General features: G+C 40.8%; 93 protein-coding genes and 2 tRNA genes (2 of these 95 cut by a window edge). 59 read left to right on the forward strand and 36 right to left on the reverse strand.

Translation table 11 applies throughout. The annotated features are described in order from the left end of the window. Positions 1-767, forward strand: the 3' portion of a protein-coding gene (locus FAX86_RS20770) for a matrixin family metalloprotease (RefSeq protein WP_144395422.1). It extends 805 nt beyond the left edge of the window; 767 of the gene's 1,572 nt are visible here — the last part of the coding sequence; its start codon lies off the left edge, out of view; its stop codon occupies positions 765-767. A gap of 84 nt (positions 768-851) precedes the next feature. On the opposite strand, the gene FAX86_RS20775 is transcribed toward FAX86_RS20770, so the two are convergent. Further along, on the reverse strand, positions 852-1,892 hold the full coding sequence (locus FAX86_RS20775; RefSeq protein ID WP_144395423.1) for a GGDEF domain-containing protein: 1,041 nt from the start codon (positions 1,890-1,892) through the stop codon (positions 852-854). Positions 1,893-2,250: 358 nt separating this feature from the next. Between FAX86_RS20775 and FAX86_RS20780 the strand changes: the two genes are divergently transcribed. The 7 genes from FAX86_RS20780 to FAX86_RS20810 all read left to right on the forward strand — a co-directional run bounded on the left by FAX86_RS20780 (position 2,251) and on the right by FAX86_RS20810 (position 15,066). Then, positions 2,251-4,080 carry a GMC oxidoreductase gene (locus tag FAX86_RS20780; protein ID WP_144395424.1) on the forward strand — a complete coding sequence of 610 codons (1,830 nt, stop codon included), beginning with the start codon at positions 2,251-2,253 and terminating at the stop codon, positions 4,078-4,080. 442 nt (positions 4,081-4,522) lie between these two features. Further along, the gene (locus tag FAX86_RS20785) at positions 4,523-6,499 is read left to right on the forward strand and encodes a GMC family oxidoreductase (RefSeq protein ID WP_246128704.1); all 1,977 of its coding nucleotides are present in this window, start codon (positions 4,523-4,525) and stop codon (positions 6,497-6,499) included. A 284-nt stretch (positions 6,500-6,783) separates the two neighbouring features. Then, positions 6,784-8,778: a GGDEF domain-containing protein gene (locus FAX86_RS20790; protein ID WP_144395425.1), complete on the forward strand. Its 1,995-nt coding sequence runs from the start codon at positions 6,784-6,786 to the stop codon at positions 8,776-8,778. An 838-nt stretch (positions 8,779-9,616) separates the two neighbouring features. Continuing rightward, entirely contained in the window at positions 9,617-11,824 is a 2,208-nt protein-coding gene (locus FAX86_RS20795; RefSeq protein ID WP_246128706.1) for a pre-peptidase C-terminal domain-containing protein, read from the forward strand. Positions 11,825-12,156: 332 nt separating this feature from the next. Then, positions 12,157-12,615, forward strand: coding sequence for a hotdog fold domain-containing protein (locus tag FAX86_RS20800; RefSeq protein WP_144395426.1), 459 nt, complete (start codon positions 12,157-12,159; stop codon positions 12,613-12,615). A gap of 458 nt (positions 12,616-13,073) precedes the next feature. Further along, complete coding sequence (locus tag FAX86_RS20805; protein ID WP_144395427.1) at positions 13,074-14,696, forward strand: S41 family peptidase; 1,623 nt, start codon at positions 13,074-13,076, stop codon at positions 14,694-14,696. Beyond that, complete coding sequence (locus FAX86_RS20810; protein ID WP_144395428.1) at positions 14,689-15,066, forward strand: hypothetical protein; 378 nt, start codon at positions 14,689-14,691, stop codon at positions 15,064-15,066. The genes FAX86_RS20805 and FAX86_RS20810 overlap by 8 nt, the downstream gene beginning before the upstream one ends. A gap of 65 nt (positions 15,067-15,131) precedes the next feature. Here the strand turns inward: FAX86_RS20810 and FAX86_RS20815 are convergent, their stop codons facing one another. The 3 genes from FAX86_RS20815 to FAX86_RS20825 form a co-directional block, all read right to left on the reverse strand. After that, a complete protein-coding gene (locus tag FAX86_RS20815; protein WP_144395429.1) occupies positions 15,132-15,638 on the reverse strand; it encodes an outer membrane beta-barrel protein in 507 nt (168 codons plus the stop codon). Positions 15,639-15,871: 233 nt separating this feature from the next. Next, entirely contained in the window at positions 15,872-16,561 is a 690-nt protein-coding gene (locus tag FAX86_RS20820; RefSeq protein ID WP_144395430.1) for a fibronectin type III domain-containing protein, read from the reverse strand. Positions 16,562-16,925: 364 nt separating this feature from the next. After that, positions 16,926-19,814, reverse strand: coding sequence for a M14 family metallopeptidase (locus tag FAX86_RS20825; protein ID WP_144395431.1), 2,889 nt, complete (start codon positions 19,812-19,814; stop codon positions 16,926-16,928). A gap of 209 nt (positions 19,815-20,023) precedes the next feature. Between FAX86_RS20825 and FAX86_RS20830 the strand changes: the two genes are divergently transcribed. Further along, positions 20,024-20,662: a TorF family putative porin gene (locus FAX86_RS20830; RefSeq protein ID WP_144395432.1), complete on the forward strand. Its 639-nt coding sequence runs from the start codon at positions 20,024-20,026 to the stop codon at positions 20,660-20,662. Positions 20,663-21,072: 410 nt separating this feature from the next. On the opposite strand, the gene FAX86_RS20835 is transcribed toward FAX86_RS20830, so the two are convergent. Further along, a tRNA-Met gene (locus FAX86_RS20835) sits at positions 21,073-21,149 on the reverse strand. An 83-nt stretch (positions 21,150-21,232) separates the two neighbouring features. Between FAX86_RS20835 and rlmKL the strand changes: the two genes are divergently transcribed. Then, a complete protein-coding gene (gene rlmKL / locus FAX86_RS20840; protein WP_144395433.1) occupies positions 21,233-23,404 on the forward strand; it encodes a bifunctional 23S rRNA (guanine(2069)-N(7))-methyltransferase RlmK/23S rRNA (guanine(2445)-N(2))-methyltransferase RlmL in 2,172 nt (723 codons plus the stop codon). Between the two features lie 73 nt (positions 23,405-23,477). Here rlmKL and FAX86_RS20845 read toward each other — a convergent pair whose 3' ends face one another. Next, complete coding sequence (locus tag FAX86_RS20845) at positions 23,478-24,197, reverse strand: hypothetical protein (protein ID WP_144395434.1); 720 nt, start codon at positions 24,195-24,197, stop codon at positions 23,478-23,480. A 177-nt stretch (positions 24,198-24,374) separates the two neighbouring features. On the opposite strand from FAX86_RS20845, the gene FAX86_RS20850 reads away from it, so the two are divergent. The 3 genes from FAX86_RS20850 to FAX86_RS20860 all read left to right on the forward strand — a co-directional run bounded on the left by FAX86_RS20850 (position 24,375) and on the right by FAX86_RS20860 (position 28,576). Then, positions 24,375-24,632, forward strand: a complete 258-nt coding sequence (locus FAX86_RS20850; protein ID WP_144395435.1) for a glutaredoxin family protein — start codon at positions 24,375-24,377, stop codon at positions 24,630-24,632. Positions 24,633-25,447: 815 nt separating this feature from the next. Further along, entirely contained in the window at positions 25,448-26,074 is a 627-nt protein-coding gene (locus tag FAX86_RS20855) for a TetR/AcrR family transcriptional regulator (RefSeq protein WP_144395436.1), read from the forward strand. 39 nt (positions 26,075-26,113) lie between these two features. Beyond that, positions 26,114-28,576, forward strand: coding sequence for an acyl-CoA dehydrogenase (locus tag FAX86_RS20860; protein WP_144395437.1), 2,463 nt, complete (start codon positions 26,114-26,116; stop codon positions 28,574-28,576). A gap of 162 nt (positions 28,577-28,738) precedes the next feature. Here the strand turns inward: FAX86_RS20860 and FAX86_RS20865 are convergent, their stop codons facing one another. Continuing rightward, the gene (locus tag FAX86_RS20865; protein ID WP_144395438.1) at positions 28,739-31,267 is read right to left on the reverse strand and encodes a GGDEF domain-containing response regulator; all 2,529 of its coding nucleotides are present in this window, start codon (positions 31,265-31,267) and stop codon (positions 28,739-28,741) included. A gap of 147 nt (positions 31,268-31,414) precedes the next feature. Here FAX86_RS20865 and FAX86_RS20870 point away from each other — a divergent pair, with 147 nt between their 5' ends. Together FAX86_RS20870 and FAX86_RS20875 are read left to right on the forward strand one after the other, a co-directional pair. Beyond that, positions 31,415-32,068, forward strand: coding sequence for a YiaD family glycine zipper/OmpA-like lipoprotein (locus FAX86_RS20870; protein ID WP_144395439.1), 654 nt, complete (start codon positions 31,415-31,417; stop codon positions 32,066-32,068). Positions 32,069-32,099: 31 nt separating this feature from the next. Then, entirely contained in the window at positions 32,100-32,954 is an 855-nt protein-coding gene (locus FAX86_RS20875; protein ID WP_144395440.1) for an ion transporter, read from the forward strand. 63 nt (positions 32,955-33,017) lie between these two features. Here FAX86_RS20875 and FAX86_RS20880 read toward each other — a convergent pair whose 3' ends face one another. Then, the gene (locus tag FAX86_RS20880) at positions 33,018-33,206 is read right to left on the reverse strand and encodes a hypothetical protein (protein ID WP_144395441.1); all 189 of its coding nucleotides are present in this window, start codon (positions 33,204-33,206) and stop codon (positions 33,018-33,020) included. Between the two features lie 300 nt (positions 33,207-33,506). Here FAX86_RS20880 and FAX86_RS20885 point away from each other — a divergent pair, with 300 nt between their 5' ends. The 7 genes from FAX86_RS20885 to FAX86_RS20915 all read left to right on the forward strand — a co-directional run bounded on the left by FAX86_RS20885 (position 33,507) and on the right by FAX86_RS20915 (position 41,044). Beyond that, positions 33,507-34,688 (forward strand): 2-isopropylmalate synthase, encoded by a 1,182-nt coding sequence (locus tag FAX86_RS20885; RefSeq protein ID WP_144395442.1) that lies wholly within the window; start codon positions 33,507-33,509, stop codon positions 34,686-34,688. A gap of 82 nt (positions 34,689-34,770) precedes the next feature. Further along, positions 34,771-35,766 carry a uracil-DNA glycosylase family protein gene (locus tag FAX86_RS20890; protein WP_144395443.1) on the forward strand — a complete coding sequence of 332 codons (996 nt, stop codon included), beginning with the start codon at positions 34,771-34,773 and terminating at the stop codon, positions 35,764-35,766. Next, complete coding sequence (gene rimI, locus FAX86_RS20895) at positions 35,756-36,244, forward strand: ribosomal protein S18-alanine N-acetyltransferase (protein ID WP_144395444.1); 489 nt, start codon at positions 35,756-35,758, stop codon at positions 36,242-36,244. Before FAX86_RS20890 ends, rimI begins: the two co-directional genes overlap by 11 nt. A gap of 51 nt (positions 36,245-36,295) precedes the next feature. Continuing rightward, positions 36,296-37,876: a peptide chain release factor 3 gene (prfC, locus tag FAX86_RS20900; RefSeq protein WP_144395445.1), complete on the forward strand. Its 1,581-nt coding sequence runs from the start codon at positions 36,296-36,298 to the stop codon at positions 37,874-37,876. Beyond that, positions 37,857-38,672, forward strand: coding sequence for a TatD family hydrolase (locus FAX86_RS20905; protein WP_144395446.1), 816 nt, complete (start codon positions 37,857-37,859; stop codon positions 38,670-38,672). Before prfC ends, FAX86_RS20905 begins: the two co-directional genes overlap by 20 nt. 77 nt (positions 38,673-38,749) lie before the next feature. Continuing rightward, positions 38,750-40,510, forward strand: a complete 1,761-nt coding sequence (gene tfpB / locus FAX86_RS20910; protein WP_144395447.1) for a type IV pilus assembly ATPase TfpB — start codon at positions 38,750-38,752, stop codon at positions 40,508-40,510. A gap of 75 nt (positions 40,511-40,585) precedes the next feature. Then, complete coding sequence (locus FAX86_RS20915) at positions 40,586-41,044, forward strand: hypothetical protein (protein ID WP_144395448.1); 459 nt, start codon at positions 40,586-40,588, stop codon at positions 41,042-41,044. On the opposite strand, the gene FAX86_RS20920 is transcribed toward FAX86_RS20915, so the two are convergent. From FAX86_RS20920 to FAX86_RS20930, 3 genes are all read right to left on the reverse strand, one after another. Beyond that, positions 41,033-41,425, reverse strand: a complete 393-nt coding sequence (locus tag FAX86_RS20920) for a VanZ family protein (protein ID WP_144395449.1) — start codon at positions 41,423-41,425, stop codon at positions 41,033-41,035. The genes FAX86_RS20915 and FAX86_RS20920 overlap by 12 nt on opposite strands. A 4-nt stretch (positions 41,426-41,429) precedes the next feature. Continuing rightward, the gene (locus FAX86_RS20925; RefSeq protein WP_144395450.1) at positions 41,430-41,801 is read right to left on the reverse strand and encodes a hypothetical protein; all 372 of its coding nucleotides are present in this window, start codon (positions 41,799-41,801) and stop codon (positions 41,430-41,432) included. A 72-nt stretch (positions 41,802-41,873) separates the two neighbouring features. Then, positions 41,874-44,708, reverse strand: coding sequence for a valine--tRNA ligase (locus FAX86_RS20930; RefSeq protein ID WP_144395451.1), 2,835 nt, complete (start codon positions 44,706-44,708; stop codon positions 41,874-41,876). Positions 44,709-44,824: 116 nt separating this feature from the next. Here FAX86_RS20930 and FAX86_RS20935 point away from each other — a divergent pair, with 116 nt between their 5' ends. Then, complete coding sequence (locus FAX86_RS20935) at positions 44,825-45,217, forward strand: STAS/SEC14 domain-containing protein (protein ID WP_144395452.1); 393 nt, start codon at positions 44,825-44,827, stop codon at positions 45,215-45,217. Positions 45,218-45,270: 53 nt separating this feature from the next. On the opposite strand, the gene FAX86_RS20940 is transcribed toward FAX86_RS20935, so the two are convergent. Further along, positions 45,271-45,702 carry a DNA polymerase III subunit chi gene (locus FAX86_RS20940; RefSeq protein ID WP_144395453.1) on the reverse strand — a complete coding sequence of 144 codons (432 nt, stop codon included), beginning with the start codon at positions 45,700-45,702 and terminating at the stop codon, positions 45,271-45,273. A gap of 1 nt (position 45,703) precedes the next feature. After that, on the reverse strand, positions 45,704-47,215 hold the full coding sequence (gene pepA, locus FAX86_RS20945; protein ID WP_144395454.1) for a leucyl aminopeptidase: 1,512 nt from the start codon (positions 47,213-47,215) through the stop codon (positions 45,704-45,706). Between the two features lie 199 nt (positions 47,216-47,414). Here pepA and lptF point away from each other — a divergent pair, with 199 nt between their 5' ends. The 3 genes from lptF (at position 47,415) to FAX86_RS20960 (ending at position 50,270) form a co-directional block, all read left to right on the forward strand. Further along, positions 47,415-48,488 (forward strand): LPS export ABC transporter permease LptF, encoded by a 1,074-nt coding sequence (gene lptF / locus FAX86_RS20950; RefSeq protein ID WP_144395455.1) that lies wholly within the window; start codon positions 47,415-47,417, stop codon positions 48,486-48,488. Positions 48,489-48,491: 3 nt separating this feature from the next. Further along, positions 48,492-49,565, forward strand: coding sequence for an LPS export ABC transporter permease LptG (lptG, locus tag FAX86_RS20955; RefSeq protein ID WP_144395456.1), 1,074 nt, complete (start codon positions 48,492-48,494; stop codon positions 49,563-49,565). A gap of 279 nt (positions 49,566-49,844) precedes the next feature. After that, positions 49,845-50,270, forward strand: coding sequence for a hypothetical protein (locus FAX86_RS20960; protein ID WP_144395457.1), 426 nt, complete (start codon positions 49,845-49,847; stop codon positions 50,268-50,270). A 240-nt stretch (positions 50,271-50,510) separates the two neighbouring features. On the opposite strand, the gene FAX86_RS20965 is transcribed toward FAX86_RS20960, so the two are convergent. Beyond that, positions 50,511-50,996, reverse strand: a complete 486-nt coding sequence (locus FAX86_RS20965) for an RDD family protein (protein WP_144395458.1) — start codon at positions 50,994-50,996, stop codon at positions 50,511-50,513. A 132-nt stretch (positions 50,997-51,128) separates the two neighbouring features. Here FAX86_RS20965 and FAX86_RS20970 point away from each other — a divergent pair, with 132 nt between their 5' ends. From FAX86_RS20970 to FAX86_RS20985, 4 genes are all read left to right on the forward strand, one after another. Then, entirely contained in the window at positions 51,129-52,415 is a 1,287-nt protein-coding gene (locus tag FAX86_RS20970; protein WP_144395459.1) for a nucleotide sugar dehydrogenase, read from the forward strand. Positions 52,416-52,439: 24 nt separating this feature from the next. Next, on the forward strand, positions 52,440-53,453 hold the full coding sequence (locus FAX86_RS20975; protein ID WP_144395460.1) for an NAD-dependent epimerase: 1,014 nt from the start codon (positions 52,440-52,442) through the stop codon (positions 53,451-53,453). A gap of 93 nt (positions 53,454-53,546) precedes the next feature. Continuing rightward, positions 53,547-53,633 (forward strand) — tRNA-Leu (locus FAX86_RS20980). 1,445 nt (positions 53,634-55,078) lie between these two features. After that, positions 55,079-55,744: a hypothetical protein gene (locus FAX86_RS20985; protein ID WP_144395461.1), complete on the forward strand. Its 666-nt coding sequence runs from the start codon at positions 55,079-55,081 to the stop codon at positions 55,742-55,744. 343 nt (positions 55,745-56,087) lie between these two features. On the opposite strand, the gene FAX86_RS22330 is transcribed toward FAX86_RS20985, so the two are convergent. Both FAX86_RS22330 and FAX86_RS20990 read right to left on the reverse strand, forming a co-directional pair. Then, positions 56,088-56,258: a hypothetical protein gene (locus FAX86_RS22330; RefSeq protein WP_164503699.1), complete on the reverse strand. Its 171-nt coding sequence runs from the start codon at positions 56,256-56,258 to the stop codon at positions 56,088-56,090. Between the two features lie 20 nt (positions 56,259-56,278). Then, a complete protein-coding gene (locus FAX86_RS20990) occupies positions 56,279-56,467 on the reverse strand; it encodes a hypothetical protein (protein ID WP_144395462.1) in 189 nt (62 codons plus the stop codon). 641 nt (positions 56,468-57,108) lie between these two features. On the opposite strand from FAX86_RS20990, the gene FAX86_RS20995 reads away from it, so the two are divergent. The 6 genes from FAX86_RS20995 (at position 57,109) to FAX86_RS21020 (ending at position 68,675) form a co-directional block, all read left to right on the forward strand. Beyond that, positions 57,109-64,353, forward strand: coding sequence for an RHS repeat-associated core domain-containing protein (locus FAX86_RS20995; RefSeq protein WP_144395463.1), 7,245 nt, complete (start codon positions 57,109-57,111; stop codon positions 64,351-64,353). Positions 64,354-64,356: 3 nt separating this feature from the next. Further along, a complete protein-coding gene (locus FAX86_RS21000) occupies positions 64,357-64,809 on the forward strand; it encodes a hypothetical protein (protein WP_144395464.1) in 453 nt (150 codons plus the stop codon). Between the two features lie 803 nt (positions 64,810-65,612). Then, on the forward strand, positions 65,613-66,095 hold the full coding sequence (locus FAX86_RS21005) for an ABZJ_00895 family protein (protein WP_144395465.1): 483 nt from the start codon (positions 65,613-65,615) through the stop codon (positions 66,093-66,095). Positions 66,096-66,232: 137 nt separating this feature from the next. Further along, the gene (locus FAX86_RS21010; RefSeq protein WP_144395466.1) at positions 66,233-67,138 is read left to right on the forward strand and encodes a fatty acid desaturase; all 906 of its coding nucleotides are present in this window, start codon (positions 66,233-66,235) and stop codon (positions 67,136-67,138) included. 116 nt (positions 67,139-67,254) lie between these two features. Next, on the forward strand, positions 67,255-67,644 hold the full coding sequence (locus FAX86_RS21015) for a hypothetical protein (protein ID WP_144395467.1): 390 nt from the start codon (positions 67,255-67,257) through the stop codon (positions 67,642-67,644). 68 nt (positions 67,645-67,712) lie between these two features. Then, the gene (locus FAX86_RS21020; RefSeq protein WP_144395468.1) at positions 67,713-68,675 is read left to right on the forward strand and encodes a ribonuclease Z; all 963 of its coding nucleotides are present in this window, start codon (positions 67,713-67,715) and stop codon (positions 68,673-68,675) included. Between the two features lie 115 nt (positions 68,676-68,790). On the opposite strand, the gene FAX86_RS21025 is transcribed toward FAX86_RS21020, so the two are convergent. After that, positions 68,791-69,096, reverse strand: coding sequence for a putative quinol monooxygenase (locus tag FAX86_RS21025; protein ID WP_246128708.1), 306 nt, complete (start codon positions 69,094-69,096; stop codon positions 68,791-68,793). Between the two features lie 124 nt (positions 69,097-69,220). Here FAX86_RS21025 and FAX86_RS21030 point away from each other — a divergent pair, with 124 nt between their 5' ends. The 4 genes from FAX86_RS21030 to FAX86_RS22825 all read left to right on the forward strand — a co-directional run bounded on the left by FAX86_RS21030 (position 69,221) and on the right by FAX86_RS22825 (position 72,207). After that, entirely contained in the window at positions 69,221-70,231 is a 1,011-nt protein-coding gene (locus FAX86_RS21030; protein WP_205859272.1) for a GlxA family transcriptional regulator, read from the forward strand. Positions 70,232-70,451: 220 nt separating this feature from the next. Continuing rightward, positions 70,452-70,637: a hypothetical protein gene (locus FAX86_RS21035; RefSeq protein ID WP_144395471.1), complete on the forward strand. Its 186-nt coding sequence runs from the start codon at positions 70,452-70,454 to the stop codon at positions 70,635-70,637. A 722-nt stretch (positions 70,638-71,359) separates the two neighbouring features. Beyond that, positions 71,360-71,794: a hypothetical protein gene (locus FAX86_RS21040; protein WP_144395472.1), complete on the forward strand. Its 435-nt coding sequence runs from the start codon at positions 71,360-71,362 to the stop codon at positions 71,792-71,794. 290 nt (positions 71,795-72,084) lie between these two features. Continuing rightward, the gene (locus tag FAX86_RS22825) at positions 72,085-72,207 is read left to right on the forward strand and encodes a hypothetical protein (RefSeq protein WP_281286454.1); all 123 of its coding nucleotides are present in this window, start codon (positions 72,085-72,087) and stop codon (positions 72,205-72,207) included. A 123-nt stretch (positions 72,208-72,330) separates the two neighbouring features. Here FAX86_RS22825 and FAX86_RS21045 read toward each other — a convergent pair whose 3' ends face one another. The 3 genes from FAX86_RS21045 to FAX86_RS21055 form a co-directional block, all read right to left on the reverse strand. Next, positions 72,331-74,526, reverse strand: coding sequence for a choice-of-anchor J domain-containing protein (locus tag FAX86_RS21045; protein WP_144395473.1), 2,196 nt, complete (start codon positions 74,524-74,526; stop codon positions 72,331-72,333). 60 nt (positions 74,527-74,586) lie between these two features. Next, positions 74,587-77,790, reverse strand: a complete 3,204-nt coding sequence (locus FAX86_RS21050; protein ID WP_205859273.1) for a TonB-dependent receptor — start codon at positions 77,788-77,790, stop codon at positions 74,587-74,589. Between the two features lie 179 nt (positions 77,791-77,969). Next, complete coding sequence (locus FAX86_RS21055) at positions 77,970-78,740, reverse strand: S1/P1 nuclease (RefSeq protein WP_144395475.1); 771 nt, start codon at positions 78,738-78,740, stop codon at positions 77,970-77,972. 297 nt (positions 78,741-79,037) lie between these two features. Here FAX86_RS21055 and FAX86_RS21060 point away from each other — a divergent pair, with 297 nt between their 5' ends. Beyond that, on the forward strand, positions 79,038-80,987 hold the full coding sequence (locus FAX86_RS21060; protein WP_144395476.1) for an alpha/beta hydrolase family protein: 1,950 nt from the start codon (positions 79,038-79,040) through the stop codon (positions 80,985-80,987). Between the two features lie 94 nt (positions 80,988-81,081). Here the strand turns inward: FAX86_RS21060 and FAX86_RS21065 are convergent, their stop codons facing one another. From FAX86_RS21065 to FAX86_RS21075, 3 genes are all read right to left on the reverse strand, one after another. Continuing rightward, entirely contained in the window at positions 81,082-81,813 is a 732-nt protein-coding gene (locus tag FAX86_RS21065) for a CARDB domain-containing protein (RefSeq protein ID WP_144395477.1), read from the reverse strand. 274 nt (positions 81,814-82,087) lie between these two features. Continuing rightward, positions 82,088-82,510 carry a DUF3617 domain-containing protein gene (locus FAX86_RS21070; RefSeq protein ID WP_144395478.1) on the reverse strand — a complete coding sequence of 141 codons (423 nt, stop codon included), beginning with the start codon at positions 82,508-82,510 and terminating at the stop codon, positions 82,088-82,090. Positions 82,511-82,775: 265 nt separating this feature from the next. Continuing rightward, on the reverse strand, positions 82,776-82,982 hold the full coding sequence (locus FAX86_RS21075) for a DUF2158 domain-containing protein (protein ID WP_144395479.1): 207 nt from the start codon (positions 82,980-82,982) through the stop codon (positions 82,776-82,778). Between the two features lie 680 nt (positions 82,983-83,662). On the opposite strand from FAX86_RS21075, the gene FAX86_RS21080 reads away from it, so the two are divergent. After that, the gene (locus FAX86_RS21080) at positions 83,663-86,098 is read left to right on the forward strand and encodes a polyprenyl synthetase family protein (RefSeq protein WP_144395480.1); all 2,436 of its coding nucleotides are present in this window, start codon (positions 83,663-83,665) and stop codon (positions 86,096-86,098) included. A gap of 45 nt (positions 86,099-86,143) precedes the next feature. On the opposite strand, the gene FAX86_RS21085 is transcribed toward FAX86_RS21080, so the two are convergent. After that, positions 86,144-87,061: a hypothetical protein gene (locus tag FAX86_RS21085; protein WP_144395481.1), complete on the reverse strand. Its 918-nt coding sequence runs from the start codon at positions 87,059-87,061 to the stop codon at positions 86,144-86,146. Between the two features lie 228 nt (positions 87,062-87,289). On the opposite strand from FAX86_RS21085, the gene FAX86_RS21090 reads away from it, so the two are divergent. Both FAX86_RS21090 and FAX86_RS21095 read left to right on the forward strand, forming a co-directional pair. Beyond that, entirely contained in the window at positions 87,290-88,321 is a 1,032-nt protein-coding gene (locus tag FAX86_RS21090) for an efflux RND transporter periplasmic adaptor subunit (protein WP_164503700.1), read from the forward strand. After that, entirely contained in the window at positions 88,318-91,407 is a 3,090-nt protein-coding gene (locus FAX86_RS21095; RefSeq protein ID WP_144395483.1) for an efflux RND transporter permease subunit, read from the forward strand. The genes FAX86_RS21090 and FAX86_RS21095 overlap by 4 nt, the downstream gene beginning before the upstream one ends. Positions 91,408-91,414: 7 nt before the next feature. Here the strand turns inward: FAX86_RS21095 and FAX86_RS21100 are convergent, their stop codons facing one another. The 3 genes from FAX86_RS21100 to FAX86_RS21110 all read right to left on the reverse strand — a co-directional run bounded on the left by FAX86_RS21100 (position 91,415) and on the right by FAX86_RS21110 (position 93,964). Beyond that, entirely contained in the window at positions 91,415-92,590 is a 1,176-nt protein-coding gene (locus FAX86_RS21100) for a hypothetical protein (RefSeq protein WP_144395484.1), read from the reverse strand. A 289-nt stretch (positions 92,591-92,879) separates the two neighbouring features. Further along, positions 92,880-93,470 (reverse strand): carboxymuconolactone decarboxylase family protein, encoded by a 591-nt coding sequence (locus tag FAX86_RS21105; RefSeq protein ID WP_144395485.1) that lies wholly within the window; start codon positions 93,468-93,470, stop codon positions 92,880-92,882. Positions 93,471-93,502: 32 nt separating this feature from the next. Further along, positions 93,503-93,964 (reverse strand): MarR family winged helix-turn-helix transcriptional regulator, encoded by a 462-nt coding sequence (locus FAX86_RS21110; protein WP_144395486.1) that lies wholly within the window; start codon positions 93,962-93,964, stop codon positions 93,503-93,505. A 252-nt stretch (positions 93,965-94,216) separates the two neighbouring features. On the opposite strand from FAX86_RS21110, the gene trhA reads away from it, so the two are divergent. Beyond that, positions 94,217-94,846 (forward strand): PAQR family membrane homeostasis protein TrhA, encoded by a 630-nt coding sequence (gene trhA / locus FAX86_RS21115; protein WP_144395487.1) that lies wholly within the window; start codon positions 94,217-94,219, stop codon positions 94,844-94,846. Between the two features lie 54 nt (positions 94,847-94,900). On the opposite strand, the gene FAX86_RS21120 is transcribed toward trhA, so the two are convergent. Both FAX86_RS21120 and FAX86_RS21125 read right to left on the reverse strand, forming a co-directional pair. After that, a complete protein-coding gene (locus tag FAX86_RS21120) occupies positions 94,901-95,254 on the reverse strand; it encodes a hypothetical protein (RefSeq protein ID WP_144395488.1) in 354 nt (117 codons plus the stop codon). A 135-nt stretch (positions 95,255-95,389) separates the two neighbouring features. After that, the gene (locus FAX86_RS21125; protein ID WP_144395489.1) at positions 95,390-95,758 is read right to left on the reverse strand and encodes a hypothetical protein; all 369 of its coding nucleotides are present in this window, start codon (positions 95,756-95,758) and stop codon (positions 95,390-95,392) included. Positions 95,759-95,927: 169 nt separating this feature from the next. Here FAX86_RS21125 and FAX86_RS21130 point away from each other — a divergent pair, with 169 nt between their 5' ends. Continuing rightward, positions 95,928-97,010, forward strand: coding sequence for a ketoacyl-ACP synthase III (locus FAX86_RS21130; protein ID WP_144395490.1), 1,083 nt, complete (start codon positions 95,928-95,930; stop codon positions 97,008-97,010). Between the two features lie 88 nt (positions 97,011-97,098). On the opposite strand, the gene slyD is transcribed toward FAX86_RS21130, so the two are convergent. Together slyD and FAX86_RS21140 are read right to left on the reverse strand one after the other, a co-directional pair. Beyond that, positions 97,099-97,581 (reverse strand): peptidylprolyl isomerase, encoded by a 483-nt coding sequence (slyD, locus tag FAX86_RS21135; RefSeq protein ID WP_144395491.1) that lies wholly within the window; start codon positions 97,579-97,581, stop codon positions 97,099-97,101. A 306-nt stretch (positions 97,582-97,887) separates the two neighbouring features. Further along, positions 97,888-100,335: a DUF748 domain-containing protein gene (locus FAX86_RS21140; RefSeq protein WP_144395492.1), complete on the reverse strand. Its 2,448-nt coding sequence runs from the start codon at positions 100,333-100,335 to the stop codon at positions 97,888-97,890. 203 nt (positions 100,336-100,538) lie between these two features. On the opposite strand from FAX86_RS21140, the gene FAX86_RS21145 reads away from it, so the two are divergent. The 4 genes from FAX86_RS21145 (at position 100,539) to FAX86_RS21160 (ending at position 102,570) form a co-directional block, all read left to right on the forward strand. Continuing rightward, the gene (locus FAX86_RS21145) at positions 100,539-101,294 is read left to right on the forward strand and encodes a type 1 glutamine amidotransferase (protein WP_164503701.1); all 756 of its coding nucleotides are present in this window, start codon (positions 100,539-100,541) and stop codon (positions 101,292-101,294) included. Between the two features lie 83 nt (positions 101,295-101,377). Further along, positions 101,378-101,728 (forward strand): PilZ domain-containing protein, encoded by a 351-nt coding sequence (locus FAX86_RS21150; RefSeq protein WP_144395494.1) that lies wholly within the window; start codon positions 101,378-101,380, stop codon positions 101,726-101,728. A 33-nt stretch (positions 101,729-101,761) separates the two neighbouring features. Beyond that, positions 101,762-102,115, forward strand: coding sequence for a PilZ domain-containing protein (locus tag FAX86_RS21155; protein WP_144395495.1), 354 nt, complete (start codon positions 101,762-101,764; stop codon positions 102,113-102,115). Between the two features lie 77 nt (positions 102,116-102,192). Further along, entirely contained in the window at positions 102,193-102,570 is a 378-nt protein-coding gene (locus tag FAX86_RS21160) for a hypothetical protein (RefSeq protein ID WP_144395496.1), read from the forward strand. Between the two features lie 22 nt (positions 102,571-102,592). Here the strand turns inward: FAX86_RS21160 and smrA are convergent, their stop codons facing one another. After that, positions 102,593-103,159, reverse strand: a complete 567-nt coding sequence (gene smrA / locus FAX86_RS21165) for a DNA endonuclease SmrA (RefSeq protein WP_144395497.1) — start codon at positions 103,157-103,159, stop codon at positions 102,593-102,595. A 131-nt stretch (positions 103,160-103,290) separates the two neighbouring features. On the opposite strand from smrA, the gene FAX86_RS21170 reads away from it, so the two are divergent. The 4 genes from FAX86_RS21170 (at position 103,291) to thiI (ending at position 106,843) form a co-directional block, all read left to right on the forward strand. After that, complete coding sequence (locus FAX86_RS21170) at positions 103,291-103,551, forward strand: PilZ domain-containing protein (protein WP_144395498.1); 261 nt, start codon at positions 103,291-103,293, stop codon at positions 103,549-103,551. Between the two features lie 96 nt (positions 103,552-103,647). Beyond that, complete coding sequence (locus FAX86_RS21175; protein WP_144395499.1) at positions 103,648-104,412, forward strand: hypothetical protein; 765 nt, start codon at positions 103,648-103,650, stop codon at positions 104,410-104,412. A gap of 144 nt (positions 104,413-104,556) precedes the next feature. Further along, positions 104,557-105,132, forward strand: a complete 576-nt coding sequence (gene lexA / locus FAX86_RS21180) for a transcriptional repressor LexA (protein ID WP_246128710.1) — start codon at positions 104,557-104,559, stop codon at positions 105,130-105,132. A gap of 256 nt (positions 105,133-105,388) precedes the next feature. Further along, on the forward strand, positions 105,389-106,843 hold the full coding sequence (thiI, locus tag FAX86_RS21185) for a tRNA uracil 4-sulfurtransferase ThiI (protein ID WP_144395501.1): 1,455 nt from the start codon (positions 105,389-105,391) through the stop codon (positions 106,841-106,843). Between the two features lie 59 nt (positions 106,844-106,902). Here the strand turns inward: thiI and FAX86_RS21190 are convergent, their stop codons facing one another. The 3 genes from FAX86_RS21190 to FAX86_RS21200 form a co-directional block, all read right to left on the reverse strand. Then, on the reverse strand, positions 106,903-107,457 hold the full coding sequence (locus FAX86_RS21190; protein WP_144395502.1) for a GspH/FimT family pseudopilin: 555 nt from the start codon (positions 107,455-107,457) through the stop codon (positions 106,903-106,905). Between the two features lie 153 nt (positions 107,458-107,610). Further along, positions 107,611-108,960, reverse strand: coding sequence for a sigma-54-dependent transcriptional regulator (locus FAX86_RS21195; RefSeq protein WP_144395503.1), 1,350 nt, complete (start codon positions 108,958-108,960; stop codon positions 107,611-107,613). Continuing rightward, on the reverse strand, positions 108,957-110,555 hold the full coding sequence (locus tag FAX86_RS21200; RefSeq protein ID WP_144395504.1) for a two-component system sensor histidine kinase NtrB: 1,599 nt from the start codon (positions 110,553-110,555) through the stop codon (positions 108,957-108,959). The genes FAX86_RS21195 and FAX86_RS21200 overlap by 4 nt, the downstream gene beginning before the upstream one ends. A 104-nt stretch (positions 110,556-110,659) precedes the next feature. On the opposite strand from FAX86_RS21200, the gene nadE reads away from it, so the two are divergent. Together nadE and FAX86_RS21210 are read left to right on the forward strand one after the other, a co-directional pair. Continuing rightward, on the forward strand, positions 110,660-111,556 hold the full coding sequence (gene nadE / locus FAX86_RS21205; protein WP_281286455.1) for an ammonia-dependent NAD(+) synthetase: 897 nt from the start codon (positions 110,660-110,662) through the stop codon (positions 111,554-111,556). Positions 111,557-111,589: 33 nt separating this feature from the next. Next, positions 111,590-111,928, forward strand: coding sequence for a P-II family nitrogen regulator (locus FAX86_RS21210; RefSeq protein ID WP_144395505.1), 339 nt, complete (start codon positions 111,590-111,592; stop codon positions 111,926-111,928). Between the two features lie 85 nt (positions 111,929-112,013). On the opposite strand, the gene FAX86_RS21215 is transcribed toward FAX86_RS21210, so the two are convergent. Then, complete coding sequence (locus tag FAX86_RS21215; protein ID WP_144395506.1) at positions 112,014-112,769, reverse strand: outer membrane protein assembly factor BamD; 756 nt, start codon at positions 112,767-112,769, stop codon at positions 112,014-112,016. A gap of 198 nt (positions 112,770-112,967) precedes the next feature. On the opposite strand from FAX86_RS21215, the gene rluD reads away from it, so the two are divergent. The 3 genes in view from rluD to FAX86_RS21230 are tightly spaced (at most 10 nt apart) and all read left to right on the forward strand, a layout consistent with a single transcriptional unit that may run on beyond the window. Beyond that, positions 112,968-113,930: a 23S rRNA pseudouridine(1911/1915/1917) synthase RluD gene (rluD, locus tag FAX86_RS21220; RefSeq protein WP_144395507.1), complete on the forward strand. Its 963-nt coding sequence runs from the start codon at positions 112,968-112,970 to the stop codon at positions 113,928-113,930. Continuing rightward, positions 113,923-114,660: a peptidoglycan editing factor PgeF gene (gene pgeF / locus FAX86_RS21225; protein WP_144395508.1), complete on the forward strand. Its 738-nt coding sequence runs from the start codon at positions 113,923-113,925 to the stop codon at positions 114,658-114,660. The genes rluD and pgeF overlap by 8 nt, the downstream gene beginning before the upstream one ends. A gap of 10 nt (positions 114,661-114,670) precedes the next feature. Next, on the forward strand, positions 114,671-115,343 hold the 5' portion of the coding sequence (locus tag FAX86_RS21230) for a lysophospholipid acyltransferase family protein (protein ID WP_246128709.1). Its footprint extends 35 nt past the window's final position; 673 of the gene's 708 nt are visible here — the first part of the coding sequence; its start codon is at positions 114,671-114,673; its stop codon lies beyond the right edge, outside the window.

Consider the following 115,343-nt stretch of genomic DNA (forward strand, 5'->3'; position numbering starts at 1 on the left):
ACGATTCGTTCGGTTCTCCAGGAACCGGAATTCCATCGACCGGTGTTCCATCATCGGATGCTTTCTTCCCTGTTTTTGATGGTTTACAAGAAGGTGACGAAGCTATTTTGCATACGATGGCTTCTGGCGCAAGCGTCGGTATTGGTCTAAGCGACAGTACAGCTCGTGATCGTTTTTTCTCTGAGCGTTCTGTTATTAAATTAGCCAGTAACCAACGCGGAAGAACATTAAGTGAAGAAACATTGCGTGGTAAGAAAGTTCAATTACGCAAAATTGTTGCTCCTAATACTCTTCTTGAAGGTTTAAATGCGGATGGAAAACTGGATATTCGCGAAGCTTCTATTGTCGGTCAAATTGAGCAGCTTAATGAAGTTGATCAATACGCATTTAGTGCAAAGGCTGGCGATGTGATCAGTGTTGAACTGAATGGATACGATGTAACCGTAGGTTCTCCGGTTATTGGAGCATTGCAATTATTCTTTGTGGGTAAAGACGGTTCAAAAACTTTAGTCGCGCAAAACTTCCAAAATTTTGAAGGTTTTGATGCATTCTTAATTGATGCGTTAATTGAGAAAAGCGGAAACTATGTACTCGAAGTGAGTGCACCTAACTTTATTAGTTTAGGTTATCAAGCGGACGGCACACCGGTTCTACTCGACTTGGAGTTCTATGGCTATGAGTCATTACGAACAGGTGACTATCGCTTAAGTATGTATGTTGTTACCGGTAAACCAGGACAAGGTGTTTCACACGTACCTGGTGCTTAATTTAGCAACATTCATTGTTTCAAAAGGGCCAATAATAATTGGCCCTTTTTTATAAGTAAAAAACATAATTTCTCTTTATGATTGTTACTCAAATATATCGATGTCACCCTCAGCTGTTTTGGGGTGTTCTACAAGCCCTTCGTTTACCAGACGGTGATAATTAATCACTTGGTTGCGACCATGCTCTTTTGCATAATAAAGCGCTTTATCGGCTTGCTCGATGATTTTCATTGGATATTCTTGATCATTTAACTCAGTGAACCCAACGCTAATGGTTATTTTTTTTACCAATGGAAAAGTATGGCGTTCAACTTGTTCTCTAAAATCATCGAATATGCGCTGTGCTTGCTCAAATTGAGTCGGAGCTAAGATGATAATAAATTCCTCACCACCGAATCGAAACAGCAAATCTTGACGACGAAATTTGCTTCGCATTATATTGGATAACGTTAACAATATTTCATCGCCGCAGACATGCCCATAGTTGTCATTGACTTTTTTGAAATGGTCGACGTCAACAATCGCTAGCCAAGCGGAATCATTATTTTGATATTTTCGCCTATTTTTTATGGACTGATCGTTGGCGGTATCTTTTGCAGCTAAGCGTTGTTCGATGAGTAGTCGAGAGAGTTTTATCTCAAACGTATTTCGATTGTAAAGATGAGTCAGTTTATCTCGCTCACTGGCATGTAGAACGGCTAAATAGTTTTGGTAAATTTCAGTAAATATTGCGATATTAGATAGATCAAGGGGATTGGAGGTCGCTTTAATTCTATGGATTTCAAATGCACCTATAATCTCCTTACCGCTTGAAATTGGTGCTATGAGACTAGTTTCCATGCACGGTTCTAGAATTGAAAAATAAAAAGGAGATTCAGCTTCGAGGATTTTATTTTTCTTTTCAATATTACGCTCAAGATCTGAGGTCAATTTTACTTGAAAATCACCACTTTCATCAGCGGCCAGTATAATTTTTTTTTCAAGCTGATTTGCAATGACTTGGTAGAGCGTTACATTTTTACAGTCGAAATATTCAAACAATGTAATCACAAGTGTCATTTCAAGGGAATCTACATCTTTCTTGTCTGTTATTTGTTTCAGTGCATTGAGTATTCGTTGAGCCATGGAGTGCCTCTTTCTATTACTCCACAAGTTTAGTCGAATGTAGCAAATATAATGAAATTTCAATTTGAAATGTTGTTAGCACGTTCAAAATACTGATATTTAGAAAAATGTCTACGCAGTAAAAGATACAATCAATTTTAATGGAAAATGACACTTGAGTTCGTTGTCTGCGATTTTTTAACAAATGATTGCGACGGAGGATCGAGTATTTGAAACATATGAAGGCCTAATTAGCAGCAATTTCAGTTAGGCTAGGTAGCCACAATAACTGTCCGTGATTCATGAGTTATTTCACATATTGAGATACCTTGGGTCTGTTGAATAAAAGTAACAATATAACAATAAGAGAGTTGGGATCATGAAAGAAAAAAAATCAATTCTTAATCGATTAAAAAAGAAAGGCGTGAAACGTCGCTCGTTTCTCGGATTTTCTTTGGGCACTTTAGGTGCATCATCGTTGCTAAAGAGCAAAAAAGCGAAAGCCGATCAACAAAATTTTTGGAATTCGGAGTCGACCGAGCGAGAAAACTACAAGACGGTCCAAATGACCGAAGAATATGAAGCAATTGTTGTTGGTTCTGGATTCGGTGGTGCTGTCTCAGCGTGTCGTTTGAGTGCTAAATGGCCGGGCAAGGTGATGGTGGTGGAGCGTGGAAAACGTTACGGTAAAGGTGATTTTGCTCGAGGATTTTCCGGATTATCAAAGTCGTTTTGGAAATTAAATGGCGATAATGTTCCCAGACTCTATCCATTATTTGGAGAATCACGTGGCGTATTTGATTTAAGAAATTACGATCGCATGGATTCCGTGGTCGCAGCTGGTTTTGGTGGAGGATCGTTGCTTTACGGTAACGCTTTGATCGAGCCGGCCAGCCCTTATTTTGATGAGAATTGGCCAGCCAATGTCAAAAAAGAGCAAATGGCAAAATATTACGGTGTTTTCAAAGAAGTTTTAAATGCTAACCAAATGCCGAGGAATGGTGAGTCTGATCGCCACTTACACCGTCATGACATTTATGAAACCATCGCGAGAGAAAGTAATCTTCCTCGCAAAGATGTTGAAATGGCAGTTTTCTTTGGAAACGATTCGCAAAATCCAACACCGATGGGTGAAACAGAAGTGAACCGTTATGGTGTCGAACAAACTTCCTGTACTTATTGCGCCGAATGTATTGTCGGATGTAATTACCATGCAAAAAATACCGTCGATTTAAATTATCTTCATGTCGCTGAACATGAGTATGGCATGCAGGTTCAAACGGAACATATGGTTGAAAAGATTGTTCCCTTAAATGCGTCAGGACTTGAAGACACCGCCGAAGATGGTAAGCACGGATATCATGTTTACTTGATCGATCTTGCTGAGAAAGTGACTCGAATAGCCAAAACAAAACGAGTTGTGCTATCAGCGGGGACATATGGTTCGACAGAAATATTGCTGAAGAATAAACATCAATACAATACGTTAAGTCAATTGAGTGAACATTTAGGAAAGAATTATTCAGGAAATGGCGACTTCTTAACGTTAGTCATCGGAACCGATTCTCCAACTGATCTCGATCGTGGGCCAACGGTTATTCAATACATTGATCATAATTTGCAAGATAATCCAGATCGAGATGGCTTCTTGGCACAAGATATGTCGGTGCCTGTAAATGTTTTCCAAGATATGGTGAACTTGTTGCAACCGAGCTATGCGGTGCGACGTCATGTCGATCAGATGCTTAAAGGGTTGAAAGAAGGCCAGCATATTTTACTGCAAGTGCATGTTGGTTTGGATAAAAGTAACGGTCAGATGTATTTACATCGGAATAACTCATTACGTTTACGATGGCCCTATTTCGATAACTATGGTCTTTACAATAATATTATTGAAGCCAGCAAAAGAGCAAAGGAGTATTTGAAAGCAAAATTATCGTTTGCTTTTCCTACCTGGATTTGGCCACTGCGTCGTAATTTAACCGTCCATCCTTTAGGTGGTTGTATTTTGGCTGAGTCAATCGATGATGGTGTCGTTAGCGCCAATAAAGGTGAATTGGGTAAAGTGTTCAATTATGAAAACTTATACGTAGCCGATGGCTCGATAATTCCCAGTTCTCTGGGAGCAAACCCTGCACTCACTATAGGTGCCTTATCCGAAATGATCTGTGAAGAGATTACGGGCAATACTCCGACTGCTAAGTTGTAATTTGAGCAAGCTCCAATAGTTTAAAAGAGTTTTAATACTGAGATATTTGATTGATTGGTATTAAAACTCTCTTGTTTGGAGCTTTTCTTTTAGTGCAATATATTATGTTCATTCACTTTGCATTAAATCGCAAATAGTTAACAAAAAATATCAGGCACTCGTTGGTTTTCGCTTACTACCACAAAGTGACTTTTAAAAAAAAAGAAATATTAGATTTACTATTTTCCGTTAATGATAATGATAAAAATAGTTTTGAGTTCAGTGAATTACGTCATGCAAAAGGTTATTAATTCTGAGTACTGGTCACATGCGTATATCTCAGAAAAATAAAAAAAAATACAGCAAAGACGTGAATTTCTTATGACAAATCGGCGTTTTTACTTGAGATTGTTGCTGTTATATTGAATTCGTTAATGATAATAAAAGAAAAATGGATAGGGCTATGAAAGATAAAAATTCTGAAATAAATCATTCCGATGATAATCCATCTCGCTTAAATAAAAATGTTACTCGTCGAGAATTTGCGAAGAAATCCGTGCAGGTTGGTGTTACGGCTGGATTGATGGCGACAGGGTTGGGCGCCAGTGCAATGCGGTCGTTTGAATTTTCTGACGAAGAATTTGAATATGTTATTGTTGGCTCCGGTGCTGGAGGTGGTCCTCTAGCAGCGAACCTTGCAAAAGCGGGCTATCGTGTATTGCTGCTTGAAGCTGGCGATGATGACCCAAGTGATGATATCTATCAAGTTCCAGCGTTTCACGCCAAGGCTTCAGAAGATCCAAAAATCAGTTGGGACTTTTTTGTAAAGCACTATTCCGATCCAGAGCGACAAAGAGCGGATTCCAAGTTTGTTCCAGGTAAAGGCATTTTATATCCACGAGCAAGTACGATTGGTGGTTGCACGACTCACCATGCGATGATCACTGTCTATCCTCATAATAATGACTTTACACGTATTGCAGAATTAACGGGTGATGATTCTTGGGACGCGTACCAAATGCGTCGTTATTTTCAGCGATTAGAACGTTGCCAATATATGCCGAGACCTTGGTTTGGAATTAATCCATCACGACATGGTTTTGATGGCTGGTTAAAAACAAATCGTCCTGATTTGCGTTTATTGTTTGAAGATAATATTGTTCGCGACATTGTTACTGCTGGATTATTTGAAGCTGGACTGGGTGATGTATTTCAAGAGGTTTTATCCGGTAACCTGTTAGATATTAATCATTGGCGAGTTGCCTTTGGTGAAGAGGGGGCTTTTATCCCGCCATTGGCGACCAATCAAGATGCGCAACGTCATGGTGTTAGAGAACTACTTTTGTCGACTCAAGCTCAATTCCCTGAGTATTTAACCATTCGAACAGGTGCTCTTGCGGAACGTGTGTTACTCGATGAAAATCGAACGGCCGTTGGTGTTGAATATTTAGAAGGTAGTCGATTGTATAAAGCGGATCCTTTGTATAATGCAACAACGACTGGAACTAAGCGAATTGTCCGGGCGACTCGAGAAGTTATATTGTCCGGTGGTGCGTTTAACAGTCCTCAATTGTTAAAGCTATCCGGTATTGGTCCTTCCGCAGAACTGCGTCAAAATAACATTGAAGTTAAAGTTGAACGTCCGGGTGTGGGTGAAAATCTGCAAGATCGTTACGAGGTGGGAATTGTCAGTGAAATGACACAAAATTTACCGCTGACTGAAGACTGTACCTTCGGTGAAGGTGATGATCCCTGTTTGAATCGTTATAAAAATAATTGGTGGAACCGCGGACCTTACTCCAGCAACGGAACCGCATTATCGCTTGTTCAACGCTCTAAACCAGAAATGGAAGATCCTGACTTGTTTATCTTTAGTGCTCCAGGTCGATTCCGTGGATATTATCCTGGTTATTCGGAAGACTTATCCAGCACCAAAGATCAATTCACTTGGTTAGTATTGAAAGGGCATACGAATAATAGTGCTGGATATGTTAAGTTAAATTCTAATGATCCACGTGACGTGCCAGATATTAACTTTAAATATTTTGATGAAGGTAATGATACATCCGGTGATGATCTTCAAGCGGTTGTTGAAGGTGTGAAAACTTGTCGAAGTATTATGGATCGTAATCCTGCGAGAAATTGGGTTAGAGAAGAAAACTCTCCAGGTCGTCACGTTGAGTCCGATGAAGAAATCGCAGATTTTGTGAAAAAGGAAGCATGGGGACACCATGCGTCTTGTTCTAATAAAATGGGTGTAGAAGGTGATCCAACCGCGGTTGTTGATAGTAACTTTAAAGTTATCGGCACCAATAACCTGCGAGTTGTGGATGCCTCGGTATTTCCTTATATTCCAGGTTTCTTCATCGTTACTTCTGTGTATATGATTAGTGAAAAAGCATCTGATGTTATTATGGCGGATGCGAGACAGCGCGCCTAATAACCGTTGTTTCGATAGCTCATTGTTGTGTTAGAAAAGTGCCCGTCTCGGGCACTTTTTCTGAGTCAAGTTTCAATATTCTATAAAGCAATACTATTTTGAAGTCTCCCACCATTCAAGAAATCAATTATCCCTCTCGTTTTTTCGATTAACTCATCTTTTTCGATTAACCCATTCGGTCGTGAAATCTCGCAATTATTAATCATTTGCTATACTGCATATTGCAGAGAATGCTAGTCCAAACTGTTTAATTGCAGACCATAATAAGTTCAAAAGGCCGACAATTGCGCTCATATCTCGATTATTTACTGATTTTTATTGTGTTCGCACTCTCGGGCAGTGCATATTCCAATGACAATTTTACTTTTGAAGAAGTGACTCAGCTTCCATCGTTAGCTGAGCAGTTAAGCCAATTAGATGATAAACAACGGCTTGAATGGTTAAACGCGCAACTTGCAAAGGAAAGCACTCCGGTCAAGAAATATCGCTTGCAGCGCTTACTCGCCTTGGAATCGTTTAATTTAGGAATGCGTAAAGAGGCGGCGGAGATCTGTGAGTCGGTCATTCCGCTAAGAGATGATTTTATTTATCGAAATTACTGTGCTGATGCAACAGCGGATGGATTCGATGAATTTAAAAGCAATATGGAAAATTTAATTTATGACACTCGGCAAGCTGGAAATAACACATTAACAGCACGTTTTCTCGGAAACTTAGCTTGGCAGCAATCACAAGAGGGTGATATTGCGGGCTCATTTGCAAGCTATGAGGCTGCATTGAGTGTCGTTCCTGAAGAGCAAGGGATGTTAATGAATAATATTATGTTTGACACGGCATCAAATTATATTGTTCACGGCGATGACGCTTATGTTCAGCGAGGTGTTGAGCTCCTCAGTAAAGTAAGGAAAAACTTGCAAGAAGAATTAAATAAAGAACTTTCTCCTGGCGTTGAAAATCAAGTTAAATTAGAAATTGCGTTGACTTATTTTAATTCGGGTATCGCGTATATGCTGCATTTATACGACTATGAAAAAGCGCTCGAGTTTTTTAATCATGTCAATTCGGTAGAAGACTCTCTGAGTGTCAATTCATTAAGTTTTTCTGCCTTAGCTGCTGCAATCTTAGGTCGATTTAACGAAGCAAAACAATATATTGAGCAAATCGATGGTAGGAAAGATCAAGACCCGGTGGTGGAGCAATATTTGAATTGTTACCGACAGCTGGCTATGCAGCATTGGAATTCGTCTCAATCTTTGACTTCGTGTTTATCCTTAGACCCTGATACGACAGTAGAAGTGAAGTTAGATTTATTTAAGCGCTTATCAACGAACCCGCGTCAAGACGTAAAAGTTTACGGTTTAGAAAAACTAAGAGAGTTATTTATAGAAGTATTAGAGCCTCAAATTAGGAGCAAAGGTTCGTCGGCGGCGTCAAATGTCGAGTTGATACGTTTGCAAAAGGAATCTGCGCTCAAATCTTTGGTTTTGGAAAAGGAGAAACAGCTTAATCAGGAGCGCAGCACGCGCTATACCATTCAGCGCAATTTATTTATTGCCATTATTGTCATTATTATTTTCTTTTTTCTTTTAGTCTATCTGCAATTAAAACAAAAAAGAAAGTTAGCAGAGCAGTATCAACAAATGAGTGTGCGAGACTCTTTAACACAGTTAGGCAACCGTCGTTTTTTAGAGCAACAAATTGAAAGAGAGCTGGCATTTGTGGCAAGAGCTGTGAGTCAAGGGAAAAAGATTGCTTTGGGTGTTTATATTTTTGATATTGACCATTTTAAAAGAATTAACGATACCTATGGTCATGCTATTGGGGACGAAGTTTTGAAGTTGTTTGGCGCTCGTGTTAAATCCATTATAAGAGAAACTGACTTGTTTGTGCGTTGGGGTGGAGAGGAGTTTGTTTATATTGCTCGATTAGACTCTAACGAGCGAATGAAGGAAATCGCAAACCGTATTTTGATGCAAATAAACAGTCAGCCTTTTACAGTTGATGATGAACAATCACTAACAGTCACTTGCACGATTGGGGCTGTGCAGTTCCCATTTTTTGACACTGGCAATATTGAAATATGGACTCGACTAATTAGTTTAGCTGATGCGGCTTTGTATTATGGAAAGGAAAATGGAAGAAACTGCTGGGTTGTGATAAAAAATGAGGGAATAGAGAGCCTTGAGCAGTTAGAGCATATTATTCATAGTCCACTTGAAGAAACTAAAGAGCAAAACCTTATTGATGTGACTACATCCTACGATGTTAAAAAAACTTAAGATAGGTTATCAGTGTTAAGTGGTACATATGTTTTGTTTTTATTGAAAAACATTTTTTGATAAAAAAATAACGTTTCATTGATCAAAGATAATCGGAATGGCATCTCTGATTATTGTCTACCTTCAAGCAATTTTATCCAGCTGAAAAGTTCAAACCATTAATGATTTAAAATCATTGAATAAAAGTTTTTTAAATAAATTACCAAGCGGTACTTACGTATTATTAATTTGCCGGTTGTTTAAGAAGTTGTCTTCAAATTTATTCTTAAAATAAAAAATCTTTCTAAGCATAAATTCACTTTTGAAAAACTAAACTTAAAAGGGTTGTTAAATTGGAAATAGTTAAAAACATAAATGGAACGAACGTTTTATATAAAGAGGCGAAGTTGGTAAAAGATTCGAGTTTCGATGACAAAGCTTTTATTTCTAAGAGGTAACTTAAATACTTGTATAGACAGACAAAATCACTTTTCTAAAATTTAAAATGGAATATTTCAAAACAAAAAAATTGGATAATTTTTAATTTCGGACGAAAAAGTCTCTCCAATGACGTTTTTATAGCACTTTCAGTCAACACTATGCGACCTTTCAACAATATAAAATTCATGTTCCTCATTACACTGAATTACGTTGAAACTTTTTGTGGCTAAATGACCGGTGTACAAAAAACTAAAAAAATAAATTTGTATGCCGGTCAGTGAAATAATCAACTTACTTAGCAAATAAGTAATTGAGATGCTCGCTTCCAGGTGGTTAACAAATGTTTTGACGTAATGGTTGGGTAGGAGGAATCCCGGAACCTTAAACAAAAACACAATAATTAAAAAAGAGGTTTCCTATGAAAATAATAAGAAACAAAGTGCTGTTAGCTTTTTCTGGCTTACTGGCATTAAACGGGGCTTATGCCAGTAAATCGGAGCCCAGTGACGCGCAACACCTGAAGCCGACTTTACATCCGCAAATGCAACAAGTGGCAAAGCCGGTCGCTTTTAATGGGTTATTAAGCAATAAACAGCAACTTTCTGCCGATGTCGTCAGTCAGTATAACGTCGTTAGTACGCATCAACTGGTGATCAAGAAACCCGGTGCGAGTTTTATTAAAGTGCATTTTAGTCACTTTAAACTCGTGCCGGGTCTTCATGTTGAGGTGAGAAGTCTCGATGGTTCAGAAGTGCATCGTTACGGATCTGAAAACTCGTCACTTCATACGCTGCGTGATGGCGATGATGGTGTTACCTCTTTTTCTGCGCTTTCTATTTTTGGTGAAGGAGCCATTGTTGAAGTTGTTGGACAAGACTTAAATAATAAAAATTATCGAGTGGAAATTGATTCAATAATGGAAGGCTTTCCTGAGTCAATGCTCGAAGAGCCAGGTTTTGGTGAAATGACTGGCAACAATGGCTTTTCAACTTGTGGTGTCAATGAGCGGCGTGATGTTCAATGTTATGCCGATTCACACCCGGTTGAGTTTGAGCGTTCTCGACCCGTTGCTCGTTTGTTAATTGCGGGATCGGGATCTTGTACAGCTTGGCGTGTTGGTCCTGATAACCGAATGTTTACCAACAATCATTGTATTTCTTCGGCCACGGGTCCTGGCCGCACCGAAGTTTGGTTTAACTATCAGCGTTCTGGATGTGGCAGCGGTTCTACTTCCGGTCGTATAAAAGTTACCGGCGATGAATTACTTTCGACGAATAGTGATCTGGATTATACGTTATTTACGCTAAAGAACTTCGATGCGGTTGAGCAATTTGGTTATTACGGATTAGATGTACGTAGCCCAATTGAACAAGAACGGATTTTTATTCCACAACATGGACGAGGGCAACCAAAGCAGTTGTCTATTGTGAGCGATCAAAACAGTGATGGGTTGTGTCGCGTTGATGTTACTTTAGCGGATGGCTCTGCGCCCAACACGGATATGGGGTACATGTGTGATACCATCGGCGGAAGTTCTGGATCGCCAGTTCTTGCTGCGAGCAGTAATAAAGCTATCGCACTTCATCACTTTGGCGGATGCCCAAATCAAGGTGTATTGATAAATTTGATTTGGCCAGAAGTGGCTGAGCACTTTGGTAACGTGATTCCAAACGGGGATAACTCAAATGATCCAAATCCGGATCCTGATCCAGACCCTGATCCACAACCGAATACACCTCCAGTCGCTAGCTTTAGTTTTGAGATAGACAATCTAACAGTGTCGTTTTCAAATAACAGTAGTGACAGTGATGGAACGATTGCTAACTATGCGTGGGACTTTGGCGATGGAAACTCGAGCACCGAAGTTAATCCAACTCACTCTTATGCGACAGGTGGAGATTTCACGGCAACTTTAACAGTAACCGATGATGATGGTGATTCTCATTCTGTATCCCAAGAGTTTTCTGTTGTTAGCGATACCGAAGGTGAGCTAGCCAATGGTATTCCAGTGTCTGATCTGGCTGAGTCTCGGGGTGAAGAACTGCACTTCTATATTGATGTGCCCGAATCGGCATTGAACTTAAGTTTTAATTTAAGTGGTGGATCTGGAGATGCCGACTTATACGTTCGATTTGGTGAAGAACCGACTCAATCAACTTATGATTGCCGACCCTACAAAAGCGGAAATTCAGAAACGTGCCAATTTGGTACGCCTGAAGCGGGCCGCTACTTTGTCATGATAAGAGCTTACAATTCATTCTCTAACGCTTCTCTTGTTGCTGACTACTTTGATTGTCCTCCGTTTCCTGCTGAGTGCCAACCACCAAGTACGTCATTTGAAGAGACAGACTTGTCGGACTCTCGAGGTGGCTGGACGCACTTTACTATTGAAGTGCCAGAAGGTGTTTCGGAATTAACCAGCGAAATGTTTGGTGGCAGTGGTGACGGTGATATGTATGTAAGATTTGGTACTCAGCCGACGACTTATGGATATGACTGCCGACCCTATAAATACGGAAATACTGAGACTTGCCGTATTAGTAATCCTAGTGCAGGAACATGGTACATAAGTATTCGAGCATACAACAATTACTCAGGTGTGACTCTTCGCGGGAATGCGGAGTAGTCACCTCTCCAATCAAGGCCATGGACGGCTTTGATACCTTGTTGGCTGATTCTACAAGTTAATTAAACAAAACAATTAATGGATGAGTGAGTAAATATTATAACTATTAATGTTTAATGTATTCTCGCTAGAAAAGTGAGACTTGTTAGAATCCTTCTAAGCTCGGTTGAAAGAACATCCGAGCTTTTTTATTGTCGTTAAAAATATCAAAAGAAATAATTGCTCTTAAAAGATGTGATATTTAGACCTGGAAATGAATTGACTATGAGCGAGCAATTTTCAGAGGTGGAAGGTATAATCTCGTCAAAACTATAAACTTATTGTTCAATAATATGAATCATACACTTTCGACTTTCCAAAAGCTTTCAAAATTCATTTGGGGTAAAAAAATATTCTCTTTCGTTGTGAGTCGTGTTGCTCCTTACTTTGGTAGCATCAAGCCACTAATCACACATTTAGAACCAAACCATTGTATTTGTTTTATTAAAAAACGTCGTGCAGTTCAAAACCATATCAAAACGGTTCATGTTATTGCGATCTGTAATGGCTTAGAGATGGCGATGGGTGTCATGGCTGAAGCTTCTGTTCCAAAGCATCTACGCTGGATCCCGAAAGGAATGACGGTGAACTATACGGCTAAGGCAAATAGTGACATTCGATGTATTGCTAAAGTTAATCCGGAAGATTGGAAGCCTGGTGATATGTTAGTGCCGGTGCAAGCGCTGGATATCAATGATACCGTTGTTGTTGAGGGACACATAAAACTGTGGATTACAGAAAAGCCTCGATAATTACTATTATCAATAACTAAAATTCAGAATACGTTTCTAGTTGTATCAAAGCTGCAGTTAATTTATGGTTAGTTCAACACCCACTTAAATTTACTCTTTCTTGGGCACTTTTAGCCTAATTGAACCAGGGCAGGGTGAGTAGCTTTTGTTGATGCATTTGAATGCAGCACGTGGTTGGAAGATTTGCTTCCCGGCTCAATTAATTTTAACCCTCCATCTTTCGAAATATCCCTTTTTTGTCGTTGTTAAAACCATTTATCGAGAATTAGCTCCTTTTTATCGTAAAAATTGCAGCGTCGGCATTTAATATGTCGTAACAATAGCATTTAAGATGAGGTATTCGCTCAAGTTTTTGAGATTTGGCCGATATAGAATGGTTGAGATAACGTATAAATAGAATGGAACGTATTAGGTTGTAATATGCTTTAGAGCATTCAGTATGTTGAAAGAGGTAGGTAATGAGCTTATTTAAGTTTTATTTTTGGAGCTCTTCTGTCGTCGCTATATTAGCACTGACGGCATGTGGTGGCGGTTCTGGTTCGGGTAATGATAACGGTGGAAATGATCCTGTATGGACTCAAGGTGTTTTTGAGGACGAAACCGAGTTTGAAAATCTATGTGAATCACCTCGTAGTGGCGCGGATCCATTTAATGCAAATAATCCATATCCTGATCAGCAAGGAACCTTGCTTGATGAAATGTTTTATTTACGTTCCTGGAATAATCGAACGTATCTTTGGTATGACGAAGTTCAAGATCAAAATCCGTCACTTTTTTCGAATCCAGTAGAGTATTTTGGTGTCTTAAAAACTAATGAGACAACAGCATCGGGTAATCCGAAAGATAAGTTTCACTTTACTTACGACACGGCAGAATACAATCAGCTCACTCAGTCGGGAACATCAGCAGGATACGGAATTGATTGGGCTATTTTACGATCATCACCGCCCCGAGAAATTGTTATAGCATTTACCGAGGCTGGTTCGCCTGCTGACAATGAAGGATTGGCTCGAGGTGCTCGAATTTTAGAAGTTGATGGTGTCGATGCAGTAAATAATAATACTCAGGCCGGCGTTGATGTATTAAATGCCGCGTTATTCCCGTCGGAAGTTGGTGTGTCGCATACGTTTACGGTCCTTGATTTAGGTTCTAATCAAGAGCGAACCGTCACTTTGACGACCGAATCGGTATCTTCTGATTCCGTTTTATTAACTCAATCGATTGATACACCAACTGGTAAGGTCGGTTATATTGTTTTTAATACATTTAACTCTATTGCCGAAGAGCAACTTGTCAATTCTTTTACTCAGCTTGCGAATGAAAGTGTTAACGACTTAGTGTTGGATCTGCGGTATAACGGTGGTGGTTTTGTTGCTATCTCTGCTCAACTGGGATACATGATCGCGGGTAGTGCGAACACTGATGGTAGAACGTTTAGCCGACCAACATTTAATGATAAATACCCCACCATCAATCCGGTGACTGGTCAAATTATTCAGCCCACACCTTTTTATTCTCAAACACTTGGGTTTTCTGTTACTCAAGGTCAGGCGCTACCAAGTTTGAATTTGGATCGCGTTTATATTTTATCGACTTCAGGCACCTGTTCTGCCAGTGAATCGCTGATTAATGGACTGCGCGGAATCGGCATCGAAGTGATACTGGTTGGCGAAACAACGTGTGGTAAACCTTATGGATTTTATCAAAACGATAATTGTGGAACGTCTTATTTTACGATTCAAATGAAAGCCGCGAATGATTTAGGGTTTGGCGATTATTCGGATGGCTTTTCGCCAAGTAATACGGTGGGTTCGGTTGGTGTCTCGGTTACTGGCTGTTCGGTCGGTGACGACTTTGATCATTTGTTAGGTGATACTAATGAAGAATTATTAAGTGCGGCTTTAAATTATCGTAGCAACGGAACCTGTCCTTCACCCTCGGGTAGAGATGTGCATTTCAAGTATGAAGATCAAGGTGGTCTATCTTTGTTTGATTCTAAAGTCTATCAAAAGCAGCAATTAATTCGAAATAATCAATTCATTCAACAACTGACCAATCCAATGGTAAAGCCGAATGAGTAACGGTAATTTTTTTATTGTTTTGTTACTTCTGGTGGGGTTGCTGGGTTGTCAAACAAATCAAGCGGGTGATTTAAAATCCGCTGTATTAATTGATAACTCAAAACAGACCAGTCAGAAAATTGGCAAGGCGGTTGTTGAACTTTTGAATGGTATGGGGATTATTTTGGCGAAAGATGCTTTTGAAAATAAGTCCTCCATAATTATTGAACAAAAAATTCCACAGACACTTGATGGTTCTATGGCTGCCGGTTCTGTGTTACCTAAGCCGACACAACTAACGTTAATGATGAACAGTGCGCAACAATGCTTTTTAGTGAATCAAAGCACACAGCGAACAGTTCGTGTTGATGTAAAGTGTAAAGTGGAGTAAGTAATTTGTTATTGGCCTAATGAGAGTTAGGCCAAATCAATTAAATCGTTTTCAAAGGACAACGATTAGAATTTGAAACCGATACCTAGAGTGATTGCATCGGAGTCTGCATAATCGGTGGATAACAACTTGGCGTACTCTAAGTTTACCAAGCCAGTACCGGCAAATGTGTACTGGACACCAACACCATAACTATAACCCTCTTCGGTAATTGATGAGCGCAGTGTTCCTGTTTGAGCCGCAAATTTCGTTCGGGTAAATCCCAACAACGTATAGGCGGTCAGCTCTGAGTCTGGGCTTGCGATATAATTGATGAATGCGCTGGATGTGTAATCGATATCGTAACGTGTCGTATCCTGTTTGTCTTCATCGAGTCCTCCACCAAATCTGACTTCCCAGGCAAAATTATCGGTGATGGGTGAACCATAACGAAAAGTAAAGGTGTCATTATCGAGATCTTTGGCGTTAAGATCGGTTCCCGTCATACCCAAGTTCATGGTTAAGTAAGACTCTGCGTATAAACAATTTGAGCCGATAAGCGCACAATAAAGTAATAAGTGTTTGATGGTCATAGGAGTCCCTGACGTCAATGCAGTTATCGCGATTATCCCAAAGAAGTTTGGATGTTCCAAGTTTCCATAAAGAATTATATCTTGATTTTATGCATTGAGATGATTTTTTAGGGATAACAAAAAAAGTTTTTTAAAACAGAGGAGAAAAGTTGATTGGTTAGTTTCTTGTTAAAGGCTGAGATTTGCCAAAAGTTTTGGCGTCCTTGCCTACGGGTTTTCTGAGCTGCTCGGTATTAGCCGTTAATGGTTTTGGTCACCACCGCCGATTGCTCACTGGCAATGCCATCACTATTAACGGCACTGACTGAAAAGTAGTAAGTTTGGTCGACGGTTAAGTTCTCGATAACCCAGCTGTTAATGCTCGTGTCATCAATTTCAATCACTTGGTCTAAGTTGTCTTCAGAGTTACCGTAATAAATTACGAAACCTGCTAAATCGGTAAGTTCCGTGCCATCTGTGTTTTCAGTTGGGGCTATCCAGCTAAGAGATGCATTTCCGAAAGTTGCTGAAACAGGAATGGAAAGTGATTGAGTGGTGGTTGCATTATCAAAGTCAGTGACTGAAGCGGTAATAACGTGTTCACCAGCACTTAACTGTGCAGTAATATTTGCGCCCTGGCCAATGACACCATCCAAGTCAGAAACCCACTCAATAGAGTCGCTTAAGTCGCCATTTTCGTTATCGTCTGCCGTTGCGCTAAAGGTAATTTGATCTTGATCGTTAAACGTCGACCCTGTTTCTGGCGAAGTAATGATAATTGAAGGATCGGTATTTGAATTCGTTGGAATGTCATTCGGATCCTCATTACCGGAGGTGTCAGAATCTGAGTCGCCACCACCGCTGCAGCCCGTTAGCAAGACAATTGAAGCAATGGCAAAGAAGGATAATAAACGACTGTAGAAACTTGTTTGTATTAAAGACATAGTTAAAACCCGTGTTAAAAGTGCAGCTTTCGATGAAGTAACTTTTGTATCGGCCTATTTAACGATTCTTGATGAGGGATTTTTTGAAATGGGATTAAACTCGCATCAGGGTTGTGACTCGTGTCTCAACGACGGCGTTTTAACTCAAAGTGAGAATTTTAAAGAGGAAAATAAGATCAAAGGGTGACTATATAAAACTAAAGTTTAATGGTTCAAAGTAATTAAAATATTGCAAAATGATATTTCTGTTTCCTCATTATGGTAATAAGTGCCAAACCATGAAGGTTTGGCACAGAGATTTACGATCAACTATTTTTTTCGATCAACTGTTTACGGTCATTGTCTTTAAGATCAGCCGTAATGGCTAAAGTATGATGCGCGTTTGTGTTCCTAAACCTGGACCATAAACGATAGCATTCAACAGGAGCCGATTGGTTGCATAAGTTGAGCCGCGAAAGTTCGGTGAAGTGGCAAATAGAATAATTTGACCTTTGCCCAGCTGTTCACGCACTGTGTGAGCTGCATTTGCCATTCGTTGTGCTGCTTCAGGCCAGATTAGCCCACTCATTCGAATTGCCAAAGTTTTATCTTTAGGTAACGTTGACCAGCCGATGGCTTTCGATGGTGCTGCGAGAGAGTCGGCCAATTTTGTCAGTATGTTGCCAGAAGCATCTTTTAACACACCGAGTCGAGTGACTGCATCGGTCGAATCATTCGACATGAGAAGAGGGTTATTTGCGAACAACAAGGGGACAGTGCTGTCGACACCAAACGTTAACCAATGTTTTTGATCGGTTCTACCGGCTGCAAAGGCACCCGATGGCATAAAACGTTTTTGCCATTTATCTCGAGTTTCCAGTTGCTCTTTATTGAGTCGCTCAACGTCATTTTGCCATGGGTAATTGAGTTCAAAATTAACGTTGTGAGCGAACACTTCCTCGACGTTAAGGTCGTCTTTGGTTGCCAGCCATTCACGTTGAAGTGATAAATCGAACTCGGCGGCATTTTCAAATGAGTTTTCGAGTAAAGTTGTCCCTGCGACTTCTTTATCAATTAAGCTTCTAACTGAGTTATCAAATGCGATCAGTGTGCCACCATTTTCGACCCAGGTTTTAATTTGCGAGTAGGTATTGTCGGATAGAGAATCGTAGTAGTGGGTTGGCATTATTAAAACGTTATAACGGCGTAAGTCTGCCCAACCGAAGGTGTTGCTGTCGAGAATAGAGTGGCGAATAGCTAGATTACGATCAATAGAAAACCAGGTTGCACCGACATCGTAAAATGAAAATCCACCACGAGCCAATGTAGCAATCTGAGGTTGAGTCAATAAACGAAAGTGTTGTCCTCCCCAGTCAGGTAAGTCACCTTCACCCATACCAGATTGAATAGGTAGTAACGTTAAGTTTAAAGTATTGGCTTCCGTTTGAGCATGCATTAACAAGGATTTTGATTTTGGATTGTCGGTTGTTGTTACAATTACGGAACCACGGACGAGAGAGTGACCACTTAACTCGGTCGCTTTATCAATGACGCGAACTTGAATACCGAGTTCCATTAAACGAGCAGCAAAAGCAACGGAATTATCATCGGCACCATTCACGGCATAAGCAATGGTTTTCGGGCTTTCTGTTAATTCGTTGGAAACAGTCGTTGCTGGCCAGTCTATTAAATTGTCGGTCAGATGTTTGTCGATGGTATAAGCTTCTAAACCAAACATCATTGTAAGATTCCAGGCGGTTGTGTCGTACATCAGTGAAGAACCATCACGCAGTGTTCTTTGTCGCTCTTCAATTAACACTTCTTTTTTAATATCAGCATCAAACTCTAACATGGTTGCCAATAGTCGCGCTTCGGCTTGTCGATTAGGAACAATCAAGGTGCCTTTAGGTAAGGAAACAGTACGATCTTTTCCGCCGTATTGATCATCCGCTGAAATATCGGTTGGTTTGTTTAATTGGTAAAACTGAATCTTCTGTAGCTGGAGCAAATCGACAAATCGATTCAGGCGACTGTGATTATCATCCGGTATTATGGCAAAGGTTCTATCCGCATAACGCCCCGAGCTGGCTATATTTTGACGTCGCTCTTTAACAAAGTCTTGGTACATCGATTGGCTGTATTTCGACAATGATTTTAAATTTGTTAAAGTACTGACTAATTGATGGTGAACGGACTCTCGATAGGTAACTACCGTACCCTCCGGGCGTTTTACACCATCTTCTGCAATGCGAGCTTGTTCATATAAAATATGAACGGCACCACGGTACTCAGCGTAGTTTGAATAACCGGGATACAAATTTTCAAACCATTCACCAGTGTAGTAAGGCCAGCCTTTGGCATCGAAAGCTTCTGCTTGATCTTGAGCAAATTTCCACCCCCATTTCTTTCTTGATTTCGGTAAGTGCGGGTTGACTGGTTCGCGTGCAGGAGCAAATAGATAAGTATCTTGAGCACCCATTTCGTGCCCGTCGATCATTAATTGTGGAAACCATTGATTGATCGTTTTAATCCGACCGCGTGACTCTGGTTGTGTCGCAAAGATAAAGTCGCGGTTGAGATCGAAGAAATAATGATTCGTTCGACCGTAAGGCCAAGATCCGGTGTGTAATAACGATTGATCATCAATATTTGGCGCGATGCCGCGGTGTTCTTGCAATTCTTTGGCAAAACGAGCGCGACCATCGGGATTCATCATGGGATCAATTAAAATAATTTGCTCATCGAGCAACTTTTTAATTTCCGCATCCTGTGCAGCGATTAAGTGATAAATGGTAGCTAATGCAGCATCAGCTCCAGAAGATTCGTTACCGTGTATGGAGTAAGACATCCAGGCAATCGCGGGTAGTTCGGTAATTAACTGATTCGCTTGCGCTTCAGAAAGAGCGGATGGGTTGGCAAGGGACTGAACATTTTTTTGAATCTGGCTTTTGTTTTTCAAATTCTCTGTAGAGGAAATGATGACGTAATACAGCGGGCGTCCTTCATGTGTTGTGGCGTATTGATAAGCCTCAAGATTAGGGGACTGTTTCTCCCAAGTTGTAATTGCATTAACAATTTGCTCGGGTGTTGCAACCCGTTGACCGACATCAAAACCCAAAAATGTCTCAGGGCGAGTGATATCGCTTTTGTAATCTCCATCAAGTAACTTGCCAGAGTAATCGAGTTGTTCATGTGTTGTCGGTTGAAGTCGTATGCCGGAGTAGGCAGTGAGATTGAACATTAGAAGGGCAGTGAGCGTCAGCAGTTTTTTCATTGTTGTACTCTTTTCGTTATTTTTTTGACACTATACAAGTGGAATGAGATGGGGACAATACGTCTAAACAAGGCGTCCGAGGGGGAGGTTAATTGACGCCGACAAAGTATTTTTGTGTATCTTGTGACCATCAGCCCCAATTTACGATTTAAGACGTTATTTAACTCCAGTATAATAATGTCGATTTTAGAATAACCACGGATAATTTCATGAAGGCCATTAGTCCAATTATTGCTTTACTGTTTTCTCTCTTATTACTGGTTCCCGGTCAATGTGAGCGTTTGAATTACTCAGCCGATTTCTCTGGGGTCAGTAATTATATTTTTCGGGGGCAATCACTCAGTGATGATGGTTTTGCCGCTCAAGCCGGTTTTAATATCTCAAATGATGCTGGATGGAAATATCGCTTCTTTGTATCTTCTTACGATGTTAATGGCGATACGGATGGTCGAGCTGAATTTTCATTGGCCTATCGTGGAGAAGCCGACAAGTATTTTCATTTCATGTTTGGCGTTACCGCTTATGGTTATGAGTCGGAAGATAGAGAGTCTCATGAATGGCATGTTGGGCTGGAAGCTTTTGATGCGTCGGTAATATATTACCGAGATGAGGAGCTGAATACCCAATACTATGATTTTGCCTATTTTTATGAGTTAAATGATGATATTCGCTTCGATGCTCATTATGGTATTGCGAGTCCGGTTAATGGAGAGGGCACCAGTGAAGATTATAGCGTTACTGCAACTTATCGATGGTTGGAAGATCTCAGTGTGTTTGTAACAGGCGGTTCTCACAATGAGCTTGAGAGTTTTGGTTTAATTGGTGCGACTTACTATTTAGATTGGTAACCCTAATTTGAGTATTGGGGATAGCTTAATGGTCGGGTGGTGTTAGCTTTAATCGTTTATTTGATTAAGGATTAATTCCACTTTACTCTAAACATTCCCGGTTAATATTTTGATGCAAGCCTCTTGTCGTTATTGTCTATTTATATTCACTATCAAATTAATTTCCCAAGCTTTTCATTTTTTAATGACTTTCTTACCTAAATTAATTTATTTCAAAAATCTTTTCTCTAAAACTAAACCTGCGATGATATCGTTTTAAATTATTGAGTTTTTAATGTGAATATTTACGAACTCAAACTTTGGATAAGAATCAGTTAAATTATTTTAGACATTGTTGATGTAATTAAAGGAAGGGTACATTTATTATCAGGCAATAAAAAAGCCAAACAAAAGTTTGGCTTTTTTAAATTTGGTAGCGGGGGCCGGATTTGAACCAACGACCTTCGGGTTATGAGCCCGACGAGCTACCAGACTGCTCCACCCCGCATCAATGTATTTAATCGTCGTACTCTGGCGACGAGGCGCGTATAATACGTCTATGAAATTTTTATTGCAAGCGTTGTTTTATAAATGCCTCAATTTATTGTGACTTGCCCTCCGGGCTTTGAATACTTATTGGTCGATGAACTCAATTCTCTTGGTGAAATTGAAGTTCGCGAAGGTTTAACTCAAGTTTTTGTCGACTGTGATTGGCAACACATGTACCGCATCTGTCTATGGTCAAGACTTGCTCATCGAGTGCTTTATCCAATTGCTGAGTTTGAAGCAAGAGATGAAGATGCTTTATATGAGGCGGTCTATGAATTGCCTTGGGAACTGCATTTTTCTGAACACCAAACCTTTGCGGTTGATTTTGTATCACGTCGCTCGACTTTAAAGCATCAACAATATGGTGCCCTAAAAATCAAAGACGCCATTGTTGATTATTTTCGCGAAAATTTTGGTGAACGTCCCTCTGTTGATACCGAAATGCCCGATGTGCGTATTCATTGTCGAATGAATAAAAATAAAGCGCATTTGTGTATCGATTTATCCGGTAAAAGTTTGCATCAGCGTGGTTATCGAGAAAAAACGGGAGAAGCACCGATAAAAGAAAATTTTGCGGCGGCGATGTTGTATCGCTCTGGATGGGCGTCGAGTTTAGCGAATAAATCATGGTTGTACGATCCTATGTGTGGTTCAGGAACGATAGCCATTGAAGCGGTACTAATGGCTACTGATCGAGCGCCGGGATTAGGGCGAAACTATTGGGGATTTACTCAATGGAAACGATTCGATGAGCCGTTGTGGCAAGCCGAAGTCGATAGAGCAAAAGAGCGAAATGAGTCTGCCAAGGCAGCTGGTGTTGCGCCCATTTTTGCCAGTGATAAAGATTCTGAGGTGATCGCAATCGCAAGAAATAATGCTGAGCGTGCAGGTGTGGGTGAATATATTTCTTGGGAGGTTGGCGCCTTTCAACGTCTTTCTCGTCCGCAAGTAGAGACTGCCGGCTATGTCGTTACCAACCCTCCTTATGGCGAACGGTTGGAACAAAAGAAGTCGGCAGAAATTATTTATCAAGAGTTCGGCGCATGGTTAAAAGATCAGTTTATAGGTGATAAAGCATTAATCTTGTCTTCGGATAAACATCATGGTCATGCTCTGGGTATTCGTGCTGAAAAAATATATCGTTTGAAAAATGGACCCATCGACTGTGAACTTTTGAAGATCTCCGTCGAGGAGTCGTTATTTGTTGCGAAACGTAAAGAAGTTTCCCCGGATAATTATCAAGAGGGACTTTCTGAGTCAGCAAAAATGCTGGATAACCGAATTCAAAAAAATTTGGCGAGTTTAAAAAGTTTTTTAAAGCAGCAGAATATTTCGTGTTTTCGTGTGTATGACGCCGATTTACCCGAGTATGCTGCGGCAATTGATGTGTATGAAGATTGTTTGCACATTCAAGAATATGCTCCGCCTGCAGATATCGATCAACATAAAGCATTAAGACGACTACGCGACATTGAGCGGGTGTCCAGTGGTGCGCTGTCAGTCGAAGCGGATCGAATATTTGTGAAAACACGAACCCGGCAGAAAGGCGAGCAACAATACACAAGACAGGATAAATTGAAGCATATTAAATTAGTGAATGAGGGCGCTGCACGTTTCGAGGTGAACTTGTCCGACTATTTGGACACGGGACTGTTTCTTGATCATCGAAAAGCCCGTCAGTTATTGGCAAAGTGGTCTTCTACGGGTGATCACTTATTAAATTTATTTTGCTACACAGCGTCGGCCAGTGTTCATGCCGCGATGAAAGGAGTTTCAACAACCAATGTCGATTTATCGAATACCTATTTGGATTGGGGGAAGCGAAATTTTCAACTGAATGGACTGGATTTGACTCGGCATGAGTTTATCCGAGCCAACTGTGTGGAGTGGTTGGAGCAGGCAGTAACAGAACATGCAGGCTCTTACCAAGTCATATTTATCGATCCTCCGACTTTTTCCAACTCGAAGAAAATGGAAAAACACTTTGATATTCAAAAAGAGCATGTCAGTTTGTTGAATATGGCAGAAAAGCTATTGGCTCCCGGTGGTCGTATTTTGTTTTCTAATAATTTTAAGCGATTTAAAATGGAATATGTTCCATCAGAAAATGTATCACTAAGAGAAATAACGCGTGAAACAACGTCACGAGACTTTGTCCGCAAGCCATTGCACCGTTCTTGGGTATTGCAAAAACAGACCCTTGGAAAAAAATAAGACTCAGGGTTTTGTTGATATAGAAATGAAAAAGGCCGCATAAGCGGCCTTTCTTGACTCGATATAGGAAGAATTAAGCCGCTTGGGTCTCTTCTTCTTTTTTCTCTACAGGAGTCTCAACAGCTGGCTTCTCAGCAACGGGTGCTGGCTTGACCGCGTCTTTAACTTCTGCTTTAACAACTTTTGCTTTTTTCGCTTTAGGCTTAGCTGCTTTCTTAGCTTTTGGTTTTTTCGCTTTCGTTTTCTTTGCAGCTTTTGCTTTGGCTGCTTCTTGCTTAGCAACTTCTTTCTCTAGCTTCGCAATAGCTTTGACTTTGCCCGCAACAGCTTTTTCTGTTGCTTTTGCTGCTTTTAGCGCTTCTTTAGCGATTTTCAACTCAGTGGTTGCTTCGTCCGCTTTAAGCTTAAGCTCGGCTACTTTGTCTTTATTGGTTTTTACGGATTTGACAGCTGCAGGAGTTTTCTTTGCTTTAGCTTTTTCTTGAGCCGCTTTGAGCTTCTCTTTTGCTTTAGCTAATTTAGCTTTTGCAGCTGCTGCCGATTTTTCTGCTTTTGCTGCTGCTTTTTCAGTTGTAGAGAGCTCTTTAGCCGCTGCTTTTTCCAAATCAACAAGTGATTTTTCGAAAGCTTGTTGCGCTAAAGTTAGGGCTGAAACAACTGCTTTTGCTGCGGTTGCTTTGCGGGTCGCTTTCTTGGCAACTTTTTTTGGTGCTTTTACTGCTTTAGTTGTTGTCTTGCGAACTGCCTTTTTCGCTGGTGCTTTCTTGGCACGTTTTGTTTTTGCTTTTGCCATTTTTGTATTACCTCGTTGATTAAAAAATGCGCCGCGATTATACGGATAATAAATTTAAATGTGAATGCTTTTCGTAAAGTTAATGGCCGATTTAACAACTTTTTTTTTAACTCGGTAAAAATTACTGCCAAATGTTAGAATAATGACATCGAGTTTTAAGAAAATGGTAATTTCAAAATGGTAAGGTTCAACCTTTTTTCGACCGACGGATGTCACCTGTGTGAGCAAGCGATTGGTATGTTTTATTATGCGAAGCAACACAAATTAATCGCTGATGACATTGAATTAGGTATCGTCGATATTGTTTCCGATAAAAAACTGGTGGATGCGTACGGTGAACGAATTCCAGTGCTTTTTTCATGCCAGACTCAGGCAGAATTGGGGTGGCCGTTTGAGCTGGATGAATTGGTGTCCTGGATTAGCTCAGAAAAATAAATCATCACACTTATCGGCAAGCCTAGGAATTCGCTAAGACCAGCAAATCGTATTAACTAAATTTTTGGATAAAAGACAGATCCATGAACCAAAGATTGTCGATGACAAACTAGTTCATTAGTAGTTCAGTAATATTGCTCTCAATTTTTACTCAATCGATGAGATTGAGAACGTCGGTCAACCATTCAAAGTCGTCGCCATTCTATTTATCAAATTAGGTGTCCGTTTAATTTGGATATTCCTATTATCGAATTTTTAACGAATGGTATTTATGAAAATGGCTTTATTGGTGGTTTTTCAAAAAGGAGCCGTGTGAAAGACACGCGAATCCTTGGGACTTTAAAATTTAAAGAACTTAAGTTTGATTGTTGACATTAATAGTCGGAGCTTTTAGCCGTAATGAAATTTGCAGGTTAAATCGTTTTGCAGGTTTTGATTGCGGTTCGAGTCATAAACAAGAAGTCTATATTTAATGTCGGTATAAATCGCAACTAGTAAATCCACATTTGAAACCCTTAAAAATTATTTTATATTCCTAAAAGTTTTAAAAACTCTAGTTTCGTGACGTTGAGATACGTCATTTTTATCCAGAACGAGTTAAGACTGCTGTTTAATCCTTGTTTGAATTCATCTCTGAGATGGTGCTTAGAAGCTTAGGATAATCTTGACAATAGTATCATTTGAACGTATGTTTCAAACAACTGTTTAGATTTTCGGGTTGGCAGTACTCCTATGGCTTAAGTTGTCATAAATCCGATAAACAGAATTATTGTTAAGAATAGTGTCCGTTTCCCTATTATTAAGTGAGATTTTGAATGAGTAGCAAACAGTCCACAAAAGATCGCATTCTCGATGCAGCAGAGGCGTTATTTGCGGACCGTGGTTTTGCTGAAACGAGCTTAAGAACGATAACAAACCGAGCAGATGTTAATTTAGCGTCGGTGAATTATCACTTTGGTTCGAAGAAGTCGCTGATTCAGGCTGTGTTCAATCGCTTTCTCCAAAAGTTTGTAACTCACCTCGACAAAGAGTTAACACCGATTGAACAGGGTTTAGATGCCCCCAGTGTCGAACAAGTGTTGCACACTCTTGTTAAGCCGTTGATGTCGATGGATAAGGACCGGCACGAGGGATCTTCGAACTTTATGAAGCTTTTGGGAAGGGCGTATGCAGAGAGTCAAGGTCACATGCGACGTTTTATGCAAGAGCATTACGCACACTATTTACGGCGATTTACATCGCAACTGCATCGCGCTGCACCAAATTTAGCTAACAATGAGATGTTTTGGCGTCTACACTTTATGCTGGGGACGGTTATTTTCACCCTGGCGGGCAGTGACGCCTTACATGAGATTGCAGCCGCAGATTTTAAAGAATCAGTAACGCTGGAGCAGACGCTAGAACGACTCCTGCCGTTTCTTGCAGCCGGGTTTAAATCTTAATATGTCTATCATTGCAAACTTGTTGATTGGAGTGTAACTATGATTACCTTAGGACAAATATTGGCACTACTCATCGTTGTATGGGTGAGTGCATACAAACGAATGCGAACAGGTACCGCGTTAGCTCTAGCTGCCGCTGTGCTTGTTGGTTTAGGTGTAATTTACGAAGTGACGATTTTGCCGTGGATTCTTCTCGGTGCGTTTGCTGCTTTGTATTTCTTGCACGATTTGCGCAAAGACAAAATCACCTTACCAATTTTTAAAATGTTTAAGTCTGTGTTACCACCTATGAATCAAACTGAAAAAGACGCTTTAGAAGCGGGTGATGTTTGGTGGGACGGTGAGCTGTTCAAGGGTAACCCGGACTGGAATCAATTATTGAGCTTTCCGAAGCCCGAGTTGACCAAAGAAGAACGCGACTTTGTGGATAATCAGGCAAATACTCTTTGCGAAATGGTTAACGATTGGAAAGTCGTTCATGAAGACAAAGACTTACCACCTGAAGCCTGGGAATATATGAAGAAAGAAGGTTTCCTTGGAATGATTATTCCGAAAGAATACGGTGGTAAGGGATTCTCTGCTTTAGCGCACTCGACGGTTGTACAGAAACTAGCGACTCGCAGTGGTTCGATGTCAGTTTCTGTTATGGTTCCAAACTCGCTTGGTCCAGCAGAGTTATTGTTGCATTACGGTACTGAAGAGCAAAAGAATTATTACTTGCCTCGTTTAGCGAAAGGTGAAGAGATTCCTTGTTTTGCGTTGACTGGTCCTGAAGCTGGTTCCGATGCCGGTGCAATTCCTGATTCAGGTGTTGTTTGTAAGGGTGAGTACAAAGGCGAAGAAGTACTGGGCATTCGAGTCAGTTGGAATAAGCGTTACATTACGCTTGCGCCCGTAGCAACTGTTTTAGGTTTAGCTTTTAAACTTTATGATCCAGACGGGCTATTGGGTGATGAAGAAGATTTAGGTATTACTTGCGCGTTAATTCCAACGGATCACGAAGGTGTTGAAACTGGAAATCGCCATTATCCAATGGGTCAAGCATTCATGAATGGTCCAACGCATGGTAAAGATGTATTTATTCCTATCGATTGGATTATTGGTGGTAAAGAATATGCCGGTAAGGGCTGGCGAATGCTGGTTGAGTGTTTGTCTGCAGGTCGTGGAATTTCACTACCGAGTTCTGCAACCGCTACGGGTAAATTATCTTACCGTATGACTGGTGCTTACTCAGTTCTGAGAAAGCAATTCAAAACGTCGATTGGTCATTTCGAAGGTGTAGAAGAAGCGCTTGCGCGGATTGCTGGTAACACGTATCAACTTGAAGCAATGCGGATTATGACGGCTGGTGCGGTCGACTTAGCCGTTAAACCATCGGTGGTCACTGCGATAGCGAAGTATCACATGACTGAAATGGCGCGTTCTGTAGTGACTGACGCAATGGATGTTCATGCGGGTCGTGGTGTAATTATGGGTGAGCGTAACTACTTGTCGGGTGGTTATATGTCGATGCCGATTTCAATTACCGTAGAAGGCGCTAATATTTTAACGCGAAACCTGATGATCTTTGGTCAAGGAGCTGTGCGTTGTCATCCATTTGTGTTCCGTGAAATGGAAGCGGCAGCAAACCCAAATCAGAAAGAAGGTCTGGATCAATTCGACAGCCTGTTCTTCCGTCACGTTGGTTATGGCGTTAGTAACTTCATTCGTACTGTAAGCCTTGGATTAACTGGTGGGCGAATTGCGAAAAAGCCGGTTGGGGGTGATACCGCTCGTTATTATCAACATTTAACTCGCATGAGTTCTGCGCTTGCATTAGTGTCGGATATCTCGATGATGGTGTTTGGTGGCGATCTTAAGCGATTGGAGCGTTTGTCAGCTCGTTTAGGTGATGTATTAAGTCATTTGTACTTGGCTTCAACGGTATTGAAGTATTACGAAGACAATGGTCGTCCTTTAACAGATTTGCCCTACGTTGAGTGGTGTTTACAGCGTAGCTTGTACGAAATGCAAAATGCCTTCCGTGGATTCTTCGAGAATCTTCCAATTAAAGGTTTAGGAACAGCACTTAAGTGGATTGTTTTCCCTTACGGTATGCGTTTCAAGAAACCAAGTGACCGTTTGGATCATGAAATTGTCAAGCCAATGCTTAGTGATAATGAATTGCGTGACCGTATCACTTTGGATTCTTACATTGGCGAGTCTGACGATGATCCTGCCGGTCGGGTGGAAAATGCATTCAAGAAAGTATTAGCTGTTGCTTCAATCGAAAAGCAGTTGCGTAAAGCAACGAAAGAAGGGAAGTTGGCTGCGGGTCGGAGTTACCAGGAGACTGCGGAAACTGCAGTAGCTGCAGGTATTCTGACGCAAGAAGAAGCTGATCTTTACATTGAAGCAGAAGCGGCTCGTTCTGATGCCATTCAAGTTGATGATTACTCAAAAGAGTACATTGCAACAGGTAAAGAAAGTTCGAGTAAAGCGTCTTCTAAAGAAGCTGCTTAATCGTTTACGGATAAATATCCGAAGAAAAACCTGCTCTTGAAGAGCAGGTTTTTTTATGTGAAGAATAAAGTTCAGATGATCTTTAGTTTTGTATTCAATGGACTTTGCTTGCGAACTCTGAACCAATATTCTTTGGGGCAATATTAGAATTAATTTGGAAAATCAGTTTTTTTCAATCCACAAAGCATTCTCGGGAGAAGCGAGGAAATAACCTTGAACGAGATCGATACCGCCTTGTTCGATATTTTGCAATGCTTCGATGTTTTCAATGGCTTTGACTGTGGTTTTTACACCACTTGATCGAGCAACTTCAGCCATCGAGTGCATCAGTTTTTTATCAACGGGATCCCAGGCGATATTCTGCGTAAAGAGACCATCAATTTTGATTCCATTAATGGGGAGCTCACGAATTTTTGAAAATAAACTGAAGTTTCTCCCAAAGTCATCCACTTGAAAACGGCATCCTAATCCGACCATATCGTCTAAAATCGGAATGAGTTGTTCGCGATAATGTAGTAAGTGATGTTCTCGTAATTCAAACTGAAATTGCGGGCATAGCTTAGGGTGTGCTTCCAGTAAGTTTAATAGTTTATTACTTACGTCGTTATCCAACAGTGTTTGCGCCGAAACATTGATGTTAATTATGGGAGCTGTTTGATAAGAACTTAATGTTTTAACCAATTCCTGCAGTACCCAATAGTCAACGCGAGATATTAAATCGAATCTTTCTGCATCACTTAAAAAAGCACCGGGTGTAAAGAGTTTGCCATCGTCAAACTCTAGCCGGACAAACGTTTCATATTCGGCTGGAATGCAGTTTTGCTTTACCCATTGCTTGTAATCTTTTCCTTTGATTATTTCTAATGCTTTGAGATCAATATCTGATGTATTAAAAATGGGTTGGAAAAGCAATTTAAAATTGTCGTTACTTAATCCCTTTTCTATTCGAGCTCGCCATCCTGGTGATTGACTTTGTGCGATTTCAGAATTGTCTTCGTCACTAAAAATGTAAACTTGATTCTTTCCCTGTGATTTAGCTTTTTTGCAGGCATAATCGGCTTGAGCAAGCAGTTGTTTACGATCATTATTTGATACGGATATGGTGGTTACACCAATACTGCCGGAGACGGAATAATCTTGATCTTCAATGGTAAAACTGGTTCCGCTAAGCACGTCTTTAAAACTTTCAGCGAGATCTTTAAGCGCAGTTTTCGGAGTATCGTGCAGCAGAACGGCAAACTCGTCACCGCCTAACCTTGCTGCAAGATCGCGATGACGTAAACGAGACCGAATTTTTTCGCCAATGGTTACCAATAATTGGTCACCTGCTGCATGACCGGCTTCATCATTAATCATTTTAAAGTTGTCGAGATCAATGTATAGGAGAGCGCTGTCGAGCCGAGTCACGCGAATACTTTGTGCTTCTTGCTCCAGAAGTTGATCAAAGTAAGTCCGATTTAATAATTGGGTTAAGTGGTCATGATTCAATTGCCAGTTTAATTCATCTTCAATAAGCTTCCTCTCGGAAATATTTTTGAAAACTATAACGGAACCTTGAGTTTTTTCTAGATGATTTAAAGGATGAATCGTGCATTCAACATGAATAGGTTGTTTGTCAGCTGTCCAAAAAATAGTTTCCCAATCGTCGAGAGAATCTTTGAGTAGGTAAGCCTGATACAGATAATTGGTTTCATCTGATATATTGCGGCCAAATTCATCGGCAAAGTGAAATCGTTTATGGGCGTATTGGCCAAGCAGTTGATTTTGCTCCGTATAATTTAGAATGCGAAGTCCAGCGGGATTGATAAAGGTGACTCTTCCGACTTCATCGACGCCATAAATTCCCTCGCCAACGGACTTTAAAATGCTTTGCAAATGAAGTTTTTGCTGGTCCAATCGTTGTTGCGAAGCAATTTGTTTTATCATCGAACTAACGCGTGTTCGAAACAGTTTCATGGACTCGTTTTTGAACATGCACTCTTGAGCACCTGAGTTTAAACATTCTTCGATAACTTCTTCTTTGTAGGTTCCCGTGAGCACAGTTTTTAAAATTGATTGGTGAGCTTCTGACTCGCTCATTCTTTGACATAACATTGCACCATTGGCACCAGGCATAAAATAATCGATGATGGCCAAATCAAAGGTATTTTCTTGCAAGATATCCCAGGCGTTTTCCGCATCGGTTGCCACGGTTACCTCGAGTCCCAATTTTTCGAGTTGTTTGCCATAGATTCGTCGGACGCTTTTGGAATCATCGACCAGGAGGACTTTCGGTTTATCTTCAGTATTTTCTTCTTGCAACTTTTCTTTAGAAAATGAAGACCGGTTCATCAGCTGTTGAATGATACTTTCGCTATTTCGAAAGTCTTTCCACAGTTGGATGACCGTATTTGGTCGGTCTGCAAGAAGGTCAATGTTAGGCTCTTCCATATTCCGAGCAAAGACCAAAAGGGGGAGTCTATCGACCGGCGACTCGGACACTAACTTAACGAGATCTTTTTGCTGTTGCCGACTTTTACTGGGCCAGCCGATCACCAATAATTCTGAAATTTGATCCGGTGATTGCTGAAGGAAATCGAAAAACGTAGAATAACTATCAAAACTTTGAACTCGATATTTTAATTGCTGTAATAATCGATTGAGTCCAAACCGGAGAGTTGGTGAGGGCTCAATTAGTGTGATTGAATTCAAAGCTTTTCGATCCTACCGCTGTTATTTGTGTTGGTATCATTATAATAGATGAAAATTTGATTGCGAATTAATAATTTACGTGGATTTCGGTGCTAGAATTGTTATCAATTCTCGTGTTTTACACCATTCAATAGGAAGTTACTCACTATGAAATTAATACATAAATTTGCTGCATCTGCGATGACTCTTGCTATTTTATCGGGTTGCCAGACTTACGATCCTTATACCGGTGAAAGCAAAGTCAGTAATGCGACCACCTTTGGTGCGATTGGTGCCGTTGTGTGTGGTGCGATAGGATCGCGTAAAAGCAGCAAACGCGCAAGAAACGCGGCTGTAGGCTGTGGACTCATTGGTATGGGTATTGGCGCCTACATGGATGCACAAGAGAAGAAGCTACGTCAGGAATTGGAAGGCACAGGTGTTCGCGTCGTGAGGGAAGGCGATAATATTCGATTGATTATGCCCAACAGCATTACTTTTGGTGTTGACCGTTCGGAGGTTCAATCGAGTGTGTATTCAACCTTGAATTCAGTCGCTAAAGTATTAGAAGAGTTTAATGAGTCTGTCTTATTGGTTGCTGGTCATACCGATTCTAGTGGTGCCGAATCGTACAACTTTGAGTTATCTGTAAAACGCGCTTCGAGTGTTGCATCTTACTTACGTCAACGTGGTGTTGCTGCTGAACGCTTAAAAGTACGTGGTTTTGGTGAAACAGCCCCAATCGCTTCAAATAGCACATCTCAAGGTCGTGCTGAAAACCGGCGTGTCGAGTTATTGATTGAGCCTAAAGCGCAACAATAAATGTCGCATTCAGTAAAGTTTTGAATTTTTGATGCCGTCTGCACGAAATCTGACGCCTAAATATAACCAGGGTGACGAGCTGTCGCCCTGGCGAGAGTCTCTTAATCGAATTATCTTTGGATATCAAACTCGCCTGGGCAGGGCTTTTGACCTTGTTCTGATTATCTCGATTTTATTAAGTGTCATCGCAATCATGCTCGATAGTGTTGAGGCGATTCGCTTGGAATACGGCAGTCTGTTATACGCAATAGAATGGGGATTCACCATTCTATTTACTATTGAATATCTATTACGTTTAATCTGTGTGAGAAAACCTTGGCTATACGCTCGTAGTTTCTATGGTGTGGTGGATCTCATGTCAGTTATTCCCACCTATCTTACGCTCATTATTCCGGGCGCCAAATACATGTTGGTGATTCGAATACTGCGTGTACTTCGTTTATTTCGAATTTTAAAACTGGCAGAGTACATCGGTGAAGCTCATGTCTTGATTACTGCCTTGACGAAAAGCCGACAAAAAATTCTCGTATTTTTATACACTGTCTTAACGTTAGTCGTGGTATTTGGCTCTTTGCTTTACGTTGTCGAGGGCGATGAGAGTGGCTTCACCAGTATTCCAAAATCAGTTTATTGGGCGATTGTAACTTTAACGACGGTCGGTTACGGTGACATTGCACCAGTAACTCCTCTTGGACAATTTATTGCGGCCAGTATTATGATTATGGGATACGGCATTATTGCTGTGCCAACGGGAATCTATAGTGCCGAGTTAGTGAAAGCCTATACCGATAATAAAAATCCTGAGTCATGTACAGCATGCGGTGAAGCGGGCCATGACTTTGATGCTGTGTATTGTAAAATGTGCGGTCACAAGCTGTCGGATTGATTCTAAGCTAGTAATGGCATTCAAATCAGATGGCCTCCTGAAGAGAAAGTTTTCCCCGGTCAGTTAGGCTTTCAAATAAGCCGAATAGCGATTTTCTAAATCTCCCAATAATTGCGACAGATCTTGCGCGATGTCTTCTGTTTGCGTCTTTTTCAATAGCATCGGTTTTTCTTCAAACGCTTTTAAAATGGCAAATTGAGAGTCGCGGGTTGATGCGATGGCTTGAATTAGCGTGTCTTTGCAGTGATTCATAATAAGCATCCTTGGGAGCGATTAATTTAACTTACTTATTCAGTGTATCTCGCTAAGCGTTTTATGAAATGAAAAGTTTCGAATACCTTTGTGAGATTTTGTCCATTTTTTCAGTGTGATTTTCCGCTATCCCATTCTAGCTTGCCCCAATTAGATGCAAAAAGATTGACTCAGAGCCATCCATATTCCTTTGAGTCATTTAGTGGCCTAGATTTTAGGGGGATATTCCTAATGGTGATTTGTTGAACAGTTAGTGCCGACTAGTATGAAATTATCCTCTCATTAAAAAGGGTTTTATCTATGCCGAATCAGGAGCTGATTATATTCGACACAACTTTGCGCGATGGTGAACAAAGTCCAGGTGCATCAATGAGCATTTCAGAAAAAGTCGAATTAGCGCTGCTCCTCGAAGAACTCGGTGTTGATGTCATTGAAGCTGGCTTTGCAATAGCCAGTCCTGGAGATTTTGAAGCCGTTCAAAAAATTGGTCGGGTCGTGAAAAATACTCGTGTGTGTAGTTTATCGCGAGCGTGCAAAGCGGATATTGACCGAGCGGCAGAGTCTCTAAAATATGCAAGTCTAAAGCGAATTCATACCTTTATTGCTACTTCTGATATGCACATGACGTTTAAGTTAAATATGGATAAACAGGCTGTGCTTCAGGCGGCGGTATCTGCGGTATCTTATGCCCGACAGCTTACTGATGATGTTGAGTTCTCTGCTGAAGATGGTGGTCGGAGCGATATTGATTTTTTAGCTCAAGTCGTAGAGCGAGTGATTGATGCTGGCGCAACGACGATAAATATCCCGGATACCGTAGGGTATTGTTTGCCTCATCAGTTTGGTCAATTTTTGAGAGCTTTAATGGAAAAGGTGCCGAATTCCGATAAGGCTATATTTTCGGTCCATTGCCATAATGATTTGGGATTGGCGACGGCCAACTCGTTAGCGGCTATTGAGAATGGTGCTCGTCAGGTAGAATGCACCATTAATGGCCTGGGGGAGCGAGCTGGCAATGCAGCGTTGGAAGAAATTGTCATGGCGGTAAAAACTCGGCAAGATATTTTTCCATTGGAGACTCACATTAACACCAAAAATCTGGTTGGGTTATCCCAACGAGTCTCGCAAATCACTGGTTTTGCCGTTCAGCCGAACAAATCGATTGTTGGCAGAAATGCGTTTGCTCATGAGGCAGGTATTCATCAAGATGGTATTTTGAAGCATCGTGAAACCTATGAAATTATGCGGGCTGAAGATGTTGGTTGGACTGGCCAGCAAATTGTTTTGGGTAAGCATTCCGGAAGAAATGCCTTTGTTAATCGATTGCATGATTTGAACGTGGCGTTTGAATCGGCTTCGAATCTTGAGTCTGCATTTGAACAATTTAAACGGATGGCCGATCAGGGTAAAGGTGTGACTGACCAGCAATTGCTCATGTTGGCGGAACAATTCAATGCGCGGAAAGGTGTTGAGCGCGCCTAAATTAATCCTTTTGGTTTTTAATTGGCGTCAGACGAGTTAGTATTACACGCATTGTTGTTATTGAGCTGTGTGAAAATATATTTTGGATCCTAATTCGAATACTATTGCCTATCTCGAAGCTATGGGAATGACGTGGTGGGTGCCGCGTCAAGAGGAATCTCTATTCGATAAACAGGCCTTGAACGGTCATTCCGATATCCCTTCATCAAACCGCAATCAAAGTATGCAAGATGGCATGCCAGCGCAAGCACACAGTGACGTTAGCCAGAACGATTTTTCAGCAGATAACGATTATTCAGTCGGTAATAATTTTTCAGCCGATTCGGTTCATACGAATATCTCGAAGGCCTCGAATAATCAGGAAGTTAAGCCCTCATCGTCGGATGTTAGGTCAACAAAATCAGTTAGTGAGCAATCAAGACAGGCTCTTGAGTCTTTAAAGTCTTCTGTTAACACTGAAAAGTCGGTCACTCCTGACACAACGAATTTACCTGAGTCGTCTCACTCAAATAAAGTCACCACTGAGAACGATCAACCTTTACCCAAAAGGCCTGGCAAACCTGAGGTAGATTCAGTTGAACATCATTCGCGGGGACTCTTGGTCGTGCCTAAGGGACGTCGGTGGATGGCCGATACCTTAACCGTCGTCTGTCGTCATGAATCCGGACAACCTTCAGAATCCTTCTTGTTACGCGGAAATCCGTCGAAAACCGTGGCGAATATACTGATGGCACTGAATGTATTTGTCCATGGTCAAACGGGTCTGGAGTTATTAAAGTCTGCCAACTTCGCACAACTTGCAACGACTGCGCTGAGTGATCAGTCCAAACCAACCCCTGAAGTGTTTGAAGAACATCGGCCCAAAGCCCTTTTTATAATGGGCGAGCAAACGGCTAATTTATTAATGGGTGAACAAAGAAGCCTCGCCGAATGGCAATTAAAACCATGGAAAACAGCCGAGGGAATACCAATAGTGGTGACCTATCACCCCTATGAAATATTTAAATCGCCACAGCTCAAAAAGCAGGTAATGAAGGATTTAATACAGTTATCACAGTGGCTGATCGATGACGAGTAGACTTGTGTTACGTCGGGCTCAACGTGAAGATATTGCCCGAGTATTGGTGAATGAAACTTGTGCGTACCCGGTTCCCTGGGGAAAACAAGCTCTGATTGATAGTCTGGATCCGCAATACGATTTTTTTGTCGCTGAACTTGATGAACAAATCGTAGGGCATTTAATCGTGCAGGTTATTTTAGACGAGAGTCATTTATTAAATCTTTGCCTGCATCCTCGCTATCAGGGAAGAGGGTTGGGTAAACAAATGATGCAATATTGGCTCGACTCGAGTCGGTCACAGACAATCCATCAATTGTTATTGGAAGTACGAGAATCCAATACGAAAGCCCTCAAATTGTATGAGTCGATGGGATTTCAGAAGTTATCTGTCCGAAAAAATTATTATCCGCTTCCCGATAATCAGCGAGAGCATGGTGTTGTTATGAGCCAAAGCTTTCCAGAACAGCCCGTGGGTGGATGTTCTCTTTCACAATAAACGCTATAATGCGCCTCCATTTTATATCCAAACAGCTTTAACGGATCGTTTATGTCAAAACAGGCCGAAGAAATCGCCAAACGCCGAACTTTTGCAATTATTTCCCACCCCGATGCGGGTAAAACCACCATTACCGAAAAACTGTTGCTTCACGGCAAGTTGATTCAGGAAGCGGGAACCGTTAAAGGGCGAAAAGCATCGAAGCATGCCACCTCCGATTGGATGGAATTGGAAAAGCAGCGGGGAATTTCGGTGACAACATCGGTGATGCAGTTTCCCCACAATGGGCGCATTGTTAACCTGTTAGATACGCCCGGGCACGAAGATTTCTCAGAAGACACCTATCGAACTCTTACTGCAGTAGATTCTGCTTTGATGGTAATTGATTCAAGTAAAGGGGTTGAGGATCGAACCATTAAATTGATGGAAGTCTGTCGGCTTAGAGATACTCCGATCGTTACTTTCATGAATAAGCTCGATCGTGACATCCGTGATCCTATTGAGTTGCTTGATGAAGTTGAAGACGTTTTAAAAATCAATTGTGCTCCTGTTACTTGGCCGATTGGCATGGGTAAGTCATTTAAAGGCGTCTATCACTTACTTGAGGACGCAATTTACCTTTATCAATCGGGTATGGGGCATACGATTCAAGAAGAACGCGTCATCAAAGGGATAGAGAGTCCTGAAGCAGAAGCGGCTTTAGGAGATTTACTATCCGATTTAAAAGATGAGTTGGAGCTTGTTCTCGGGGCCAGCCATGAATTTGATTTAGATGAATATTTAGCGGGCCGATTGACGCCTGTTTTCTTTGGAACGGCTCTCGGAAATTTTGGGGTTTCGCACATGCTAGATCGTTTTGTGGAATGGGCTCCATCGCCTTTGCCGCGAAAAACGGAAACAAGAGAAGTCGAGGCGACAGAAGATAAATTGACGGGCTTCGTTTTTAAGATTCAAGCTAACATGGATCCGCAACATCGCGATCGGATTGCTTTTATGCGAATTTGCTCTGGACGTTATGAAAAAGGCATGAAAATGCATCACGTTCGGTTAAAACGCGATCAGCAAATCTCAAATGCTGTTAATTTCTTGGCCGGCGACCGAGGTAATCTCGAAGAAGCTTATGCGGGCGATATTATTGGTTTGCACAATCATGGAAACCTGCAAATTGGTGACACCTTTACTCAGGGCGAGGCGCTCAAATTTACCGGGATTCCTAACTTTGCCCCCGAATTATTTCGCCGCGTGCGATTGAAGGATCCATTGAAAAATAAAGCCTTGCAAAAAGGATTAATTCAGCTCTCAGAAGAGGGTGCGACGCAAGTTTTTCGTCCTCTAAATAGCAATGATTTGATCCTTGGTGCTGTGGGTGTGCTACAGTTTGATGTAGTCGCACATCGATTAAAAACGGAATACAAAGTCGAATGTATTTATGAAGCTGTGTCTGTTGCAACTGCACGTTGGGTCGCTTGTGATGACGAAAAAATCGTGGATAAACTAAAAACGAAAGCGGGTGAACATTTGGCATTGGATGGTGGCGATAACTTAACGTATCTGGCGCCGACAATGGTAAACCTGAATTTAACGCGAGAAAGATTTCCGGAAGTCGAATTCCTTGAGACACGCGAGCACTAGACCTCAAAAAGAGGTCTCTAAAAAAATAGAGTTGTTTGATACTCACTGCCATTTGGACTTTCCAGAGTTTGACTCTGATCGAAAGAAGCTGCTGACAGTGGCCAAAGAGCATGGGCTGAAAGGGCTTATTATTCCAGGTGTAAAGAGAGATGGCTGGCGCCTTATTCGTCAGCTTTCCGCTTTAATGGATGGTGTTCATAGTGCATTAGGATTGCATCCGATGTTTATTCATGAACATACTGAAGAGCACCTTCATGATCTTGAAATGGCTTTGTCGGTAGGGCCGATTGTCGCACTGGGTGAGATTGGCCTCGATTTTCAAGAGGGCCGTTCAACTCAGACCCTCCAGGAAAAATTTTTTCATCACCAGTTACATATGGCAAAAGACGCAGGGCTTCCCGTGATTTTGCATGTCCGTAAAGCGCACGACGAAGTACTCAAACAGTTAAGAATTCTAAATTTTCACAACGGTGGCGTTGTTCATGCGTTTAACAGCGATTTAAATCACGCAAAGCGCTATGAACAGCACGGATTTAAGTTGGGCGTTGGTGGAACAATCACTTATCAACGGGCGGTAAAAGTTAGAGCAATGGTGAAAGAGTTACCGATTGAGCAAATCGTTATGGAAACGGATGCCCCCGACATGCCACCAGCTACCTGTCATGGTCAGCGCAATACACCGGTGCATATTTTTGATAATTTCCGCGCTCTTTGTGAAATACGAGAAGAAACGACGGCTCATCTGGCGAGTCAAACCACGCAAAACGCTTATCAAGTATTTAAGTTAGATAATTGATAGAAATCACATTGAAAACTTGACCTTACGCCCGGTCTGGCGGCTATCATTAGAGGGATGACAACAAAGGTACCCCTATGACCCAAGATAAGCCGACTATTACAATCAAATTCCTCGAGCAAATGCTTAACGATGGGCTTGTCAACCAAGATACTTTTGCAAAGCTTCGAGTGAAGCTGCGTTCGTTACCCCAATCCAGCCATCCAATACAAGGCATCGCACCTTTGAAGCTAAAACATGCCACTCAGAAAAACATTGTGCTTGATGATCAATATTTATCCGAATGGTACGCACTGAAGTGTGGAATGGAATGCGTTGAGTTGGATCCTTTGAAGTTGGATGTGGATGCGATCACAGATGTGATGTCGAAGGCATTTGCTCAGCGGCATAAAATTTTAGCTTATGCGGTTAACAATAATAGTGTCACTATTGCCACGTCCGAACCATACGTAACGGGTTGGGTCAACGGGCTGGAACATATTTTACGCAAAGAAGTTAAACGTGTTTTTGCCAGTCCGGTTGCGATTGAAAAATTTCAGAAAGAGTTTTACGCACTGAGTCATTCGATTCGTGGCGCAAAAAATGAAAAATACCAAGAGACAGGCGTTGGCAATCTTGAAGCTTTAATTGAATTGGGTAAGGCGGATGAAGTTGATGCCAATGATCAGCATATTGTGCAAATTGTTGACTGGTTGTTGCAGTATGCTTATGCCCAACGTGCTAGTGATATTCACATAGAACCGCGTCGAGAAACGGGCAATGTTCGGTTTCGTATTGATGGTGTGTTACATAAAGTTTATGAATTTCCTGCTAGTGTTACCGGCGCGGTACTCGCACGGTTTAAAATTTTAGCGCGAATGGATGTTGCTGAACGTCGAAAGCCGCTTGATGGACGGATAAAAACAAAAACTCCCGAAGGGCAGGAAGTTGAGTTGCGTATTTCGACGTTGCCGACGGCTTTTGGTGAAAAACTGGTGGCGCGTATATTTGATCCTGGTGTTTTAAATCGAGACTTTTCAGAATTAGGTCTGGATAAAAATATTGAACAGCAATGGCTGTCGATGGTGAGCCAGCCGAACGGAATTGTTTTGGTAACGGGACCTACCGGTAGCGGTAAAACAACGACGTTGTACACCACTCTAAATCAAATAGCGCGACCGGAAGTAAATGTTTGTACTATTGAAGATCCCATTGAAATGGTGAACCCTAATTTAAATCAAATGCAGGTTCACCACGAAATAAAAGTGGATTTTGCGAGCGGTATTCGAGCGTTGCTCAGACAAGATCCCGATATCATTATGATTGGTGAGATTCGAGATAAAGAAACGGCAGACATGGCCGTGCAAGCCTCTTTAACCGGTCATCTGGTTATTTCGACATTACATACAAATGATGCTTCATCTGCAATAACTCGATTGTTAGATTTGGGTGTAGAGCCGTTTTTAGTGAACGCTTCTATTTTAGGCGTTATGGCGCAGCGCTTAGTCAGAACCTTATGTAAAGACTGCAAACAACCTGCAGAAACGGATGTTAATGCCTGGCGGCATTTAGTGTCACCGTTTCCAATAAAGCCGCCGGCTAAAGTATTTAAGCCTGTTGGCTGTCGGCTGTGCCGCGGTACAGGATATTTAGGTCGACAAGGTATTTATGAAATGCTTTCGGTAAACTCGAAGGTGAAAAAGCTAATCCATTCGCACTGTGATGTGGGGCCTATTCGTGATCAAGGTATCAAAGACGGTATGAGCCTGTTGAGAATTAACGGTGCAAGGAAAGTGGCACAAGGGATGACAACGATCGAAGAAGTCTTACGAGTTGCTTCGCCCGAAATGGAAAATTAGTGAAGTTTTTTAAATTATAATTGCTCGATAAATCAGTACGAGTTTTTGAAAAAATATTTAACAAAGGTCTCAGTGATGAAAAGACTTTACAGTACTGTAATAGCATTAATATTTTCGGCAACGTTAGTTGCCTGTGAAAATTCAACGTCGACTGCAGACGAACCTCAATCTGATAGCAAGACTGAGTCTAAAACGACAAAAGCGACAAAGCTTCCGACTCCAGAGCTTATTGAGCAAATTGTTGGTCTGGCTAAAGATGTTTCTTGTGAATCCGTTAGTGAGTGCAGTTTTATCGGTATAGGAGCGCGACCATGTGGTGGGCCCGACAAATATCTTATTTACTCCAAAGTGAATATTGATCAAGTTAAGTTGACGGCGTTAGTGGATGATTATAACGAGCGAAAACGAGAGTACATCAAGTCTCAAATGCAAGTCGGTGTGTGTCTGGTTGCGCCCGAGCCAGAATTAGAGTGTAAAGAACAGCGCTGTCAGGCCGTCAGTAAAGTACGCGTTGGACACAGCTTAGGTATGTGAGTCAGGCTTCTCTCGCTCTGATCGTTTGCCAAATATGGCGAGTACCAAGAAAACACCAACAGCATCGCCAATCCAGTCTACCCAGCTAAAGCTTCGGCCTGGAATCGAGAGCTGAATGAATTCGATTGCAACACCAAGAATAAGCATTGCCAATGCAATAAACCACCGGTTTAAATTAACAAATGCACCGAGCATTAAAAAGGTAACGCCGGCAAACGCAATGGCGTGAAACATTTTGTCGATATGAGGCAAGTGAATGCCTGAGTCAATTCCGGGGGTGAGTGTTAAATATAAAAGTAAAGCTAATGCCGAAACTGCAGCGAGCTTCCACAAAGGGTGACCGAGTTTGGGCAATACTTTATGAATCACGTAATCAACCATTCCATTACTTCGCTGATCCAGAAGTTTTCGACTTAATTTCTGTCGTCAGCTCAACAGAGTTTTTCTGAGTGTTTGTCCACATTAAGCAGTAGGTTTGAGTGACTGGAGCGACAAAAGAGGTTGGCTTGAATTCGGGAGTTAATTGTTCGCCTACAGGATAAATGACGTTGTCACCTTCATGGTAGTGAACATTGAAAAGTAACGGGTCACTGGCTTTAAAAGAAAACTTTATTGGCTGTTGTTGTTCTAGTTTAAAACACACTTCATGAATTTTTCCGGATGCAACCGATGTCTCATCTTTAACGGGTAACGTAGTTATTGAAGCTGCGGCGTTTAGGCTAAATAAGCCCGCAGTTAATAAGTATAATGATTTCATTTTAGCTTCCTTAGCATTAAACAAAGCTCTCAGTTATCTGAGAGCTGTTATCAAGTCGTTACTGTTATCAAATTATAACGATTCAAGCTGTGTGATTTGTTGCTTAAGCTTTTCAAGTGTTGCCTCTGTTTCTGCGAGCTTTTCTTTTTCTTTAGCAACAACCGCTTCCGGAGCTCGATCCGCGAAATTTGGATTAGCCAGCTTGGCAGCAAATCGTTCTTTATCTTTGGACAATCGGTCAATCTCTTTGTTCACTCGAGCTTTTTCCGCGGCAACGTCGATTAATCCTGCCATTGGAATCAATAAATCCATATTACCAATTAGTGCTGTTGCTGATACCGGCAGCTCATCACCTTTTTGTTTCCAGTTGATGCTTTCCAATTTGGCCAATGTCATCAAAAAGGTCTTATTTTCATTGAGTCGACGTTCATCTTCGGCAGAACCATTATGAATAATTAATGGAACCGATTTCGCGGGAGAAATATTCATTTCACCGCGAATATTTCTAACTCCGACAACAACATTTTTAACCCACTCCAAATCGTCAGCCGCAGCTTCGTCAAACCTCTTTTCATCAAACTTTGGGAACGATTGAAGCATGATCGTATTATCTTTAATGCCAGCGAGCGGTGCAATGCGCTGCCAAATTTCTTCGGTAATAAAAGGCATTAGAGGATGCGCAATTCGCAAGACCGTTTCTAGTACATTGACTAAGGTGTGCCTTGTTCCTCGCACTTGTTCTGCTGTACTGTTGGCGTCATTTAATACGGGCTTGGACAGCTCCAGATACCAGTCGCAATATTCATTTTTAATGAAACTAAAGAGTGCTTGCGAGACGAGATCAAAACGATACGTTGTTAAGTGCTTCTCAAAGTCTTCTATGGTGGATTGTAAGCGTGACCAAATCCAGCGATCAGCGAGTGATAATTGAAGGTCACCGCCATTCTGACCACAATCTTGGCCTTCGGTATTCATTAATACATAACGGGCTGCATTCCAAATTTTGTTACAGAAGTTTCGATTGCCCTCAACGCGGCCAAGATCAAAATTAATGTCTCGGCTGGTTGATGCCAAAGCACAAAACGTAAAACGTAACGCGTCGGTGCCGTAAGACTCAATGCCTTCACCAAATTCTTTGCGTGTACGCTTTTCTATTTTTTTCGCATCTTTTGGATTCATTAAGCCTGTGGTTCGTTTACTCACTAATGAGTCAACATCAATACCGTCAATTAGGTCAATGGGATCCAACACATTACCCTTGGACTTTGACATCTTTTGGCCGTGCTCATCGCGAATCAAGCCGGTAATGTAAACTTCTTTAAAGGGAACTTTACCAATGAATTTTTTGGTCATCATAATCATTCGGGCAACCCAGAAAAAGATGATGTCAAAGCCAGTCACTAAGACTGAAGAGGGTACAAAGGTTTCAAGTTCTTTGGTTTTTTCTGGCCAACCCATTGTTGCAAACGGCCATAGAGCAGAAGAGAACCATGTGTCTAAAACATCTTCATCTTGTCTTAAAGAAACGGATGAATCGAGGTTGTTGTCTTTGCGGACTTCTTCGTCGTCGCGACCTACATAAACGTTACCGTCTTCATCGTACCAGGCCGGAATTCGATGACCCCACCAAAGTTGTCGGCTGATACACCAATCTTGTAAATTGTGCATCCATTGAAAGTAAGTTTTGCTCCAGTTCTCGGGAACAAATTTAATTTCTCCACTTTCTACCGCCTCAATGGCGGGTTTTGCTAAAGATTCAACGGCAACATACCATTGATCGGTTAAATAGGGCTCAATAACAGCGCCACTGCGGTCGCCGCGCGGTGTTTGTAAGGTATGATCTTTAATGCTGTCGAGTAATCCTAATGAGTCAAAATCGTCAATAATTTTCTTACGTGCGTCGAAGCGATCGAGTCCTGCATAACCATCAGGAATCATCAAGTTGATATCGGTGATGGCTTTACCTTTGTAGTCGAAAGCTTCTGCAGTATTTCGAATCGCAGCATTATCATTAAATATGTTAACGAGAGGTGCGTTATGTCGTTTTCCCACTTCATAATCGTTAAAGTCGTGCGCTGGAGTTATTTTAACGCAGCCTGTTCCAAATTCTTTATCAACATATTCGTCAGCCACAATGGGAATTTCTCGGCCAACTAATGGCAAAGTAATTGTTTTGCCAACAAGGGACTGATATCGCTCATCTTCAGGGTGTACCGCAACCGCAGTATCACCTAACATGGTTTCAGGACGCGTTGTTGCAACGACAATGTAGCTTTTTCCATCGGCGGTCGTTTCTCCATTGGCCAATGGATAGCGGAAATGCCAAAGCGATCCTTTTTCTTCGATATTTTCGACTTCGAGATCGGAAATTGCAGTGTGAAATTTAGGATCCCAGTTAACCAGTCGCTTTCCGCGATAGATAATATCTTCCTTAAAGAGTTGAACGAACACTTCTTTTACGGCATTGGAGCAGGTATCGTCCATGGTAAAAGCTTCTCGATTCCAGTCGACAGAATCACCCAGACGACGCATTTGTCGTGTGATCGTGCCACCGGAGTGTTCTTTCCATTCCCATACTTTATCAATAAACGCTTCGCGGCCAAGATCCTGTCGAGTTTGGCCTTCGGCACTTAGGTTGCGTTCAACGACCATTTGCGTCGCAATACCGGCGTGGTCCGAACCGACCTGCCAAAGAGTATTGTCGCCTTTCATTCGGTGGTAGCGCGTTAGCGTATCCATGATGGTGTGTTGAAACGCGTGGCCCATGTGAAGGCTGCCGGTGACATTGGGTGGCGGAATCAAAATACAATAAGGATTGCCTTCACCAGAGGCGACAAAGTAATCACTACTTTCCCACTTTTGGTACCACTTTTGCTCAATATCGCTGGGGTTATATGCCTTTTCCATAATAATGTCTTTATTTTTCGCTTACGGGAATTAAACTTAATAGAGGGAGCGTATTTTACGGCCTACGACTTCAAGTCGCCACTCTTTGTCTGAAAAAGCGTTATTTAAACAAAAAAATGTCATATTCCATTGATTTTGAGCAAGAATTACACGCAGTTCGGGTTACCTTTACCGGCGAGATAACCGTTGAAGATATTCGCCAGGTTTTTGAAGCTGTCTACACTGGGCAATATTCATCAGATATTAATGCTATCTGGTCGTTTGAAGGTATGTTTACTGAGGCAACGGTAATGGAGGTTTTTGAACTGGCCAAGTTTACTTTATCGAAACGTGAGATTACCGGCAATCCGGCAACGGCCTTTGTGGTTTTTGATGCTAAAGCAAAGATGTTTTGTGAAAAATACAGTTTGCTGGTGAAAAATGCACCCTACGAATTAAAAGTTTTCACCGATGTCGAGTCAGCAGAAGATTGGATTAAACATCGACAGCAATCGCAAAGGGTCTCATAAACATACTAGTTAGCATTGTGTTCAGATTGTCGTGTTTTTATTATTTTGAACACCTAATTGTTTAAATTAAAGTGCTTCAGTGGGTAACCTCGATCGCGATAAAATTTAAACCTTGCCCGCGCTTTTTCTTTTTGTTCATCGTCACCGTGTGCAAATTCAATCACTTTTTCAAATTGACCGTGAAACTCCGGAACATTATCGGATAAGTTAATTAGAACATCTGGGCGAACATTGGGCAGTTGGCCATATCCAATTTCGATGGGTGGGTTGATTCCATCGGCTTCACCGCTCATCAAGTGAGGTAGAAAACTACTGGGTTCTTGAGTCCACAAGAGTTCATCGATGTGTTCGGCATCACGCCGCGAGCCGGTGTGAATGAAAATTCGCTTTTTTTGACTGTAGGCGTTCTGAATTAAAGCGATCGAACGACGAAAAGCCGACTTCGGCTTATCGTCTTCAATAATATAAAACTCGACCTGGGTCATTTTATGACTCTTTAGCCGATTTAGACTGAGCGCGGTCGATGATGTATTGCGTTAGCATAGAAACAGGACGCCCCGTTGCACCTTTGTCTTTACCACCTTTCCAAGCGGTCCCGGCTATATCTAAATGTGCCCATTGATATTTCTTGGCGTAGCGCGACAAAAAGCAAGCCGCAGTGATGGTGCCTGCAGGACGACCACCAATATTGGCCATGTCGGCGAAATTGGTATTGAGTTGTTCTTGGTATTCGTCCCATAAAGGTAGACGCCAGGCCCGATCGTCAGCCGTTTCACCAGCATTTAACAGGTCGTGCGCTAGTGGATTATGGTTACTCAGTAACCCAGAAGCGTGCGCACCAAGAGCGATAACACAAGCGCCTGTCAGAGTTGCCACATCAATGACGACATCGGGATTAAATTTTTCGACGTAAGTTAACGTGTCGCAAAGTACCAATCGACCTTCGGCATCAGTATTTAATATTTCGATGGTTTGGCCGCTCATGGAAGTGACAACATCTCCGGGTCGACAAGCTCGACCATCGGGCATATTTTCAGCAGCAGCAACTGCCATGACCAAATTGATGGGTAAATCCAATTTTGCAACGGCAAGAAAGGCACCGAATACAGAAGCGGCTCCGCCCATGTCGTATTTCATTTCATCCATGGCTTCACTCGGCTTTATGGAGATTCCACCGCTATCAAATGTTAAGCCCTTACCGACCAAAGTAACCGGAGATTCGCCTTCTTCACCGCCTTTATACTCCAGAATGATCAGTTTTGCTGGTTGCTCTGAACCTTGTGCTACGGCCATAAACGCGCCCATTCCTAACTCAATCATGTCGGCTTCTTCGAGCGCACTATAAGTTACTTTTTCAAAGTCGCTAGCGATCTTCTCCGCTTGTTCTGCCAGATAAGTCGGGTGACAAATATTGGGTGGCATATTGGCTAAATCTTTGGCGAGTTTGATACCCTCTGACACAGCAAGGCCTTCGCAAATAGCTTGTTCGCCTAAAGTGAGATCTCGGCGTGTCGTTACGTTAAAAACCAGTTTCCGCAGTGGTCGACGAGCCGTGTCAGTTTTAGATTTAAGTTGATCGAAGGTATACAGGCTGCTTTGAGTGGCTTCGACTGCATGCTTTACCTTCCAATGAGTATCGCGGCCTTTTACATTTAACTCACTTAAAAAGCAGACTGCTTCCATCGAACCCGTATCGTTTAACGTTGATATTGCTTTGGAAATAATTCTTTTATACTGAGTTTCACTAAACTCTCGCTCTTTACCGCAACCAATCAGCAAGACGCGATCACAAAGTGTATTCGGCACATTATGAAGTAATAGGACTTGGCCTGCTTTACCTTCAAGATCGCCGCGTCGTAATATGTTGCTGATGTAGCCATCGCTTACTTGATCAAGATGCTCCCCGACAGGACTAAGTTTTCTTGGCTCGAAAACTCCGATAACAACGCAGGCACTGCGTTGTTTTTCTGGGCTTCCGCTCTTAACGTGAAATTCCATGATGGCTCCTGATAAAAAAGTTTCTTGTTATCCACACTTTTGTGGGGGTATCTTGATCCAGAAAGTACGACTAAAGTTACAGCAGTATAACCAGTTATGCTATATTTAGCACTGGTTTGCGTAAAAAACCGTCAGAAATAACGATTTTAGAACAAATCTTAAAAAAAATCATCAAAAGTATAAGTTTAGAGATGAAACTGTGCGATTAAAAAAATACCTCAATAAAGAGGTTTTATTGGCATCCTCTGCCGTTCTGAGTATTTTGCTGCTTATTTTTTCAAGCCAACAGTTTGTTCGCTTTTTAGGCGACGTTGTCGATGGAAAAATTGCGCCATCTTTACTCATCGGTATGGTTGCTTTGCAAATGCCTCCTTTAGTTGGATTTCTACTTCCTCTGGGATTTTTTCTGGGAATTCTTTTAGCCTTTGGTCAGCTCTATGTTGAAAATGAATTAACGGTTGCTCGCAGTGTCGGCATTGGCAATGTCGCTTTGGCAAAAATGCTGTTACCAATGGGACTAACTTTTACGTTTATTGCTGCGTTTTTTAGTTTGTGGGTTGCGCCCTGGGCGGCTTCAACTCAGCAAGATTTGTTAGATGAGCAAAAATCTCGTTCAGAACTTTCATTTTTAACACCGGGCAGATTTCAAGTAACGTCCGACGGCAGTGGTGTTATGTATGCTGCGCAAGTCGCTAATGATAATGAGTTAAGACAAATATTTTTTGCTCGACTGCCTGATGAAGAATTGAAAAGCTGGAAAATAATTTCAGCAGAATCCGGTAAGGCCAAAAGCTTAAATCAAAGAAATCAATTAGTGTTGACGTCGGGTCAGCGCTACGATTTGCCGGTAAACGATTTAAGTTGGAGCATTATGGGATTTGAACAATATCAAATGACCCTACCGGTTCAAGTGGATGAGGTGGGCAAAGGAAAGTTAAAATCGGTCGCGACTTTGGATTTGTTGTCTGACTTATCCCAAGAGCACTGGGCTGAATTTCATTGGCGCTTGGCTATTCCTTTGAGCATTCTATTGTTGATGCTGGCAGCCGTGCCGCTGTCCCGGGTTGAACCAAGACAGGGGAAGTTTGCGAAAATGTTGCCTGCCATACTCATTTATATGAGCTACATGATTTTAATTATTTTAACGCGAGGCTTGATCGAAGATGGCAAACTGCCGGGTGTTTTGGGAATGTGGTGGGTGCATTTTGGGTTTCTTGCTTACGCTTTGTGGCAGTACCGTCACTCTCATCGTAAACACAAAAAGAAAAGGTGATTTGTGATTCGGTTAACTCGACTTGATAAATACATCGGCCGTCAGGTTCTTTTCAGTGTTTTGTTTACAGCCCTCATTTTAATTGGCTTACGAACTTTATTTACGCTGCTCGATGAAGCCGGAAAAATCGGGCAGGGGGATTATCATTTTGTTGATGCTCTTTACTATTCATTATTGCTCATACCTGCTCGCCTTTATGAGTTTTTTCCCATGTCGGTATTGATTGGTGGGCTCTCTGCATTGGGTGTATTGGCAGCACAAAATGAATTAACGGTAATGCGTTCTATTGGTATTCGAACCATCACGATAGTAGGAAGCGCCGTTAAAGTGACGATTGTGTTAATGCTTTTTGTATTTATTGTTGGTGAATGGCTATCGCCTGTGGCGAGCAGTAAAGCGCAACAAGGACGAGCAGCTTCTTTGAGTGGAAATCACCTCCAGGCTTCTGGTCGCGGTATATGGGCGCGCTCTGGTAATGATATTTTGCATATGAAAGGCGTCATCAGTGATAAAAAATTACGCGAGGTAACGTTATTTCGCTTAGATAACAACGCTCATCTTATATCACAAGTATTTGCTAGCGATGTCATTTATAAAGGCGAACAGTGGGTATTTCAAAATGCTGTGATTAAAACACCAAAAGAAGATCGAATTGAACAACAGCAAATTCCTCAATATGTTTGGAATGGTGATTTAGAACCCAAACACGTCGATGTTTTAACCGTTGAGCCCGAAGTGCTTAACCTCCGTGGGCTTTTAGATTATCAGGTGTATCTGGACGAGAACCAGCTGGACAGCCGACGTTACCAACTCGAGTTTTGGCGTAAAATAGCGCAACCTTTTTCATTAATCGTGATGATAGTCTTGGCCAGTTCTTTTATTTTTGGACCAATGCGTTCTGTAAGTATGGGGGCAAGACTTATGACCGGTATTGTGGTTGGATTTACCTTTCATATTTTTAATAACTTTTTTGGGCCTATTAGTCTCGTCTATAAATTCCCGCCAATAATGGGGGCCATTATGCCAATTTTAATCTTTGCGATCTTATCGGGTTATTTGTTAAAGCGCGCTAAGTAGTCGAAGAAATTTAACGTGATTGATCATAGATGTCCGCTCACAAGTATTGTTGATTTAAGAGTGGATAGAGAGAGGCAATTAGTCACAGGGGATTCAAAATCCCCCGCCTTGTTGAGCTCAGTAAAAAAGACTTTCAACTGAAATCAAATCAACGGTTTTTGCTGCTCTTTATTCTTTGGCAGTTTGGGTAATTGAACGAGGTATGCATCAACAGCAATGTCATGCCAGCCTCTTATTTAATCAAACAGAACGAAACTGTGCTGAAATGGGAGTTTGTTAATGAGTTATACTAAACTAGTTTTTCTTTCACTTTTTATGCTAGTGAGTTGTATCGAGTCAGCTAGTTTAGATAATAGTGAAGTTCAAAACTCGGATGACGATATCGGCCTTAAATCAACTGTGACGTATATAAATACAAAATTATCGAAGAAGCAATGTATGAATGCTGTGAGAGCTGCTCGATTAAAATTATTTGACTCAAGCTCAGATCATTTCGAACATATTATTGACGAAAGCTATTCATTTAACGTCGGATATCTAGATATTGAAGTACTTTGTTTGGATAAGAATGATGTTGTGGTCATTATGGTTGCTAATTTTTCATCGAGTATTGAAGGTTCGGTTGAATATGTTAAGCATTTTCGAAAGCATGTAGGAATGAAAATGATGGAAACTGGGGAGATAAAAAGCCTTGAGAATTTTTAAATCTTCTTAGGTTGCGGGTAGATGCAATTTGATGCTCTTTTTAGAATGAAATTAATCGATTTTAAGAAAAAAAATTTCCGAATATTACTTTAGAAAAGCATCTAAGTTCTTGAAAAATATGAGGGTGTTTATAAGAGGTATATTCGGAAGCTACGGGTTAACCTATTGATTTTATCGAAGTTGAGCTTGGATTCAAAATCCCCCGTTATGTTGAGTTCAGTAAAAAAAACTTAGCTGAAATCAAATCAACGGCTTTTGTTGTTCTTTATTCTTTGGCAATTTGGGTAATTGAACAAGGTATGCATCGACAGCAATGTCATGCCAGCCTCTGTGCTCTGAATCAATAAAGGCCCAGATATTGGCAATACCGCCGAATGATAGCAGGGCTCGAATGATTGACTCTGCATAGGTTAGCTTGCGACCATCAGCTTTCAAAAGCTGAATTCTCCATGTTCTCATACCAACAGTTTGCCCGCCTTTAGTCCAGCAGTAGAGATAATAAATGGAGGTGCTCAATACGAGGTAGGTGATCCAAAGTGGATGAGAGCCAATGGAGGCTGAGATCTCATTGGCAGGTGCGCTCCATACCAAGTTAACAAGACCAAGACCGATGGCGAAAACAAGAACGAATACGCCAGCAGCGGGTAGCCAATCGTAAATCCAGGCGAATAATCGCTTCCATGGAGAGGCGGGAGATACGGTGATTTTTTCGGCAGTTTGAGCCATACTTCTCGGTTCAGTGAACAATTTGGCGGCTAGATTAGCAAAATACTAAAATTTTTTCTATTGCGTGATACAATGCGCGCCAACCAAAAAGGAATGAGACTTCGTACTCAAAATTTACCAATCGAGGACCCCATGTCGCACAATCGAAAAGTATCTGTTATTGGACTTGGCTATGTTGGATTGCCTGTTGCAGTAGCCTTTGGAAAAACTCAACCTGTGGTTGGTTTCGATATTAACGCGCAACGCATCGAAGAGCTGAAAAAGGGAATTGATCGTACGCTTGAAGTTGAAAGCAACGATTTACAATCTGCAGACATCGAGTTTACTGATAGCACTGAAGTTTTAGCGAAAGCAGACTTTCACATTGTCGCAGTTCCAACTCCAATTAATGAGGCACGAAAGCCCGACCTACGCCCGATGTTATCGGCGTCAAAGACGGTTGGACAAGCACTTAAAAAGGGCGACATCGTCGTTTTTGAATCGACGGTTTACCCTGGAGCAACCGAAGAAGATTGTGTTCCGATTTTAGAAGCTGAATCGGGACTAAAATGCGGCACCGACTTTTTTGTTGGTTACTCTCCCGAGAGAATTAATCCGGGTGATAAAGAGCATACCTTTACCAAGATTACTAAAATTGTATCTGGCCAAGATGAAGCCACTTTGGAAACTGTTGCCGAAGTTTACGAAAGTGTTGTCACCGCTGGTGTATTTCGTGCCTCAAGCATCAAAGTGGCAGAAGCGGCGAAAGTTATTGAAAATACCCAACGTGATTTAAATATTGCTCTGATGAATGAGTTGTCGCTTATCTTTCAAAAAATGAATATTGATACTCTTGATGTTTTAGAAGCGGCTGGCACTAAGTGGAACTTTTTACCTTTCCGTCCTGGATTAGTTGGCGGCCATTGTATTGGTGTTGATCCTTATTACTTGACTCACAAAGCAGAAATTATCGGTCATCACCCCGAAGTGATAATGGCTGGCCGTCGCATTAACGATGATATGGGAAAAACCATTGTTCAAACTGCGATGAAAAAGCTGATAAAAAATGGTATTGATGCCAGTAAAGCGAAAGTTGGCGTCCTTGGTTTAACCTTTAAAGAAAACTGCCCAGATTTAAGAAATTCTAAAGTAATCGATATTATTACAGAGCTACAAAGTTTTGGTATCGAGCCGGTAGTGCATGATCCCATGGCTGATGCCGAAGAAGCCAAAGAAGAGTACGGAGTCACTTTAGCTGCCGATAAAGATTTGGAAGGTTTTGATTTGATTTTTGTTGCCGTTGCTCACAGTCAATACAACTCTCTATCCATGAATGACTTTGAAAAGGTGCTGAAACCTAATGCTCACATCGTCGACATTAAAGGTATTCTCGATCGTGATGCTTTTGCCCAATCAAGTTTTAATCTTTCTAGAATATAGTATCGGGTTAAGGAGAGCAGACAAGTGTCTAAAAAGATTTTAGTGACCGGTGCAGCAGGTTTTATCGGTTCTCATGTCAGCCATTATTTACTGGATCGCGGTGACACCGTTGTTGGTCTTGATAATTTAAATGACTATTACGATGTTAATTTAAAGCTGTCACGTTTAGAGCGGCTGAAAAGCAAAGAGGCTTTTTCTTTTGTAAAACTTGATGTTGCAGACAAAGAAGGCATTGCTGCTTTGTTTGAAGAAGAAAAGTTTGACTGCGTAGTGCATTTGGCAGCACAAGCGGGCGTGCGATATTCGCTGGAAAACCCGCACGTATACATGGAGTCCAACATTGTAGGCCATTTGAATATTTTAGAAGGATGTCGCCACAATGACGTCGGTCATTTAGTGTATGCGTCATCGAGTTCTGTTTATGGTGCCAACACATTACAGCCTTTCTCTGAGCACCATAATGTAGATCATCCCATTTCGCTTTACGCCGCGAGTAAAAAAGCCAACGAGTTAATGTCTCATTCGTACTCTAATTTATTCGGTATGAAAACAACAGGTTTGCGCTTTTTCACGGTTTACGGTCCTTGGGGACGACCCGACATGGCCTTGTTTTTATTTACGAAGGGCATCATTGAAGAGAAGGCCATCGACATTTATAACAATGGCGATATGATTCGCGATTTTACTTATGTTGATGATATCGTTGAAGGCGTCGTTCGTGTGATGGATCATCCACCAGAGGGCAATGATGATTGGTCGGGCGACAATCCGGACCCTGCAACGAGTTACTGTAATTACCGTGTCTTTAACATAGGTAATAACAGTCCAGTTAAATTGATGGAGTTTGTCGAGGCAATTGAATCTGCTGTGGGTAAAAAAGCCATCAAGAATCTAATGCCAATGCAGCCTGGTGATGTTCCCAGTACTTGTGCTGATGTTTCTGAGTTAGAAAAAGCGGTCGGATTTAAGCCAAATACGCCGGTTAAACAAGGTATTCAAAACTTTGTGGACTGGTATCGCGACTACTATAAGGTTTAATTGAGTAAAGCCTAATCAATCGCAAATTTAATGTTGCATTAACTGAGTGATTGATTATAATTGCCCGCTCTTAAGCATTACTGCTTTAGAGACGCCAGAGTGGTGGAATTGGTAGACACAGGGGATTCAAAATCCCCCGCCTTTGCGGGTGTGACGGTTCGAGTCCGTCCTCTGGTACCAAATTTTAAAAACCGATCCAAAGTGGTCGGTTTTTTTATGTCTGCGAATGATTCAATTGAACGAAACTTTAAATTATCCCGGGTGTGAGGGCCAAATTGTCGGACCATCGCGTCCATACTCTGGTACCCAATTTCAAAAACCGATCCAAAGTGGTCGGTTTTTTTATGCCTGCGAATGATTCAATTGAACGAAACTTTAAATGATCCCGGGTGTGACGGCCGAATTGTCGGACCATCGCGTCCGTCCTCTGGTACCCAATTTTAAAAACCGATCCATAAGTGGTCGGTTTTTTATGTCTGCGATTTATTCAATTGAACGAAACTTCAAATGATCCCGGGTGTGACTGCCGAATTGTCGGACCATCGCGTCCGTCCTCTGGTACCCAATTTTAAAAACCGATCTAAAGTGGTCGGTATTTTTATGTCTGCGATTTATTCAATTGAACGAAACTTCAAATAATCCCGGGTGTGACGACCGAATTGTCGGACCATCGCGTCCGTCCTCTGGTACCAAATTTTAAAAACCGATCCAAAGTGGTCGGTTTTTTTATGCCTGCGATTTATTCAATTGAACGAAACTTTAAATAATCCTGGGTGTGACTGCCGAATTGTCGGACCATCGCGTCCGTCCTCTGGTACCAAATTTTTAAAACCGATCCATAAGTGGTCGGTTTTTTATGTCTGCGAATGATTCAATTGAACGAAACTTTAAATTATCCCGGGTGTGAGGGCCAAATTGTCGGACCATCGCGTCCATACTCTGGTACCCAATTTAAAAAAATCGATCCAAAGTGGTCGGTTTTTTATGTCTGCGAATGATTCAATTGAACGAAACTTTAAATAATCCCGGGTGTGACGGCCGAATTGTCGGACCATCGCGTCCGTCCTCTGGTACCCAATTTTAAAAACCGATCCAAAGTGGTCGTTTTTTTTATGTCTGCGAATGATTCAATTGAACGAAACTTTAAATGATCCCGGGTGTGGCGGCCGAAATGTCGGACCATCGCGTCCGTAATTGTCTCTTTATTTCTTAGTCTCTACTGTAGAAACTTTTGCAATTCTCCGGTGATATGTGTGCACTTGCGCAAGTGTTTTATATTCAGATGTGTTTTACTTTTTCGCAAAAGCTCCCTCAAAATCAGAAGTGCCTATTTCTTTTTAGTCATGAAAAGTAAAGTCGGGTTTTAAACTATTTGATTTAAAATCGGTTAATGAGAGACTTTGCTTTCAAAACCTGTCGATACTGCCAGTAGCAGTAAATAATACTAATAACAGTTTCATTACGCTTTCGAATTATTGTCTATATTATTTCTACATATCGTTTACTGTTTAGAAGTCGCTAATCACATTTCGCAATAAGTTGCGCTGTTGATGAATTTTTTAGGCTGACATAGTAGCACTTTGGTGTTCTCAAATAGTGATAAAAATATAGAGATGAAGTTTCTAATGAAAACAAATTTGAATCTATTACTTCGACTATCGCTTACTGCGGTGTTCTTTTTATTATTTAGTGCTTGTACTTCTATTCCCATAAAAATTCAGAAAATGAAAGTTAAGGAACATGAGCCTAAGCTTTCAAAAGTTGTTCTATTACTAACGGATTCGGATTTTTCAAACTTTAAACATGAAGAAAAAACATTGGTTAACGACTGGAGCTATAATCTGGGATATTACTTAACCTATGCAATTCATGATTCGTTGGGGGCAATATTTGAAACTACAGCCCAGGCAGGATCACTTGGAGCATTGGATAGTTTTGACCTCGTTATAAAACCTACTGTCATTGATTTTTCTGCACCGCTTCCTTTAATTCCGGCCATGCATACTAAAACCAAAATTACTCTACAGTATGAGGTGACTCCCAAAGCACCTCAAAAGCCTTTCCGCTTGATTGCAACAGGAACCTATGAAGTCCTGAATAATGAAGATGAAAAAGTTTACAGTTCACTTATATTTAATGATAAAAATACTTATGAAAAAAGTTCTTGGTTTCCTAATGAAAATTCTCAAGAATATAGAAAATATGCTGCGAAAGATGCCTACATAGCCATTTATCATGCGCTAACAAAACTAAATGATCAGTTATTACTAAAACTAAAAGATAGCGAATAAATAAAATCGTGATAGCTTGAATTTTTTTGTATCTAGTTTTTGATTGGATTTTAGAGTAAAAGGGAATTGTTATATTGGAAGTATCTTGATGCTGCTATTTGGTTCTATAATATTTGATAGGTATTTATAGAAGTTTTTGTTTTTTGGTATTCGCGCTTAGATATCCGCCTTCTAGTTGAGAGTATTGGGTATATTGAATGAAGAAAGGAATGATGCTTTTGATGAAAGGTTTCAATTTTTATTTAAAGACAAGATTGATATTTAAATATCACTAAAATCGGATAGGCCGTTACTCTAAATACTTAAGAACAAAAAATTGCCGTTTAATACTAAACGGCAATTATTAAATAATGAGTGATATTAGCATCGCGATGGAAACAGAAGTTGTACCTGCTGTTGCGTTTTCTGGGTGTCGGAATTTCCGTAATATCAGTGAAGAACCGAGACAAATAGCGCCCCAAATAAAAAACATAATTGATAGCGCACCTAATAATGCATCCGTTGTAAAATCCATTTTCTGTCTTCCTTTAAATGTTAAGCGACGTCTTTTAGTTCGTTCGACAATGCACAAAATAATTTAGCGTTTCTTTCAGCTTCGCCATAAGAGTTGAAAGGGCCAAGTAGTTTTTCGCCGTTGATTTTTAGAAACCAACCTTTTGCATCACTGTAAATTAGATAGCTATCAGGCTTTGGCAACATATTGTTAGTTTGAGTCTTCATCATCCTATTCCTTAATTTAAATAACATTCCTAATGAGACTTCGGTGTCTCAGAATTGGCGCGCATTATAAATGATAACTGGGTCACAAATAAATAGGTGAAAAATACATCGAAACAAGATTGTTTTGAATGATTATTTGTTCGACACCGGACTAACTTGCCTTTAACGGGTTTTTATAACCAATTGAATTTAAAGCAAATAATGCTCTTTTTTGTATTTTTCTACTCAAAAAACGACCCCATATTTAACGTTTCTGAACATTTTTTCGTGAAAATTTACGCTGATTCAGCGGCGCTTTTAAGAGATTGCTTACAGGATTACTCGGCAATGTCCTTATCTTGAGTGTTTATGGCTGTTGAGAGATTCCAAGCAACGGAGAAAGAGAGTTGGTTGAAAAGTAGAATGGATTTAATAGATTATTTAGGGGGTTCTAGAAGGGGATTTATTAGGACCCTATGAGGACGTTCAAACGCTATTGAAGGCCGAGCAAGAAGAATTACCGCGCTGCCTATCTATTCAACCGCATTGCTCAAGTTTTCTTACAGAGCTGTAAATATTAACATCGCATAGTGCAATATTTGTCTATTTGATAGAATCCGCGCAATTTCAAATTAAGTCATCCGACCTCATTACAAGGAAACGCAATGCGCAGTTTGTCATCTCGTCTCTTTCTTATTGTTTTTACAGCCATTTTTATCTTAAACGGAGCTGCAAGAACACCAAATTTCAATGATACGATTATCCCACAGGCTCCCGGGTCTTTAACATTTGCCAATTATTCGGACAAAGACGGGAATTATTCGGTGAGCTGGCCTAAACCAGCCGATTCTCGTTATTTTGAGCTGGAAGTTAAAAATGTTTCAGCTTCGAGTTCCAGTTATACCCGTGCTTACATGGGAGTGGAGCTGAGTTACACGGTTACTGGACAAGCTCCCGGCACTTACGCTTATCGAGTTAGAGCCTGTAGTTTTGCCGGATGTTCAACGTATCGTAATGGTGACCATAACGTTGTCGTAGAGAGTCCGATACCGCCTTCGACGCCTTCATCCATATCGTACGTCGACCATGCCGACAAAGATGGTAATTTCTCTGTTAAATGGGGCACGTCTGCTCGCGTTGATTATTTTCAATTATTCCAACAGAAAAACAGCGGTAGCTTCACTAAAATTTACCAAGGCAATGCATATGTTAAGACATTAACGGGCTTAAGTGATGGACTGTATACCTATCGCGTTCGAGCTTGCAATAACTACGGTTGTAGCTCTTATAAAGCAGCATTAACAATGGTCACGGTCGATACAACGGCCACAGGTGATTGGCGTACCATTTCGGCATCTCCCATTTTTCCGTCAGCTAATTTAGTTAACCCAGCAGTTCCAGCGCATCAAACAACGATTGGCGCAGTTCCTGGTGAAGGTGGCGTGTCGGGTGGAGCAGCTTCGTATAACATACCTATTCAATTGCCTCCGGGCCGAGCTGGCATGGAGCCCAATGTTTCAATTAATTATTCCAGTAACTCGGGCAATGGACTTGTTGGTCAAGGTTGGAGTTTATCCGTCGGTTCCCGTGTTAGCCGGTGTGCGAGTACTCAAGCGCACGATGGGCGTACTGTTTCTGTAACTTATACATCATCCGATAAATATTGTCTCGACGGTCAAAAGCTGATTCAAAACAGCGATGGGTATTACTATCCAGAATTAAACCCTCGCACTCGAGTGACTTTACAAGGTACTTACACCAACCCAACGGGTTTTTTAGTTGAGTTGCCTAACGGTAATCAACGAATCTACGGTGGTGCTAATAACTCTTCGCATAAAGCGGTGGACGTCAATGGAAGTTCACTTAGCAAAACACGGACTTGGGCGATTAATAAAGAAATTGACCGTGCGGGTAACGAGATTGAATATTTCTATAAAAATCAAGGATACGGTGAATATGTTATTCGAGACATTTATTACACTGGATTTAATGGAGTAAAAGGAGATCGCCGTGTCCGATTCCTTTATGAAGTTAGAAATGATGCAAGCTTTTTCTATTTAGCGGGCGGTCGAGTTTCTTCAGGGACACGCTTATTACGTGTTGAAACTTATGTTGGTAGTCAAGCTATTCGTAAATATGAGCTTGATTATAATTACAGTACAACCAGTGGAAAAAGTTTATTATCAACTGTCGAGCTTTGTGCTCAAGACATACACTCCATTTGGCAGTGTTTACCGAAAACTGAATTTCAATGGCAGCAAGGTGAGACACAATACCGTATTGAAAAAATTCAAGATCAAGAACCGCTTATTTGGGATAATTGGCCGCAGCCATCTGCTTTAAGTCTATCTTCATCGAATGACTACAATGGTGATGGATTTAGAGAAGTTAACATTACTAATGACAAAGCAGATACGCGATACAGAGTGTTATTTGATGCTGAAGGTAACGTCACGAATGTCTCTGAATCTGAGCTTGAAATGACTTTGGAAGTTACTTATGACGGAGTTTCTGATACGGAATATTATGAGCCACCCAAAGGCATTGATTTTAACCATGATGGGTTAATAGACGGATACAAGTACATTAATCAAGCGTCTGATTTTTCGAGTGGCGAACTCGCTTTTACATCAGCTGTTTTCGATAAACAAACGGGCGAGTTTGTTCGAGAAGAAACTCATCCCACGGGACTTGTTTTAGGTCAGCCTTATGCAGAGGGTTTCACGAATCCTGTTCCTCAATTACCGATTGTGATGGACTTAAATGGTGATGGTAAACTTGATTTACTTCACAATGGAGTGGACCCAAACAATGCTAATCGTCGAGTGTTATGGCGTTACCTAAACATTGGATCAAAAGTCACTGAACCTCGATTTGACAGCGGTAAAATAATCGCTCGATACCCTTACATCGTTCAAAATGGACCTCGAGCTTTAAGCCATTGGCAAAAAAGTCGCTTTGACTTTGATGGTAATGGTATTCCCGATATTTTCATCAAAGGTATTAATGGCTCACTTAATAAGAGTCGCATTCTATTTGGATATGTAGGCGCTACTGGCTCGTTGTCTTATGTCGATACGGTAATCGATCAAGACCTAGGTTTCTTAGACCGTGAGCAACCGACTAAAGTCTACAACCAATTTCTTGATTTGAACGGCGATGGATTATTGGATTATCTGTTTGTTGATAACACAGATTCAACGAAGTCTTGGCGTTATAAATTAAATCTGGGCGGTACTTGGGGACCGACCATTGATACTAATGTAACGAGAGGGTTAGAAGTCCCTCTAGTGACTAATGCAGATAAGTTTACTCCTAAATATGCAGCTGCTTTTAAAATTGGTGATTGGGATAATGACGGTTATCTCGATATTTTGGTACCGAGCGATCGTGTAGAAATTTACTGCTTAAGAAAAGATGTTGCTGATGGCGGATTTTCCGATATCAAAGCGACAAAAGAATACATTTGTGCCGACCAGTCATCGGGCACGTATGGTAAATCGTTGTACCCCTCTCATGCTGATAAAGATCGTTCTTTGTACGAGTACGACCAAATCACTTTTAAGCCGAATCGTAACGGTACAATTCGGGTCGAAACGAAAGATCTAGACTTAGTCTTATCTGCAGCTTCTAAATATTCCGATATGACCGATTTGAATGGCGATGGTATTACCGATATTGTTGTTCGTTTTGCAAAAGGTCATGCGTTATCCAAGATGATTGGTGATAACACGGTCTATACCGAAGGGCTAGGAATTTATGTCGTTTGGGGTAAAGGTGTTAATTCAGACTCAACGTCTAAGCGCGGTTTAAAACCCGACTTGATGACGAAGGTTATCAATGGTTTTGGTTTTGAAGATCAATGGACTTACTTGCCATTAACGCATCCGGGTTTGGGCGGTGATAAACATCCCTTTTATGAAGCCGACTACGATTATTTAAGTGGTGAAGATTATAAAAATTACAGTCAGTTTATTGAAGGCAGCCATATGGTCGCTTCGTATAAAAAATCTAACGGTGTTGGTGGATTAAATGAAAAGCGCTATTTTTATAAAGGCGCAGTGATAAACCATTTAGGTCGAGGTTTCCAAGGGTTTAAAACCATTGTTGTGGAAGATAAAGCTTCAGGAATACGCTCCATTTCCGACTTCCATCAATTTTTCCCATTGGCTGGGAAACAGGAAGAAACGCGCTCTTGTTTAATCATTGATGATGCCTTGTGTTCAACGCCATTTTCTAAAACAACCTCTGATTACGATACGGTATCGCCAAAAACAGGTACGTTTATTAGTTATTCAAAAGAAGTGAATGCGTACAGTTACGAACTCGATTCACGAAATATTGAATACACGCATACAAAGAAAGCGGTTGAAACGATTGATGATTGGGGTAATGTAAAGAAGCAATCACAATCGACGAATGATAAATTTGGTACGTATTTGGTGCGCACTTGGCAAAACTATAATGTTAATGAGGCGTCATGGTGGATTAATAAGAGATTATCCAAAGTTGTTAAGCATTATCGAACGACGGTTACCGAGGGCATCGATGCGGGAACGCTTAACAAAGATTATTCCGTCAATACGTATTTTGAAAACTGGGATACGACGCTTCGTAAACCGCAACAAATACGGACTACGCATTCCGATGTAACCAGTGCTAACCATACTCAACGCTTTGTCTTTAATGATCATGGTTTACCAATTCAAACGAGTACGGTTGCAAAAGTATTAAAGAACGATAATGTTTGGGAAGCAAATGTACGACGCGTGCATACTGGATATTCCGACGATGGTTACTTTGTAAAAACAACCACAAATTCATTAGGACATTCTACAACGAAACTTACTCGTGCTAGCGATGGCCAAGTTTATCAAGCAACCGATTCCAATGGCATAACGGTTTTGAATAAATTTGATGCGTTTGGGCGAGAGAAGAAAGCAGAAACGACCGGAGCTCCTAGTTCGTTTTCTCGGATATTACCGTGTTCCGATGTTTGCGACAACGTTGCATTCGTTCAAGCGAGTTTTCAGGCAGGAAGTCCGACAGCTTATGCGTACGTTGATAAATTAGGGCGAACAATTCGCACGAAAACCGAATCGTTGGACGGCCAATGGCTTTTTACCATGACTCAATACAATCGGTTGGGTCAAAAGTCGTTTGAGTCACAACCCTGGTTAGGAACGGAAAGTTCACGCGACGCGATGAATGGAATGTCGTACCAGTACGATAAACTGGGCCGAGTCATCTACAAAGAAGCCGACAGCGCCGATGGTTACGATACCAAAACTGTCTATTCGCACAGCGGGTTAACGACCGATATTTCAGTCAATAATGGTGAGTTGACATTATCGCGCAGTTACAACTCGAAAAAACAATTAATGGAAACGGTCGATGCAGAAAATGGTCGCACGCGTTATGCGTACGATGCGATGGGCAATCCTTTGGTTATCGAAGATGCTAACGGCAGTCGCATTACGGCATCGTACAACGCTGCCGGTCACAAATTGTGGGTTGATGACCCTAATATGGGGCGTAAAACATTTGAGACCAATGGTTTTGGTGAAGTTGAAAAAGAAACCGATGCGAATGGCGATGTGTTGACCTATGAGTACGATGTATTAGGCCGAGTGATTACACGATTTGTTAATGGCTCGGCAGATGCGACCTTTGTGTTTGATACCGCCAGCAATGGTAAAGGGAAGTTAGCCTATCAAGAGACGGGCAACGGTGATTATCGAGCAGCCTTTACTTACGATACGTTGTCGCGACCCGTTTTACTGACAGAAACCGTTGATGGGCAAGGTTCTTTCACTACAGAAACCATTTACGACGACAATTATGGTCGAGTATTGGGCGTGGTTTATCCGAACGATTTTGCGCTACGCTATGAATACAATGACCGAGGCTATCAGACTAAAACCGTGAATGCGGTCAGTGGTTACGTCTATGAAGAGGTGACCGAGCTTGACCAATTTGGTAATTTAGTCGCTGCTCAATGGTCGAGCGGAAAGATTGATATTTCTGCGGCTTACGACAGTGCCGATGGTCAAATGAAATATTTGGGCGCCGAAGTGAATAATGCAAAACCTTATGAAGTTGAGTACGATTACGGTTCGTTCGGTAATTTGATGTACCACACGGTGCATTATGAGCGAAGCGGAATCGCGCTGTCTCGTCAAGAGAGTTTTCAATACGATAAATTGCACCGTCTTGAGCGTGTGAGCAATCCAAGCTTAACGGTGAACTATAATTTTGATGCGGTCGGCAACTTAACATTAAAAACGGATATGGCAGGCAATAATACATTACAGTACGGTACCGAAAGCCGAGGCACTCGCAATGCCGGCCCGAATGCCTTATTGCGTGCTTACAACAAGACGAAATCGACTTGGGAAAATTACAGTTACGACAATAATGGTAATCGAATCTCCGGTGGTGGAAAGTCGATTGTGTATAACGCTCACAATAAGCCCACCAATATCACGCAAAGCGGCGTGAGCATCGCGTTCGATTATGGACCAGATTTACTTCGATTCCGTCAACGGAAAGAAGTAGGAACTCAATCGACCGAAACCTTGTATCTCTCTGGTGGAGCTTATGAGCGTGTTGAAACGGAGAACAATAACACCCGTGAATCAACCAATGTGCGAATATCCATTGGCGATGTTGCGGTTCTTAAGTTCTCCGACCATCGCACGCGCGGCAAGTATGCAACCATTGGCTATACGGTGCGAGACCGTTTAGGTTCTGTGCGTGCGGTACTTAATCATAACGGAACTGTGACTGAGTTTCGAAGTTACGATGCCTTTGGTAAACCACGAAATGGTGATTTTACGTTGGCTGCCAAGCCTTGGATAAGTGCGCTTTCAATTATGAATAGCGATGGTCCAATTACACCGCGTGGCTTTACCGATCATGAAAACTTAGATGAAGTTGAACTGATTCATATGAATGGCCGTATGTACGACTTTAATACCGGTCGGTTCTTAAGTGTTGACCCCTTTGTTCAAGCGCCGGATAACAGCCAAAGTATGAATCCTTATTCGTATATTATGAATAATCCATTGGCCGGTACCGATCCTTCTGGTTATAGGTCTTTATGCGATGTTAAATCACAATTGAGCTGTCCTTCAGGTGAAAAAAATTCAAACAAGAGTAATCAAGTAGAGACAGAAGGTGAGAATGGAGCAGTAGAGTGGGTTGGGCCTGATGCGAATACAGGGCAAAGTGAAACGAAAGAAGTGATTCAAACGACGGCGGGTCATGACCTGCAAGAGTCTGATGATCTGAGGAGCAAGTTTACAATATCTAAACTGGAACTTACTCTAGCTGAACTACAAGAGTTGCATGACTATATGTATGAAAACTCTGTGAATGGCATGTATGCAGATAGTTGGGGCTTTACCTACTTTGATGAAAATGGGAATATATATAAATCCCAATCACGTGCTGAGATAAGTGGAGCGATTGAACCAGTAACGCCAGTTCTTGATTTAGTGGGTGGAGGCACACTAAAGGTTAGTATTACAGCTGCGAAAAGTGCAATTATAAGAAAACCTACTAGTTCAGTTACAAAGAAGGGAAGTACCGCCTTAAGACCTGTAGGCCAAATATTAGAAAGTGTAGACGACGTAATGGCCAACCCTCGATTGCTAAAAGGAATTAATCCAGCGCAGTTGATGTCCAGAATAAAAATATCTGACAAATGGGTTGTTGGAAAAATGAAAAAGACCAGGAGTGAGGATAAAGGTTTCACATTGAGAGAAATGAATAAACGCGGAACAGATTATACAGATCGCTATATTCAGTACCATCCAGGAAGTAGAAGGCATTTTGGCGGCAAACCATATTGGAAAGTTTCATCAGGAAATGGTGGAACTGATAGATTTCCTGTGAAAGGGGACTAAATAATGAATATCGAGAATGAGATTATTCCAGGAAAAAGTTTAGGTGGAATAGAGCTGGGAAGGAATGTTGCTGATTATTCCCAGTTACTGGAGTCGAAAGAGCTTTCAGAGAAGTTGCGATATAAGCAAACTAGTATCTATTCGACTAGATATTGGGTGGAAGGAATACCAATTGAAATAAATGTAGACACTAGAACAGGTGTTATTTATAAGATATCTGCAATTAATGGTTATAAAGGGGCACTCAACTCTTCAATAAAAATTGGTACACCTGTAACGGAATTAATGAAAGCGAAACCAGATTTTTATTATGATGAATGCGACGAAGCGTTCTATTCAAAAGAGGTTGATGGCATAGCTATCGAAGTTGACGAAGATGACCCTTTACCTGAAGAGTTGATCGAACTAAAAGTAGAGGTAATTACTGTATTTTTACCTGAGACGTTTAAGCCATAAATTTGTATTCTAAAGCCCTTCGGGGCTTTTTCTTTGCCAACTAATTGTAATTTAAATAGTTATTTTTAGGTTTTACTTGTTGTAAAACACACCAGTATATTTTTAATGCGCTCGACATTTTGCTCTTTGGTCGATGCTTTAAGATTGGAGTAAATACGACTTATCGTTCACTTTAGTTGGTTTTCTTCGTGTATGCTTCAGGAGTTTGAAGGAGAGAATCAATCTTTTGTAGTTTCTTCCGAATATTAGTATTTAAAAGCATCTAATTTCTTGAAAAACATGAGGGTGTTTTTAAAAGGTATATTCGGAAATAGGTGTTAACTTATTGATTTGATTGAAGTTAGGTTAGGATTCAAAACTGATCTGTTAAGGTCGGTTTTTTGTTTGGCCTTTTTATTTAAGATTGTTTTAAAGATTCATGTCTAACATTGTTTTAGAGAAAGTAGATGGAAATTAAATCGAAATATTGCTGTCCTAAATGTGACAAAACCATCTTTAATCGACGTATTGCTGTTTGCGAGTTCTGAGGCACCGATTTACCAGCTTCATTACTAAAAGATGATTTGGTCATTAAAAATAAAGAGTAGCTCGATAGTTTGAGAGGTTAGCTCAAGGAAATCAATAAGCCGAAAAACTATCGAGGTCCGGATGGTGATGATTTTGAACGGGAAGATCTCTTAGATATAACTTTTGATATATTGGGTGATTTTTGATGATGTATAAAGATATTTATTCTTTCCTGTAATCTCGATAGAAATGTGTAGCATACGTATTTTAGTAAAATATTTTAAAGGCTTTAAAAAATGACAAAAGAAATATATAAATCACCTCAATCAAATATAGTTGAAGAAAACAAGGTAGTTGGTGAGTTCCCGTCTCCGCTTATTATTGGCTTATGGTTAACGTTAGCGTCGTTGCTAATGGGAGTGGTTTTAGTATTGATTGAGTTTTTTGTAGGAAAGGAATTACCCGGAGCCAATGCGGTGACTACGGTTTTACCCGCGATGTTAGTGGGATATTTTTATGGACAAAAGTTTGGTGTTTTATTTCCATCCAGATTGCGCCATTTGTCGATAGCTGTCTGGTTTATACTTAATGCTATTGTTGTCGGAGCTTATTTTGCCGTTTTTTTTGAAGGGTTTTCTCAATCAGGCATTTTCAAGATGCTCAAAACGCCTATGTTTATCGGTATTATGGTTGTTGTGTTTATTCTCATTTACTTTGTTAGTTATTTTGTTTTTAAGCAAGGTGAAAAAAGTGGTGTTAAGCAGCGACAAAAGAAATAGCAATGCATTACTTGACCCCTAAGCCAATCATGCGCTTTTAGTTTTTAAGAGCTTTCACTCTAATCACTGGTTAATATGAACTACAATAGGATTTGAAAGAGTAAAATATTTAATCAATTCAGCAGGATGACAATGCTATGATGGAGCCCGTTATTCGAGTCGATGGCAGTGACGCCAACCCAGTGCAAGGTAAGGTAGTGTATGACCTACCAAAACTCTTCTGGAACCTGGGTATGATAGTTTTAGCTCTAGTCTTCGCACCATTGACTTTGAGTCTTTCTTCCTTTCTTCTCTTCTTGATTTTGACTTATTTGACTTTACTTATCGGCCATAGTGCCGGCATGCATCGGATGATGATTCATCGAACTTTCGAGTGCCATCCGTTTGTTGAAAAAATATTGATATACATTGGTGTATTGGTGGGTATGTCAGGGCCTTATGGCATTATTAAAATTCACGATTTACGAGATTGGGCGCAACGGCAAAAAAGTTGTCACGACTTTTTTTCTCATAAGCGTGGATATTTTCAAGACATTTGGTGGCAATTAACGTGTCGCTTTCAATTCGAACGTCCGCCAAAAGTAGTAATTGAAGCTAAGTATAAAGATGATGCTTTCTACCAGTGGCTGGGATCAACTTGGCGTTATCATCAGATTGCCGTTGCTGGAATATTGTTCTGGATTGGTGGTTGGAGCTTTGTTGTCTGGGGTGTTTTTGTGCGAGTGGCAGTGAGCATTGTTGGTCATTGGACGATAACTTATTTTTGCCATAACCCAGGACCTGGACAATGGCGAGTAAAAAATGCTTCGGTGCAAGCATCTAACATTCCTGGTCTTGGAATATTAACTTACGGCGAATGTTGGCATAATAATCATCATGCGTTTCCTGAGTCGGCAAGAATTGGTATTTATCCGGGGCAAAATGATCCTGCATGGTGGTTTATTCGATTTATGGCAACTCTAGGGCTTGCAACAAATATTGGAATACCAAGAAGTGAGACGTTAAGGGAAGACCTCGAGAATATTCATTCTGCAAATTATTAAACTGTAAAAATATGTAGAGGTTTTGGAATTGTCAGTGAGTTAAAAATGGAGACGGTAGTTTTTGAGCAAAGTACTTTGCAAGGTTTGGTTAATCGGCCATCAAGAATACCCAAACGTTGTTAACGGTTGTGCTGGTCTCTATTATATTGGCCATTGTTTTTGGTACAGAACAAAAATCAATGCCGGTTGAGGTTATCGCATTGATATTTACTCTTCCCGTTGTCATTGTTATTTGGTTATTAGTGTTTAATAAAGGTGCGAATCGATTAAGTGTTTATCGAATAGTGTTAACTGACCAAAATATTTTAGTCTCGAGGTCTGATGATGAGACACAGATGAATTGGTCCGATATTTCAGATGTTAAAATATCGAAGTACCTTAATAATTATGTTTGTTTAATGTCTTCCGACAATCGACGCCTTGAGTTTGACTATTACGCTTTCGATAATAATCAACGAGCAACAATATTTGCTTATTTGCAAAAGTACGTTGGGTATAGTGGTTAAGTAATTTAAACTCAATGTTTGAGAATGTAAAATCTAATTCTTTTAGTTGATGTGAAAGGAATGCTTGAATGGAAGTGTGTTTTTTAGGTACTTCATCTGGAGTGCCCACTAAATCGAGAAACGTTACAGCAATTGCCCTAACCGAGAGTAAAGGCAAAGACTGGTATTTAATCGATTGTGGCGAAGGGACTCAGCATCAGCTATTACATACAAAGCTTTCATTAAATGCTTTAAAAGCAATTTTCATCACTCATGTTCATGGGGATCATTGCTATGGATTACCCGGCTTGTTAGCTAGTGCCGGCATGAGTGGCAGAAAAGAACCGTTTGTTATTGTGGCTCCCAAAGGAATAAAGGAGTGGGTTGAGTCCGTTCAAACTCATACTCAGTTGTATTTGCCTTATGAGATTCAATTTATTGATACGGAACATTATAAAGCACAAATCTTTGGTCAATTTAAAGTACAAACTACAGCACTTTCTCACCGTGTGCCATCCTATGCGTATAGCTTTACTGAGCATCAGGTTGATATGCAACTGGATTTTGAAAAGCTTAAAGCTTCAGGGTTACCGCAAGGACCGCTTTGGGGAAAGCTAAAGTCAGGCATTGATGTTGAGTTTGAGGGCAAAAAATATTTGAGCAGAGATTTTGTAAGAACAGTTGGCTTTCCAAGAAAGGTCGTTATTGGTGGTGACAATGACAGTCCAGAGCTTTTGAAAGAAACGTGTAAAGAAAGCCACATTCTTATCCATGAGTCGACCTATACAGAAGAAATGAAAATTAGAGCGAAAGAAGTCGGGCACAGTTACGCTAAGCAGGTGGCTTCATTCGCACAAAGTCTTTCTATACCAAATCTAATTTTAACGCATTTTAGTCCGCGCTATCAGTTAGATTCTTCGAGCGGCGACTCTCTCGAGACTTTGAGGAGCGAAGCTGAGTCAGTATATGATGGAAACTTGAATATGGCGTCAGATTTTGAATGTTATCGTTTGGATAAGTCTGGCAAAGTAATCGTTAGTAAGACGGCTTGAAATTCGACACTCTAACTCTCTGTAAAGTAATAACTAAACCAATGAAAAAAGTTTCATTGGTTTAGTTTGGCACTCTATGATTTGTATTTCAATTAATAACTACTTAAGCTCATTATTATCCAGATTTTTTAACTGCTAAAACATTGGCCATTAAAATATCGGGCGATTTTGTTAACCAAAGGTCGGCTTTGGATAATAATGCCTCAGCGATTTTTCCTTCTAAATGTAGATTTCTTCCATCTTCATTTTCAAACGTATCGAAAATGCCAAATTGTGTTTCTGACAATTTTATTGCGAACCAAGAGAGGGTTTCCACTTCTTGATTAGCGAGTTCAATTGCGCTGGTTAACAGAGCTTCGACATCTTGTGCGTATTCGGGTTTAGCGTCTAGTAGAGCGAGAATTGCTTTGTTGTCATTCATGATTATGTCCTTAGTATTTGTTAGTGAGAAGCCAGTATACGGTTGTCATTCTTAATGCGAGAGTGGCGAATTGGACAGTTATGGGGCATAATTCGCCAAAAATGATAACAACAAAAGAAATATGATGAATACTCATTCGTTGGTGATATTAGCGATAAAAGGAGCTTTGCCTTCGGCTCTTATGGGACTACACGACATGCTAGCGTTAGCAGATTTGAGCGAACATCACAGTCCTGACTCTCCTGAATACTCTTTAAGTAATCATCTGCCATGGAAACCTAAGGTTTTAACAGCAAGTATGAATGGTGAACCTATGGAGTATGGTGCAGGGCATAGGTTCGTACCTGATTGCAGTATTTTCGACATCGAACGATGTGATGGCGTTTTAATTCCGGGGTTTTGTCCTCTTAATACGGGATTGCCTCCTGAATCGATAACTAATAAAGACTGTCGAGACTGGCTGCGAAGGCAATATCAACGTGGAGCACATTTAGGAGCTTCTTGCAGTGGCTCATTTGTACTTGGCGAAGCAGGTTTGCTGAATGGAATTCGATGCACAACCACTTGGTGGCTACATTATGAGCTGCTTAAACGGTTTCCGCGAGTTAATGGTGTTTGGGGAAGTGCAATGCTTCAAGATCAACGAATTTTTACCGCAGGCGGTCCGTTGTCGTGGGTCGATATTTGCTTAGGGATGATCGAGCGCATGGCTGGAAAGTCAGCCGCAAAACGTGTGGCAGATTTTGCCGTTGTTGATTCTGCACCCAAATCACAGGAGCGATACATTCCACAAGGCTATCTTTCTGCTGCCGATCCTTTGTTGGTTGATGCTGAAAATTTAATTAGAGACAACGTTAATGTTCCATTAACGACCGTTCAATTAGGTGAAAAATTAGGACTGTCAGAGAGAACCTTGCATCGACGATTAAAGTCGTTGACTGGCGAGTCGCCAAAAGTTTTTATGAGTCGAGTAAAAATGGATATGGCGAAGACGTTACTTTCAACGAGTCAACAGCCTATTAAAAGTATCGCATTTGATTTAGGCTTCAATGATGACTCCGTATTTAGGAAAGCATTCAAAAAATTTATTGGAATGTCACCAAACGGTTATCGCAAATGGAGTCAGAGAGGGTGAGCTAAGCACTTTTTAACTGCTGCTTTCAGAAAAAAATTGCTCTTAATATGAGATCTGAGTTTATTCGTTAATTTTTCAACTTGGCTTTTCTATTTTCTTAGAATGTTAAATGAATCACTATTTTGCCAAAAGCTAAATTAATAGGCGTAATATTGTTATGGACAGATGTACTATGCACTGTGTTATTCACTCGGAATAACGATTGGAGGAGGTTCGAGTTATGGAGATAGTGAAATCATTTGCTCTCCTAATGGTCGCTTATGGGCTGTATGGTGTTGTTTCGGGAAAAATCTATGCCAAGGATAAGTGGTCGGGTAGGTATGTTTATAAGAATGAAGAGCCTACAAGCTTTTGGTTAATCTGTGCTTCGTATATCGGTATGGGAGCATTTATTTTTCTTATATAGCCAGGGAATAGTGCGTTGTGTAGCTCAGGTTGAATTTTATTGGATTGAGATTTTTGAACGTTTGATACCTCGGCAAAAGATAGGATGTATAAGGATGAATCGAACAATTCACTTTTTTATTATTCTCTCTTTAGTTCTTTTATTTTACTGTGTTTTTTTAACAATTGGATTCTGAAATCTTATTTTTTCTGTCGTTATTCTGTAACATTCATATTTGAGAATAACCGCCTTTTCTGAAGTAAGCGGTTTGGACAATGTCTAAGTATACACGGCGCAATTTTATTAAAGGCGTTACCTGGTTTGGGTAATCGAACGATCATAGTTCCTTAAGTATCATAGGTTCTTAAATTTCATTGGCTCGAAGTAGTAATTTTAAGGAGCCTTAGGGCTCCTTTTTTATAAGTTGAAAGAATAATCGTCGTTATCTATTCATTATTTATTGATAGGTCGGTATTTCAATTATCGACTTTTGCACAGCTGGCTGAATTCCAGGTAGTTGAAACTAAAAGTTAGTCCTTCATAGTTAATCTTGAGTTCAGGCTCCAACCCTATAATAGCTTTCCTTAACCAGGCCAATCTTCTCGAACTTTCATTTGAAAAATTTGATTCAGGTATTTTAGTTAATATCAATAATATGGGCTTTTGATACTCTGAGAAGCCTTCGAGAGAGTGGCTCAATTTGATTTTTAGATTTTCGTTATTATTGAAGAAGTAGAAGTGTTATGAACATAAGTAAATCCTTCACTGTAGTTGTCGGCTTTTTGTTTTTATCAGGCTGTATGGTGGGAAATAAAATTGATACTGAAATTACCCCTATAGGTGAAAGTTATTCCCCAACAAGGAAAGTGGATATTTATTTTGGTGAGTTCCACGAAGAAAGAAAGTACGAGCAGATAGCTTTTCTTCGAGTTCGAGGCAAACAACGTTCTCGTACACCAAAACTTATTGAAAGGATAAAGTTAAAAGCGCAGTCACTTGGTGCTGATGCAGTTATTAATTTAGAAACAACTCGTGAAATAAGAAGAGAAGGATCTCTCGCTTTGTCACTAATCGATAATTTTTCTACTTCGGATGATCCTCATTATCAGCCTTATGAATACGATGAATATAATGCTCTTGTCTTAACTGGTGTGGCAATAAAGTATATTGATGAATAATAGCATTTGAATTTAATGCTTTTTCTGAGTAGGAGAGCTTTTCGGTTTTCAGTCTTCATAAATGACTTTACCTACCGTAATGTCATTATTTATAAATATTAATTTGAATAACCCTTGGTTTTTAGAGTTTATTGAATTTGCACCTATTGCGTGGATTAAGCACCAAAAAGATTCATTTTATGAAGATTGAGCGATTATAAACACCAACAATCAGTGAGTTAGAACCTGTTTTAAATTGGCACAGATTTTTCATTGTTTAAAGGTGATACCAAGCTGAGTTTGGAGGTTGTATGTGTATCAAGATGATTAAAGCGGTAAAACGACTGTCGGATGAGGTGTATTTAATTACTCATTTGGATGTGACCTACTGGGATGTGGAAGAGGAGAGAAGCAAGAGTTTAGATCCTCAATAATTTTTTACAAAGTCTAAATGAGTTCTATTAGCCCCCAATAAAATCAAAAATAATCAGATTAATAATAATTCATAAAAAAGCCACTCATATGAGTGGCTTTTTTATTTCGATCACTAATTTTTTTTATGCAAAGCGGCGTCGTGCACCGGCAACGATAAGAAGTAGTAGACCATAGAGACCTAATGCACCACCTGATGTGTCTTTCACTTCAAATGGAACGTCAGAGAACCCATCGTCCTTTTCAACGATGCGCACATAGTCAATTCTCCAGGTAGCAGAACCTGCGTCAGAACTGGTGTATTGGAAAGCGACTGTGATGTTACCACCAATGAAGTCTGTAATATCAACTTCACCTGACTCTGCCCATTCCCAGCTGCCAGCTGACCAATCGGCTCTGTCTGAAATATCAGTCCATGTTGCTGTACTTACATCGCCACTGTAGTCAGTAGAGATAAGTAGTTTAAGATCATCACCACCATAGTTACGTGCAGAAATGAATTCAACGAAGGCTTCATCCCAATCAACTAGAGTTGTGTCAATTGTAGGAGAAACTAACCAGTCATCAGAGAATACATCGCCGCGGAAACCAGAGATTTCTGCGAATGTTTTCTCGATGTAAGAGCTTAACTCCCAGTCTTTGTCGCTAGCTAAATTGACTGCAGACCAGTTACCAAAGGTTCCGTCAAATTCTTCGATTGTGTAAGTTGTGAAGTTTGACTCTTCAGCTCGAGTCTCAACAACACCGCCAATATTCACATGGTCGAGCTGCCATGTCGCAGAACCTGTATCGTCAGAGGTGTACTGAAAAGCAAATACGGCTTCACCTGACACTATATCAGAGACATCAATTGTTCCAGAGAACACCCAGTCATAACCGCCTTCTGACCATATGACACGATCAGAGATGTCTACCCAGTTAGCTTTAACGACATCAACATACGGTGTTTCAACACCTTGTTCAATATCGGTCGTAACGAATAACTTTAATTGTGGACCAGTAAAGTTAGTGGCGTTATAAAAGCTAATCGTTTGCTCTTGGAAGTTGCTCATATCGAAAACAGGTGAAACGAATAAATCGTTTGAGTCTGCATCATCTCTAAAACCAGACATAGAAACAAAGTTTGCACCACCAAATGAACTCTCTGCCCATTGCTTTGAGCCAGACAAGCTAACTGGAATCCAGTCATTTAAGCCGTCATCGTAGCTTGAAATGGAAGGAGACGATTGTTCTGTTTGATTGATAACACCAAGCGGTTGACTACCGATTTCAATGTTGTCTAATTGCCAAGTTGAAGCACCGGCTTCTGAACTGGTGTATTGGAAAGCGATAGTTACGTTTTCTAAAGCGGTGGTATCACGGTCGCCATTTTCATCAACGATTAATTTCCACAAATCAACGCGTCCTGACTCAACCCACTCATAGCCACCTTGTGACAAACTTACGGAGTCTGTTACTTCGATCCAGGTAGCGGTCTCAACATCATCTGTGTAATCGGTTGAGTAAAAAACATTAATGACATCGCCATCGAAATTTTTTGAGCTATCGAATTGGAAATAAGGATAAGAACCAGTGCTCATGTCGAACGTTGGAGAAACCAACCAGTCATTTGAGAACTCGTCACCTTGATAACCTGAAATACGTGCAAATCCGTTACCGTCGAAAGAACTGCGAGCCCAATCTCTGTTACTTGCTAAGCTAACATCGGTCCATTGACCAAGTGTGCTGCCTTCAAATTCTTCAAGATAGAAAAACTCAGTGCTTGGGTTTTCGTCTGTAGTGAATACCTTAAACTCGTCCACTTCCCAGATTGCCGCGAAAGAGGGCGTCGATGTGTATTGGAAAGCAATAGTAATTGACTCACCAATGTATTCGCTGACATCTAACTTACCTGAATCAGCCCAGGCAAAGTTACCTGTTGACCAAATAGCGGTATCAGTTAAGTCAACCCAGGTCGCGGTCTCAACATTATCTGAGTAGTCTGTTGAAACTAAAACTTTAAGTTGATCACCATCGTATCTTTTTGCTGAATCGAATTGAAAATAAGCGTATTCAAATTCTAAAGCTGTTAAATCAATCGAAGATGAAACTAACCAATCGTTTGAATTAGCATCTGCTTGGAATCCTGAAATTCGTGCGAAAGTGCGCTCACCAAAAGAGCTGGCTTCCCAGTTTTCATTACTGCTTAAGTTTACAGTAGTGAATGTCCAGGTATCGATGGCTTCGAAGTCTTCTGAGTAAATCTCAGACTCAGCAGCTGTCGCTACTTGACTTGTCAGTGCCAATAATCCGGCAACAAGTATAGATTTATTTAATAACATAATGTTTATCCCAATCGTATTTACTTCACGCAGGAGCTAACTCCTGCGTTTGAAATTTCATTAAAATTTGTATTTGAATCCAGCTTTCAAACGCCATACTGATTTGTCAGCACGGTAAGTTGCTGGGTTTCCAAAACGATAACCACCGAAAGGCTCGTCATAAACGTATTGACCGTCTTCGTTGATGTCATAATCGAACAAAATTTGCGTCGTATCACCGAATCGGTTGTAGTAAATGTCGCCTTTAGAGCTATCAAGCAAATTCAATAAGTTTTCGATAGTGAAGTAGAATTCGCCTTTGTGATCGCGTGTGAATCCCGGAATTTCTTGACGTATCGCTAAATTTGAAACGGTATTCCAAGGGCTTCGGTAAGCATTTCGCTGTAAATATCCGCCGCGAGTTGAAATGCCATTCGCTTGAAGATGCGCAACAATTTCTTCGTAGCTCAAGCCGTTAACAAAGTCGACGGCTGGATCGTCGGCACCTGATGGAATGTAAGGTAAGTAGCTGTCTGAATCATCGAAGGCATCTGGATCACCAAGGTCACCATCGCGGAATGAACCCATTACCCAGCTGTAAGGACGCCCAGAAGAACGTTTTAAATATAAGTTAAAGTGAGTTTTATAACCTTCAAAGAGCTCAGCACTGTAATCTAAGTTAACTTTAAGCGCGTGTTCTGTTTGATACGAAGCTGTCGCCGCTTGTGGATTTTGACGATCAACAACCACTGTATATTGATAGCTTGATTCAGCGGTAGAGTTGGAACCAGCAACGAGTTGCTCAACATCTTGATTGGTATAAGAAACGTTTAATTTCACACCGTTATCCCAAGATTTAAAGGCAGATAAAGTCGTAACTAAGCTCTCTCCACCGTCACCATTGGTCATTAAGATGTCGTAGTGGTCAGGATTTCCAGTCACGGGATCGTAGCGACCATAAATGGGTCGACCTTCAACGGTTTCACCTAATTGTCCGCGAGCTAAATCAACCCAGCGAACGTCTTTGAAGTTGTCTTTGTAGATAACTTCTCCAGATAGATCCCAGTCTTCACCTAACCAACCCATGTCAACATTGATCCAATCGGCAGCAAAGCTGTATTGCCAGTATTTTGGAATGTCGAAGTTTGGATCGATAGCTGTCGTATTTCCGTCGCCAGACTCCATTAAATCAAGCACTTCTTGTGGTATCTCTGTGATATTAACATCATTCAAGTAAACGTTTGAGTTAAGGTCGCTTAATAGCGGACGAACAATGGTTACACCGTCGTTGGTGAATGCATTCGACATCCAAACGCGTGGATGACCGCCACTAAAGATACCACCGCCAGCTCGTAGTTCAAGATCTTCAAATCCTGTGTACTTTAAGCTCATTCGCGGTAGCCAAAGTGTTTCGCCATCGAGACTTTCGTTATTGGCAAAGCCATATCGTTCAACAAATCGCGCGTTATAACGTGGACGGTCCGGCGAGTGAATATGCTCGAAACGAACTCCAAACATGAATTGAAGGTCTAGGCTGTAATCCCAAGTATCTTGAATATAAAAGTTATCAAAGGTGTACTCGAAGTCTGCGGCAGCGTCAGCTGAATTATTCGTATCGGCGTTTTGATATGCAAATCCAGAGGCTAAACCTCGGTAGTAATCACCAATACTGTCAAATTCCCAAGTACCTAAAGAATCAGGAACAAAAATATTAAAGACGTCGAGTTCTTCGTGCTGCCAACCAAAGTTTAGCGTGTGCTCTTCGAATAAGTACTGGCCGTCAAAATTAAACGACACCATATCGTTAAATAAGTTATTGGCATGGCGATTACGGTCCGGGCCAAAGTTAACGCGTCTCTCGTAAATAAGCTGTGGGTTACCTGAGTCAGAAACTAAGTTACCATCTGCATCTAAAGGACGACCGAATTCATCGACATAATCTAATTGGGCAATAGAAACCGAACCAATGCCGGTGCCGTTTAATGGCTTTTGAAGATTGTCAGATTCTTTGCTGGTAACTTTGATTTCAGTCGAGAAATTTTCTGTCCAATCAGCATACCAGTGTGCTGAGAAACTAGTAAGCTCATTACCTAGAGTGTACCAGTTTGACGATAGATCAAATGCAGCGTCGGCATTATTGCTTCGAGGCCAGCCAACGGTGACTTCACCGTCAGTATTTTGATAGGTGAAAGACATACGATGGAATTCGTTGATGTCATAATCAATTTTAAGAAGAATTTTTTGGTCTTCTTCTACTGGCGATTTATCCCATCGTCCGGCGTTGAAGCCATACGTGCCTAGAGTGTAACTGATTAATTCTTCCAGAATCTCTTCCTGACGAGTTCCATCTTCTGGAAATAAAGCTGGATCTTGATTTCTTTCGTAATTTTCGTAATTGAAGTAGTAGAATAATTTATCTTCAATTATTGGACCGCCTAAGCCAAATCCCCAAGTTTGCTCGTCTAGGTTTTCAATTGAGCCTTCTTTCGGATCGCCTGTCCAGTCGCCGTCAGCTTTTTCGAAAAACGCGCTGCCTTCGAAATCATTAGTACCCGACTTAGTAACAAGACTGATTTTACCGCCGGTAAAACCACCTTCTGCAGCATTGAAAGGGTTGGTAGCAATACTGACTTGCTCAATTGCATCGATAGACACTGGTGAACGAAGAGTCGGATAACCGCTAGCACCTAGCCCGAAGTCATCGTCTTGGCGAACACCGTCAACACTAATACTGTTAAAACGTGGATTGTTACCCGCAATGCTCATGCCTGAGCCTTCACCGAACCCAATATTAACTAATGGATTTCTACGAAGAACGTCTTTGATATCACGGCCAAAGGAGGGTGAGTTCTCGATATCACGAGCACTGAACACACTACTTGAACCACTATTAGGATAACGGAAGTCAGAACGAGAAGCGGTGATAACAACTTTATTAGCATCATCAGTCGAAAGAAGCTGTTCATTGATTTGCAGCGGGCTGCCAACTTCTAAATAGACGTCAGTTAACTCTTTGTCTTGGTAAGTGTCAGAATCAATAACAATGGTGTAAGGACCACCAACACGTAGACCTGAAACGACAAAAGAACCGGCATCGTTAGGTTTGACGACTTTCTCTGAACCTGTAGGTTCATGTCGAATCGTAATGGTTGTGTTTGGTGCACCATTACCCGTGGGGTTTAAGATAATCCCACGAATCGACGAAGAGGTGTCGCTCGCTGCGAAGTTTGGCGTGGAAACCGCTAAAGCGACGGCGCACGCTACTGCTGAAAGCTTCTTATTCATCATTTATCCTGTTGTTAACACTGTGTATTTCATATCGTTATAATTAAAACGGTCGCGTATGGTATCTCGCCAAAGTTAAAGAATTGTGACACCAGACCTCTTTTGGGTTGGGTCATCACCTACTTTAACTGGACAAAATGACAAAAGGCGATCGCCTCAAAGATTCATATTTCCAAAATTTATTGTTGCTCGCCAAATAATGTGTTGAGTTTCGCTGCCAAGCGAAAGCCAGCTTGAGCCAGGCGTTTATTTATTATTGGAGTGTTTTTATAAGCAAATTCATAATGCAGTCTGCCACCTTGAGGAAAATCATAAAGTGTTGCGCGCAGCTCTTTTGATTCTTTTGCCCAGTCAATGTAGGACGATTTTTGCCATTGTTTGATTACGTCAGGTGACACATCGTCGATAAAATCAGCGTATTCTGTGTACGACATATTTTGATTTCTAATTAAGTCGGTATCCCAAACTCGGTGCAAATTAGAATAGTTACCGAACCATGAGACTTTTATGTCGTTGCCACCGCGATCGTCTTTACGACCTACATGGAAAGGTTGGTGAATATCAGCGACGAAGTGAACGTAGAAGGCAAGAGCTTGCCATTTTTCTTGGGGAGAGGCGGTTTGAGAAGACAGTGTTTTTTCTGACTGATTGAGGGACTTCAGAATGTCTCCCTCTTTACTTCTTTCAACCTCTCCGAAAGATTCGTCGTCGGCAATTGAAATATAGTGCCAGGGTCCCGTGTGGTCCCACCGCTCATCTGACTTAATGTCATCAGGCCAGGTGGACAGTTTTGCAAGGGGGACACCTTGAATAAGTTGGGATATGCGCTCTTTTGCTGTTTTGTTGAGGTTTTGTTCAGCGATGTGAGCCACAATACGGTGACCATTTTGACCAAAAGCTAAACACTGCTGACCTACAGCCAGTAATAAAATACTTATAAACAGTCGCATAAAATAAAGAGCGTTACTACCAGTAAGTTGAACAAGCTACAGCATTAAATATCGAGTTCCTCTGGCAAACTTTTTGCCGTTTGAAGAGGTCCAACGAGTTATGCTGACATCGGTCGCGGATTGTACAGTAAAAATATCTTTATGAGAAGTCGTTAACGTTTAAAAGTTTTGAGGTGTTAGGCTATGGTTGTTTCGTGTGGTAATTTTCTCGTGAGACAGCTGAGAAGTGTTGCTTTTTGGCGATCGATTGATTGTTGTTTGGTATAAAATTCTAGTTTTTATTACAAAGGCTTTGTTATGAGAATGTTGATTGGTGGGCTGCTTGGTCTCTTTGGATTAGCTTTCAGTAGTCACTTGGCTGCTTTTGAACCGCAAGAGATATTAAAAGATCCGGATTATTATCAAGTGTCCTTATCTCCTGACGGTAAACACATCGGGTTATTAAAGAAAACCGACGACGGCAAAGAAATTCTGATCGTCGATTCAAAAACAATGAAAGCTGTTAACGTATTAGTTTTCCCAGAAGATAATGAACTCAATCAGTTTTATTGGGCAACGGATGAGAGGTTGATAGTTGATCTTTCTAGTGAGTCGAAAACTAAAAATAGCTATCAAAAAAGAAGTGATTTCGATCGAAAAATATCAAAAAGTCATCGCATAAAAGTTCGGCGCGCTAGAGATTTAGTCCGTGAGTTTCGCAATACTGACTTATACGCCATAAATATTGATAACTCAGAAGGTAAGTTTATTTTTGGAAAACGAGCCATTCAAAAACGGGGACAAGATTGGTATGAAGTGAGTAAAGAGAAACGGCAGACTCATCAAAGTAAACCTCACGTTATTTCAATCATGCCTTCGGATCCCGAACACATTTTAATCCGCACTCATTACAAAAATTCGAGTTCCGTCTTTAAATTGAATATTGATACTGGCGGATTGGAACGTTGGATTGATATGGAATATCGGCCTCAACAATTTAAATATTTTGATAGTGTTAATGAATTATGGAATGTGAGTTATGAGAACAAGCAGGCATTCCTTGAGAAGTTTCATCCAAAGGCTGGAAAGTGGCAACGTTATGAGCCTAAGAGTATGACTCGCGATTTAGAGTTAATCGACTTTGATTTAGAAAAGGAATTACCAATTGTTAGTGATTATTGCGGTAATAACACTCGAAGTTTTTGCTACTTTGATCCACAGCGAGGTAAGTTAGACCCTTTTTTTAACGAATACTCGTACGGTGTTGAACAATTGTTTTTGTCCAAAAAAGGAGAGCCCGTTGGATATGGCTGGTTGGGAGAGTATCCCCAATACAAAATGACATCGAATGAAACTCAACGAGCAAAAGTGATTGCTGGATTATTGGATACCTTTAAAGGATTTCATATCGACATCGAGTGGCAGTACAAAACAGCAAATAAAGCGTTGATTACTGTTCATGGTGATGTTCAAGCACCAACTTGGTATTTATTTGATGCAAATCGAAAGGAAAAGCTCGTTTATGTTGCCAGTGAAAGGAAAAGTATCGCACCCAAGCAGCTTAACACAACGTATTCCTTTAAGTTTGATTCGCTGGATGAAGTGACTATTCAAGGTTATGCGACTTTGCCTCAGAAACCACTCAGTTCACCACCACCGGCAGTGGTTATTTTTAATTCCAACATCTATGAAAATAGAATGCGTTGGTCTTTTGATCCCTTAGTGCAATTTATCAGTGCCCATGGTGTTGCTGTCGTGCAAGTGAATCATCGTGGAACACCTGGGTTTGGTGAAGCATTTAAAAACTTAGGCCGACCGATTCATAAAGACTCTATTTTGCAAGACGTGATTGATGCCGTGGATTATTTACAGAAGAACAAGCAAATAAGTCAAAAAGTCTGTATTTTGGGTAAAGACAGAGGCGCGCAAAGTGCTTTTAAGGCATCGCTCTTGGCACCTAAAACATTTTCTTGCGTCATTTCAGACTCCGCACGTTTTTCTCATTATGAAGATGAAAGCAAGAACAAATATTCACTCGTTAATCGTGCTGATGAACAGCAAGTTCCAGTCTTATTAATGTACGGTCAAAAAGGAAAGGAAAAGCTTGAATATAATCAGGGAATTTTGATGCAAGAGGCTCTTAAAAAGCATAAAAAAGTGGTTGAAGTCTATGAGAGAAATGAGGATGATTATTATTTAAATGATGAAAGTCATCGCGCTGCTCATTTCGAGGCAATGATTAATTTCGTATTACGTTATATAAAATAGTTTAACTAACTTAGTTTAAAAAATAAGTTTTTGCATTAGCCACACGGGTCAATAGTTACCCGTGTGGTTAGCAGACCGAAAATTTCAATTCAAATTAACCCTGTTTAAAATATCTTAATCGATTGTTATCTTCTTTACATTCTTCGACTTGATTGTATGAATCGACAAAGGCAATGAGTTCAGCATCAGGGTCAAAAACCCAATAGTTGAAGTAAAAAGTCAAAACCGCTGTTCCTCCTGCCGGTAATCCTGATGAGTAAATGGAAGTATTAGCACCCGTTCCTGGATCGGATAGCTGTGTGTAAAACCCCGAAGCAGCTTGGTTTCCGACGTTAGCAATTAGCACTTTAACAACGCTTCTTTGATTTGGATGATCCCATTCTGGATCGTATATTTTTGATACGATTAAATCGGGTTTTTGACATTCGTCAGGTCGAACACAAAGACACATGAAATATTCGGACCGAAATGGTTCAATGCCGATGGTGCTAACATGACACACGGGCCAACTGTCAAATTGATTGCCATATAGCCAGTGCGAATACGGATCATTTTTAGGCTCGAGTATAATCTCTTTTTCTCGAGTGACTTTACAAACACTGGTGCGGCGAGTTTGCCCATCTAAGTCATTACTTCTTTCACTTTCTGCTCGAGCTCTTGCCCACACCTCACAAGTCTGAGGGCAGGTGAGAGGTCCTTCGCCTTTATAAAAATTAGGGTACCAGCCAGCGGAATAGCGCTTCATTGAAAGATCTTGAATTGGATCGGCAAAACTAGCTAAAGAAAGAAGCATTAATGGTAAAAAGATAAGTGTATTAAGTTTCATAGTAAATCCCTCTTATTGTTTCCGGTCGCATCTAATGTAGGAATGAAAACAATCATTGATCAATGGATGATCTCTGAGGTTTAGCGATAAAACGCAATTAGAGTTGGGTAAGCGAGGGAATATTTAATAGAGCGATAACAGGGATTATGGATTTGCGATGATTGCTAATGGTTCAAACGCTTTGAATTATCTCAGCTCAATTGCTCGTTAATTTCTGAGCGAAAGTCTATCCACGCTCAGAAATTTAGTTGAATGTGATGTCAATTAAAAGGCTTTAACCTTTTTTGCAGTCGCCCAATCTTTTCGATTGCCATTTCATCGACATGTTCATTGTTTGACCCATCATAGTCATTTGAATTTGCATATCTCCCGAACCTTGGTCATTTTTTACTTTATAGTTACCTTCTACGGAAGAGGTTGTTCCTTGAGACTCACATTGCATTTTGAATTTTACAGCATGCTCACTGATATCATTTTTAACAAGCTTACAGCCATCCATACCGCGCATGAGTTGCGCTGGATTAAACTCAGATTCATGAATGCATTCCTGCGTTGTTTCAGTAACAGGTTCTCCAGACATCGGGTTTGTTCGGGTCATTTTGGTTTCCCAAAGTCCTGGATTTACTTTTAAGCTTTCACCCAAAGTCAGGTTTGAAAAAATCGCAAAGAACAATGCTGAGTAAAGTGATTTGGTCATTTGCTGAGCTCCCTTGAAAGAATGTGTGTTGTTTTTTGTGAGTACAATACTCAACCATATGTTTCTTTCTAAGAGAATGCAATCAGCACCTTGACGAATTGGGAATCAGGTAACGAGAGCAGAAGTGGAAATCGTCAGCACTCGCCTATGATTTGAGCATTTGCTCATAAATTGCCAAGTTGGCTTTGTTTGCCAATAAAGTGAAACACTCGGAGCCAAAAACTAGGGGAGTTGTTTGGCCCCGAGAGCAGCGCTTTGAAATTGTTTAAAAGACGCTTTTCAGCATCGATGGCTTGAAGACTTCTTTCTTTAATGTTGTACCAACGAACCACTTACATACGATGTCGTTTTCTTCGGCACCGACATTTAAGTAGTACTCTTTACTCGGATCTGGAAGATCTTTAACAAAGTTAAAAATCGTCATTTTAGTTCCACCGGAATTTAATTGTACTAAGTCGCCTCGTCTCATCATCAACCTCGTCAGTTTATGAATTCAATCCTACTTTCTGTTTTTTATACGCAATTGGAGATGTGACTGCTGTGCAAATGATTGGAAAGTCACATTATTTGCTAAAAGCATTAAAAAACAGAGGGTTAGAATATGATTTTTGGCGTGTTCTGGTAGTTAGGAACACCAAATTCACAACTTCCAGTTGTGAATTTGGTGTGAATTAGGTCATTTTTTGTCTCATTCAAAGATATTTGACAGATATGTAGCAAATTGAGGCATGGGTCCTTATTGGTTGAATGCAGATATATTAACGAGATATTTATTGATGTATCGTTTACCATCATCATCACTGTTTTTACTGAAATAAATCCGTCTCGTTTTGGATTCACGTGGCGAGAATGGTCATTTAGTCGTTAACTTTACCAAGTGATTTTGGTTTTAAATTGATCGATCGAATCTTATGTAAAGGCGGTTAACGTCAATAATTCACGAGTAATGAATTTTGGTATGCTGATTGCTTGTTGTCTATCTCAGTGAATACAGACGTTTCAGTATTGAGTAAAAACATAAGTTTGAAAGAAAATCTTTAGGCCTGAGACTGTCGTAGTTAATAGAACCAAATAATGGCTGCAAGTTTCTTAACTGCGCCATGACGCTTGTGCTCTAAGCACCTTAGTTTAACGGAAATCAGGAGTTGTCGATTGGAATCGAATGCCAACCCAGCAGAAGCCAAACCAATACCACTCAGCCGAAGTGATTTATACATTAGTCCTCAGTGCTATTATATTGCCGAGCAAAATTCACTCGAATACCTACTAAAAATTCTAAAAGTTGCGTCTACTGATTGTACCTTCGATGATTTATTGGTTGAGTTTACACAGTGGAACGAGGCTAAAAATCGACAAGGGAATCGCTTTTTTCAAGGGCGAGTTTCAGAAGTCAATGAATGGGAGCTTGATGTTGAGTCCTGGTCTTTCATACAGCGATTACAAGCCGACAAACAGCTTAATACGTATCTTGATAAGTCAGTAAGCTATTTGCTAATGAGAGATCTAGGCATTTCCTTTCATGACGATCAAGCAACAAAAGACAAAAATCGATTAGTTCGTCGCCTTCAGCGTTGGTTGATTCAGCAAAGTTCAAAAAGTTCAGAACAAAACTCTGCATTCTCAATGGTAAACTTGAGTAAGAAAGCCAAAGAATATGGAATTGGGTCGACATTTAACTGGTTGCTGAATAAGCTCTCTGGCGCACAAGCGAATATGCCTGACAATCTTGATTCAACTGAGGGCATGAGAAAGTTGGTTAAAATTATTGCCGGGGTAGTCTTGCATCAAATGGTTGACTTGCCAAAATCCGTGTCAGAGCAGCAACGAGCGAAGCTGCTTGATAGTGCGATTCGACTGGGCTATTGCTATGGCTTAACCTATCCATTTATTGATGATTTATTGGATGACAATTACGTACTCAGTGAACGAGATAAGCGTGTATTTAATGATGCGATTAACCGATCATTACTGACCGGTCATGTTGTTGAATGCCCAACGTTTGACTCAACAGTTCAGTCACAAATGCAATTCATATATCGCGAACTCCGTGAAGCTTTTGAAACGATTCGTCACCTCCAACCAGCCGAACAGAGTCAGCAGTTTTTTGAGCAGGCTTACATTTTTTTTAAAGCTCAAGATATCGATAGAACACGTTCTTTAGCCAATAGTAAGTCTCTCGATATCAAGTCATTATTTTTGCCGCTGATTTTAAAGTCTGCTGGGTGTCGGCTTATCGCCCGTCATATTTTGGCTAAGTCGAGCGATGAGTCGTTCGATCATCGAACATTTTGTTTTGGCATTTACAATCAATTTAATGATGATATTAAAGATATCGATGACGACTTAAAAAATGATAACGTCACTCCATACACTCATTATTTAACGTATGGCGTTAATGATAAAAACTCAGTGAATCCCTATCGAGTTTATTGGTCTGTTGTGTTTTATTTGATAAATAACTTATACAAAGGCCATCAACAAAGTAAATATTTGATTTTGGAACGCAGTATTAATGCTCATAGAAGTGTTTTACGGGCTGTTGGAAAAGAGCGATATAACGATTTAAGAGAAAAGCTTTTGCATACGGGGCACAAAGAATTTGATGAGAAACTGCATTCCATTGTAATGATGTCTTCGAACGTAGCCTGGTTTGATAAGTTTCTTAGTCGACAAGTTGCCCAATTTTTTGAGCAACAACAAAATAGAAAAGAAAGATTTCAATTACAGTTTGAGCAAGCGAAGCAAATTGTTGAGTCGGCAATACCTATCAAGCCAGTCTCCAAGCAGTTACCACATCAGTTAGTAACCGCTGCCAATTATAGTTTGACCAATGGCGGAAAGCGATTGCGTTCCATTATTGCTTATAAATTGTCAACCGACATGTATCAGTTGCATGAGGCGCAGTGGAAACCAATTGTTCAACTTTTAGAATATATGCATACATCGTCCCTTATTTTTGACGATAAGCCAACGCAAGATAATGCCGATTTACGACGCGGAAAGCCCACTTTGCACAAGCGCTACCAATGTGAGGCGACGGCCGAGCTGACTGCGGTATCTTTGATGATGAAAGCGGTCGAGGTTCAAAGTCAAATTCGTGGTGTAGATTCGAAAATTGTTTTAAAAGCAATTGAATATTCAGCGAAAACAACTCAAAGAATCTGTGAAGGCCAGCTATTGGATTTGCAAGCTGGCTCCAATAACTTTGATTTGGAAACATTAGAGACGATTTGTCATTTAAAAACAGGACTTGCTATTGAAGCTAGCTTGATGATCCCTGCCATTATTGCCGACGATGATGAGCTGGCACAAAAAAAATTATGTCAATTTGCTTATCACCTGGGAATTGCATTTCAAGTTAAAGATGACTTGTTGGATGTTACTGGAAATGAGGCCAATTTAGGAAAGCCTGTTAAACAAGATAAAAATCTTGGTAAACAAAATTTTGTGTCATTGCTGGGTGAAAATGGCGCAGTGGACAAAATGTATCATCACTATTTTAAAGCTCAAAAATACCTGGAGTCGTTCGATAGCGTTAGTGATTTTTTAATGCAAATTTTAGACTTTGCTATTTTTCGAGAGCAATAAAAAAGGCGAGCTTAGCTCGCCTTTTCTTTTTGCAAAGCTGAGTGATCAGTTTAAATCAATCATTGAGAGTAGATTAAGATCGGCAATATCAATGACTAATGTTTCATCAATAATGCCATCTCCGTTTTCATCAATATCAAGTTGAACTTGTGTCGAGTCGAGTACCGTGACGATTACTGAGCTATTATCTTCAGCGGTTAGTTGAAATTTCCCAGATATAATAAATTCTGCGGCTTCTCCATTGGCGTCAAATACGAGAGGTTCTAGCGTAGCAATAGTAAATGCCCCATTTTGACTACTAATGTCGACAGTGCCGTTAAGTGTCATGGTGAACAATGATGCTTCTGTATCTAATTCGATGACTTTAACCCAGTCTGAAAAAGCGATAGCAGTTTCATTGTAGGCGATTTCTAAATTAAGAGTGTCATTGGAAGTAAAAGTTGTTCCTGTGTAATTATTATTCGACGTGACGGTTCCAACGGCTAATAAATCGAGAGGCGTTGTTGTTTCTACAAGAGAGAGGCTATCGAATGTTTGTGTGATGGTATTTTCACCTTCACCGAATATTGGGCCAATTAAGCCATCGCCGCTTAAATTAAAAGTGTACCCGCCGTTAAATGTGGTTGTTTCTATAAACTGACACTGATCAAATGCAATATCGAACGTGTAATCTGCCGGCAGAGTGCCTGATAAATTGATATCCATTGAGCCGTTGCCGGTATCTTCAAATGGATTGGTACCGCAGTAGACAATGGCCTTGTTTTTATTTGAAAAATTATTTGTTTTACCTTCATTTGGAAGGGTATCTCTCACAATGCTTAAATTTTGATCGCCGGTTATGGCTTGGTTGACGATGGTTTGAGCATTGCTTTTGTTAATGGTAGATGTTTCTCGATCCTCGTTATAAGAGTCGCCACAGGCAGTGATGAGCGATAGTACACCAATTGCTGCTATTAATCTCATGATGATATCCCTTGTATGATTTTACCGGTTAATGCAACAGAGATTAATGCAATAAGAATTAACTTTCTCTGAATTAGTTCAAAGTCTGCATTTACATTTTCAAACAAATTAGTTTTTTCTTTATATGACAATACGATAGGGCAAGCGTAAGCTATACTGGATCTGAATTTCGAAAAATTTTAAATAATGATAGCGATAACTCGAATATTTATTTTACTAGGGATTTCTTTGCTTTCGTTAGCGAAGGCGTTCAGTCAAGGAATGCCTCCGGCGAATGTGAATGTCGTTGAAGCAAAAGAGCAGTCGTTAACTCCTGTAAGCTGGTTCTCGGGCACGGTAGTGAGTCAAAACAATTCTCACATCTCTGCTGAAGTGTCGGGAAGGATTGAATGGATAGCTCCGCTTGGTGCAACTTTCAAGAAAGACGATGTTATTGCAAGGATTGATGGAACACGACTGAAGATTCAATTGGATGAAAATCTCGCTTCTGTTAAAAGTGCGCAGTCTCGCTACGATTTCCAAGTAGCTGAAGTTAAACGTCAATCGGCGCTTGCTAAAAAGAATTTATCGGCAGCTAACGCATTGGATGAAACAATATCTCTGAGAGATATTGCAAAAGGGGAACTTGAGGCTGCCAAAGCCAGACTCGCTCAAACACGACAAGATCTTCTTTTTACGGAAGTTAAAGCACCGTTTAATGGATTAATTGCGGAGCGACTCAGCAGTGTTGGTGAATTAATTAATAATGGCACGGCCATTGTGCGTTTAGTTCAGCTTGAGAACTTAGAGGCGTCAATATTTGCGCCAATTACTGCTTATCGATTTGTTCAGCAAGTGAAAGATTTGGCCATTGAATCTTCGTTAGGAAAGGGTAGTGCGCCAATTAAAAGTGTTGTACCTGTTGCTAATTTGCAATCTCATTTAATGGAAGTGCGGTTGGATATGTCAGATGTAGATTGGCCTGTCGGTTTAAGCATGAAAGCAGCTGTCGTTACCGGCAAAGTGAAAACAGCACTTGCGGTTCCGCGAGATGCTCTGGTTTTAAGACGGCAAGGGACATTTGTTTTTCGGGTTAACGAAGATAATACCGCGGAACAAATACCGGTGGAGCTCGGGCTTTCTTCCGGAGAATTTATTGAAATAAAAGGAAATGTAGCACTGGGTGATAAAATCATTGTTCGCGGAGCAGAACGGCTTCAACCTGGGCAAGCGGTTGCAATAAAACAATCCAATTCAAATTTAGTTTCGGGCCAACAATGATTGTTACCGCTGCTTCTTTAAAAAATCCAACGGCGGTTGTTGTTGGTATTTTATTAGCGGTTTTATTTGGGCTGATATCTGTTTTCAAAATTCCAATTCAATTAACGCCTGATATCAGTCAACCGATGATAACCATTTCGACTAATTGGCGTGGTGCTGCGCCCGAAGAAATGGAAGCAGAAATAATAGAACGTCAAGAAGATGTTCTTAAAGGATTGCAGGGTTTGATGACTCTGGAGTCGTCTTCAGATCAGGGACGAGGAAATATTACGCTGAGGTACAGAACAGGCATCAATTTAGAAAGAGCATTGATTGATGTGATGAATGCCTTAAATCAAGTGCCAAGTTATCCGCCGGATGCGACGGAACCGGTGATTGCGGTTGGTGGAAATTCAACCTTCACGGCCATTGCCTGGTTTGCGCTAAAGCCAACCGAGGGAAATACGCGCGATATCGTCAGTTATCAAGATTTTGTTGAAGAAGTTGTTCAGACGCGTATGGAACGTGTACCTGGAATTTCACAAACGAATGCTTTTGGTGGCTTGCAGACAGAACTTCGCATTACCTTTAACCCTTATCAGGTTGCAGGATTGGGTATGAACATTCCTGAACTTGCGGCAACGCTTACCAATAACACCGATGTTTCTGCTGGCTTTAATGAAGTGGGACGACGGAAATATACCTTACGATACTCCGGAAAATATGATGCGGAACAATTGAAGGACATGGTGTTAGAGTGGCGGCAAGGTCGACCGATATTATTGTCAGATGTCGCAGACGTGGAATTAAAGCTGCAAGATCGTGTTGGGATCTTAACATTAGACGGTGAACCTGCTATTGCGATGAACGCGCAGGCGGAGCAAGGTGTTAATGTCATGGATGTTATGGCCGGATTAAAACTGGCAATGAAGGAATTAAATGAAGGAGCACTAAAAAGAGAAGGCTTACAGTTAATTCAAATGTACGATGAAACACTTTACATCGGACGCAGTATGAGTTTGGTGCAGAATAATTTATTACTGGGGATTTTTTTGGCTATTGCCGTACTTTGGTGGTTTTTAAGAAAATTTCGAGCCACGCTCATTGTTGCGGTTGCCATTCCCATCTCGATAATTATTACTTTGGTTGTTATGTATTCTGCTGGACGCACTCTAAATATAATTTCAATGGCGGGATTGGCCTTTGCTGTTGGAATGGTGCTGGATGCTGCGATTGTTGTTTTAGAAAATATTGTTCGTTTACGGGAAAAAGGTGAAGAGCCTAATCAGGCATCTTTTTTGGGAGCAACTCAGGTATGGGGAGCTTTGTTAGCGTCAACAGCAACAACCGTCGCTATCTTTTTGCCGATTGCTTTTTTAGAAGAAGTGTCTGGTCAATTATTTGCGGACTTGGCAATCACAATAGCCGTAGCGATCGTTGCATCTTTAGTGATTGCGGTAAGTGTATTACCAACAGCGGCGAGAGTGTTATTAAAAGAGTTTAAACAAAAAGATCCGCACGCTCATTGGTGGCATGGAATTACTGAAAAAATTATGGCTCTGACGGGTACTCCTAGACGACGTATGTCTTGGGTACTGGGTTTAATGTTTGTGTCGATAGGTGGTAGCTGGTTACTATTTCCGAAAGTTGACTATTTGCCCAAAGGGAATCAAAACTCTTTTCGAGCATTTATTTTACCTCCGCCGGGCTTAAGCTATCCAGCTGCTCGATTTGAAATGACCGAAGAGATAAATCGACGTTTAATGCCTTATTTGTTAGGAGAGAAAGAGCCAAAAATTGATCATACCTGGATGGGCTTTTTTGGTAACTTTGGCTTTATGGGAGGTCGCGCGGAAGAGGCGAATGATATCAGTCGTATTATTCAAGTAGTGAATCAAGAATTACTCGCCGGATTTCCCGATACCATTGCTTTTGCGTCACAAGCGCAATTGTTTGAAAATCTCGGCGGTGGTCGCCGAATTGATATTGATATTCAAGGAAATGAAGTTGATGAGTTGCTACAAGCCGCGCGAGTCGGTTTTGGTGCTGTGTCAGAAGCGCTTCCTGGGGCTCGAATACAACCATCTCCAGGATTAACTCTGGCGGAACCGGAACTAAGAATGAAACCTATTGAAAGACGAATTGCAGAGGCTGGTTGGACACGACAACAAGTTTCTTCAATTTCACAAGCACTGGGGACCGGGTTATACGTTGGTGAATTTTTTAACGGCCAAAAGCGACTCAATGTTTTTATTCGCTCAACGGATTGGGACACACCGGAAGAACTTGCGCAAATACCTTTATACACCCCAGAGGCTGGAGTGCAACCTTTTGGAGAGTTGGTTAGTATTGAGCGTACGGCTGGCCCGAGTTCGATCCGCCGGGTGAATCGAAAGCGTACCATTACTTTACAAGTTACACCGCCAGACAACATTACGCTTGAAGAAGCGATTGTGGTAATTAAAGAGAAAGCTGAGCCGGCAATTTTATCGAATTTGTCGCAGTCAGGAAGTGTTAATTATCGCGGTAGCGCAGAAGCATTAACCGAAGCACTTGGGAATATGGGGCAAAGTTTCTTCCTAGCTTTGATCATTTTATATTTATTGATGTCTGCTCTGTTTCGATCCTTTAAAGATAGCTTATTGGTCGTTTTAACCATTCCTCTGGCCACCATTGGTGGTATTGGTTTGCTGCAAGTAACAAATTTATTTATTTTTCAGCCACTCGATTTACTCACGATGATCGGTTTTATTATTTTACTCGGTCTAGTTGTGAATAATGCGATTCTATTAGTGTATCAAACCCGTGTTGGAGAAGCCGAAGGTTTACCGCGAGTTGAAGCGGTTCATCAAGCGGTTCGACTTCGTTTGCGTCCGATATTAATGAGCACGTTAACCAGTATTTGCGGGATGTTACCATTACTATTAGTTCCTGGTGCCGGAGCTGAACTTTACCGAGGAATTGCTGCGGTTATCGTTGGTGGAATGAGTATTAGTACCCTATTTACTTTGATCTTCTTGCCCAGTCTTTTACAGATGGGGAAAGCCTCTGAGCAACTAAAAACAATTGATATTGAAGAGATAAAGTCAGCCAGCGAGTCTCGTTGAGAAGAAATTAAAATAAGGTGAGACTTTCATCATCACTTGAAGAGTCAGATTGGATACCAAGAAGTTCTCTTTCCGTATCTGTTGAAGCTCTAGCTTTCAATTTTTCGATTAATATTCCCATATTTAAATTATGCTTCGATGAAGAGGTCACATCTTCTTTGATAAATAATTCGGCATCGGTTAGTGATTCAGAAATATGCTGTAGTATCTGGCTGACTCTATCTTGGAACTGCATGTGCTCAACGGTTTTATTGATATTTTGATAGATAATATTTTGAAGATCTTCCAGCGCGTTATGTTCATCAACCATTTCAGTTAAAGTTGATTCAAATTGGTTTAATGTGTCAATGACATTATGAGGTTGCTCCGAACTGGATTCAGAAGATTGATGATGAAAAGATAAAACAAAGTTATTCAGTAGTTGTTCAAAAGTATGATTGTCCTTTTCAATGCTCTTTATTACGTTTGAAACTTGTTCATCAATTGCTTCAAGCGACACTCTATTGGAATCATTAGAAGTGTTTTTATTTTCGTATGAATTGATCGTCTTTTTTAGTTCATCAGCAATTTTTTTTAGTTCTTGATGTTTCAGTAATGACGACTCCATTGCTTCTCGAATGTCGTGAAGTTGTGAAGAGAAACTTGAAGTTGTTTTAGTCTTGGTATCATGATCGGCAAAGTATATTTGACATAGTTCTTTTACTGAGTTTAGAGAGTGTGCGACTTGTTGGCTTTGAGCTTGTTGGTTTTTGTTATTTGTGGAATCAAAAACCTTGTTAATACCAGAAATTATTTGATCAAAGCAGCGACTGATTCCTGTCACTGAATTTTCCATGTCATTTTGAATGGACTCAATAATATTGATCCATATCGTGATGATATCAATCAATTCCTTTGATGTAGATTGACGTGACTCTTTGATATGATTTTCTCGCGTTGATGTTTGTGCTTGAATTAATGCGACTTCGTGAGATACAAAACTGATCAATCCAGTGAAATAAATAACAAACAAAATGGCAGAAATAATCGCAGTGCTATAGGCGATCCAGCTCCAAGAAAAGTCGTTAGAAAAAGCAATGCCAGATAGAAGTGTTGAAATAATTGCACAAAAGAAAAAGACAATTAGTAGAGTCTGTTTTTTGAAAATAGAAGATTTAAGCGCTACAAATTTATTGTCTTTCATAGGCTAATAGAGTGTCTCGGCATTGCAGTCCTGTCTCATATGGTTCCTGCACTTTTATTGTGAAGTAAAATTCAATGTTTTATTAAGCCAATAAACCTTGATGTATTGAGTATAGATTAAGCTTTTCGAGTTACAAGAATATCCATTGGCTAGACAAGAAGTTCTTATATGAGATATCTCGATGATTAGCAACGCTAATTTTCAAGCATGTCGTAAGAAGGGCGCTCGAGATCAAACCCTCATAGAGTTGACTCGAGCGAGATCTGGTTTGAAAAGCTAATTGTTTATTCTATGTGTGTTTACCTTGTTCCCAATCCGATTGTTTAAGATAGGTTTTTCCTGCTTCTAAAGCACCTTTCTCCAGAGAGGTAGCCATTGAGTCATTCCAGCGATTGAGATAGCCAAACAGTGAGATAACGCCGAGTATTTCCACAATTTCTCCTTCATTCCAATGTTTATGGAGTTCTTTAGTTATTTTTTCGTCAACGCTGTTTGGCACACTCGAGGCAGCCAGTGCAAATTCAAAAGCAGCTTTCTCTCCCGCTGTGTATAGATCGCTCTGGCGAAAGTTCCAGATGTTTTCCAGTCGCTCATCGCTGCCACCGTAGCGGTGAGCCGCTAAAATAGTGTGCGCCTGGCAATAACGGCAGCCAGTATTGGCACTGGTTAAGTATCCGATAAGTCTCTTCTGTTCGCTGGTAACACGATCTTTATTTTCCATTACTGATTTGTTGAGCTCGATGAACGCTTTTGCAATAGCCGGCCTGCGCTGCATTGTTAGCACGCTATTGGGGCAAAAGCCGAGAGTTTCGTTAAAAAAACGAGCAAGCTCTGCTACTTCAGAATCATGATCGCTAGCAAAAGGAGTGACTAGTGGCATATTTAGCTCCATACTTATTGTTTCAAGTGAAACTACACGGGGTTGAGTAGTTCTGATTGCTGTAACTTCTTGTCTGCATGTATTTGTAATTTATTGATCAACTCCAAGAAAATCGCGGCTTCTCCTTCGGTCAGTGGACTACGATATTCTTTATCGCTTGCTTTCAACTGCGGTAGCCGCTCGGTAAATTCTTGTTGACCGACCTGGGTTAATCTCAGTAGCGTACTGCGTTTATCTTCTGGGTGCGCTTTTCGATATATAAGCTTTTGTTTTTCAAGTGACTGACATGCTCGGGTTACAGTCGCTTTGTCCATTCCTGTCATCTCGACAATCATACTGGCAGTCGCCTTCTCGGAGACACCGATGATTACCAAAACTCGCCAATCGCGTGGAGACATGGAACTATTGGCGACAAATGTTTCACTGGTCGTTCTTTTTATCGTGTTACTCAGAACAGCGATCCGAAAAGGCAAGTGGTTAGATAGATCAATCATTTCGTTTGTTTTTAGAGTATTTTAATACGCAATATAGTTGAAAGTGAAACTAAAAGTCCATCTTTGAAGTGTATTTTAAGAAGCTTTTGATTTTAATGCTCGTGTTTGACTCGCATTTGCGCATGTAAAATTGGAAGTGGAGAGTATTGATTGTGAAAGCAGATTTTTTGAAGAAGTCGGACCTTTAAGTGTACAGGTGTAAGCTGAGTGTGTATCATCTACTTTGGCTTGTACTGGGAATGTGAGGTTTTGATGATTAAAAATAGCGATTATTCAAAGACGGAAGAGAGGCTGAATGTTATTACTCATGGCATTGGGTTTGTCGTCGCTATTGTTGGACTGGTCTTTTTAGTGCTGCGAGCTGACGGTGCTATGGCAATTGCGAGCGTTAGCGTTTACGGAGCAACGTTGGTTTTCATGCTGTTAGCATCGACTCTGTACCATGCGATTACTCATCATGAGATAAGACCACAATTAAAACTTCTTGATCATTCTGCCATTTATTTGCTAATTGCGGGTACTTACACGCCGTTTATGTTGGTAGCTTTGGATGACTGGGTTGGAATTGCTGGCGCAATTATTATTTGGGCACTTGCATTTTCTGGTTTGATCTTTAAGTGGGTCGCCAAACATAAATTTCCAAAAGTCTCGCTGGCGCTCTATTTATTAATGGGATGGCTGGTCGTCGTACTCATTTATCCGTTGTACAAAAACGTGGATGGAGGCGGTTTATGGCTCTTATTCGCGGGCGGTATTTGTTTTAGTGTCGGTGCTGCATTTTATGCCGCGAAACATTTGAGGTTCACTCACGCTATTTGGCATGGATTCGTTTTGGCTGGTTGCACCTGCCACTTTTTATCCATTTATCTTTTTGTGATTTAAGTTTGTTGTTTGGTTGAAGTCCGATGACCATTAAATTATTGATCTTTTGAGCCGTTACTCTTCACAGTATTGATAGTCAACTTGCTGTCTTGTCTCGATGCCATCATCGTCTATTTCAACCCAGTGACATGTACCGTCTTTGGTAATTAAATAATACTGATCTCCCGGTGTTTTGGGTAAATCGTCATTTTCTCGTTCCCGATAGATCATGGAATTGATTGCATGGCCAATGATTGCACCGGCAATAAGTGCTCCAATTACTCGAGAGGGTTTACCATGAACGTGTCCGTGAACATGAACACCCGAATGGTGATAGCCATATCCATGGCGTGCATGGATACTGCAGCCAGTCACGAAAAGAATGAGTATAAATGCGCTAGTCAGCTTGATAATTGTTTGTACTTTCATAGGACCGGAGATTTTGGGTTGAGTATAGTGCTTATTATAGAAGGGTTTGCTGAACACAAACTGAACCCAAAATCATTCATTCCGGCTCTTTAGAAGCGGGAAAGATTTGTGGTTGAAGATTAATTTTGCCCAATTTTAGGGCATTTGAATTTTACTTCCGCCTTGAGCTTCTCCTGGTACAACAATGGATGAAGCCTGTTGGCGGCGCATTTCTTTGAGCTCTTCCATTGTCTTTTCCAGAGCTTCTTTTGCGCCCTCTGCGAACTGGTTTACCGCTTCTTTCAGGTTGTCGACCTCAAGTTCGAAATGCAAGGGAAGTGCTCCGGCAGGTGTCATTACCTGAGTTTGCCCCAAATATTGAACTTTTCTTGATGTATCGGTGTTTCCTTCAGAGTCAATAGGCGTAAGAATTCGAATTGAGCCTACTTTTTGATCAGTAAATACTTGTTCTTGATAAAGATTTTCCGAATCCATGCTCATATCAGGTAAACTGTCTTGATTCATTATTTTGTTCCTAGAGTTGATTAATTTCTCCCGATTATATCAAAGTGACACGCCGTTTTGGGGCAATTTGTGGATTCAATAAAAACCTTATTCTCATCAGGTTGGAGCAGTTGAATACAACAAATTCATTAAACTAGCGGCGCCTAATGACTTTTAACTGAGACTGATTATGCCGTATGCAGAAATTACTGGTTGGGGAAAATGTATGCCCCCGGCTATTTTAACCAACAAGGACTTGGCGACGTTTATTGAAACGAGTGATGAATGGATTCATTCACGTACAGGCATGCGTGAGCGACGCATCTCACATGTAACGGTGGATGAGCTCGGATACGTGGCAGCTGAACGGGCTTTGGCTTGTGCGGGCTTAGAAGCGGAAGATATTGACGGTATTTTATTTGGTACGACAACGCCAACCAAGCTAGCACCCAATTGTGCATCTTATGTGCAAAAAAAATTAGGGAACTCTTCTGCCGCAGCAATGGATATCAACAGTGCGTGTTGTAGTTTCCTATTTTCATTGAGTAATGCGACAGCATTAATTCGTAACAATATGATGAAGCGCGTTCTGGTGATCGGGGCTGAGCGATTATCCTGGGCATTAGACTGGAAAAATCGAAATGTTTCGGTACTGTTTGGTGATGGTGCTGGTGCCGTTGTAGTCGAGGCAACGGAAGAGCCGTTGGGGGTGCTATCGAGCAAAATGGGGTGTTATGGAGATGCTCGCGAAACTCTGGCAATTGAAAACTTTGGCTCGGGTTCCGATCGTACTTTGGATTCCTACGCACACATTACCTGGAATTTTGATGGGCAGGAAATTTTTAAACGTGCTACCAGAGGAATGGTAACCGCCACTGAAGAAGCTCTTCAACAAGCAAACGTAACTAAAGAAGAAGTGGATGTAGTAGTACCGCATCAAGCGAACCTACGAATTATTGAAGCTGTTGCCAAACGGTTAGAAACACCAATGGAGAAAGTTATGGTGAATGTTGACCGATACGCCAATACGTCAGCGGCGACAATTCCTGTCGCATTATGTGAGGCGGTGGAAGAGGGCTTAATTCAACCAGGAAATGGTGTTGCGTTACCGGCCTTCGGAGCTGGACTCACGTGGGGCGCAGCCTATTTGAGATGGGGCAACCGTGTGACACCTAAGCGGCTGTCTGACGTGCAACTTCCTGAAAACTCAAAAACGGCACTCGAAATCATTGAGCCCTACTTGTCAATTGCGAACAAGTTTCATCGCGAATAAAAAGGCAGTCATTAGACTGCCTTTTTATGTGACACCGGCGAGATTTGGTCGTGCCGTTAAATTCTCGCCATTAGCTCACGATGCGAAATTAGTGTTGGTGACCACCAGCACCGTGTGCATGACCGTGTGATAACTCTTCTTCTGTTGCATCACGAACTTCAACTACCTCGACGTTGAAGTTTAATGTTTGACCAGCTAGTGGATGATTGCCATCAACAGTTACTTTTTCTTCGCTAACTTCTTTGATAACGACATTGACTGGACCTTGCTCTGATTGAGCTTGAAAATTCATGCCGACTTCCAGTTTATCAACTCCTTCAAATGCAGAACGAGGAACATCTTGAATGAGTTCTTCAATGACTTCACCGTAAGCTTCTGCAGGAGCAATGGTTGCTTCTACTTTATCGCCAATTGCTTTGCCTTCGAGGGCATTTTCCAGTCCAGGAATAATATTTCTGTGGCCTTGCATATACAATAATGGATCGCGGCCTTCAGACGAGTCGATGACATCACCATCCGAATTCTTAACTGTATAGTGCATTGAAACGACTTTATCTTTAGTAATATTCATATAAAAAATCTTCTATCTAGATTGAGGTTAAAAGGCGGGATGAAGTCCCATTATGAAGCAAATCAAGCTCGATTAAAACCCCGCACCGGGTTGGTGGACGACGTTGGAGTATAAAAAACAGTCAGGAAAGAGAGGTGGACTTTGGCAAGACAGTATTTTGGACTCCCGTGAATTCTTATTGATTTATGAGATTGGAGCAAAACGCGTTATGTGTATTATTGTAGAAAGCTCATTATTTTGAACCACTGCTTTCGCATGATTTTCTTTAGTTTTGATGATAAAGCACTGTATGAAGATATTGAACAATTATATCGAGATCGTAACTTTACCCACTTTTTCAACCATTGTGCTGACTTTAATATTGCAGCTGAGAATTTGATTTTGTGGAACACTGTAATCGTTTTTCAAAGATGAGATGACATTGGCTTGTCTTTGTTTGGCAAGTTCATGGAGTTTGGATCTTTGCTCTTCACTCAAGTTTTCTTTTTGAAGCGATGATCGTTTAGACTTTTCCTCTGGCGATGTTTCTGATGCTGGATTCGAGTCTTCAGTATTCGGTAAGTCCATGAGGCTGACTTTTCCGCAAAAAACAATTGAAATTTGAGGCTTTTGACGGGTTAATTGAGCGATTTCCTCTAATTGGTTTTTATGTTCTGATGTGAGTAAAGCTTCTCCGGGAGAAAACACAATGGGATCAAAATTGAGCCCTGTGGCGAGGTCTATTAAGCCATTTGCGAGTGTTAATAACCCAAAAGGAGAGTACTGATAAACAATGGCTGCTTTGATCGCTTTAACAGTGACCGTTGATATGACGTCGGCTACCGAAAAATTGGGTGAGTCAGCATCACCGTGAATGGGAATTTCCAGTTTAATTTCATCGTCATTATTTTCCAATAATGTCAAAGCTGTTGACAAGGGAACGCCTAATTCAGCATTGAGTGCATGCTCTTCGTGATCTTCTAAATCGCTCAGCTCAAACTTTGATGTTTTTAACTTAAACTCACTATCAATTTTTCCAGATTGAATTTTAATATCGCCATTGATATTCATATGCCCCTGATCAATGCGGTAGCCGAGGTAGCGTATTGCGTAAGCTGAAAAGGGAACTAAATCAAGAGCAGAGAGCTTTAGTTTGGCTAAAACGTCAGGAATAGTTTGTTGATCTAACTTGACTTCTCCTTCACTTTCTAAAAGCCCGGCATCATTAATTAACATTTTAAGTTGGTAATTAAATGGTGCTTTTTGATTGTTAATATTTGAACTGGTTAAATTTAATTTTGACAATTCAATTTGAGGCTCTTGCGACAAGCTTTTATCTTTTATTCGAATTGAGTTTTCAGTTGTTACTTTAAGTTCTGCGATGTTGAATTTAAATGCTGATTTTTCGCCAGGTTGAGTCGTCTTTTGGGGCTCGTCAGCTTGATTGTTGTCGGCTTTGGTGTTGTTTTCTTGGTTATTTTCAGATTCTGCGATTGTTTGGGTTTCTAATTTATTGATTTGTGAAAACCACTGACTGAAGTTGTTGGTTCCATTTGAATGTGGTTCAAAGTAAATGTTGATTCCATTTTGAATAATAGAATCAAGATTAATCGATTTGTCGTTTAAATTGAGTGAAGAAAGTTGAATGGATTCTGAAATAAGATCAAAGTTTAGAGCTTCATCTTGCTGGCTTTCGAATGCTTTGAGCTGCGAAATTAAAAGTTTGTCGAATAAAATTCCGTCGGGAGAAAAGTTGAATTGCTTCAGCTCAATAGAAGAAATTTGACTTAGGTATCCAAGTGATTGTCGACTGGCTTTACTCGGCTTTTGAGTAAGAATATCAACCTGTTCTATTTCTAAGGACTTTAAGTCTACTGTCGTTTGATCGGTTAATGCCTGGAGATTTAATACTGAAAATTTGTCAAAGCGAAAACTGGGAATGGAAGATAGCTCGGTACTATGGTGCTCACGGTGATTCCCGAAAATGACATCATTCCAAAAAAGACTTGAGACTGCAAAGCGATTGGGAGTAATGTCGATAGATTGAAGAGATAAAGCACCGTGTGAATAAAGTGATTCAGCATTATCTTCGTTAAATAACTTTATATCAACATTGTTAAGGTTGAATTGGCCGGTAATATGGGTGGCTGATGGATCGAGGGTACTTAAGGATGCTAAGCCTTGCCAGTTAAGTGTTAGTTTTGTGCAAATTTTATTACTTTTATTAAGTGTTAATGAAGACTGAGTTATTAATTCTTGAATGGCTTTTTCATCATTGAGACATAACGACAGGTCTGTTAAAGAAAGGTTAACCAGTCGAATCATCCATTCCGATGGCTTTTCATTTTCCTTTGATGGCACCGAAGGCTGTTTTTTGGAATCATCTTGCGATGTATCAATAACAAATGGTCCTATTTGTTGTGGTATTTTTTGATCACTCACTAAGTCGAGTTTAAAACCGTTAAGTTCTGCATTATCTATGATAACTTTATTACTAAACAAAGGCCGCCATTGCCAATCGATTAAAAGGTTATTCAGATTGAGTTCGGCTTCATTCTGACTGGACTGTAAACCACTTATTTCAATCGTTGACTGCCAAAGTGACACATCGATATTTTCAATCTTTACAGTCGCACCTTGTTTCTCAAAAGAAGAGACGATCACATAGTGTACGATTTGTGAAGTAAGACTCAGTAGAATAAGAAGCACGAATAGCAAACCAATGAAAAATGTTTTGAAGGGATGCTTTTTTATTTTGGCGACCAGTGAGTCCATTGCAAAAAGTCTCTTTAATATCGAGCGTTTGGTTTAAAAATTAGTAATGCTAAGTGTATGTTAAAAAAACGTTAAATTCATGCGATTTAACCATCGGTATATTAATTGACTAAAATTTGAATGCCTATCCGTTTATTCCTAATTGGTATTATCCTGGAATGGGAATCTTGATAATCTGATAACTCAACTGGCAGGAGATAGTTTTGGCAAAAGTTTTAGTCTTTCAGCATGTTCCATATGAACCTTTGGGGACACTTGATGCATTGCTAAGAGCACAGAAACATCGAGTTCGATACGTTAATTTTGGTCGTCACCCTGATGCTCAGCCTGACGTGGCCAGTTATGACGCACTGATTGTTCTAGGCGGGCCGATGAATATCGGGCAGGAAGTTAGCTATCCACATTTGAATACCGAAAAGGAGTGTATTCGCCAGGCGATTGAACAAGAGATGCCTGTGTTGGGCATTTGTTTGGGTGCACAGTTACTAGCTGCTGCTTTCGGAGCTCGAGTATATCCTGCTCCTGAACGAGAAATTGGTTGGTATCCAATGAAACAAACGAACTTGGGAAAGCAAGATTCTATTATTGGTGAGTTTGAGGCTTTAACGGACGTCTTTCAGTGGCATGGACATACTTTTGAATTGCCTAAAGAAGGAGAGTTATTACTTTCTGGTGAGGGGTGCCGAAATCAGGCTTTTCGTATCGGCAATAATGTTTATGGCTTTCAGTTTCACTTAGAAGCTAATCGGGCATTAATTCGTCGTTGGTTGAATCTTCCTCAACACCAGCAAGAGCTTGGACTCGATAGAGCAACGCACCGGATTGAACAAATATGGAGAGAAACGACCGAGAAAATCGAGTCATCTTTACAATTGAGTGAACGTGTTTTTGGTGCATTCTTAGCGAAAATACCACAAGTTAACCGTCAGCGTATTCTCAGTCATCGCGAATTTCAGTGATTATAATTTCTAGCTCAAACCAGCGGTAACACTGAGCTTAGACTATACTTATAAAGAGAGAGTTGTCTGTAGGAGATTGACGGATGATAGATCAAAAATATTTAGATCAGCGTGATTTTGACCGATTCTCTTCGCCAGGAAAATCTTATACCTGTTATAAGATGGTCGAGATTGATGGCGAAGAAAAGAAGCATGCCAGTCCACTATCGGATTACTCATGCTCGGGCTTGCGAATTATTTGCCACGAACCGATTCCGGTTGGGCAGGTGTTGCAATTTGATGTCCATATTAATGATCTGCAGCATTATGAACTCTGGGGACAAATTCGCTGGTGTCTTGAAGTTGACGAAGTACCCACTTATCATGCAGGAGTATGGTTTGTCGAAAACGACAGCTTAGACTTTGAAAAGTGGTCAAAAATTTGTGACCACTGATAGTGAGTATAAATCGTTAGAAGGAATGAGTGCATGGGGCATGAGGAATCTCGTAAAGAGCAACGTGTTGATAAACAAGAAACGGTATTTATTGAGATTCTGGCAACATCGGCAGAAAGTGATTCTGGGTTAGTCGTTAAATGTGCGACGCAAGATATTTCGAGAACCGGAATTAAAGTTAACTCAAACTTTCCAATCACGGTGGGCGCATACCTTGAGTTGCTTATTGATTTTGAAAGTACAGCAGCACGATTTCTTTTGACAGGTGAAGTAAAGTGGTGCCGCCAAATTGATTCTGAGCCCACCTATGAGTGTGGTTTTGAGCTTTTGGAAGCTGAACATTCTGATATTCAATTATGGCAAGCACAATTTGATAATGTGACTTAATGCAAGGTAATTGGCGTTGCTTGGCAGTAGTGTAAATAGCATACTTCATTCATGTTCGATCGATATACTGTGGATTTATGAAAAAGTTAACTCCGTTATTTGTTATTCTTGGTTTGATTATTGTAAGAGCGATTTACGTTCAAGTTGACCAGCCAGGCACTTGGGCAAGAACCTGGGATAATTTCAAAACCTCCCAATCGATTCTTCATTTTGGGAAGGATATTTTTTACGTATTATCAGGGAAACAAATTCGAGTGACTACTTTGCCTGCCGACGAGATGGAGCGGGTGATCTATCAATGGAAAAATGATGTAGGGGAAATACAAACCAGCTTTCAACGTCCTGTTGGTGTAAAAAACGTTAAAGAAATACGGTTAGGCGATCTCGATATACAAACAGAAGAGTCAATGAGCGATAAAGAACGCCTGGAACTCGAAACTTACAAAGGTAACTAGTTAACGTTATTTTAAGCAAAGATTATTGGTAGCGTTCTTTGTTTTCAATGCGTTTATCTGCAGATTTTCTCAGTAAAACATAGACAGAACCCGTTCCGCCTTGATTCTTTTTAGCGGAATGAAATGCAAGCACTTCAGGAATTTGCTTCAACCAGTAATTAACGTAACTTTTTATCCTGGCTGGAGGATCTGATCGCATGCCTTTACCATGAGTAACCAAAACAGTACGACAATCAAGCTTTAAACTTTGCTGAATAAACTGAAATAATGCGCTGCGCGCTTCGGCCACTGTATGGCGATGTAAATCGAGATGTCCATCAATGGTGTATTTTCCTTGTCGTAATTTTTTGTAGACACCCGTTTGCACGCCATCTAGTTTATATTCCAGAACTTCCAATGGATCAACTGAGGGAACTGGAGCATCCGTTAAATAATTCAGATCTTTTCTGCCATGAGATATCGCAGCCTTTTTACGGATTTCTATCGCGACATTGTCAGGGGAATTTCTTTTTAACGGTACCTTATCTTGAGATATTGGTTTGACGTCACCGAACTCCTCAAGAAATGGATTGTCATCTCGTTTCGACATATTAAGCCCGAGCTGTGATAAATTTATTGTATTTTAGAGGTTTAAGATATCGAAACTCAATATTTCTTCGCTAAAAGCAGGGGACTTGGGGATTTTTGGTCTAGAATTACTGAAAAATTACAATTTTTCATATGGTTGAGAAACGACAAATAAATCGCGCACCCATTCGTACTGATGTTGAAGTGACATCAGATGCCTTAGGGTTGGTTAAAGCACACACGTTGGAGCTTTCTGATGTGGGAGCGTTTATTGAGTCACAAACATTGCAGCAACTTACGAACGGTACTGTAGTGTCAATTCAAGCAATTGGCTTTCCAGAGCCGATGCCAATTATTCAAGCCGAAATTATTAGAGTTACGCGAAATGGCGTTGGTGTTCGATTCCTTTTATAACGCAAAGAATTAAAAAAACGCTATGTATCGAATAAAATTGACTTTTTTGAGCAAAGCTATCAGTCTAAAAGAAATACCCGACATCGTGATGTGGCTATGATTGAAGGAAAATTTGATATTGTATTTGCTGGTCGTTTTGCTCCGGGCAAAGAGCCTGAGCAGGTCTACTTAAATCTCGCTAAATTATTTAAGACGAATGAACAACAAATTAAAAAACTATTCTCTGGTGATAGAGTTACCATAAAGAAAGGTTTGGAATACGCTCAAGCGATGAAATACCAGTCTGCTTTAAAAAATGCGGGCGCTTTGGTGTTAATACAAGAGCATGGTGCTACCGTAAAACAAACAGCACCAGCAACGACGAAAAGTAATCACTCCAGTCAAACTGCTCAACCTCAAGCTGTTCCGAATGCTGCCGTAGCGGCTGAAAAAACTCGTGGGCGAGCGAATTTCCTTCAGCCTGAAGAACCGACACGACAAGAACCTTCTTCGGAAAAGTTGGCGAAATCTGAATCAACAAAGGAAGATGCATCTGATGATTCATGGTCTGTCGCAGCAGCAGGCGAGAAATTACCGCCTGGAGAGCGCCAGCAACCGATTCCTGAGCCGGATTTGTCTGGGTTATCGGTGGATTCTTCAAACCGTCCTTTATCGGACAAAAAAACTACTGAAGCACCGTCAGTGGATTTATCGGGTTTGTCTTTGAATGAACCTGGTTTAATTCAAGAACCGAAAACGAAAGAGCAACGTGACGTTGATACATCATCGTTATCCGTCGCTGCTGCCGGTGAAAAAATTCCTAACGAAAAAGTAAAAAAAGAAGAAGTGGATCCTAAAATCGATCATCTTGAGCTCGACTAATCATCAGAAAGTGCTCTAAGACTCTACCCTAAGCTCATGTTTATTTGCACTTTGCTGGTTAAAAAACTTGCAATCTACTTAACTAAGTAGTATTAATATAACCAGTTACTAAAGTGCGAGGAAATAAACGTGCGTGAACTGACCATGCGACAACAAGAAGTTCTCGATATTCTCAGGGATTTTATCGAAGAGAATGGAATTGCTCCAACTCATGCTGAACTAGCGGAATTATTAGGAGTTAGCTCAACCAAGGCTGCGGCAGACCATTTGAAAGCGCTGGCTAAAAAAGGAGTGATTCGCTTACATAGTGAGAAAACTCGGGGCATTCAGATACTTGTTGGTGAGGTCGAAGAGTTGCCGCTCATTGGTTCTGTGGCTGCCGGGATTCCGATTGAAGCGGTTGAAAATGTAGAGCGTTATGTCACTATTCCGGAAGTGTTACGTCGCAAGAAGCCGACGTTTTTGCTGCGAGTTCGCGGCGACAGTATGAAAGATGCCGGTATCTTGGACGGTGATCTTATTGCTGTACGTAAAACTCAAACCGCAGATATTGGGCAGATTGTTGTGGCCCGTCTGGATGATGATGTCACCGTTAAGCGTTTAGGTCGAAAGGATGGTAAAGCGGTATTATTCCCTGAAAACTCAGATTTCGAGCCAATTGAAGTTGCTCCGGAACAGCTTAATATTGAAGGGCAGTTCGTCGGTTTGATTCGAGCCTGACGGATTTTGATATTACCACTTTAAAGAGTATGAAAGTTAAGTCGTGTTCTGGAGAATATAGCCCGTACCACCAATACTCTATTGGCTTCTACAGAAATATTGAATCGCTAAAAATGGCCCTCTCCACAACCGTCAGAACAGGGATGTCGACGGTTTAGAGAGTCTTTTTCGCTAGCGTTTTTACAGAGATTTTAATTTGCAGTTAATTTTCATGTAAAATAGTGTTTATATTTAACGCTGTATTGAGAAGTAACGCATGAAAATAGTGGTAAAGCTTTTCCACGAAATCATTATCAAGAGTCGTCCAGTTCGTAAACTCTTCACTAAGCAACTGCATTATAACCTTGAAAATATTCTGAAGCCTATCAGCTCCGAGATTAAGGTATACAAACGCTGGGACAAGATCGACATCACAATTCCTGACTCATTAGACCAACAATTGAAAACTAATGTGCTTGAGCGTCTACAGTGCATGCCTGGTATCGATTTTTTCATGATTGTTGAGACAATTGAGTTTGAGACACTGTCTGATATTTCTGAATTTTGTATTGAGCGTTTCAAAGATAGGCTTGAAGGTAAAACCTTTTGTGTTCGTGTTAAAAGAAAGGGTAAACATGAGTTTACTTCGAATGACGCCGAAAAATATATTGGTGGTGGTCTGCTAGCGAACACTGATGTTAAAAAGGTGGTTTTGAAAAATCCAGAAGAAGAAGTCTATTTGGAAATAAATCAAAATCAAGCCGATATTGTTTCTAAGAAAGTGAAAGGTCTGGGAGGGTATCCTCTTGGGAAACAAGAGTCGACAATATCGCTTATCTCGGGTGGGTTCGATTCTGGCGTTTCGAGCTTTTTGATGACGCGTCGAGGTGTAAAAACACATTTTTGTTTTTTTAATCTTGGTGGCATGGCCCATGAGATTGGAGTGAAACAGGTTGCTTATTACTTATGGAACAAATACGCGTCTTCGCATAAAGTAAAGTTTATTTCCATTCCATTTGAAGGCGTTGTTGAAGAGATATTAAAATCTATTGACCCTTCGTTAATGGGGGTTGCGCTTAAGAGAATGATGTTGAGAGTGGCCGATCGCGTTGCGAAAGATTTAGGAGTTGACTCAATTGTCACTGGTGAAGCGATAGGGCAAGTGTCCAGCCAAACTCTCACTAATTTGAATGTCATTGAACAGGCTTCGAATACTTTAGTACTTCGACCTTTGATTGCTATGGATAAACAAGAAATTATCCAGAAAGCGAAAGCTATAGGAACAGAGGAATTTGCGGCTAATATGCCAGAGTATTGCGGTGTGATTTCGCAAAAGCCGTCGACAAAAGTAAAATTAGAAAAAATGTTAAAAGCGGAAGAGTCATTCAATTTCGAAGTGCTTGATCAAGCTTTTGATAACAAAGCTCTTATATCGATTGAAAAAGTACTCGATGGACTTGATACCGATACTGATGTTGAGTTAACAGCGGTCCCTCACGTTGGCGATATTGTCATTGATATTCGGCACCCGGAAGAGCAAGAAACACATCCTTTAGTATTAACTAATAATGCTGTGCTAAAAATTCCTTTCTACTCAATCAGTCGCCGTTTTTCCGAACTGGATAAGACGCACAATTACTTATTATATTGTGACAAAGGTGTGATGAGCAAAGTGCAGGCGCATCATTTAAAAATGCAGGGATATGACAATGTTAAAGTCTTGCGAGCTTAAGCAAACATGTGCATTTTTATTAATGCACATGTTTGTGGTTTTCTAGCTTGGATAAATTGTTATGTACACTTTAATTTATCGCCGTCGCGATCTTCGTCGTATTCGTCATAATTCGTGTCTCGAGACATTTCTATTCGGCCTGTTTTGGCAACGAAAAGGGCTTTTGCGAGCTTTGGATCTTTATCGAGGCATAATATAAAAGTTCCATTGTTATGCCAGGTAATTCCGCTGGGTAAAAAATGAATGGGTTTGCTGGCTCGAAAAGAGCGCCACTTTACGTGGATATTGTCGTCATTGTAATTATGACTGAAAAGTAATGTATCAATGTCTTCAGTAAATTGCCGATCATTGTTTTTGTCGGTAAATAGAAGATAACCTTCAGACCATTTTTTTCCACATTCATCTTTCTTTTTACCGCATAACACAAGAACATCTCCACTGCTTATGGATTTTTCCCTGGCGGTTTTTATCGTTGCCATTAATTGCATCGCTTCTGTTTGTATTTTTGAGCGATCAAGAAAATTTGAGAATGCGGGTAAGGCAAAAACGGTTAAAATAAATAAGATTGCTATGGCAAATAATAATTCAATAATTGTAAATCCTTTACAATTCATTTCGAAATCCTTTTCTTTGTAAAATCCAGGCGCTATTTTGACGATCTGTTTAAATATGCGAAACCGCAATTATTGCATATGCTTGTGAGATATTGTCCTGTCAACGATTAAGAAGGACTATTTTAGAATTTTGTTGAATAATATGATTAAAAATTACTCAATGTTAAGCTTCTTGCATTTATAGCGCATGGTACGAAAGCTTATACCGAGCAGTTCTGCTGCTGCTGTTTTATTATTTCCTGTTTGATCCAGTGCTTTAATTATTTCTGCACGTTCGATGGATTCGAGGTATTCATCCAGAGGCTGATCTTTTCTATCTGTCAGTAATAAATCACCTTGGGCTGAATTTGAACCCATTAGTAGCAAGTCATCAACGTCGAGTGATTCCCCTGTATTTAGTGTAAGAGCTCTCTCCAGAATATTTTCAAGCTCTCGAATATTACCGGGAAAAGAATGTTCATAAAGTGCATTAATCGCAGCTTCTGTAATTTGGGGCTTTGGCATTTGATTTCTTTTTGCTAGCCGGTCGATAAATGAGTCGACTAGCTCGGGAATATCAGCTTTTCGTTCTCGCAGCGGCGGTACAGAAATTTCTATAACGTTAATTCGATAAAACAAGTCTTGCCGAAATTGCCCTTTGTCCACGAGTTCATTAAGATCTCGGTGCGACGCGGACAATATGCGAACATTAACCGAAACCTCTTTTTCTGAGCCTACCGGTCGAATACTGCGTTCCTGAATGGCCCGTAATAACTTTACTTGCATGGCGAGTGGTAATTCTGCTATTTCGTCGAGAAATAACGTACCGCCATCCGCAGCTTTAAAAAGACCTTCTTTTTCGGTTTGTGCGCCAGTAAAACTGCCTTTTTTATGACCAAAAAATTCACTTTCCATCAGTTCCGAGGGTATTGCTCCGCAGTTGATGGCAACAAAAGGATTATCGGCACGAGGTCCATTGTTGTGAATTAAGCGAGCAACCATTTCTTTTCCTGTGCCAGACTCTCCCTTTACGTAAACTGGCGCCTGACTTTTTGCGACTTTTAAAATGAGTGTTTTCAGGTGTTTCATATTTGGCGTTGCGCCAATAAATTCTTTAAGAAACTCTCCTGTGTCTTCTGTTTCACCAGACGGTTCGGGATTTACTTTCAGTGCGTTAGAGACAATATTTCTCAAATTACTTAAATCGACAGGTTTTGATAAAAAATCAAAAGCACCGAGTTTCATCGCATCAATGGCCGTTTGCATATTACCGTGTGCAGTAATGACAGCGACAGGAACATCTGGTTGTTTGTTTTGTATATATTGTACGAGTTCAAGGCCGTCACCATCTGGTAGACGCATGTCGGTTAAGCACAAATTAAAATTTTGGTTGTCCACTTTTTGCATCGCGTCGGCGACATTTAAGGCTGTTTCACATCGAATTCCCATTCGAACTAGAGTGATTGACAGAAGTTCAAGAATATCGGGTTCGTCGTCGATAATTAATGCAATAGGTTGTGTCACGATTCGTCTTCTCTCGCAAATGTAATGCGGAAACAAGCTCCGCCATTAGGTACGGGAATATAATCAAGTTGCGCTCGATTAGCTTCGCAGAGCTCTTTTGATATGTAAAGTCCCAGACCAGTGCCTGTCGGACTAGTTGTAAAAAATGGTTCAAAAATGTTTTGCACCATATCTGAATGAATGCCTGGTCCATCGTCTATGATATCAAGAAAAGCTTGCTGAGTTTTGGAGTTTACGCCGCCGAAAAAAGTAATACGCGAAGCTCCTGTATTCTCTTTGCTATAACGTAACCCATTTTCTGCTAAATTGGTAATGACTTGTTGGAGCTGACTGATATCAAATTGAATAATCAGTTCATTGGGAGTGATATCGATAATTATTTCCACATTATCACTCTGGCTTCTTTTAAGCTCGTCGCTAAGCGTTGATAAAAATGATTTTAGTCTAACATCCTGAGCTTCCGATTTTTGTCGCTGCGACAACTGCATAACATTTTCAATAATGGCATTTACTCGAACCGAGTTTTTCTGGATCATCTCCACGAGCTTTTTGTCAGCCTCATTTATATCGGTCGATTCTTCAAGTAATTGTGCAGCGTGGCTGAGTGCGCCTAAAGGATTACGAATTTCATGTGCGATACTAGCGGTGAGTCGTCCTAGTGAGGCAAGTTTCAAATTTTGTGCTTGTTGCGTCATTGGTGTCGTGTCTTCGAGAAATAACAAAGTGAATTGATTCCGTTCGTCAATCCTTGATATTTTAATGTTTATTTTAGGGCCGGTTTGTGATTGTCTAAAATTATTTATCGATTGTTTGCTGTTGTCCCAGTTTTCAATGGCGTTATCCAGTTCTTCGCTTAAACCACTCAGTGGTTTTCCTTGAATATTACTCGGCATTTCGAGCAGTTCCCAGGCCGCGGTGTTGATAAATTGAATGCGTCTTTGTTTGTCGATCACGATGACGCCTGTTTTCATAAATTGAATGATGGTTTCATTCAATCTTTCCATATTGGCTAGGTCGGCGCTTGTTAGTTCAGCTTCCAATTCACTTTGCTTGAGCCGTCTTGCTGTTAAAAGCGCGAATAGTGATGTGGCGAAATAGGTAGCACCTAACAATCCCGCCTGGGTGATGTAGTCGGATTTTGTTTGACCAGTAATGCTTAAGTAAAAAGCTTCTGTGAGAACAGCAGTCGCTGCAATTGCAGCAAAAGCTAGAGAAGAACCTCGCTCAACGAGCAAACAAGCGGTTGTTGCAGAAACGGCCATGAGCATGCCCAGACCCGTTGCAACACCACCACTTGAGTGCATGAGTAGGGTCAATAATGTAATTTCAACGAAAACTTGTATTTCGACGAGAAAGCGAAATGCTTGTTGATAAATTCTGTTAATGAAATAAAAACCGACGCTTGAGACAAAATATAGCAGCGCAGACCAATAGTAAAGAACGGGATTTTTTTGACCGAGAAATATATCACCAGCCTTAAGAAGAAAGAAAGTCAGTAAAAATGAGGACACAACGATTCGGTAGAGCGCATAGACTTGCAGTGCTCGTATTGACGTGTATTGATGCTCAGACTTTAAATTTTTGATTATCGCCATTGAATGAGGTCTTCTTTCAGCCTAATCATAAAGATAACGCTAACTTAATATTTTTAAAAGATTTTTTCCTGAATTGATTTGAACGTCGCTGGGATTTTGGCAATATGGTAACATCTGGCTCATTAATCAAATTAATTAGTCTAAAAGTGACAATGAATCAACAACAAATAGTTCAAGAAATGTGCGTGTTGCCTGAAATTGATCCGGTTAAAGAAGTTAAAGCACGTGTGTCTTTCATTAAACAACAACTCAAAACGGCTGGTTTGGAACATCTGGTGTTAGGAATTAGTGGAGGAGTTGACTCAGCAACGCTTGGTCGATTATCTCAATTGGCCGTCGATGAATTAAATCAAGAGCAAAGTACGGATAACTACAAGTTTATCGCTGTGCGTCTTCCTTATGCGACACAGAAAGATGAAGATGAGGCTCAATTGTCCATCGACTTTATTCAGCCATCAAAAGTCGTGACTATCAATGTTCAATCTGGGGTTGATGCATTGAATAAAACTGTTCTTGGCGCTATGAATGAGAGCCAATTTGACAGCTTTGGTGATACCAAATCCGATTATGTAAAAGGTAATGTAAAAGCTCGTATGAGAATGGTGGCGCAGTATCAGGTGGCTGGTTTGGTTGATGGTCTGGTGTTAGGTACGGATCACTCTGCAGAAAATATAACCGGCTTTTTTACCAAATGGGGTGATGGTGCATGTGATCTTGCGCCTTTATTTGGGTTGAATAAACGGCAAGTTAGACAATTAGCGGCATTTCTTGGTGCACCCGAACGCTTGATTGTTAAACCGCCGACAGCGGATTTGGAATGTTTGAACCCTGGCAAGCATGATGAACATGCGCTAGGTGTTACATACGATCAAATTGACGATTTTCTGGAAGGAAAAGTTGTTGATAAAGAAGTCGAAGCATTGTTGATTGAAATCTATAATAAAACTCAGCACAAGCGACTGCCGATCCCGACGATTTATAGTAACGATTCAAAGTCATAAATTTGTTAAATCTATTGTTTGAGTGAGTCAGCAATGAAAAAAATTGAAGCCATAATTAAGCCGTTTAAATTGGATGATGTCCGAGAAGCCTTGGGAGATTTAGGGGTTGCGGGTATGACGGTTACTGAAGTGAAAGGATTTGGGCGTCAGAAAGGACACACTGAGTTGTATCGTGGTGCTGAGTATATGGTTGATTTTTTACCGAAAGTAAAAGTAGAAATCGTTGTCAGCGATGATTTGGTCGATTCTTGCATTGAGAGTATTTTAGAAGTATCTCGCACCGGTAAAATTGGTGATGGAAAAATATTCGTATCTAGGATTGATCGAGCGATTCGTATCCGAACCGGTGAAATGGATGATGAAGCGGTTTAATAAGCGAGTATTTGAGAAACACTCAATTCTCAGTTAACAAAAAAGGACTCCGTTGAGTCCTTTTTTGTTTTATTAGGGCGGTAAATTAAAGCCTTTTAGCGTACTCAGGATAGTTTAGTTTAAGTAAGTTTTTTGCTTTATCTGATAAATCTTTTAGCTCAAGAATATCGTAAGCGGTTGCCATTACCAGTAAGGCATCTGGAACAGAATCGGTTTTAGGGTAGTTTTCGACAACATATTGGGCACGATTCGCAGCTGCGATGTAAGCGTTTCGCTTCATGTAATATTGAGCAACGTGTAATTCATAACGAGCTAGTCGATTTCTTAAAAAAATCATTCGTTGCTGAGCATCTTTGGCGTATTTACTGCTTGGGTATTTCCTAAGCAATTCCGCAAAGTCAGAAAATGCTTGTCGTGCGGTTGACGCATCTCGCTGGGATAAGTCTGCTGATAATAACTCTTTGAAAAAGCCAACTTCCGATGTGAAGTTAATAAGACCTTTCATATAGTAAGCGTAATCGACATTTTCGTGATTCGGATTTTGGCGAATAAAACGCTCGGCTGCAGCAATCGCTGACGCAGAATTACGAGATTTATAGTAAGCGTAAATCAGCGATAATTGAGCTTGATGCGAGTAAGGACCAAATGGGTATAGGCTATCAAGTTGCTCCAAAGTTCGAATGGCTGTTTGGTAATTGCCTGCTTTTATGGAAGCCTGCGAGCGCTCATACAGTTTAAAGGCGTCATCGGCCAGAGGAACCTCGACTTCTTCCTGTGTACTGGCACACGCAAATAGAAAAAAGCTTAATGTAATTGTAATAAATACGCGAAAGTTTTTCATACTTCTCAATAGTTCGTTAAAATTCAACTTTATTGTGTAGGCATGGCATTCTACCGGAGCCAGCCCATCAGGCCAATGACTATTTTTTGATGCTAGCAACGACCTTATATTAAGGTCGTAGATTCTTAAACGTCGCATCAGCCTGTTAGGGGTTGTAGAGGGTCAATGCTCAAAAAGGTTCCCTAAAGTTGGAAAAATATGGCAAATCAATCGTTTAAACAAACAATTCAAGTGAATACATCGGATCTTGGTCAACGTCTCGATCAGGTCGTCGCACAACATTGCGCCGAAGTTTCCCGTTCAAAGCTACAAGAGTGGATAAAGAATGGGCAAGTATTGGTCGATGGTCAGGTTATCAAGAAGACTCGTCACAAACTAAAAGGTGACGAAATCATCGAAATCGATGCAGAAATTGAGTTGGCGGGCGATTGGCAAGCCCAGGATATACCACTTGAGATCGTTTACGAAGATGAGCATATCTTTGTCGTCAATAAACCAGCAGGACTGGTAGTCCACCCTGCTGCGGGGAATCCTGATGGGACTTTGGTTAATGCACTGCTGTTTCGTGATGAAGAACTCAGACACTTGCCTCGTGCCGGAATTATCCATCGATTGGATAAAGATACTTCCGGATTGCTGATTGTCGCTCGAACTCTCGCTGCTCATTCGGGCCTTACTGCCCAGTTGCAAGAGCGAGCGTTTGAAAGAGAGTATCAATGTATTTGCCATGGTCAGATGGTTGCGGGTGGCATTGTTGAGGAGCCAATTGCTCGACATCCGCAAAATCGTTTAAAAATGGCGGTGACTCCCTTTGGTAAGGAAGCGATTACCCATTATCGACTCAAAGAAAAATTCAATGATTTTACCCATTTAAAAGTTAATCTGGAGACTGGCCGCACTCATCAAATACGCGTGCATATGGCACATTTGCATTATCCGCTTGTTGGCGATCCGGTTTATGGCAGGCAGAATTATGCGCCTAGTGGGTCAAGTGATAGGCTAAAAGAAGCGGTGCGTAATTTTAAACGACAGGCATTGCATGCGAGAAAATTGGGAGTCATTCATCCGGTAACTGAGGAATCTCTGTCTTGGGAAGTTGAACCGCCGGAGGATTATTCGCAGATTTTGCAAGTCATCGCCGAGGAGAACCCTATTGTCTGAACCTCTTAAGATGATCGAGCCTGAATGGCCTGTATCGTCTCGAGTACATGCTTTCACGACGACACGTCAGGGTGGCTTTAGCGAGCCTCCCTATGAATCGTGGAATCTGGCGCTACATGTGGGTGATGATTCTATTAAGGTTAAAAAAAATAGGTCGATCCTTGAAGGAGAATTAATTTCAGTTCAAGAAATAGGTTGGCTAAATCAGGTTCATGGAACCCAGGTTGTTGAGCTCACAGAAACGGGTATCCAATCGCCAGAAGCTGATGGTGTTTTTACGTCGCTAAGACACAAGGCATGCGCTGTTATGACTGCGGACTGTCTTCCCGTGTTTTTGGTGAATAAACAGGAAACATGGGTGGCTGCCATTCACGCTGGGTGGCGAGGCTTAGTCGATGGAATTTTAGAGCAAGCTGTGCAAGCATACGGAAGTGACTCCGAAGACTTAATAGCCTGGCTGGGGCCAGCCATCAGCGCTCGTCATTTTGAAATAGGTGATGATGTTAGGCAGTTGTTTCTGAGTCAATCTGAAAAAGATGGCAAATTTTTTAAACCCTTTAAAGAAAAATATTTGGCTGACTTATACGGAATTGCTCGTCGAAAACTTGAAGCTCGAAACCTTCAAGTTTATGGCGGTGACTATTGCACGTACAATCAGTCTGAGCTGTTTTATTCTTATCGTCGAGATGGCGTAACGGGAAGAATGGCCAGTGTTATCTGGATCGAATGAATATATGAATATGATTGACTATTTATTGATAATGCTAGTCATTGTTAGTGTGTTTTTAATTCTTATTGCGATTGGTTTAAAAGCCAATAAAGCCGACTGGGGTTTTTGGATAACCAATGTGATAGACGGATGGATTCGAGTATTTTGTCGCAGATACCATCGGTTAAATGGTGATAACATTAACTTGCCGGAGACGGGTGGTGCGATTGTTATTGCGAATCATATTTCGGGATTGGATCCATTTTTATTAATTGCTTCATGCCATCGTCCGTTGCGATTTATGATTGCAAAGGAAGAGTACGAACGTTTCGGTTTAAACTGGATGTTTAAATTAGCTGGCTGCATTCCGGTCGATCGTTCTGGCCGAGTTGATAAAGCATTTAGAGAAGTTATTCGCAATGTTAATAACGGCGAAGTCGTGGCTTTGTTTCCTCATGGAAAAATTCATCTTGATACAGAAGAGAAAACTCACATCAAACCTGGACTCAGAAAGTTGACGCAAAAACTCGCCTGCTCAGTTTTTCCAGCTAGAATTGAAGGGGTTCGTGGGCAAGGCAGTGTTTTTACTGGAGTGATACTAAGAGGTAAAACACGACTAACGAGTTTTCCTCCTTTAGCGCAATCGCATTTTGAAACCGATGATATTGATTATCAATTAGGTGCTTTACTCTTGGGTCGGGCTG

It is taken from the genome of Pleionea sediminis (assembly GCF_007570825.1).
Classification (GTDB): domain Bacteria; phylum Pseudomonadota; class Gammaproteobacteria; order Enterobacterales; family Kangiellaceae; genus Pleionea; species Pleionea sediminis.

Bases quoted from the DNA above. Each gene is read 5' to 3' on its own strand.
- FAX86_RS20775 (WP_144395423.1), bottom strand. From the start codon at position 1,892: ATGGCTCAACGAATACTCAATGCACTGAAACAAATAACAGACAAGAAA.
- FAX86_RS20780 (WP_144395424.1), top strand. From the start codon at position 2,251: ATGAAAGAAAAAAAATCAATTCTTAATCGATTAAAAAAGAAAGGCGTG.
- FAX86_RS20785 (WP_246128704.1), top strand. From the start codon at position 4,523: ATGAAAGATAAAAATTCTGAAATAAATCATTCCGATGATAATCCATCT.
- FAX86_RS20795 (WP_246128706.1), top strand. From the start codon at position 9,617: ATGAAAATAATAAGAAACAAAGTGCTGTTAGCTTTTTCTGGCTTACTG.
- FAX86_RS20800 (WP_144395426.1), top strand. From the start codon at position 12,157: ATGAATCATACACTTTCGACTTTCCAAAAGCTTTCAAAATTCATTTGG.
- FAX86_RS20805 (WP_144395427.1), top strand. From the start codon at position 13,074: ATGAGCTTATTTAAGTTTTATTTTTGGAGCTCTTCTGTCGTCGCTATA.
- FAX86_RS20810 (WP_144395428.1), top strand. From the start codon at position 14,689: ATGAGTAACGGTAATTTTTTTATTGTTTTGTTACTTCTGGTGGGGTTG.
- FAX86_RS20815 (WP_144395429.1), bottom strand. From the start codon at position 15,638: ATGACCATCAAACACTTATTACTTTATTGTGCGCTTATCGGCTCAAAT.
- FAX86_RS20820 (WP_144395430.1), bottom strand. From the start codon at position 16,561: ATGTCTTTAATACAAACAAGTTTCTACAGTCGTTTATTATCCTTCTTT.
- FAX86_RS20825 (WP_144395431.1), bottom strand. From the start codon at position 19,814: ATGAAAAAACTGCTGACGCTCACTGCCCTTCTAATGTTCAATCTCACT.
- FAX86_RS20830 (WP_144395432.1), top strand. From the start codon at position 20,024: ATGAAGGCCATTAGTCCAATTATTGCTTTACTGTTTTCTCTCTTATTA.
- rlmKL (WP_144395433.1), top strand. From the start codon at position 21,233: ATGCCTCAATTTATTGTGACTTGCCCTCCGGGCTTTGAATACTTATTG.
- FAX86_RS20845 (WP_144395434.1), bottom strand. From the start codon at position 24,197: ATGGCAAAAGCAAAAACAAAACGTGCCAAGAAAGCACCAGCGAAAAAG.
- FAX86_RS20850 (WP_144395435.1), top strand. From the start codon at position 24,375: ATGGTAAGGTTCAACCTTTTTTCGACCGACGGATGTCACCTGTGTGAG.
- FAX86_RS20855 (WP_144395436.1), top strand. From the start codon at position 25,448: ATGAGTAGCAAACAGTCCACAAAAGATCGCATTCTCGATGCAGCAGAG.
- FAX86_RS20860 (WP_144395437.1), top strand. From the start codon at position 26,114: ATGATTACCTTAGGACAAATATTGGCACTACTCATCGTTGTATGGGTG.
- FAX86_RS20870 (WP_144395439.1), top strand. From the start codon at position 31,415: ATGAAATTAATACATAAATTTGCTGCATCTGCGATGACTCTTGCTATT.
- FAX86_RS20875 (WP_144395440.1), top strand. From the start codon at position 32,100: ATGCCGTCTGCACGAAATCTGACGCCTAAATATAACCAGGGTGACGAG.
- FAX86_RS20880 (WP_144395441.1), bottom strand. From the start codon at position 33,206: ATGAATCACTGCAAAGACACGCTAATTCAAGCCATCGCATCAACCCGC.
- FAX86_RS20885 (WP_144395442.1), top strand. From the start codon at position 33,507: ATGCCGAATCAGGAGCTGATTATATTCGACACAACTTTGCGCGATGGT.
- rimI (WP_144395444.1), top strand. From the start codon at position 35,756: ATGACGAGTAGACTTGTGTTACGTCGGGCTCAACGTGAAGATATTGCC.
- prfC (WP_144395445.1), top strand. From the start codon at position 36,296: ATGTCAAAACAGGCCGAAGAAATCGCCAAACGCCGAACTTTTGCAATT.
- tfpB (WP_144395447.1), top strand. From the start codon at position 38,750: ATGACCCAAGATAAGCCGACTATTACAATCAAATTCCTCGAGCAAATG.
- FAX86_RS20915 (WP_144395448.1), top strand. From the start codon at position 40,586: ATGAAAAGACTTTACAGTACTGTAATAGCATTAATATTTTCGGCAACG.
- FAX86_RS20920 (WP_144395449.1), bottom strand. From the start codon at position 41,425: ATGGTTGATTACGTGATTCATAAAGTATTGCCCAAACTCGGTCACCCT.
- FAX86_RS20925 (WP_144395450.1), bottom strand. From the start codon at position 41,801: ATGAAATCATTATACTTATTAACTGCGGGCTTATTTAGCCTAAACGCC.
- FAX86_RS20930 (WP_144395451.1), bottom strand. From the start codon at position 44,708: ATGGAAAAGGCATATAACCCCAGCGATATTGAGCAAAAGTGGTACCAA.
- FAX86_RS20935 (WP_144395452.1), top strand. From the start codon at position 44,825: ATGTCATATTCCATTGATTTTGAGCAAGAATTACACGCAGTTCGGGTT.
- FAX86_RS20940 (WP_144395453.1), bottom strand. From the start codon at position 45,702: ATGACCCAGGTCGAGTTTTATATTATTGAAGACGATAAGCCGAAGTCG.
- pepA (WP_144395454.1), bottom strand. From the start codon at position 47,215: ATGGAATTTCACGTTAAGAGCGGAAGCCCAGAAAAACAACGCAGTGCC.
- FAX86_RS20960 (WP_144395457.1), top strand. From the start codon at position 49,845: ATGAGTTATACTAAACTAGTTTTTCTTTCACTTTTTATGCTAGTGAGT.
- FAX86_RS20965 (WP_144395458.1), bottom strand. From the start codon at position 50,996: ATGGCTCAAACTGCCGAAAAAATCACCGTATCTCCCGCCTCTCCATGG.
- FAX86_RS20970 (WP_144395459.1), top strand. From the start codon at position 51,129: ATGTCGCACAATCGAAAAGTATCTGTTATTGGACTTGGCTATGTTGGA.
- FAX86_RS20985 (WP_144395461.1), top strand. From the start codon at position 55,079: ATGAAAACAAATTTGAATCTATTACTTCGACTATCGCTTACTGCGGTG.
- FAX86_RS22330 (WP_164503699.1), bottom strand. From the start codon at position 56,258: ATGGATTTTACAACGGATGCATTATTAGGTGCGCTATCAATTATGTTT.
- FAX86_RS20990 (WP_144395462.1), bottom strand. From the start codon at position 56,467: ATGATGAAGACTCAAACTAACAATATGTTGCCAAAGCCTGATAGCTAT.
- FAX86_RS20995 (WP_144395463.1), top strand. From the start codon at position 57,109: ATGCGCAGTTTGTCATCTCGTCTCTTTCTTATTGTTTTTACAGCCATT.
- FAX86_RS21000 (WP_144395464.1), top strand. From the start codon at position 64,357: ATGAATATCGAGAATGAGATTATTCCAGGAAAAAGTTTAGGTGGAATA.
- FAX86_RS21005 (WP_144395465.1), top strand. From the start codon at position 65,613: ATGACAAAAGAAATATATAAATCACCTCAATCAAATATAGTTGAAGAA.
- FAX86_RS21010 (WP_144395466.1), top strand. From the start codon at position 66,233: ATGATGGAGCCCGTTATTCGAGTCGATGGCAGTGACGCCAACCCAGTG.
- FAX86_RS21020 (WP_144395468.1), top strand. From the start codon at position 67,713: ATGGAAGTGTGTTTTTTAGGTACTTCATCTGGAGTGCCCACTAAATCG.
- FAX86_RS21025 (WP_246128708.1), bottom strand. From the start codon at position 69,096: ATGAATGACAACAAAGCAATTCTCGCTCTACTAGACGCTAAACCCGAA.
- FAX86_RS21030 (WP_205859272.1), top strand. From the start codon at position 69,221: ATGAATACTCATTCGTTGGTGATATTAGCGATAAAAGGAGCTTTGCCT.
- FAX86_RS21035 (WP_144395471.1), top strand. From the start codon at position 70,452: ATGGAGATAGTGAAATCATTTGCTCTCCTAATGGTCGCTTATGGGCTG.
- FAX86_RS21040 (WP_144395472.1), top strand. From the start codon at position 71,360: ATGAACATAAGTAAATCCTTCACTGTAGTTGTCGGCTTTTTGTTTTTA.
- FAX86_RS22825 (WP_281286454.1), top strand. From the start codon at position 72,085: ATGTGTATCAAGATGATTAAAGCGGTAAAACGACTGTCGGATGAGGTG.
- FAX86_RS21045 (WP_144395473.1), bottom strand. From the start codon at position 74,526: ATGTTATTAAATAAATCTATACTTGTTGCCGGATTATTGGCACTGACA.
- FAX86_RS21050 (WP_205859273.1), bottom strand. From the start codon at position 77,790: ATGAATAAGAAGCTTTCAGCAGTAGCGTGCGCCGTCGCTTTAGCGGTT.
- FAX86_RS21055 (WP_144395475.1), bottom strand. From the start codon at position 78,740: ATGCGACTGTTTATAAGTATTTTATTACTGGCTGTAGGTCAGCAGTGT.
- FAX86_RS21060 (WP_144395476.1), top strand. From the start codon at position 79,038: ATGAGAATGTTGATTGGTGGGCTGCTTGGTCTCTTTGGATTAGCTTTC.
- FAX86_RS21065 (WP_144395477.1), bottom strand. From the start codon at position 81,813: ATGAAACTTAATACACTTATCTTTTTACCATTAATGCTTCTTTCTTTA.
- FAX86_RS21070 (WP_144395478.1), bottom strand. From the start codon at position 82,510: ATGACCAAATCACTTTACTCAGCATTGTTCTTTGCGATTTTTTCAAAC.
- FAX86_RS21075 (WP_144395479.1), bottom strand. From the start codon at position 82,982: ATGATGAGACGAGGCGACTTAGTACAATTAAATTCCGGTGGAACTAAA.
- FAX86_RS21085 (WP_144395481.1), bottom strand. From the start codon at position 87,061: ATGAGATTAATAGCAGCAATTGGTGTACTATCGCTCATCACTGCCTGT.
- FAX86_RS21095 (WP_144395483.1), top strand. From the start codon at position 88,318: ATGATTGTTACCGCTGCTTCTTTAAAAAATCCAACGGCGGTTGTTGTT.
- FAX86_RS21100 (WP_144395484.1), bottom strand. From the start codon at position 92,590: ATGAAAGACAATAAATTTGTAGCGCTTAAATCTTCTATTTTCAAAAAA.
- FAX86_RS21105 (WP_144395485.1), bottom strand. From the start codon at position 93,470: ATGCCACTAGTCACTCCTTTTGCTAGCGATCATGATTCTGAAGTAGCA.
- FAX86_RS21110 (WP_144395486.1), bottom strand. From the start codon at position 93,964: ATGATTGATCTATCTAACCACTTGCCTTTTCGGATCGCTGTTCTGAGT.
- trhA (WP_144395487.1), top strand. From the start codon at position 94,217: ATGATTAAAAATAGCGATTATTCAAAGACGGAAGAGAGGCTGAATGTT.
- FAX86_RS21120 (WP_144395488.1), bottom strand. From the start codon at position 95,254: ATGAAAGTACAAACAATTATCAAGCTGACTAGCGCATTTATACTCATT.
- FAX86_RS21125 (WP_144395489.1), bottom strand. From the start codon at position 95,758: ATGAATCAAGACAGTTTACCTGATATGAGCATGGATTCGGAAAATCTT.
- FAX86_RS21130 (WP_144395490.1), top strand. From the start codon at position 95,928: ATGCCGTATGCAGAAATTACTGGTTGGGGAAAATGTATGCCCCCGGCT.
- slyD (WP_144395491.1), bottom strand. From the start codon at position 97,581: ATGAATATTACTAAAGATAAAGTCGTTTCAATGCACTATACAGTTAAG.
- FAX86_RS21140 (WP_144395492.1), bottom strand. From the start codon at position 100,335: ATGGACTCACTGGTCGCCAAAATAAAAAAGCATCCCTTCAAAACATTT.
- FAX86_RS21150 (WP_144395494.1), top strand. From the start codon at position 101,378: ATGATAGATCAAAAATATTTAGATCAGCGTGATTTTGACCGATTCTCT.
- FAX86_RS21155 (WP_144395495.1), top strand. From the start codon at position 101,762: ATGGGGCATGAGGAATCTCGTAAAGAGCAACGTGTTGATAAACAAGAA.
- FAX86_RS21160 (WP_144395496.1), top strand. From the start codon at position 102,193: ATGAAAAAGTTAACTCCGTTATTTGTTATTCTTGGTTTGATTATTGTA.
- smrA (WP_144395497.1), bottom strand. From the start codon at position 103,159: ATGTCGAAACGAGATGACAATCCATTTCTTGAGGAGTTCGGTGACGTC.
- FAX86_RS21170 (WP_144395498.1), top strand. From the start codon at position 103,291: ATGGTTGAGAAACGACAAATAAATCGCGCACCCATTCGTACTGATGTT.
- FAX86_RS21175 (WP_144395499.1), top strand. From the start codon at position 103,648: ATGATTGAAGGAAAATTTGATATTGTATTTGCTGGTCGTTTTGCTCCG.
- lexA (WP_246128710.1), top strand. From the start codon at position 104,557: ATGCGACAACAAGAAGTTCTCGATATTCTCAGGGATTTTATCGAAGAG.
- thiI (WP_144395501.1), top strand. From the start codon at position 105,389: ATGAAAATAGTGGTAAAGCTTTTCCACGAAATCATTATCAAGAGTCGT.
- FAX86_RS21190 (WP_144395502.1), bottom strand. From the start codon at position 107,457: ATGAATTGTAAAGGATTTACAATTATTGAATTATTATTTGCCATAGCA.
- FAX86_RS21200 (WP_144395504.1), bottom strand. From the start codon at position 110,555: ATGGCGATAATCAAAAATTTAAAGTCTGAGCATCAATACACGTCAATA.
- nadE (WP_281286455.1), top strand. From the start codon at position 110,660: ATGGTAACATCTGGCTCATTAATCAAATTAATTAGTCTAAAAGTGACA.
- FAX86_RS21210 (WP_144395505.1), top strand. From the start codon at position 111,590: ATGAAAAAAATTGAAGCCATAATTAAGCCGTTTAAATTGGATGATGTC.
- FAX86_RS21215 (WP_144395506.1), bottom strand. From the start codon at position 112,769: ATGAAAAACTTTCGCGTATTTATTACAATTACATTAAGCTTTTTTCTA.
- rluD (WP_144395507.1), top strand. From the start codon at position 112,968: ATGGCAAATCAATCGTTTAAACAAACAATTCAAGTGAATACATCGGAT.